The organism is Nocardioides sp. LML1-1-1.1, from assembly GCF_040676175.1.
In the GTDB taxonomy this organism is placed as follows: domain Bacteria; phylum Actinomycetota; class Actinomycetes; order Propionibacteriales; family Nocardioidaceae; genus Nocardioides.
In genome coordinates this window covers 500229-610530 of record NZ_JBEGHK010000003.1, presented here as the reverse complement: position 1 = coordinate 610530, position 110302 = coordinate 500229, and the positions used below count along the sequence as shown (strand labels likewise).

At 72.7% G+C, this 110302-nt stretch carries 116 protein-coding genes, 2 tRNA genes and 2 riboswitches (2 of these 120 only partly in view); of the genes, 79 read left to right on the top strand and 39 right to left on the bottom strand.

Translation table 11 applies throughout. The features are described from left to right. Positions 1 to 529: the end of an acyl-CoA dehydrogenase family protein gene (locus MRBLML1_RS14130; RefSeq protein WP_364516910.1), read on the top strand. 623 nt of this gene lie to the left of the window's left edge; only the last 529 of its 1152 coding nucleotides appear in the window; the start codon falls outside the window, past its left edge; the stop codon is at positions 527 to 529. A gap of 30 nt (positions 530 to 559) precedes the next feature. Here MRBLML1_RS14130 and MRBLML1_RS14125 read toward each other — a convergent pair whose 3' ends face one another. Further along, positions 560 to 946, bottom strand: coding sequence for a hypothetical protein (locus tag MRBLML1_RS14125; RefSeq protein ID WP_364516908.1), 387 nt, complete (start codon positions 944 to 946; stop codon positions 560 to 562). 4 nt (positions 947 to 950) lie between these two features. Beyond that, complete coding sequence (locus tag MRBLML1_RS14120; protein ID WP_364516906.1) at positions 951 to 1478, bottom strand: YbhB/YbcL family Raf kinase inhibitor-like protein; 528 nt, start codon at positions 1476 to 1478, stop codon at positions 951 to 953. 70 nt (positions 1479 to 1548) lie between these two features. Between MRBLML1_RS14120 and cobA the strand changes: the two genes are divergently transcribed. The 4 genes from cobA (at position 1549) to MRBLML1_RS14100 (ending at position 5264) form a co-directional block, all read left to right on the top strand. Continuing rightward, a complete protein-coding gene (gene cobA, locus MRBLML1_RS14115) occupies positions 1549 to 2775 on the top strand; it encodes a uroporphyrinogen-III C-methyltransferase (RefSeq protein ID WP_364516904.1) in 1227 nt (408 codons plus the stop codon). Position 2776: 1 nt separating this feature from the next. After that, positions 2777 to 3580 (top strand): TrmH family RNA methyltransferase, encoded by an 804-nt coding sequence (locus MRBLML1_RS14110; protein WP_364516902.1) that lies wholly within the window; start codon positions 2777 to 2779, stop codon positions 3578 to 3580. A 98-nt stretch (positions 3581 to 3678) separates the two neighbouring features. Then, positions 3679 to 4779: a dihydrodipicolinate reductase gene (locus MRBLML1_RS14105; RefSeq protein ID WP_364516900.1), complete on the top strand. Its 1101-nt coding sequence runs from the start codon at positions 3679 to 3681 to the stop codon at positions 4777 to 4779. Then, positions 4779 to 5264, top strand: coding sequence for a carboxymuconolactone decarboxylase family protein (locus tag MRBLML1_RS14100; RefSeq protein ID WP_364516898.1), 486 nt, complete (start codon positions 4779 to 4781; stop codon positions 5262 to 5264). The genes MRBLML1_RS14105 and MRBLML1_RS14100 overlap by 1 nt, the downstream gene beginning before the upstream one ends. Before the next feature lie 7 nt (positions 5265 to 5271). Here the strand turns inward: MRBLML1_RS14100 and MRBLML1_RS14095 are convergent, their stop codons facing one another. Both MRBLML1_RS14095 and def read right to left on the bottom strand, forming a co-directional pair. After that, a complete protein-coding gene (locus tag MRBLML1_RS14095; protein ID WP_364516896.1) occupies positions 5272 to 6183 on the bottom strand; it encodes an alpha/beta hydrolase in 912 nt (303 codons plus the stop codon). Between the two features lie 28 nt (positions 6184 to 6211). Further along, positions 6212 to 6796, bottom strand: coding sequence for a peptide deformylase (def, locus tag MRBLML1_RS14090; protein WP_364516894.1), 585 nt, complete (start codon positions 6794 to 6796; stop codon positions 6212 to 6214). An 83-nt stretch (positions 6797 to 6879) separates the two neighbouring features. On the opposite strand from def, the gene MRBLML1_RS14085 reads away from it, so the two are divergent. Further along, the gene (locus tag MRBLML1_RS14085) at positions 6880 to 8244 is read left to right on the top strand and encodes an acyl-CoA dehydrogenase family protein (RefSeq protein ID WP_364516891.1); all 1365 of its coding nucleotides are present in this window, start codon (positions 6880 to 6882) and stop codon (positions 8242 to 8244) included. Continuing rightward, positions 8244 to 9458 carry an acyl-CoA dehydrogenase family protein gene (locus MRBLML1_RS14080; RefSeq protein ID WP_364516889.1) on the top strand — a complete coding sequence of 405 codons (1215 nt, stop codon included), beginning with the start codon at positions 8244 to 8246 and terminating at the stop codon, positions 9456 to 9458. The genes MRBLML1_RS14085 and MRBLML1_RS14080 overlap by 1 nt, the downstream gene beginning before the upstream one ends. Here the strand turns inward: MRBLML1_RS14080 and MRBLML1_RS14075 are convergent. Further along, positions 9451 to 10467 (bottom strand): galactokinase, encoded by a 1017-nt coding sequence (locus tag MRBLML1_RS14075; protein ID WP_364516887.1) that lies wholly within the window; start codon positions 10465 to 10467, stop codon positions 9451 to 9453. The two genes, MRBLML1_RS14080 and MRBLML1_RS14075, sit on opposite strands and share 8 nt — an antisense overlap. A gap of 32 nt (positions 10468 to 10499) precedes the next feature. Here MRBLML1_RS14075 and MRBLML1_RS14070 point away from each other — a divergent pair, with 32 nt between their 5' ends. After that, positions 10500 to 11045, top strand: coding sequence for a nucleosidase (locus MRBLML1_RS14070; RefSeq protein ID WP_364516885.1), 546 nt, complete (start codon positions 10500 to 10502; stop codon positions 11043 to 11045). Here MRBLML1_RS14070 and MRBLML1_RS14065 read toward each other — a convergent pair. Together MRBLML1_RS14065 and MRBLML1_RS14060 are read right to left on the bottom strand one after the other, a co-directional pair. Beyond that, positions 11042 to 11635 carry a LysR substrate-binding domain-containing protein gene (locus MRBLML1_RS14065; protein WP_364516883.1) on the bottom strand — a complete coding sequence of 198 codons (594 nt, stop codon included), beginning with the start codon at positions 11633 to 11635 and terminating at the stop codon, positions 11042 to 11044. The genes MRBLML1_RS14070 and MRBLML1_RS14065 overlap by 4 nt on opposite strands. Positions 11636 to 11720: 85 nt before the next feature. Continuing rightward, positions 11721 to 11996, bottom strand: coding sequence for a Fe-S cluster assembly protein HesB (locus MRBLML1_RS14060; protein ID WP_364516881.1), 276 nt, complete (start codon positions 11994 to 11996; stop codon positions 11721 to 11723). A 170-nt stretch (positions 11997 to 12166) separates the two neighbouring features. Here MRBLML1_RS14060 and MRBLML1_RS14055 point away from each other — a divergent pair. The 6 genes from MRBLML1_RS14055 to MRBLML1_RS14030 all read left to right on the top strand — a co-directional run bounded on the left by MRBLML1_RS14055 (position 12167) and on the right by MRBLML1_RS14030 (position 17081). Beyond that, positions 12167 to 12252: transfer RNA gene (locus MRBLML1_RS14055), tRNA-Leu, on the top strand. Between the two features lie 183 nt (positions 12253 to 12435). Continuing rightward, positions 12436 to 13539, top strand: a complete 1104-nt coding sequence (locus MRBLML1_RS14050) for a phospholipase D-like domain-containing protein (protein ID WP_364516879.1) — start codon at positions 12436 to 12438, stop codon at positions 13537 to 13539. An 88-nt stretch (positions 13540 to 13627) separates the two neighbouring features. Next, on the top strand, positions 13628 to 14617 hold the full coding sequence (locus MRBLML1_RS14045) for a hypothetical protein (RefSeq protein ID WP_364516877.1): 990 nt from the start codon (positions 13628 to 13630) through the stop codon (positions 14615 to 14617). 40 nt (positions 14618 to 14657) lie between these two features. Continuing rightward, positions 14658 to 15422: an isocitrate lyase/PEP mutase family protein gene (locus tag MRBLML1_RS14040; RefSeq protein ID WP_364516875.1), complete on the top strand. Its 765-nt coding sequence runs from the start codon at positions 14658 to 14660 to the stop codon at positions 15420 to 15422. Between the two features lie 202 nt (positions 15423 to 15624). Beyond that, a complete protein-coding gene (locus MRBLML1_RS14035; protein ID WP_364516873.1) occupies positions 15625 to 16605 on the top strand; it encodes a DUF4917 family protein in 981 nt (326 codons plus the stop codon). After that, on the top strand, positions 16602 to 17081 hold the full coding sequence (locus MRBLML1_RS14030; protein WP_364516870.1) for an aminoacyl-tRNA deacylase: 480 nt from the start codon (positions 16602 to 16604) through the stop codon (positions 17079 to 17081). Before MRBLML1_RS14035 ends, MRBLML1_RS14030 begins: the two co-directional genes overlap by 4 nt. Here the strand turns inward: MRBLML1_RS14030 and MRBLML1_RS14025 are convergent. Next, complete coding sequence (locus tag MRBLML1_RS14025; protein WP_364516868.1) at positions 17022 to 19157, bottom strand: putative bifunctional diguanylate cyclase/phosphodiesterase; 2136 nt, start codon at positions 19155 to 19157, stop codon at positions 17022 to 17024. The genes MRBLML1_RS14030 and MRBLML1_RS14025 overlap by 60 nt on opposite strands. 106 nt (positions 19158 to 19263) lie before the next feature. Continuing rightward, positions 19264 to 20277, bottom strand: a complete 1014-nt coding sequence (locus MRBLML1_RS14020; protein WP_364516866.1) for an AraC family transcriptional regulator — start codon at positions 20275 to 20277, stop codon at positions 19264 to 19266. A 69-nt stretch (positions 20278 to 20346) separates the two neighbouring features. On the opposite strand from MRBLML1_RS14020, the gene MRBLML1_RS14015 reads away from it, so the two are divergent. The 3 genes from MRBLML1_RS14015 to MRBLML1_RS14005 are packed head-to-tail and all read left to right on the top strand — an operon-like array spanning position 20347 to position 24109. Next, positions 20347 to 21801, top strand: coding sequence for a flavin-containing monooxygenase (locus tag MRBLML1_RS14015; protein WP_364516864.1), 1455 nt, complete (start codon positions 20347 to 20349; stop codon positions 21799 to 21801). Then, positions 21798 to 23492: a GMC family oxidoreductase gene (locus MRBLML1_RS14010; protein WP_364516862.1), complete on the top strand. Its 1695-nt coding sequence runs from the start codon at positions 21798 to 21800 to the stop codon at positions 23490 to 23492. The genes MRBLML1_RS14015 and MRBLML1_RS14010 overlap by 4 nt, the downstream gene beginning before the upstream one ends. Continuing rightward, a complete protein-coding gene (locus MRBLML1_RS14005; protein WP_364516860.1) occupies positions 23489 to 24109 on the top strand; it encodes a LysE family translocator in 621 nt (206 codons plus the stop codon). The genes MRBLML1_RS14010 and MRBLML1_RS14005 overlap by 4 nt, the downstream gene beginning before the upstream one ends. A 3-nt stretch (positions 24110 to 24112) precedes the next feature. Here MRBLML1_RS14005 and MRBLML1_RS14000 read toward each other — a convergent pair whose 3' ends face one another. Beyond that, complete coding sequence (locus tag MRBLML1_RS14000; protein ID WP_364516858.1) at positions 24113 to 24808, bottom strand: hypothetical protein; 696 nt, start codon at positions 24806 to 24808, stop codon at positions 24113 to 24115. A 44-nt stretch (positions 24809 to 24852) separates the two neighbouring features. On the opposite strand from MRBLML1_RS14000, the gene MRBLML1_RS13995 reads away from it, so the two are divergent. Beyond that, positions 24853 to 26148, top strand: a complete 1296-nt coding sequence (locus MRBLML1_RS13995) for a M20/M25/M40 family metallo-hydrolase (protein ID WP_364516856.1) — start codon at positions 24853 to 24855, stop codon at positions 26146 to 26148. 24 nt (positions 26149 to 26172) lie between these two features. On the opposite strand, the gene MRBLML1_RS13990 is transcribed toward MRBLML1_RS13995, so the two are convergent. Both MRBLML1_RS13990 and MRBLML1_RS13985 read right to left on the bottom strand, forming a co-directional pair. Then, positions 26173 to 26406, bottom strand: a complete 234-nt coding sequence (locus MRBLML1_RS13990; protein WP_414691248.1) for a DUF5703 family protein — start codon at positions 26404 to 26406, stop codon at positions 26173 to 26175. Continuing rightward, a complete protein-coding gene (locus MRBLML1_RS13985; RefSeq protein WP_364516854.1) occupies positions 26403 to 27356 on the bottom strand; it encodes an aldo/keto reductase in 954 nt (317 codons plus the stop codon). Before MRBLML1_RS13985 ends, MRBLML1_RS13990 begins: the two co-directional genes overlap by 4 nt. Before the next feature lie 90 nt (positions 27357 to 27446). Between MRBLML1_RS13985 and MRBLML1_RS13980 the strand changes: the two genes are divergently transcribed. Further along, a complete protein-coding gene (locus MRBLML1_RS13980; protein WP_364516852.1) occupies positions 27447 to 28289 on the top strand; it encodes an undecaprenyl-diphosphate phosphatase in 843 nt (280 codons plus the stop codon). Between the two features lie 151 nt (positions 28290 to 28440). Here the strand turns inward: MRBLML1_RS13980 and corA are convergent, their stop codons facing one another. Then, entirely contained in the window at positions 28441 to 29421 is a 981-nt protein-coding gene (corA, locus tag MRBLML1_RS13975) for a magnesium/cobalt transporter CorA (RefSeq protein ID WP_364516850.1), read from the bottom strand. Positions 29422 to 29470: 49 nt separating this feature from the next. Here corA and MRBLML1_RS13970 point away from each other — a divergent pair, with 49 nt between their 5' ends. Genes MRBLML1_RS13970 through mshC form a run of 4 tightly spaced genes read left to right on the top strand, consistent with a single transcriptional unit; the run spans position 29471 to position 32751 of the window. Then, on the top strand, positions 29471 to 30169 hold the full coding sequence (locus MRBLML1_RS13970; RefSeq protein ID WP_364516848.1) for an MSMEG_4193 family putative phosphomutase: 699 nt from the start codon (positions 29471 to 29473) through the stop codon (positions 30167 to 30169). 22 nt (positions 30170 to 30191) lie between these two features. Next, positions 30192 to 30746 carry a DUF3090 domain-containing protein gene (locus MRBLML1_RS13965; RefSeq protein WP_364516846.1) on the top strand — a complete coding sequence of 185 codons (555 nt, stop codon included), beginning with the start codon at positions 30192 to 30194 and terminating at the stop codon, positions 30744 to 30746. 2 nt (positions 30747 to 30748) lie between these two features. Then, positions 30749 to 31492 carry an SCO1664 family protein gene (locus MRBLML1_RS13960; protein WP_364516844.1) on the top strand — a complete coding sequence of 248 codons (744 nt, stop codon included), beginning with the start codon at positions 30749 to 30751 and terminating at the stop codon, positions 31490 to 31492. A gap of 23 nt (positions 31493 to 31515) precedes the next feature. Further along, positions 31516 to 32751 (top strand): cysteine--1-D-myo-inosityl 2-amino-2-deoxy-alpha-D-glucopyranoside ligase, encoded by a 1236-nt coding sequence (gene mshC / locus MRBLML1_RS13955; protein ID WP_364516842.1) that lies wholly within the window; start codon positions 31516 to 31518, stop codon positions 32749 to 32751. Positions 32752 to 32771: 20 nt separating this feature from the next. Here mshC and MRBLML1_RS13950 read toward each other — a convergent pair whose 3' ends face one another. Next, on the bottom strand, positions 32772 to 33617 hold the full coding sequence (locus tag MRBLML1_RS13950) for a PAC2 family protein (RefSeq protein ID WP_414691252.1): 846 nt from the start codon (positions 33615 to 33617) through the stop codon (positions 32772 to 32774). A gap of 42 nt (positions 33618 to 33659) precedes the next feature. Further along, a riboswitch (S-adenosyl-L-homocysteine riboswitch) is annotated at positions 33660 to 33740 on the top strand. A 17-nt stretch (positions 33741 to 33757) separates the two neighbouring features. On the opposite strand from MRBLML1_RS13950, the gene metH reads away from it, so the two are divergent. From metH to MRBLML1_RS13880, 14 genes are all read left to right on the top strand, one after another. Then, positions 33758 to 37531 (top strand): methionine synthase, encoded by a 3774-nt coding sequence (metH, locus tag MRBLML1_RS13945; RefSeq protein ID WP_364516837.1) that lies wholly within the window; start codon positions 33758 to 33760, stop codon positions 37529 to 37531. Positions 37532 to 37815: 284 nt separating this feature from the next. Beyond that, a complete protein-coding gene (locus MRBLML1_RS13940) occupies positions 37816 to 38712 on the top strand; it encodes a ParA family protein (RefSeq protein ID WP_364516835.1) in 897 nt (298 codons plus the stop codon). Then, positions 38697 to 39023 (top strand): hypothetical protein, encoded by a 327-nt coding sequence (locus MRBLML1_RS13935; protein WP_364516833.1) that lies wholly within the window; start codon positions 38697 to 38699, stop codon positions 39021 to 39023. The genes MRBLML1_RS13940 and MRBLML1_RS13935 overlap by 16 nt, the downstream gene beginning before the upstream one ends. Continuing rightward, positions 39016 to 39864: a segregation and condensation protein A gene (locus tag MRBLML1_RS13930; RefSeq protein ID WP_364516831.1), complete on the top strand. Its 849-nt coding sequence runs from the start codon at positions 39016 to 39018 to the stop codon at positions 39862 to 39864. The genes MRBLML1_RS13935 and MRBLML1_RS13930 overlap by 8 nt, the downstream gene beginning before the upstream one ends. Further along, positions 39857 to 40501: an SMC-Scp complex subunit ScpB gene (scpB, locus tag MRBLML1_RS13925; protein ID WP_364516828.1), complete on the top strand. Its 645-nt coding sequence runs from the start codon at positions 39857 to 39859 to the stop codon at positions 40499 to 40501. The genes MRBLML1_RS13930 and scpB overlap by 8 nt, the downstream gene beginning before the upstream one ends. Continuing rightward, positions 40491 to 41243 carry a pseudouridine synthase gene (locus MRBLML1_RS13920; protein WP_364516826.1) on the top strand — a complete coding sequence of 251 codons (753 nt, stop codon included), beginning with the start codon at positions 40491 to 40493 and terminating at the stop codon, positions 41241 to 41243. The genes scpB and MRBLML1_RS13920 overlap by 11 nt, the downstream gene beginning before the upstream one ends. Positions 41244 to 41258: 15 nt before the next feature. After that, on the top strand, positions 41259 to 42074 hold the full coding sequence (locus MRBLML1_RS13915) for a helix-turn-helix domain-containing protein (protein ID WP_364516824.1): 816 nt from the start codon (positions 41259 to 41261) through the stop codon (positions 42072 to 42074). Next, entirely contained in the window at positions 42067 to 42468 is a 402-nt protein-coding gene (locus MRBLML1_RS13910) for a VOC family protein (protein ID WP_364516822.1), read from the top strand. The genes MRBLML1_RS13915 and MRBLML1_RS13910 overlap by 8 nt, the downstream gene beginning before the upstream one ends. 22 nt (positions 42469 to 42490) lie before the next feature. Continuing rightward, a complete protein-coding gene (locus tag MRBLML1_RS13905; RefSeq protein WP_364516820.1) occupies positions 42491 to 43570 on the top strand; it encodes a prephenate dehydrogenase in 1080 nt (359 codons plus the stop codon). Positions 43571 to 43579: 9 nt separating this feature from the next. Next, entirely contained in the window at positions 43580 to 44245 is a 666-nt protein-coding gene (gene cmk, locus MRBLML1_RS13900; RefSeq protein WP_364516818.1) for a (d)CMP kinase, read from the top strand. Beyond that, entirely contained in the window at positions 44242 to 44958 is a 717-nt protein-coding gene (locus tag MRBLML1_RS13895) for a lysophospholipid acyltransferase family protein (protein WP_364516816.1), read from the top strand. Before cmk ends, MRBLML1_RS13895 begins: the two co-directional genes overlap by 4 nt. After that, the gene (der, locus tag MRBLML1_RS13890) at positions 44951 to 46291 is read left to right on the top strand and encodes a ribosome biogenesis GTPase Der (RefSeq protein ID WP_364516814.1); all 1341 of its coding nucleotides are present in this window, start codon (positions 44951 to 44953) and stop codon (positions 46289 to 46291) included. The genes MRBLML1_RS13895 and der overlap by 8 nt, the downstream gene beginning before the upstream one ends. A 149-nt stretch (positions 46292 to 46440) precedes the next feature. Beyond that, on the top strand, positions 46441 to 47049 hold the full coding sequence (locus tag MRBLML1_RS13885; RefSeq protein ID WP_364516812.1) for a hypothetical protein: 609 nt from the start codon (positions 46441 to 46443) through the stop codon (positions 47047 to 47049). Continuing rightward, positions 47049 to 48659, top strand: coding sequence for a DNA polymerase Y family protein (locus MRBLML1_RS13880; RefSeq protein ID WP_364516810.1), 1611 nt, complete (start codon positions 47049 to 47051; stop codon positions 48657 to 48659). Before MRBLML1_RS13885 ends, MRBLML1_RS13880 begins: the two co-directional genes overlap by 1 nt. Before the next feature lie 11 nt (positions 48660 to 48670). On the opposite strand, the gene MRBLML1_RS13875 is transcribed toward MRBLML1_RS13880, so the two are convergent. After that, complete coding sequence (locus MRBLML1_RS13875; protein WP_364516808.1) at positions 48671 to 49465, bottom strand: 2-phosphosulfolactate phosphatase; 795 nt, start codon at positions 49463 to 49465, stop codon at positions 48671 to 48673. A gap of 43 nt (positions 49466 to 49508) precedes the next feature. Between MRBLML1_RS13875 and MRBLML1_RS13870 the strand changes: the two genes are divergently transcribed. Continuing rightward, positions 49509 to 49763, top strand: a complete 255-nt coding sequence (locus MRBLML1_RS13870; protein WP_364516806.1) for a hypothetical protein — start codon at positions 49509 to 49511, stop codon at positions 49761 to 49763. Between the two features lie 6 nt (positions 49764 to 49769). Then, positions 49770 to 50393, top strand: coding sequence for a GyrI-like domain-containing protein (locus tag MRBLML1_RS13865; RefSeq protein ID WP_364516804.1), 624 nt, complete (start codon positions 49770 to 49772; stop codon positions 50391 to 50393). 7 nt (positions 50394 to 50400) lie between these two features. Here MRBLML1_RS13865 and MRBLML1_RS13860 read toward each other — a convergent pair whose 3' ends face one another. Next, positions 50401 to 50577, bottom strand: coding sequence for a hypothetical protein (locus MRBLML1_RS13860; RefSeq protein WP_364516802.1), 177 nt, complete (start codon positions 50575 to 50577; stop codon positions 50401 to 50403). 48 nt (positions 50578 to 50625) lie between these two features. Further along, positions 50626 to 51819, bottom strand: a complete 1194-nt coding sequence (gene serA / locus MRBLML1_RS13855) for a phosphoglycerate dehydrogenase (RefSeq protein ID WP_364516800.1) — start codon at positions 51817 to 51819, stop codon at positions 50626 to 50628. 81 nt (positions 51820 to 51900) lie between these two features. Between serA and MRBLML1_RS13850 the strand changes: the two genes are divergently transcribed. From MRBLML1_RS13850 to MRBLML1_RS13835, 4 genes are all read left to right on the top strand, one after another. Beyond that, positions 51901 to 52467, top strand: coding sequence for a VOC family protein (locus tag MRBLML1_RS13850; RefSeq protein WP_364516798.1), 567 nt, complete (start codon positions 51901 to 51903; stop codon positions 52465 to 52467). Between the two features lie 40 nt (positions 52468 to 52507). After that, positions 52508 to 55813: an error-prone DNA polymerase gene (locus MRBLML1_RS13845; RefSeq protein WP_364516796.1), complete on the top strand. Its 3306-nt coding sequence runs from the start codon at positions 52508 to 52510 to the stop codon at positions 55811 to 55813. A gap of 73 nt (positions 55814 to 55886) precedes the next feature. Beyond that, positions 55887 to 55963, top strand: a tRNA-Pro gene (locus MRBLML1_RS13840). Positions 55964 to 56229: 266 nt separating this feature from the next. Further along, positions 56230 to 57198: an AurF N-oxygenase family protein gene (locus tag MRBLML1_RS13835; protein WP_364516794.1), complete on the top strand. Its 969-nt coding sequence runs from the start codon at positions 56230 to 56232 to the stop codon at positions 57196 to 57198. A 1-nt stretch (position 57199) separates the two neighbouring features. Here the strand turns inward: MRBLML1_RS13835 and MRBLML1_RS13830 are convergent, their stop codons facing one another. Both MRBLML1_RS13830 and MRBLML1_RS13825 read right to left on the bottom strand, forming a co-directional pair. Beyond that, a complete protein-coding gene (locus MRBLML1_RS13830; RefSeq protein WP_364516792.1) occupies positions 57200 to 58129 on the bottom strand; it encodes a cation diffusion facilitator family transporter in 930 nt (309 codons plus the stop codon). Positions 58130 to 58150: 21 nt separating this feature from the next. Continuing rightward, on the bottom strand, positions 58151 to 59488 hold the full coding sequence (locus tag MRBLML1_RS13825) for a DUF7168 domain-containing protein (RefSeq protein WP_364516790.1): 1338 nt from the start codon (positions 59486 to 59488) through the stop codon (positions 58151 to 58153). 141 nt (positions 59489 to 59629) lie between these two features. Between MRBLML1_RS13825 and MRBLML1_RS13820 the strand changes: the two genes are divergently transcribed. Further along, a complete protein-coding gene (locus MRBLML1_RS13820; protein WP_364516788.1) occupies positions 59630 to 60340 on the top strand; it encodes a hypothetical protein in 711 nt (236 codons plus the stop codon). Between the two features lie 13 nt (positions 60341 to 60353). Here the strand turns inward: MRBLML1_RS13820 and MRBLML1_RS13815 are convergent, their stop codons facing one another. Continuing rightward, positions 60354 to 61505 carry a CDP-glycerol glycerophosphotransferase family protein gene (locus MRBLML1_RS13815; protein ID WP_364516786.1) on the bottom strand — a complete coding sequence of 384 codons (1152 nt, stop codon included), beginning with the start codon at positions 61503 to 61505 and terminating at the stop codon, positions 60354 to 60356. Positions 61506 to 61585: 80 nt separating this feature from the next. Between MRBLML1_RS13815 and MRBLML1_RS13810 the strand changes: the two genes are divergently transcribed. The 15 genes from MRBLML1_RS13810 (at position 61586) to MRBLML1_RS13740 (ending at position 76501) form a co-directional block, all read left to right on the top strand. Further along, positions 61586 to 62260 carry an acyltransferase gene (locus tag MRBLML1_RS13810; RefSeq protein ID WP_364516784.1) on the top strand — a complete coding sequence of 225 codons (675 nt, stop codon included), beginning with the start codon at positions 61586 to 61588 and terminating at the stop codon, positions 62258 to 62260. A gap of 33 nt (positions 62261 to 62293) precedes the next feature. Beyond that, on the top strand, positions 62294 to 64180 hold the full coding sequence (locus MRBLML1_RS13805) for an acetoacetate--CoA ligase (protein ID WP_364516782.1): 1887 nt from the start codon (positions 62294 to 62296) through the stop codon (positions 64178 to 64180). A gap of 52 nt (positions 64181 to 64232) precedes the next feature. Beyond that, on the top strand, positions 64233 to 65585 hold the full coding sequence (locus MRBLML1_RS13800) for a hemolysin family protein (protein WP_364516780.1): 1353 nt from the start codon (positions 64233 to 64235) through the stop codon (positions 65583 to 65585). Continuing rightward, positions 65578 to 66636: a hemolysin family protein gene (locus MRBLML1_RS13795; protein ID WP_364516778.1), complete on the top strand. Its 1059-nt coding sequence runs from the start codon at positions 65578 to 65580 to the stop codon at positions 66634 to 66636. The genes MRBLML1_RS13800 and MRBLML1_RS13795 overlap by 8 nt, the downstream gene beginning before the upstream one ends. A gap of 16 nt (positions 66637 to 66652) precedes the next feature. Continuing rightward, entirely contained in the window at positions 66653 to 67270 is a 618-nt protein-coding gene (locus tag MRBLML1_RS13790; protein WP_364516776.1) for a CDP-alcohol phosphatidyltransferase family protein, read from the top strand. Further along, positions 67267 to 68106: a DUF881 domain-containing protein gene (locus MRBLML1_RS13785; protein WP_364516774.1), complete on the top strand. Its 840-nt coding sequence runs from the start codon at positions 67267 to 67269 to the stop codon at positions 68104 to 68106. Before MRBLML1_RS13790 ends, MRBLML1_RS13785 begins: the two co-directional genes overlap by 4 nt. After that, positions 68103 to 68435 (top strand): small basic family protein, encoded by a 333-nt coding sequence (locus tag MRBLML1_RS13780; protein WP_364516772.1) that lies wholly within the window; start codon positions 68103 to 68105, stop codon positions 68433 to 68435. The genes MRBLML1_RS13785 and MRBLML1_RS13780 overlap by 4 nt, the downstream gene beginning before the upstream one ends. Then, positions 68428 to 69204: a DUF881 domain-containing protein gene (locus MRBLML1_RS13775; RefSeq protein WP_364516770.1), complete on the top strand. Its 777-nt coding sequence runs from the start codon at positions 68428 to 68430 to the stop codon at positions 69202 to 69204. Before MRBLML1_RS13780 ends, MRBLML1_RS13775 begins: the two co-directional genes overlap by 8 nt. 10 nt (positions 69205 to 69214) lie before the next feature. Further along, positions 69215 to 69604, top strand: a complete 390-nt coding sequence (gene gcvH, locus MRBLML1_RS13770) for a glycine cleavage system protein GcvH (RefSeq protein ID WP_364516768.1) — start codon at positions 69215 to 69217, stop codon at positions 69602 to 69604. A 45-nt stretch (positions 69605 to 69649) separates the two neighbouring features. After that, entirely contained in the window at positions 69650 to 70168 is a 519-nt protein-coding gene (locus MRBLML1_RS13765) for an FHA domain-containing protein (protein WP_364516766.1), read from the top strand. 3 nt (positions 70169 to 70171) lie between these two features. Beyond that, positions 70172 to 70903 carry a MerR family transcriptional regulator gene (locus tag MRBLML1_RS13760; protein ID WP_364516764.1) on the top strand — a complete coding sequence of 244 codons (732 nt, stop codon included), beginning with the start codon at positions 70172 to 70174 and terminating at the stop codon, positions 70901 to 70903. A gap of 41 nt (positions 70904 to 70944) precedes the next feature. Continuing rightward, positions 70945 to 71415, top strand: a complete 471-nt coding sequence (locus tag MRBLML1_RS13755) for a bifunctional nuclease family protein (protein WP_364516762.1) — start codon at positions 70945 to 70947, stop codon at positions 71413 to 71415. Between the two features lie 110 nt (positions 71416 to 71525). Then, positions 71526 to 72152: a MerR family transcriptional regulator gene (locus MRBLML1_RS13750; protein ID WP_364516760.1), complete on the top strand. Its 627-nt coding sequence runs from the start codon at positions 71526 to 71528 to the stop codon at positions 72150 to 72152. 43 nt (positions 72153 to 72195) lie between these two features. Continuing rightward, positions 72196 to 72299, top strand: a riboswitch (glycine riboswitch). A 75-nt stretch (positions 72300 to 72374) separates the two neighbouring features. Then, on the top strand, positions 72375 to 75197 hold the full coding sequence (gcvP, locus tag MRBLML1_RS13745) for an aminomethyl-transferring glycine dehydrogenase (protein WP_364516758.1): 2823 nt from the start codon (positions 72375 to 72377) through the stop codon (positions 75195 to 75197). After that, complete coding sequence (locus MRBLML1_RS13740; protein WP_364516756.1) at positions 75194 to 76501, top strand: serine hydrolase domain-containing protein; 1308 nt, start codon at positions 75194 to 75196, stop codon at positions 76499 to 76501. Before gcvP ends, MRBLML1_RS13740 begins: the two co-directional genes overlap by 4 nt. On the opposite strand, the gene MRBLML1_RS13735 is transcribed toward MRBLML1_RS13740, so the two are convergent. Continuing rightward, entirely contained in the window at positions 76461 to 76844 is a 384-nt protein-coding gene (locus MRBLML1_RS13735) for a hypothetical protein (RefSeq protein ID WP_364516754.1), read from the bottom strand. The two genes, MRBLML1_RS13740 and MRBLML1_RS13735, sit on opposite strands and share 41 nt — an antisense overlap. Positions 76845 to 76849: 5 nt before the next feature. After that, on the bottom strand, positions 76850 to 77278 hold the full coding sequence (locus tag MRBLML1_RS13730; protein ID WP_364516752.1) for a hypothetical protein: 429 nt from the start codon (positions 77276 to 77278) through the stop codon (positions 76850 to 76852). Positions 77279 to 77341: 63 nt separating this feature from the next. Between MRBLML1_RS13730 and MRBLML1_RS13725 the strand changes: the two genes are divergently transcribed. Beyond that, positions 77342 to 78187 (top strand): acyl-CoA thioesterase domain-containing protein, encoded by an 846-nt coding sequence (locus MRBLML1_RS13725; RefSeq protein ID WP_364516750.1) that lies wholly within the window; start codon positions 77342 to 77344, stop codon positions 78185 to 78187. 9 nt (positions 78188 to 78196) lie between these two features. Here MRBLML1_RS13725 and MRBLML1_RS13720 read toward each other — a convergent pair whose 3' ends face one another. Together MRBLML1_RS13720 and rmuC are read right to left on the bottom strand one after the other, a co-directional pair. Continuing rightward, on the bottom strand, positions 78197 to 78940 hold the full coding sequence (locus tag MRBLML1_RS13720) for a collagen-like triple helix repeat-containing protein (RefSeq protein WP_364516748.1): 744 nt from the start codon (positions 78938 to 78940) through the stop codon (positions 78197 to 78199). Between the two features lie 83 nt (positions 78941 to 79023). Next, positions 79024 to 80421: a DNA recombination protein RmuC gene (gene rmuC, locus MRBLML1_RS13715; RefSeq protein WP_364516746.1), complete on the bottom strand. Its 1398-nt coding sequence runs from the start codon at positions 80419 to 80421 to the stop codon at positions 79024 to 79026. A 92-nt stretch (positions 80422 to 80513) separates the two neighbouring features. Here rmuC and MRBLML1_RS13710 point away from each other — a divergent pair, with 92 nt between their 5' ends. Continuing rightward, entirely contained in the window at positions 80514 to 81404 is an 891-nt protein-coding gene (locus tag MRBLML1_RS13710; protein WP_364516744.1) for an oxidoreductase, read from the top strand. Here MRBLML1_RS13710 and MRBLML1_RS13705 read toward each other — a convergent pair. Both MRBLML1_RS13705 and MRBLML1_RS13700 read right to left on the bottom strand, forming a co-directional pair. After that, positions 81389 to 82786 carry an aminotransferase class I/II-fold pyridoxal phosphate-dependent enzyme gene (locus MRBLML1_RS13705; protein ID WP_364516742.1) on the bottom strand — a complete coding sequence of 466 codons (1398 nt, stop codon included), beginning with the start codon at positions 82784 to 82786 and terminating at the stop codon, positions 81389 to 81391. The genes MRBLML1_RS13710 and MRBLML1_RS13705 overlap by 16 nt on opposite strands. Before the next feature lie 162 nt (positions 82787 to 82948). After that, positions 82949 to 83683: a peptidylprolyl isomerase gene (locus MRBLML1_RS13700; protein ID WP_364516740.1), complete on the bottom strand. Its 735-nt coding sequence runs from the start codon at positions 83681 to 83683 to the stop codon at positions 82949 to 82951. A 52-nt stretch (positions 83684 to 83735) separates the two neighbouring features. Here MRBLML1_RS13700 and MRBLML1_RS13695 point away from each other — a divergent pair, with 52 nt between their 5' ends. Next, positions 83736 to 84605: an LLM class F420-dependent oxidoreductase gene (locus tag MRBLML1_RS13695; protein ID WP_364516738.1), complete on the top strand. Its 870-nt coding sequence runs from the start codon at positions 83736 to 83738 to the stop codon at positions 84603 to 84605. 6 nt (positions 84606 to 84611) lie between these two features. On the opposite strand, the gene MRBLML1_RS13690 is transcribed toward MRBLML1_RS13695, so the two are convergent. Both MRBLML1_RS13690 and MRBLML1_RS13685 read right to left on the bottom strand, forming a co-directional pair. Further along, a complete protein-coding gene (locus MRBLML1_RS13690) occupies positions 84612 to 84749 on the bottom strand; it encodes a hypothetical protein (protein ID WP_364516736.1) in 138 nt (45 codons plus the stop codon). A 137-nt stretch (positions 84750 to 84886) separates the two neighbouring features. Beyond that, positions 84887 to 85465 carry a DinB family protein gene (locus MRBLML1_RS13685; protein ID WP_364516734.1) on the bottom strand — a complete coding sequence of 193 codons (579 nt, stop codon included), beginning with the start codon at positions 85463 to 85465 and terminating at the stop codon, positions 84887 to 84889. 35 nt (positions 85466 to 85500) lie between these two features. On the opposite strand from MRBLML1_RS13685, the gene MRBLML1_RS13680 reads away from it, so the two are divergent. Next, positions 85501 to 86001: a GNAT family N-acetyltransferase gene (locus tag MRBLML1_RS13680; RefSeq protein ID WP_364516732.1), complete on the top strand. Its 501-nt coding sequence runs from the start codon at positions 85501 to 85503 to the stop codon at positions 85999 to 86001. Here the strand turns inward: MRBLML1_RS13680 and MRBLML1_RS13675 are convergent. Beyond that, positions 85981 to 86865, bottom strand: a complete 885-nt coding sequence (locus MRBLML1_RS13675; RefSeq protein ID WP_364516730.1) for a patatin-like phospholipase family protein — start codon at positions 86863 to 86865, stop codon at positions 85981 to 85983. The genes MRBLML1_RS13680 and MRBLML1_RS13675 overlap by 21 nt on opposite strands. Positions 86866 to 86931: 66 nt before the next feature. Between MRBLML1_RS13675 and MRBLML1_RS13670 the strand changes: the two genes are divergently transcribed. The 5 genes from MRBLML1_RS13670 to MRBLML1_RS13650 all read left to right on the top strand — a co-directional run bounded on the left by MRBLML1_RS13670 (position 86932) and on the right by MRBLML1_RS13650 (position 90321). After that, complete coding sequence (locus tag MRBLML1_RS13670; protein ID WP_364516727.1) at positions 86932 to 87519, top strand: TetR/AcrR family transcriptional regulator; 588 nt, start codon at positions 86932 to 86934, stop codon at positions 87517 to 87519. A 14-nt stretch (positions 87520 to 87533) separates the two neighbouring features. Continuing rightward, positions 87534 to 87869 carry a hypothetical protein gene (locus MRBLML1_RS13665; RefSeq protein WP_364516725.1) on the top strand — a complete coding sequence of 112 codons (336 nt, stop codon included), beginning with the start codon at positions 87534 to 87536 and terminating at the stop codon, positions 87867 to 87869. Positions 87870 to 88079: 210 nt separating this feature from the next. Next, positions 88080 to 88673, top strand: a complete 594-nt coding sequence (locus tag MRBLML1_RS13660) for a cutinase family protein (protein ID WP_364516723.1) — start codon at positions 88080 to 88082, stop codon at positions 88671 to 88673. Between the two features lie 513 nt (positions 88674 to 89186). After that, the gene (locus MRBLML1_RS13655; RefSeq protein ID WP_364516721.1) at positions 89187 to 89654 is read left to right on the top strand and encodes a hypothetical protein; all 468 of its coding nucleotides are present in this window, start codon (positions 89187 to 89189) and stop codon (positions 89652 to 89654) included. Positions 89655 to 89676: 22 nt separating this feature from the next. Continuing rightward, the gene (locus tag MRBLML1_RS13650; RefSeq protein WP_364516719.1) at positions 89677 to 90321 is read left to right on the top strand and encodes an HD domain-containing protein; all 645 of its coding nucleotides are present in this window, start codon (positions 89677 to 89679) and stop codon (positions 90319 to 90321) included. Here the strand turns inward: MRBLML1_RS13650 and MRBLML1_RS13645 are convergent. Then, positions 90318 to 90596, bottom strand: a complete 279-nt coding sequence (locus tag MRBLML1_RS13645) for a hypothetical protein (protein WP_364516717.1) — start codon at positions 90594 to 90596, stop codon at positions 90318 to 90320. The two genes, MRBLML1_RS13650 and MRBLML1_RS13645, sit on opposite strands and share 4 nt — an antisense overlap. 100 nt (positions 90597 to 90696) lie before the next feature. Between MRBLML1_RS13645 and helR the strand changes: the two genes are divergently transcribed. Further along, complete coding sequence (gene helR, locus MRBLML1_RS13640) at positions 90697 to 92859, top strand: RNA polymerase recycling motor ATPase HelR (RefSeq protein WP_364516715.1); 2163 nt, start codon at positions 90697 to 90699, stop codon at positions 92857 to 92859. Between the two features lie 26 nt (positions 92860 to 92885). Beyond that, complete coding sequence (locus tag MRBLML1_RS13635; protein WP_364516713.1) at positions 92886 to 94592, top strand: AMP-dependent synthetase/ligase; 1707 nt, start codon at positions 92886 to 92888, stop codon at positions 94590 to 94592. Positions 94593 to 94690: 98 nt separating this feature from the next. On the opposite strand, the gene MRBLML1_RS13630 is transcribed toward MRBLML1_RS13635, so the two are convergent. Beyond that, complete coding sequence (locus MRBLML1_RS13630) at positions 94691 to 95152, bottom strand: VOC family protein (RefSeq protein ID WP_364516711.1); 462 nt, start codon at positions 95150 to 95152, stop codon at positions 94691 to 94693. A 95-nt stretch (positions 95153 to 95247) separates the two neighbouring features. Here MRBLML1_RS13630 and MRBLML1_RS13625 point away from each other — a divergent pair, with 95 nt between their 5' ends. Continuing rightward, positions 95248 to 96489, top strand: coding sequence for an NADH:flavin oxidoreductase/NADH oxidase family protein (locus MRBLML1_RS13625; RefSeq protein WP_364516709.1), 1242 nt, complete (start codon positions 95248 to 95250; stop codon positions 96487 to 96489). Next, entirely contained in the window at positions 96489 to 97085 is a 597-nt protein-coding gene (locus MRBLML1_RS13620) for a TetR/AcrR family transcriptional regulator (RefSeq protein ID WP_364516707.1), read from the top strand. The genes MRBLML1_RS13625 and MRBLML1_RS13620 overlap by 1 nt, the downstream gene beginning before the upstream one ends. On the opposite strand, the gene MRBLML1_RS13615 is transcribed toward MRBLML1_RS13620, so the two are convergent. From MRBLML1_RS13615 to MRBLML1_RS13595, 5 genes are read right to left on the bottom strand one after another with little or no spacing between them, the layout of a single operon-like run. Next, on the bottom strand, positions 97036 to 99402 hold the full coding sequence (locus tag MRBLML1_RS13615; protein ID WP_364516705.1) for an excinuclease ABC subunit UvrA: 2367 nt from the start codon (positions 99400 to 99402) through the stop codon (positions 97036 to 97038). The two genes, MRBLML1_RS13620 and MRBLML1_RS13615, sit on opposite strands and share 50 nt — an antisense overlap. Next, the gene (locus MRBLML1_RS13610; RefSeq protein WP_364516703.1) at positions 99399 to 99857 is read right to left on the bottom strand and encodes a pyridoxamine 5'-phosphate oxidase family protein; all 459 of its coding nucleotides are present in this window, start codon (positions 99855 to 99857) and stop codon (positions 99399 to 99401) included. Before MRBLML1_RS13610 ends, MRBLML1_RS13615 begins: the two co-directional genes overlap by 4 nt. A 3-nt stretch (positions 99858 to 99860) precedes the next feature. Further along, a complete protein-coding gene (locus tag MRBLML1_RS13605) occupies positions 99861 to 100268 on the bottom strand; it encodes a VOC family protein (RefSeq protein WP_364516701.1) in 408 nt (135 codons plus the stop codon). Between the two features lie 5 nt (positions 100269 to 100273). Beyond that, positions 100274 to 100753 carry a helix-turn-helix transcriptional regulator gene (locus MRBLML1_RS13600; RefSeq protein WP_364516699.1) on the bottom strand — a complete coding sequence of 160 codons (480 nt, stop codon included), beginning with the start codon at positions 100751 to 100753 and terminating at the stop codon, positions 100274 to 100276. A 7-nt stretch (positions 100754 to 100760) separates the two neighbouring features. After that, entirely contained in the window at positions 100761 to 101660 is a 900-nt protein-coding gene (locus MRBLML1_RS13595; protein ID WP_364516697.1) for a hypothetical protein, read from the bottom strand. A 180-nt stretch (positions 101661 to 101840) separates the two neighbouring features. Between MRBLML1_RS13595 and MRBLML1_RS13590 the strand changes: the two genes are divergently transcribed. Together MRBLML1_RS13590 and MRBLML1_RS13585 are read left to right on the top strand one after the other, a co-directional pair. Further along, complete coding sequence (locus MRBLML1_RS13590) at positions 101841 to 102476, top strand: papain-like cysteine protease family protein (protein WP_364516695.1); 636 nt, start codon at positions 101841 to 101843, stop codon at positions 102474 to 102476. 1 nt (position 102477) lies between these two features. Then, positions 102478 to 103275, top strand: a complete 798-nt coding sequence (locus MRBLML1_RS13585; protein WP_364516693.1) for a hypothetical protein — start codon at positions 102478 to 102480, stop codon at positions 103273 to 103275. A gap of 55 nt (positions 103276 to 103330) precedes the next feature. Here the strand turns inward: MRBLML1_RS13585 and MRBLML1_RS13580 are convergent, their stop codons facing one another. Then, complete coding sequence (locus MRBLML1_RS13580) at positions 103331 to 104167, bottom strand: SDR family oxidoreductase (protein ID WP_364516691.1); 837 nt, start codon at positions 104165 to 104167, stop codon at positions 103331 to 103333. A 64-nt stretch (positions 104168 to 104231) separates the two neighbouring features. Here MRBLML1_RS13580 and MRBLML1_RS13575 point away from each other — a divergent pair, with 64 nt between their 5' ends. Next, positions 104232 to 105602: an L-serine ammonia-lyase gene (locus tag MRBLML1_RS13575; RefSeq protein WP_364516689.1), complete on the top strand. Its 1371-nt coding sequence runs from the start codon at positions 104232 to 104234 to the stop codon at positions 105600 to 105602. Positions 105603 to 105672: 70 nt separating this feature from the next. Then, entirely contained in the window at positions 105673 to 105795 is a 123-nt protein-coding gene (locus MRBLML1_RS13570; RefSeq protein ID WP_364516687.1) for a hypothetical protein, read from the top strand. On the opposite strand, the gene MRBLML1_RS13565 is transcribed toward MRBLML1_RS13570, so the two are convergent. Together MRBLML1_RS13565 and MRBLML1_RS13560 are read right to left on the bottom strand one after the other, a co-directional pair. Continuing rightward, positions 105796 to 106599 carry a maleylpyruvate isomerase family mycothiol-dependent enzyme gene (locus tag MRBLML1_RS13565; RefSeq protein ID WP_364516685.1) on the bottom strand — a complete coding sequence of 268 codons (804 nt, stop codon included), beginning with the start codon at positions 106597 to 106599 and terminating at the stop codon, positions 105796 to 105798. Beyond that, a complete protein-coding gene (locus MRBLML1_RS13560; RefSeq protein ID WP_364516683.1) occupies positions 106596 to 107612 on the bottom strand; it encodes a zinc-dependent alcohol dehydrogenase family protein in 1017 nt (338 codons plus the stop codon). Before MRBLML1_RS13560 ends, MRBLML1_RS13565 begins: the two co-directional genes overlap by 4 nt. Before the next feature lie 89 nt (positions 107613 to 107701). Here MRBLML1_RS13560 and MRBLML1_RS13555 point away from each other — a divergent pair, with 89 nt between their 5' ends. The 3 genes in view from MRBLML1_RS13555 to MRBLML1_RS13545 are tightly spaced (at most 1 nt apart) and all read left to right on the top strand, a layout consistent with a single transcriptional unit that may run on beyond the window. Then, positions 107702 to 109243 carry a helix-turn-helix domain-containing protein gene (locus MRBLML1_RS13555; RefSeq protein WP_364516681.1) on the top strand — a complete coding sequence of 514 codons (1542 nt, stop codon included), beginning with the start codon at positions 107702 to 107704 and terminating at the stop codon, positions 109241 to 109243. A gap of 1 nt (position 109244) precedes the next feature. Continuing rightward, on the top strand, positions 109245 to 110033 hold the full coding sequence (locus MRBLML1_RS13550) for a glycerophosphodiester phosphodiesterase (protein WP_364516679.1): 789 nt from the start codon (positions 109245 to 109247) through the stop codon (positions 110031 to 110033). Next, positions 110030 to 110302, top strand: partial view of an MFS transporter gene (locus tag MRBLML1_RS13545; protein WP_364516677.1) — the start only. 1071 nt of this gene lie beyond the right edge of the window; the window shows 273 of its 1344 coding nt (coding positions 1-273); the start codon lies at positions 110030 to 110032; the stop codon falls past the right edge of the window. The genes MRBLML1_RS13550 and MRBLML1_RS13545 overlap by 4 nt, the downstream gene beginning before the upstream one ends.

Here is a 110302-nt window from a genome sequence, read left to right as displayed (position 1 = left end):
GCGGACCTCCGACACGGCGGAGCTGTCGTTCACCGACGTACGGGTGCCGGTGGAGGACCTGCTCGGCGAGGAGGACGAGGGCTTCTCCTACCTCGGCCAGAACCTTCCGCAGGAGCGCCTCGGCATCGCGGTGGGCGCCTACGCGCAGGCCGCGGCCGCGATCCGGTTCACGAAAGCCTACGTCGAGGAGCGCAAGGTCTTCGGCACCACGGTGGCGTCCTTCCAGAACACCAAGTTCGAGCTCGCCGGCTGCCAGTCCGAGGTGGACGCCGCGCAGGCCGTCGTCGACCGGGCCCTGGAGGCCCACGACCTCGGCGAGCTGACGGCGGTCGACGCGGCCTCGGCCAAGCTGTTCTGCACCGAGGTCGCCGGCCGGGTGATCGACCGGTGCCTGCAGCTGCACGGCGGCTACGGCTACATGAACGAGTACCCCATCGCCCGCCTGTACGCCGACACCCGGGTGACCCGGATCTACGGCGGCACCTCCGAGGTGATGAAGCTGATCATCGCCAAGTCGATGGGGCTCTGAACCGCGGGAGCAGGTCAGGAACCCCGCCGGTCAGTACGCCGAGAACGGCCCACCCTCGTCGTAGCGGACCGGTACGCCGTCCAGGCAGGTCGGGCGGTCGGCGGGCAGGGCCGAGCCCCGGGGGACCAGGGCGACCACGGCCCAGGCCTCCCCGCCGGTGGTCGTCTCCGCGGGGTCGGTGGCCTGCGGCAGTGCGGACGACGGTGCACCGTCGGCGCGTCCCAGGCCCGCGGCGCTCAGCACGCCCTCGGACAACGGGTAGCGCTCGAGCAGCGCGTCCCGCGCGTCCTCGGCCTGCTCGTAGGTCGCGGGCCCGCACGACCCGGCGCCCTCGCCGTCGTCACCTGCGGTGTCGTCCGCGCCGCCGCAGGCGGTCAGGGTGAGTGCGCCGGCGAGGCCGGCCAGCCAGGCCCGCACGGCCCTAGTGCTGGTAGGTGCCGTGCAGGATGGCGCGGCCCAGCGTCTTGAACGCCAGGTTGAACGACACCACGGCGGGCGAGGCGTCGGAGTCGACGCCGAGCGTGGCCTCGCGCACGGCGTGCACCACGAAGTAGTAGCGGTGCACCTGGTCGCCCTCGGGCGGCGCGGCGCCCATGAACGCCTTCGGGCCGCCGTCGTTGCGGCAGTGGAAGGCGCCGCCCGGCAGGCTCGCGCCCTCCGCGCCGGCGCCCGCGTCGAGCGAGGTCACGTCGGCCGGTACGTCGACCAGCACCCAGTGCCAGAAGCCGCTCGGGGTGGGGGCGTCGGGGTCGAAGCAGGTCACGACGTACGACTGCGTGCCCTCGGGTCCGGGCTCCCACGACAGCTGCGGCGAGGTGTTGCCGAGGTCGGCGACCTGGTCGTCCTTCAGGGGCTGGCCGTCGGTGACGTCGGCGCTGGTGACCGCGAAGGAGGGCACGGCGGGCAGGAGGGGGTACGGGTCCGGGCTGACGGGGCGATCGAGACTCATGTCACCGAACCTAGTCCGCTCCGTGAACCCGTGTCAGTGGCCGCCGGGGGCATGTCGGGAGAATGTCCGGGTGAGTGACTTCCCGCCGTACCCCTCCGGTCTGCGTCTGGCCGGGCGCCGCGTGCTCGTCGTCGGTGGCGGGCACGTCGCCCAGCGGCGGGTGCCGCAGCTGATCGCGGTGGGTGCCGACGTGCACGTGGTGTCGCCGGTGGTCACGCCCGCCATCGAGGGCCTGGTCGGGTCGGGCGAGATCACCTGGCACGAGCGGCCGTTCGCGGACGCCGACCTCGACGGCAGCTGGTACGTCGTGGCGGTCACCGACGACCGCGCCGTCAACGACCACGTCTCCGACCTGTGCGAGGCACAGCGGATCTTCTGCGTGCGCTCCGACGACGCGACCCTCGGCACGGCGTGGACGCCCGCGATCGGCCGCGAGGCGGGGATCACCGTCGCCGTCGTCGGCAACCGCGACCCGCGTCGCTCCGCCGCGGTGCGCGACGAGATCGTCGCCGGGCTGCGTGACGGCACCATCGCCGCGCCCCACCACCGGGAGCGCACCGCCGGGGTGACCCTCGTCGGCGGCGGCCCGGGCGACCCGGAGCTGATCTCGATCGCGGGGCGCAAGGCGCTGATGTCGGCCGACGTGGTCGTCGCGGACCGGCTCGCGCCGCGCGAGCTGCTCGGCGACCTGCCCAGCGACGTCGAGCTGGTCGACGTGGCCAAGCTGCCGCGCGGCCGCTCGGCCATGCAGGAGGAGATCAACCGGGTGATCGTCGACCGGGCGCTGGCCGGCAAGCGCGTCGTCCGGTTCAAGGGCGGCGACAACTTCGTGTTCGGCCGGGGCTACGAGGAGATCATCGCGTGCCGGGAGGCCGGCGTACCGGTCACCGTGATCCCGGGCCTCACCTCACCTGTCTCCGTCCCGGGCATCGCCGGCATCCCGGTCACGCACCGCGGTGTGACCCACGAGTTCACCGTCGTCTCCGGGCACCTGCCGCCCGGCCACCCGGAGGCGCTGGTCAACTACGACGCGCTCGCCCAGATGCAGGGCACGGTCGTGGTGATGATGGGTGTCGAGAACGCCCCGCACATCGCCGCCGCCCTGGTCGCCGGCGGCCGCGACGCCGGTACGCCGGTCGCCGTGGTCTGCGACGGCACGATGCCCACCCAGCGCACCGTCCTCGCCACCCTCGGCACGCTCGCCGACCGGCTCGTCGAGGAGTCGGTCAAGCCGCCCGCGATCATCGTCGTCGGTGACGTGGTGGCCGTCGCCCACCCCGACGCGTTCCCGGGCTGACGTGGCCGAGCTCGTCGAGATCACCTCAGCCGGCGACCCCCGGCTGGCGGACTACCGCGACCTGCGCGACGTCGAGCTCCGCAAGCACCTCGAGGCCGAGCACGGGCTCTTCCTGGCCGAGGGGGAGAAGGTCGTGCGCCGGGCCCTGGAGGCGGGCTTCACCGCTCGCTCGTTCCTGATGGCGCCGCGCTGGCTCGACGGCCTCGCCGACGTCCTCGACCGCTCCGACGCGCCCTGCTACGTGCTCTCCGAGTCGCTCGCCGAGGAGGTCACCGGCTTCCACGTGCACCGCGGCGCCCTCGCCTCGCTGGAGCGCCGGCCGCTGCCGTCCGTCGACGCGGTGCTCGACGGTGCTCGCTCCGTGCTCGTGCTGGAGGACCTCGTCGACCACACCAACGTCGGCGCCATCCTCCGCTCCGGCGCCGCCCTCGGATTCGACGCCGTGCTCCTCGCGCCCCGCTGCGCCGACCCGCTCTACCGTCGGGCCATCAAGGTCGCGATGGGCGCGGTCTTCTCCCTGCCCTGGACCCGCCTGCCCGACTGGTACGACGCACTGCCCGCGCTCAGCGCCCGCGGCTACACCACCGTCGCCCTCACGCTGGCGCCGGACGCCGTACCGATCTCGGAGGCGGTGGCCGGCCTCGACCGGGTCGCGCTCGTCCTCGGCTCCGAGGGCCACGGTCTCTCCCCGCGCTGGGAGCAGTCGGCCGACCGCCGGGCGATCATCCCGATGACGGCTGGCATCGACTCGCTGAACGTCGCCGCCGCGACCGCCGTCGCCTGCTACGTCACATCACAGCGCTAGCCACGTCCGCCTCACCGGAGGTCGCTGACGAGAGCCCTCTCGAAATCGGACACGCTGTCGCACTACCGCCGCGCCGGTTCCCGTCCTAGTCTCCCTGCATGGCGAACGAGAACACGTTCTACCCGATTCCCGTGGTGGTCTGGGGGACCGGCAACATGGGGCGTGCCTCGATCCGCGCGGTCGTGGCGCACCCCGGGCTGCGGCTCGGCGCGGTCGTCGTCAACGACGAGGCCAAGGCCGGGCGGGACGCCGGGGACCTCGCCGGCCTCGGCCGGGACACCGGGATCCGCGCCACCACCGACGTCGAGGCGGCACTGGCCACGCTCGACGGCGCAGGAGCAGTGGCCTACGCCGCGTCCGGGGAGCTGCGGCCGGACGAGGCGGCGGCGGACATCGCCCGTGCGCTCGCCGGCGGCGCGTGCGTGGTGACCCCGTCGGTCTACGCGCTCTACGACCACCGCAGCGCCCCGGCGGAGCTGCGCGACCCGCTGGAGCGGGCCTGCAAGGACGGCGAGGCGGCGCTCTTCGTCAGCGGGATCGACCCGGGCTGGGGCAACGACCTGCTGCCCGCGCTGATCAGCGGCCTGGCGTCGGAGGTGGAGCAGGTGCGCTGCCAGGAGATCTTCGACTACTCGACGTACGACGCCGAGGACTCCGTCCGCTTCATCGTGGGCATGGGCCAGCCGATGGACTACGAGCCGCCGATGGTCGCGGCCGGCATCCCGTCGATGGTCTGGGGCGGCCAGGTGCGGCTGGTCGCGCGGGCGCTCGGCGTGGAGGTGGACGAGCTGCGCGAGAGCGTGGAGCGCCGCGCCCTCGACGCGCCCGTGACCACCGCGCTCGGTGACTTCGAGGCCGGCACCCAGGGCGCGCTGCGCTTCGAGGTGCAGGGCATCGTGCGCGGGGAGCCGCGGATCGTCGTCGAGCACGTCACCCGGATCACCGGCGACGTGGCGCCGGACTGGCCGGTGCCACCCGACGGCGGCGACGGGGCGCACCGGGTGGTCATCGAGGGCCGCCCGCGGATCGAGGTCAACGTGGAGGCCACCGACGAGGGCGGCAACCGCGCCGCCGGTGGCAACGCCACCGCCGCCAACCGGTTGGTCAACGCCATCCCGTGGCTGCGCACCGCCACCCCCGGCCTGTACGACGGCCTCGACGTCCCGCTCCTCCCGAGCGCCTACCTCAAGGAGTCCTGATGTTCCTGGAGATCCCCGAGGGCAAGGACCCGATCCTCCACGTCTGGGGCGAGCTGGTGCCCGGCATCGGCCCGGCGGCGTCCGCGCTGGCGATGAGCGTCTACGAGCACAGCACGCTCGGGCTGCGCGAGTTCGAGGCGGCTCGGCTGCGGATCGCCCAGGTCAACGGCTGCCTGTTCTGCCAGGACTGGCGCACCGAGCGCGACGGGCAGAAGGTCGAGGACGGCTTCGACGAGGCGGTGGCCGAGTGGCGCACCACCCGTGCGTTCGACGAGCGCACCCGCCTCGCCGCCGAGTACGCCGAGCGCTACGCCCTCGACCACCACGGCATCGACGACGGGTTCTGGCAGCGGATGCGCACCCACTACACCGACCGCGAGATCGTCGAGCTCTCGATGTGCCTGGGCTCGTGGCTGGCCTTCGGCCGGCTCAACCGTGTGCTGGGCCTGGACGCGGCGTGCGTCCTGCCCAGCCACGTCGGCTAGGCCGGGGTCAGCGCAGCAGCTCGCCGAAGCGCGCGATCGTCTCGTCGATCGCACGCTGGCAGGCCGGCGACCACGGACCCATGTCGAAGAACCCGTGGATCAGCCCCGGGTACGTCGTCTGGTGCACCGGCACGCCCGCGGCGGCCAGCGCGTCGGCGTAGGCGATGCCTTCGTCACGCAGCGGGTCGTACTCGGCGGTGACCACGACCGCGGGCGGCTGCCCGGCGAGCTCGCCGTGCAGCGGCGAGATCTTCGGGTCGGCGAGGTCGGAGGCGGTGTCGGCGTAGTGGCCGATGAACCAGATCAGGGTGGGCTGGTCGAGGAAGTAGCCGGTGGCGTTCTCCTCGCGGGAGGCGTACTCGCCGAGCACGTCGGTCGCGGGGTAGACCAGCAGCTGCGCGGCGATGCCGGGCACGTGCTGGGCGGCGACGGCGGACAGGTTGCCTCCGGCCGAGTCGCCGGCCACGGCGAGGACCTCGCTGCCGCCGTACTCGGACAGCCGGGACTGGACGTCACGCACGGCGGCGATGGCGTCCTCGGCGGCGGCCGGGAACTTCGCCTCGGGCGCGAGCCGGTAGTCGACCGCGACCACGACCGCCTGCGCGCCGGCCGCGATCGAGCGGGCCATGGCGGCGTGGGTGTCGAGGTCGCCGATCACGAAGCCGCCGCCGTGCAGCAGCACGACGGTCGGGAACGGGCCGTCGCCGTGGGGGCGGTAGACCCGCGCGGGCAGCGCGCCCTCGGCGCCGGCCACGGTCGTGTCCTCGACGGAGGCGACCTCGGCGAGGGTGCCGGGCGGACGGAAGTCCACGGTCAGCTTGCGGAAGGAGTCGCGCGCCTCGGCGGGCGAGAGGGAGTGCAGCGGGGTCCCGGCCTCGATCAGCTGGAGGAGCGGGACGAGCTCGGCTTCGACGGACATGTCCGCAACCTAGCCCAGGGCACGGAGCTCAGGCGGGCCAGTCCGCGGGGTACTCCTCGGTGGCCGCGTCGTGCTGCTTCCTCAGCTTCTTCATCGCCTTGGCCGAGACCCGGTCGCCGAAGACGGTGCCGAGGGTGTGGTCGGTCTCGTGCTGCAGGCACTTGGCGAGCAGCCCGTCACCCTCGAAGCGCACCGGCTGCCCGTCGAGCCCGACGCCGGTGACGGCCGCGAAGTCCGGGCGCGCGCAGTCGACGAAGGCGCCCGGGAACGACAGGCAGCCCTCGGGGCTGTCGTCGAGGACCCGGTCCTTGCCCTCGGGCAGGTGCAGCTCGGGGTTGCAGACCAGGCCGACCACCCGCTGGCCGGCCTCGTCGGGGCAGTCGAAGACGAACATCGCGACGTCCTCGCCGATCTGGCAGGCGGCCAGGCCGACGCCCTCGGCGGCGTACATCGTGGCGACCATGTCGGCCGCGAGCGCGCGCAGGGCGTCGTCGAAGACGGTGACCTTCTGCTGCGGACGGTGCATGACGGGCGTGCCCCACCGGGTCATCGGGCGGACCGCACCGCCGCGGGGGAGCGGACCGTGGGGCGCGAGCGGGGTCTCGTCGGTCATGCGGGGAATCCTAGAGAAGCAGATCACACACTGATGTCACCCAGGGTGTAGCGCAATGTGTAACTCACAGTTACATTTGACCCATGTCCTTGATCAGCAACCTCAAGCCGGGCGGCAAGCACGGGGTTCCGAGCACCGAGAGCCGAGACCCCATCGGCTACCTGGTCGCCGGCCTCAACCGGCTCGCCCAGACCGACCTCCTCGACAAGGTCCGCCTCCGCAAGCCCACCGAGCAGGCCGTCTTCTCGGTCACCCGGACCGGTTTCAAGACGATCACCAACGCCAGCCGGACCTTCTCCAAGGCCGGCAAGAAGGGCCAGCCGGGCACCCGCCCGACGCCCGCGGCGGCCAGCGGGGTCTTCGACCTGACTCCCGGTGAGGACGAGCAGATGCTCGTCGACGTGGTCTCCGAGTTCGCCGAGGAGGTCGTGCGTCCGGCCGCCTTCGAGGCCGACAAGGCCTGCGCCGCGCCCGACAGCCTGCTCAAGGCCAGCCTCGAGATCGGTCTGCCGATCCTCGGCGTGCCGGAGTCGCTCGGCGGCGTCTCCGAGGAGCGCTCCGCGATGGCCGGCACGCTCGTCGCCGAGGCGCTCGCCAAGGGCGACATGGGCCTGGCCGTCGCCACCCTGGCACCCGGCTCGGTCGCGACCGCGATCGGCCTGTGGGGCACCGACGCACAGCAGCAGACCTACCTGCCGGCGTTCACCGGCGACGAGGTCCCCGCCGCTGCGCTCGCGCTCAACGAGCCGACCGTCCTGTTCGACGTGCTCAACCCGTCGACCACGGCCAAGAAGTCCGGCGACGGCTACGTCCTCAACGGCACCAAGAGCGTGGTCGCCCGCGGCGACAGCGCCGAGCTGTTCATCGTCGGCGCCCAGCTCGACGGCAAGCCGGTCCTGTTCCTCGTCGAGTCCTCGACCGAGGGCCTGAGCATCGAGGGCGACCCGGCGATGGGCGTGCGCGCCGCCTCGCTGACCAAGCTCGTCCTCGAGGACGTCAAGGTCCCCGCGGACGCCGTCCTCGGTGAGACCGACGGCTCGACGTACGCCGAGTGCGTGCGCCTCTCGCGCCTCGCCTGGTGCGCGCTCGCCGTCGGCACCGGCCAGGCCGTGCTCGACTACGTCACGCCCTACGTCAAGGAGCGCCAGGCCTTCGGCGAGCCGATCGCCAACCGCCAGTCGGTGGCCTTCATGGTCGCCAACATCGCGATCGAGCTGCAGGGCATGCGCCTGCTCACCTACCGCGCGGCCTCCCGCGCCGCGGCAGGCAAGGACTTCTCCCGCGAGGTCGCACTGGCCCGCAAGGCGTGCACCGACAAGGGCATGCAGATCGGCCTCGACGGCGTCCAGCTGCTCGGTGGTCACGGATTCGTCAAGGAGCACCCGGTGGAGCGGTGGTACCGCGACCTGCGTGCGATCGGCATCATGGAAGGGACGGTGCTGGTCTGATGGCCATCAACCTCGAAGTTCCGAAGAAGCACCGGGCCCTGATCGACCAGGCCCACCAGGTCGCGATGAACATGCTGCGACCGATCTCCCGCAAGTACGACATCGCCGAGCACGAGTATCCCAAGGAGCTCGACATGCTCGCGGCGATGATCGACGGGCTCTCCGAGTCCGGTGCGAGCGAGGGCGCGGGCGCCACGGGCGTGCGCCGCGACAGCGACGAGTCCGACAAGACCGTCAAGAACGGCTCGAACCTCGCCTCGGTGACCTCGGTCGCCGAGATGTGCTGGGGCGACACCGGCCTGCTGCTGTCGATGCCCCGCCAGGGCCTCGGCAACTCGGCCATCGCCTCGGTCGCCAACGACGAGCAGCTCGAGCGGTTCAAGGGCAAGTGGGCCTCGATGGCGATCACCGAGCCGTCGTTCGGCTCGGACTCGGCCGCCATCTCGACGACCGCGGTCCTCGACGGCGACGAGTACGTCATCAACGGCGAGAAGATCTTCGTCACCTCCGGCGAGCGCTCCGACTGCATCGTGGTGTGGGCGACCCTGGACAAGTCCCTCGGCCGTGCGGCGATCAAGTCGTTCGTGGTCGAGAAGGGCACGCCCGGCGTGAAGGTCGAGCGGCTGGAGGAGAAGCTCGGCATCCGGGCCTCCGACACCGCGGTGATCACCTTCACCGACGCCCGGGTGTCGAAGGAGAACCTCCTCGGCTCGCCGGAGATCAACGTCGAGCAGGGCTTCGCCGGCGCGATGGCCACCTTCGACAACACCCGGCCGCTGGTCGCCGCGATGGCCGTGGGCTGTGCCCGCGCCTCGCTCGACCTGACCCGTGACCTGCTGCGCGAGGCCGGTGTCGAGGTCGACTACGACAAGCCGGCCCTGCTGCAGTCCGCCGCCGCGGCGAAGTTCCTCCAGCTGGAGGCCGACTGGGAGGCCGGGCGCCTGCTCACCCTCCAGGCCGCGTGGATGGCCGACAACCGCAAGCCGAACTCGCTCGAGGCCTCGATGGCCAAGGCGAAGGCCGGCCGGGTCGGCTCCGACGTGACGCTCTCCTGCGTGGAGCTGTGCGCGTCGGTGGGCTACGCCGAGGAGGAGCTGCTCGAGAAGTGGGCCCGCGACTCCAAGATCCTCGACATCTTCGAGGGCACCCAGCAGATCCAGCAGCTCATCGTGGCGCGCCGGCTCCTGGGACTCTCGAGCGCCGAGCTCAAGTGATCGACCGGGCTCCCTCGGCCGGCACCACCTGGTGGTGCACCGGCCGGGGGAGTCCCGCCGCCGCGTAGGCCGCGTCGATGTCGTTGCGTACGACGCCGGCGCGGCCTTCGTGCACCAAGGAGATCGCGCAGCCGCCGAACCCGCCGCCGGTCATCCGCGCCCCCAGGGCCCCGGCCTCCAGCGCCGCCTCGACGGTCAGGTCGAGCTCACGGACCGACACCTCGTAGTCGTCGCGCAGCGAGACGTGCGAGGCCGTCAGCAGCGTGCCGACGCCCGTCCAGTCGCCCGCCTCGACGGCGGCGACGGTCGCCCGCACCCGCTCGTTCTCGGTGCGCACGTGCCGCACCCGGTTCGGCATGCCGGCCTCCGCCTCGGCCCTCCGCTGGGCGTAGCCGCCGTCGCCGTCGGCGAGCGCGTGCCGCACCCCGGTGTCGGTGACCAGGATCGTCAGCCCGGCCGCGGCGAGGTCGAGGGGGACGTTCGTCGCCACCGGTGCCGTCGGGTCAGCGAAGTCGATGAGCACGCCGTGCCCGGGCGTGGCGAGCATGCTGGCGAGCTGGTCGACGCCGCCGGTGGGTGCGCCGACGTACTCCGTCTCGGCGCGGCGGCACGCCTCCGCGACGGCCCGCCGGTCGAGCGGCTCGCCCAGCAGCCCGCCCACCGCCACGGCGACCGAGCACTCCAGCGCCGCGCTGCTGGACAGGCCGCCGCCGAGCGGGATGGTCGAGGTGAGCGCGATGTCGAGGCCGGGGACGTCCCAGCCGGACTCCGTCAGCGCCCACAGCACCCCGGCGACGTACGACGCCCAGCCGGTGGGCTTCTCGCCCAGCGTGCCCTCCCACGGCTCCCCGCTGTCGCTGGTGACGCGCAGCCGCCGGTCCTCGCGCGCGGTGACGGTCGCGGTGGTCGCCAGCGGGATCGCGAACGGCAGGCACAACCCTCGGTTGTAGTCGGTGTGCTCGCCGATCAGGTTGACCCGGCCGGGGGCGACGGCGCGCGCGGTGCTCATCGGTCCATCCTCGCCCAGATAGGTTGGCGCCCGTGCCCCGCGTCCTCGTCGTGTCCGCCACCGCCGCCGAGGCGGCCCACCTGCCCGCCGGCACCGACCTCCTGGTCACCGGGATCGGCAAGACCGCGGCGGCCACCGCGCTGGCACGCCGGCTGGCGTCGTACGACGACCTGGGGGACCTCACCGTGGTCAACATCGGCACCGCGGGGGCGCTGCACGACCACGTGGAGGGCCTGTTCGAGGTCGGTACGGTCCTCAACCACGACATCAACGCGGACGCGATCCGCGCGCTCGGCTACGACCCGCGCGAACACCTGACCGTCGGCGCCGCGGAGACCGTGCTGGCGACCGGCGACGTGTTCGTGACCGATCCGCTGGTGCGCGCCCGGCTGGCCGAGCGGGCCCAGCTGGTCGACATGGAGGGCTACGCCGTCGCCTACGTCGCCGCGGAGTTCGGCGTCCCCGTGCGGCTGGTCAAGCACGTCTCCGACAACGCCGACGAGGGCGCGGTCGAGTGGGCCTCCCTCGTCGACCGCAGCGCCCGGGCGCTCGGGGAGTGGGCCGCGAACGAGCTCTAGCGACTGCTGCTCGCCTTCCGGCCGCGGACGACGCCGACGAAGTCCTGGTGGACGGGGCTGTCCGCGTCGCGCAGCCAGAGCAGGGCGATCGTGGTCGGGGGCAGGTCGACGACCCGGGTCACCACGTCCTTGCGGTGGTGCAGGCGGGCGACCGACATCGGTACGACGACGATGCCCGTCCCGGACGCGGCGACCTCGATCGCGTCCTTGGCCGACATGGCCGGGAAGGTGAGCTGGTCGGCGTCCGGCGACCAGCCCGACGGGTGCGGCAGGACGAGCTGGTCCTCGCTGAGGTCGGCCGGGTCGACCACGTCCTGCTCGTCGAGGGCGGCCACGACGTGCTCGCGGCTGGCGACGACGACCGGCAGCTCGTCGTACAGCCGGACGCAGTGCAGGGGAGTGGGCCGGTCGAGGTCGACGGGCAACCGGGCGAGGACCAGGTCCGCCGTACCGTCGTCGAGGACGGCGCGCTGCTCGGCCTCCTCGACGAGACGCAGGTCCAGCGGGAGCCGGGGGTGCCGCTCCCGCCACACCCGCGCCCACTTGTCCGGGGTCGCACCGGGGACGAACGCCACGCGCAGCTGGTCCATGGCCCCAGCCTCCCAGACACCATGGTCCGGGAACGACGAAGCCCGGGTGCGGCAGCACCCGGGCCCGCCTTCAACGACGGCGCAGCTAGGCCTGCGCCATCAGTCCGAACTGGACGGCTCCGGTGTCGTCCACGCCGGCGTCGAGCACCATCGCGTCGAGCTTCTCGGCGGCGTTGGTGTCGAGGTAGACGGTGGCGCCGTCCTGCTCCACGACCTGGTCGCCCGCGATGGGCTCGTTGGTCGCGGTCACGGCGAAGCCCGCCTCGGCCTCGGAGATCCGCAGGCCCGCGGACTCGGCGGCCTCGGGGGTGTCGGTCATCTGCTTGACGATGGTGGCGGCGTTCTCAGTCAGGGTGAGCATGGTTGCCTTCTCGTTTCGCGGTCAGGGACCTTCCCCACCGTTGCAGGGACGTGCTGGTCGTTCAAGCCGACCGGCGTGTCGGGCATGTCGCGCAGGTGAACGGAGGGCGCGGCGAAGTGGGTGCCGATGAGGCACCTGGGGCCAGGCTTTGCTACGGTTTCTCCGCACTCGTCCGGGTGGCGGAATTGGCAGACGCGCTAGCTTGAGGTGCTAGTGCCCGTATTAGGGCGTGGGGGTTCAAGTCCCCCCTCGGACACCGACAAGGCCCCGAGTTCCTGCAGGTCAGGGACGCGGGGCCTTCGTGGTTCTCGGGCCCCGGCCGTGCTGTTCGCGGGCTGGCCCGCGGGCCTTCACCTGCGTGCACCCTGCCGGCTGCGCACGGTCGCCAGATTGACGCTCGACCGCCCGACGGATCCCGTACGCCGAGGTGAGACGAGCCGTGTTCCCGTCCCTGCTGACGTCCGTGCTGCTGACCGCGTTGCTGAGCGTCCCGGCGCCCACCTCCACGCTCCTCACCACGGACCCGGTGCGCGCGCCGCACCGGATCACCCACCAGCTCGTCCGGCTCGCCGACGCCGTGCCACCGGGGGAGAGCATCGAGGTGATGACCTACTTCCTCGGCTCCCGGAGCCTGGAGCAGGCGCTGGCGCGCGCCTTCGCCCGCGGCGTACGGGTCCGGGTCGTGGTGGAGGCGGCCACCGTGCGCGAGCACCCCGAGTCCGTGCGGTTGAAGCGGCTCCTGGACGCCGACCGCACCGACACCTCCTGGGTCCGCCTCGCGCACGGCTCGACGCGCGGGCCCGGCGGCGCGATGCACCAGAAGACCTGGCGCTTCAGCCGGGTCGGCACGACGCCGTACGTGACGGTCACCGGGTCGTACAACGCCGGCGACCTCGCCGACTCCCGTGCCCACGCCGTGATGTGGCAGTGGGTCGGTGCGGACGTCTACCGCGCGTTCGCCGCCGTGTGGGACGCCCAGGTACGCCGTGAGCACGGCCCGCGCCCGCTGCGCACCGCGGGCGGAGCGGGCTGGTCGGCGTACTTCTCGCCGTTGTCCTCGCAGGCCGCGGCCGGCGACCCGGTGCTGCGGCGGCTGGCCACGATCCCGGCGCGCCGCGGCACGGTGGTCCGGATCGCGATGTACTCCATGTGGGGCACGCGCGGCGACCGGATCGCGGAGCGCCTGGCCGCGATGGCCCGGCGGGGCGCCCGGATCGTGCTGCTCGCCGGTCCGACAGTGTCGTACGACGTCCGCGCGATCCTGCGCGGCGGCGGGGTCGCGGTCCTGCCGGGCTGCTTCGCCGACGGCACCTACACGCACTCCAAGGACATGTCGGCGACCTACGTGGCCGACGGCCGTCGCCGGTACTGGACGTGGGTCGGCTCCGACAACTGGACCACCGACGGGACGGCGTCGGACGAGGCGGTGCTCGGCATCGAGAGCCGGGCGATGCACGACCTCTTCACGGCGTACGTCGAACGGCTCCGGACCCGGCCCGGCGGGGTCTTCGAGAGCGCGTGCCACCCGCGCGGCGCGGAGTGAGCCGACCGGTCCTCCTCGCTGAGACGAAGGTCCCGGGACTTGCCGATTCCGGCCCGCCTGTCGGTGCCCGGGGTTAGCGTTGGTGACCATGCGCCCCCCAGCACGCTCCCTGCTCCTCGCCGCCCTCGCCGCGGTGTGTCTCGCCCTCGGCGTCCTGCCCGGCACGCCGCCGACCCAGGCGGCCGACCCACTGCCCCGCATCCTGCTCGACACCGACCCGCTCTACAGCGGCCCGGTCGTGGGCTACCACTACACGGCCAAGTCGGACTACAGCACGGGCTCCTGGCCGGCCGGCAGCACACTGCGCTACCAGTGGTTCCGCGGCGACAAGGAGGCCACGCTCGACAGCTTCGTGCCGGTCCCGGGGGCGACCTCGGCGCGCTACACGATGTCGGCGGCCGACCACTGGCACCGGATGCGCGTGCGGGTCCAGGCGTGGCGCGACGGCGGGCTGGTGGGGGAGAAGTTCTCCAGCTCCACCAACTTCATCCTCTACCAGATGAAGGAGCCGGTCGTGACCGGCCAGGCGATCGTCGGGCAGTACATGAAGGCGACCCTCGGCCCGTGGACCTCCGACTGGACGGTCTGGGAGGTCTGGCGCCGCAGCATGAAGCCGATCGCCGGAGTCGGTGGCCTCACCTACCTCGTCCGTCCGGCCGACGTCGGCAAGTCGATCTCGGTGCTGGTCATGGCGACCCACCAGTTCCCCGAGCCCAACCCCACCAAGGCGATCGACCGCCGGTGGAGCGCGCTCAAGGTCAACGGCGCCTACCCGCCGGTGCGCTGGGCCACCCGCTCCTCGGTCAGCGGGGTCTCCCGGGCCAAGGGCCAGCTGCGGGTCAGCGCGATCACCCGCGCCTGGGCCAACCACTTCACACCGCCCCGCGCGGCGCAGATGCGCGGCCTGGTCCGGATCTACGACGGCGCCCGCCTCGTGAAGACGGTGCGGCTCGACAAGGGCAAGCGGCTGGTCACCCTCAAGGGCCTGCGCCGCGGCGCCCACCAGATCCGGGTGACCTTCGTGCAGAACTCCACCTACGCCGGCTCCACGGTGGTGCGCACCCTGACGGTGCGCTGAGCCCCGGAGCGGGGTTGGTGCCGCGCGCCATGCTGAGGTCATGACCACCAGCTCGCGGGCCACCACCCTCCTCGGCCTGCACACCGACCCCGCCCTGCTCACCGTCGTCAACGTCTGGGACAGCATCTCGGCCCAGGTCGTCGCCGACCTGCCCGGCACGACCGCGCTGGCGACCGCCAGCCACTCGATCGCCGCCTCCCGCGGCTACGAGGACGGGGAGAACATCCCCGTGGACGAGATGATCGAGGAGGTCCGGCGCATCGTCGCCGTCACCGACCTCCCGGTCTCCGCCGACCTCGAGGGCGGCTACGGCGACGCGGCCGAGACCGTCCGCAAGGCCATCGGCGTCGGCGTCGTCGGCGCCAACATCGAGGACCAGCTCAAGCCCCTCGACGAGGCCGTCGCCCAGGTCGCGGCGATCATGAAGGCCGCCGAGGCCGAGGGCGTGCCGGACTTCGTGCTCAACGCCCGCACCGACGCCTTCGTCAAGGGCGCCGACGACCCACTGGCCGAGGCCGTCCGCCGCGGGCGCGCCTACCTGGACGCCGGCGCCCCGGTCGTGTTCGTCCCGGGCAAGCTCGACGAGGAGCAGGTCGCGACCCTGGTCGAGGCGTTCGGCCCGCAGCGGCTCACCCTGATCGGGCTGCCCGGCATCCCGCCGCTGGCGCGCCTCCAGGAGCTCGGCGTCGCCCGGGTGTCCTACGGGCCGCTGTCGCAGCGGGTGGCGCTCACCGCGCTCGCCGAGCTGGTCGAGGACGTCCACGCCGGCGGCGGCGTGCGCGCCGACGTACGACCGCTGAACTGAGCTGCATAGGGGCGAGCGGAGCGGGTAGTGGCCAGCCATGCACGACGCACCACTCCCGCTCCTGCTCCGTCTCGCGTACGCCGTCCGGCTGCGCGTCGCCCGCGCCTTCCTCGGTCCTGACGACACCCTGACGGCCTGATCCCTGCCCCTCCATGCTTGACGCCACGGAGACAATTCGTGGCATCGAGACTCGGGAGGGCTGATGGACAGGTTCGATGCAGACCTGGCGGACTGGGGCGACCTCGCGGGCGAGGAGTGGCCCACCCTGCTGCTCGGCAACGGCTTCAGCGCGAACCTGTGGCCCGGTTTCCGCTACGGCAGCCTCTTCGAGCAGGCCGGGCTCGGGGACGCCGCGGAGCACGTGTTCCGGTCCCTGCGCACCGACAACTTCGAGCTGGCCCTGGAGTGCCTGCACCATGCGCGGGTCACCCTGCACGCGCTGGGTGAGAACACCAAGAAGGTCTCCGGGCTCTACGTCGAGGTGCGCAACGCGCTCTTCGACACGGTGCGCTCGGTGCACGTCCCGTGGGGCGAGGTGCCCCGCGCGCGGATCGCTCGTGCCCTCGCCGGCCACCAGTCGGTGTTCACGACCAACTACGACCTGAGCCTGTACTGGTCGACCGTGCAGCCGGGCAGCCACGACGTCCGGGACTTCTTCTGGAGCGGGCCGGACCACCATGAGTTCGACCCCGGCAATGCCCGCGTCTTCGGCGCGGGCGCCACGCGCCTGCACTACCTGCACGGCGCCCTGCACCTGTGGCACGACGACCGCGGCGTCGACGGCAAGTGGACCCACGCCACCGGAGGCAGCCTGCTCGAGGTCGCCCAGCACTACACGCCGCGGTCGACGCGCCGCCCGCTCTACGTGAGCGAGGGCACCTCGGTCATGAAACGGCGCCGGATCGGCCGCTCGCCGTACCTGCGGTTCTGCCTGCGTCGCCTGCGCCGCGACGAGGCGCCCACGGTCGTGTTCGGCCACTCGCTGGGGGCCTCCGACGAGCACGTCGCCACCGCGCTCGGCAAGGGGGCGCCGCGGCGGATCGCGATCTCGGTCTGGCCCGAGCAGGCCGCCAGGGACATCCGCGCCGTCAAGGCCCGGATGCACGCCGCGCTCCCGGGCCACGACCTGGACTTCTTCGCCAGCACCACCCATCCGCTGGGGATGGCACCATCGACGCCATGACGGACCCGACCGACCAGTCCGCCCGCGCGATCGCTGCCGCCGAGTCGCTGGGGCTGGCCTTCACGGTCACCCGGCACGGCCCGGTCCGCTCGCTGGAGGAGGCCGCGGCGGTGCGCGGGATCGCGCCGCGGCAGATCGTCAAGACGATGGTGGTCCGGGTGGCCGACGGCGATCACCGGTTCGTGCTGGTGCCCGGTGACCGGGAGATCGCCTGGCCGCGGCTGCGGGCGCTGCTCGGGGTCAACCGGCTCTCGATGCCGTCGGCGGAGGTGGCACGGGAGGTGACCGGCTACGTGCGGGGCACGATCACCCCGCTCGGGGCGCTCGCCGCGCTGCCGGTCGTCGCGGACGAGCGCGTGACCGGCGAGATCTCGATCGGCGGCGGTGCCCACGGGGTGGCGCTCGCCATGGACGCCTCAGCTTTGCTCGCGGCCCTCGGCGCCCAGGTCGCGGACGTCACCGACCTGGCCGATTGAGGCGAGGGTCCGGGTGAGCACCTCGTCGAAGGGCGCGCCTTCGCCGTAGAAGAAGCCCTGGCCCTTGTCGCAGCCCTTGCCGCGCAGGTAGCGCGCCTGCTCGACGGTCTCCACGCCCTCGGCCGCGACCGACATCCCGAGGGCGTGCGCCATGGCGAGGATCGCGTCGATGACGGCGGCATCGGCGTCGGTCGTGGTGAGCCGCCGGACGAACTCCCGGTCGATCTTCAGCTTGTCGACCGGGAAGCGGGTGAGGTAGGCGAGGCTGGAGTAGCCCTGGCCGAAGTCGTCGACGACGATCCGGGTGCCGATCTCCTTCAGGGTGTGCAGGACGGCCAGGGCGTCGTGGTCGTCGTTCATCAAGATGCCCTCGGTGATCTCCAGCTCCAGCGCGGATGCCGGGAGGGACGCCGCGTCGAGCGCGGCCTGGACCTCGCCGACCCAGGACTTGCGGGCGAACTGGCGTGGCGAGACGTTCACGGCGATCCGCAACGGCAGCCCGGAGGCCCGGCGCAGGGCGGCGGCGTCCTGGCACGCCCGGCGCAGCACCCAGCCGCCCAGCTCGGCGATCAGGCCGCTGTCCTCGGCGACCGGGATGAACCGGTCGGGCGGGACCTGGCCGACCGAGCGGGAGTTCCAGCGCGCCAGCGCCTCGTAGGCCACGACCTCGCCGGTCGCAAGGCTCACCTGCGGCTGGTAGACCACGGACAGCTCGTCGTCGCGCTCCAGCGCGTGGCGCAGGGACGCGGAGAGGACCAGCTTCTCGTTGCTGTCGATCAGCATCTCGGTCTGGAACCAACGCACGTTGTTGCGGCCGGCGGCCTTGGCCCGGTACATCGCGACGTCGGCGTTCTTGAGCAGGTTCGACGGCGTCTCGCCGTGGTCGGGGTAGACGGCGCAGCCCACGCTCACCGTCGCCAGCACCTCGTGGTTGTTGACCATGACCGACGTCGGGAGGACCGCCGCGATGTCCTTGATCCGGTCCCGCACCTCCTGCAGGTCACCGACCTCGGAGAACACCATCACGAACTCGTCGCCCCCGAGGCGGGCCACCAGGTCCTTCTCGCCGCTGACCTCGGCCAGCTGCTCGGCGACGCGCAGCAGCAGCCGGTCGCCGGCGTGGTGGCCGAGGGAGTCGTTGACCCGCTTGAAGTGGTCGACGTCGAGCAGGAGCAGCGCGACCTTCGATCCGTTCCGCTCCGCGGTGGCGATCGACTCGACCAGGTGCTGGGTGAGCATCGAGCGGTTCGGCAGCCCGGTGAGCGCGTCGTGGTCGGCGAGGTAGGCCACCCGCGCCCGCACCTCCAGCCGCTTGGTGATGTCGAAGGCGACGGCGAGGTAGCCGCTCGCCTGGCCGGCCTCGTCGACGACCGGGGTGATCGCCTCGCCGACGGTGACCTCCGAGCCGTCGCGGCGCCGGTAGCCGAGCTCGCACTCCTCGCCGTCGGCGCCACGGGTCCAGTCCTGGCCGACGACGTGCGACGGGGCGTACACCGTGGTGAGCGGACGGCCGAGCAGGGCGCTCTCGCTGTGGCCGAGGAGACGCTCCGTGGCCGGGTTCGCCGCGACGATGCGACCCTCCAGGTCGGTGACCAGCACGCTGCACGGCATGCTGGCGAGGATGCTGCGGCGCAGCGAGTCCTTGCCGGCGACGGCGAGGGCGTCCTGGACGGCCAGCCGCTCGCTGATGTCGATGACGGAGGCGAGCACGAACTTCTCCTCGCCGATGACGATCGGGTTCAGCCCGATCTCGATCGGCACCTCGGTGCCGTCGCTGCGCAGCCCGTAGAGGTCGCGGCCCGCTCCCATGGGGCGAGCGGCCGACTCCGCCTGGTAGCTGGTGCGGTAGCGCAGGTGCGCGCGGCGCGAGCGCTGCGGGATCAGCTGCTCGACGCGCATGGAGAGCAGGTCGGCGCGCCCGAAGCCGAAGAGCTCCTCCGCCTGGCCGTTGACGAGCACGATCCGCCCGTCGCCGCCGACCATCACCATCGCGTTGGGGGTGGCCTCCAGGATCAGCCGGAGCCGGCTGGCCTCCTCCTCCGACGCCGAGGGGACGCGGTCCTCGATCGCTACCAACGCCGTAGCCCTGCTTCCTCCGAGAACCGTGGGGTCGTCGTGACCTTAGGCCGACGCGGCGGGTTCCCGCGGCGGAATCAGGGATCAGACCAGAGTTGCCGAACCCTCACCGATCACGGGGCGAGCGCCCCGTCCACCGCCGGTACGCCGCCCCGAAGCTCGTCGCCTCGGCGTACCCGAGCTGCCGGGCGATGTCGTCGACCTTCAGCCCGCGGTCGGCGAGGAGCTCCTCGGCGGCGCCGCGTCGTACCTCGTCCAGCAGGGCCCGGTACGACGTCCCGGACTCGGCCAGGTGCCGGCGCAGCGAGCGCTCGCTCAGCCCCAGTGCGGCGGCCACGTCGGCCATCGGGGCGCCGTCGGCGAGGCGCTGCGCGACGAGGATCCGGACCTGCTCCACGATCCCGGTCCGGCTGCGCCGGGCGGCGACGAGGTCGCGGCACAGCGCCTCGGCGAGGGCGAAGGCGTGCGGGTTGGCCTGGGGGAGCGGGTAGTCCATCCAGGCGGCGTCGATGCGCAGCTCGGCCCGGCCGCCGGGTGCGTCCCACCGTGGCCGGACACCGAAGGCGGCGCGGTAGTCGCCCGGGTCGGCGGCGGGATAGGGCAGCGCCACCGAGGACACCCTCGGTGCGCCCCCGGCGATCTCGCGCAGCACGGTCCAGATCGCGCTGAGGTCGCGCTCGGCGAGGAAGCGGCCCACGTCGGCTGGCAGGTCGCGGTCATCGAGGGCGACCACGGCCTGGTCGCCCTCGATCCGGGCACCGAACACGCAGAAGGCGAAGCTCAGGTCGAGGAAGCGGAAGGCGAGGTTGGCGGCGGCGCCCATCGTCGGGCTGCTGAGCAGGGCGAAGCCGAGCGGCCCGAAGGTGGACACGTGGTAGCGGAGCCCGACCCGGGCGCCGGTGATCCCCGGGACGGCGGCGACCAGGTTGCGCACCACCCGGAGCTCCTGCTGGGCGGTCACCTCCCGCTGGTGGTCGTCGAGGTCGCGCACGCCCAGCCCGCTGCCGCGCAGCAGCACCTCGGCGGCGACACCCTCGTCCGTGCCGGCGCCGACCAGCAGCGCGATCCCGGCCACCCGGCGCGGGAAGTCCCAGGTGCGGGTCACCGGCGGATCGAACATGGCCGGAATTATGGATCCTGTGGCCGTTCGGCGCTGGCAGGCGCTCCGGCCGGTGCCTAGCGTGCTGCCATGAGCACCCGTACGCCGTCGGTCATCGTCATCGGTGCCGGCTTCGGCGGCCTGGCCACCGCGCACCACCTCCGCGAGGCCGGGATCACCGACGTCACCGTCCTGGAGCGCGCCGACGACATCGGCGGGGTGTGGCGCGACAACACCTACCCGGGCGCGGCCTGCGACGTACCGTCCTCGCTCTACTCCTGGTCCTTCGCGCCCAAGCACGACTGGAGCCACCGCTACGCCCGCCAGCCGGAGATCCACGCCTACATCCGGGAGCGGGCTGCCGCGAGCGGGCTGCGCGACCTGGTCCGTACAGGCGCGGAGGTCGCCTCGGCGGCCTGGGCCGACGGCCGGTGGACGGTCCGGCTGACCTCGGGCGAGGAGCTGGCCGCCGACATCCTCGTCTCCGCGGTCGGCCAGCTCTCCGAGCCCGCGGTGCCGGCCATCGCCGGCCTCGACGACTTCGCCGGCCCGGTCTTCCACTCCGCGCAGTGGGACCACGACGTCGCGCTCGCCGGCAAGCGGGTCGCGGTCATCGGCACCGGCGCCAGCGCGATCCAGTTCGTGCCCGAGGTCGCCCCGGTCGCGGGACGCACGACGGTGTTCCAGCGCTCGGCGCCGTACGTCGTCCCGAAGCCGGACCGCACCTACGCCGCCTGGGAGAAGCGCCTGTTCGTCCGACGCCCGCGGCTGCACGCCATCGCCCGGCGCAGCGTGTTCAAGCTCTCCGAGCAGCTCAACAAGGCGCTCGACTCCGACGGCGGCACGATCACGAAGGTCCTCGACCGGGCCTGGCACCTGCACCTGCGCCGCCAGGTCAAGGACCCGGCGCTGCGGGCCCGGCTGGTGCCGGACTACCCGCTGGGCTGCAAGCGGCTGCTCTTCTCCAACGACTGGTACCCCGCGCTCGTGCGCGACGACGTCGACGTGGTCACCGACCGGATCACCGCGGTCGAGGCCGGCGGTGTGCGCACCGCGGACGGGGTGCTGCACCAGACCGACGTGATCGTGCTAGGCACCGGCTTCGCCGCCACCGACTTCCTCGCCTCGCTCGACATCACCGGCCGCGACGGCCGGCGGCTGCACGACGCGTGGCAGGGAGGCGCCCGAGCCCACCTCGGGATCACCGTGCCCGACTTCCCGGGCTTCTTCATCCTCTACGGGCCCAACACCAACCTCGGCGGCAGCTCGATCATCGGCATGCTGGAGGCGCAGGCGGGCTACGTCGTGCAGGCGGTGCTCGAGGGCGCCCGGCGTGGAGCGGCGCTGGCCGTGCGCGCGGACCGGGCCGCGTCGTACGACGAGGAGATGCAGGGCCGCCTGTCCAGCAGCGTCTGGGCGTCGTGCACGAGCTGGTACCGCGAGCCCAGCGGCCGGATCACCACCAACTGGCCCGGCACGGTGACGGAGTACCAGGAGCGCACCGCCCGCTTCGACGCCGCCGACTTCGAGGAGGTCGCCCGATGACGCACTACGACGTGCTGGTGGTCGGCTCCGGCTTCGGGGGCAGCGTGACCGCGCTGCGGCTGTCCGAGAAGGGCTACCGCGTGGGCGTGCTGGAAGCCGGGCGCCGGTTCGCCGACGACGACCTGCCGACGTCCTCGTGGAAGGTCCGCGACTACGTCTTCAACCCGGCGCTCGGCTGCTACGGCCTGCTCCGGATGACCCTGCTCAAGGACGTCCTGGTGCTCACCGGCGCCGGCGTCGGCGGCGGCTCCCTCGTCTACGCCAACACGCTGTACGAGCCGCCGAAGGCGTTCTTCGACGACCCGCACTGGGCCGGCATCACCGACTGGGCCGACGAGCTCGCGCCCTACTACGACCAGGCGCGGCGGATGCTGGGCGTGACGTCGTACCCGTCGATGTCGCCGTCGGACCACGTCATGAAGTCGGTCGCCGACTCGCTCGGCGTGGGGGAGACCTTCGGGCCCACCGACGTCGGCGTGCTCTTCGGCGAGCAGCCCGGCGAACGGGTCGCGGACCCGTTCTTCGGCGGCGCCGGTCCCGCACGGACCACCTGCACCGACTGCGGTGCCTGCATGACCGGCTGCCGGGTCGGCGCGAAGAACACCACGGTCAAGAACTACCTCCACCTCGCCGAGCGGGCCGGCACCGTCGTCCACCCGATGACCACGGTCACCGACGTCCGCCCCCGCGCGGGCGGCGGCTACGAGGTGGCCACCCGCCGCACCGAGGGCAAGGTACGACGCGGGGCGCGCACCTTCACCGCCGACCAGGTCGTCTTCAGCGCCGCCTCCCTCGGCACCCAGCGCCTGCTCCACCGCCTGCGCGACGGCGGCAGCCTGCCCCGGATCTCGCCGCGGCTCGGTGAGCTGACCCGCACCAACTCCGAGGCGATCCTCGGCGTGCGCGCCCGAGGCGACGAGGTGGACTACTCACGCGGCGTCGCCATCACCTCCTCCATCCACGTCGACGACCACACCCACGTGGAGCCGGTCCGCTACGGCCGCGGCAGCAACCTGCTCGGCCTGCTGATGGCGACCCTCACCGACGCCCCCGCCGACGGCCGCTCGCGCCTCGTCGCGGGGTTGCGCGAGATGTGGAAGCACCGGCGCGACCTGCCCCACCTGCACGACCCGCGGCACTGGTCGGAGCAGACCATCGTGCTGCTGGTGATGCAGAGCCTCGACAACTCCCTCACGACGTACCTGCGCCGGAGGCCGTGGGGCCGCACCCTCACCACCCGACAGGGCACCGGCGAGACCAACCCGGTCTGGATCCCCCAGGGGCACGAGGTCGCCCGCCGGGTCGGCGAGGAGATCGACGGCATCCCCGGCGGCACCTGGGCCGACCTCGTCAACATCCCCGCCACCGGCCACCTGATCGGCGGCTGCCCGATCGGGGAGACCGCCGCGGACGGCGTGATCGATCCCTACCACCGCCTGCACGGCTACGACGGCCTCCACGTCATCGACGGCTCCGCCGTGGCGGCCAACCTCGGCGTCAACCCCTCGCTCACCATCACCGCGATGGCCGAGCGAGCCGTCGCGATGTGGCCGAACAAGGGGCATGCCGACGCCCGGCCGGCGCTCGGCGCGTCGTACGAGCGGGTGGTGCCGGTCGCGCCGGAACGGCCGGTGGTGCCGGCGGACGCTCCCGGTGCCTACCGTTTGCCCGTCGTACGATCCACTCCGTGAGCACCTACGTCTCCTTCGTCCTCTTCGCGGCCCTGCTCGCGATGGCACCGGGCCCGGACACGTTCCTGACCCTGCGCGCGAGCGTGGTGGGCGGCCGGCGGCGGGGGATCGTGACGGCCGCGGGCATCACGACCGCGGGTGCCGCGCAGGGCGTGCTCGCCGCGACCGGGCTCGGTGCGGTGCTCGCGGCGGCCGAGCCGGTGTTCCTGGTGATCCGCTGGGCGGGGGTGGCGTACCTGACCTGGCTCGGCGTGACGGCGATCCGTGACGCGCTGCGCCGTGACGGCAGCGTGTGGGCCGTGGGAGAGGGATCGGCGAAGGTCCGCGACCGTACGGCGTTCCGCCAGGGCTTCGTCTGCAACATCACCAACCCGAAGGTGCTGGCGTTCAACCTGGCGGTGCTGCCGCAGTTCGTCGGTGCCGGCGAGGGGCTGCCGACCCTGCTGGCCTACGCGCTGACGCTGGTCGTGATCGGCGCGGTGGTGCTCGCGGTGGTCGTGTGGGTGGCCTCGAAGGCGGCCCGCTCGCTGGTGCGTCCGGCCTTCCGACGCAGCGTCGACGGGGCGACCGGTGTGGTCATGCTGGGCTTCGCGACCGCGCTCGCCGCGGAGGCCTGAGCCTCACCAGGAGTGCCGCGAGACCTCGGTCCCGTCGAGGGCGTACTCGAGGTAGCCACCCTGCTGGAAGTCGTTGCTGGAGTACGCCGAGATCCAGGCGGGCGTGGGGTCCTCGGGCTCTGGGCGCTTGATGATCAGGTAGCAGAGCTCCGGGTCCTCGACGAGTGCCCTGGCCGCCGCGCACATCGCGGCGAACCGGGAGCCGTCGAGCGCGGCGAGGTCGTAGGGGACGTCCTTGGTGTTGCCGCGGCCGGTCTCGTCGAGCGCGCCGTCCCAGTGGTAGGTCACCTCGCGGACGTCGCCCGGCTTGAAGGGCGCGTCCACCACGGCGTACTCGGGGTAGAGCACGACCTCGAACACGGTCGTGGTGCCGGTCTTCTCGCGCACCGCGTCGACCAGGTCGGCGAAGCCGGCCGCGGACTGCACGTCGGGCTTCTCGTCGGCCTTCTCGGCCGCCGGTGCGGGCGCGACGTCGGAGCCGCCGGAGAGCGCGAAGATGCCGGCCGTGACGCCGCCGACCAGGACGACGCCGGCTACGCCGATGAGCGCCGGGCTGCCACCCGTACGACGGACGGTCCGCTCCTCGAGCGTGCGCACCCGCGGCGGCTCGGGCGGCGGCACGTAGGCCCGCAGCTCGGCCCCCGGCTCGCCGTCCGGCGTCTCGTCGGGGGTGTACTGCTTCCAGTCCGGGGGTGCCACGGGGAGAACGCTAGCCCTTCGGCGGCCCGTGCAACGATGACGCCATGACCGAATCCAGCGAGGTCGTCGACATCTGCCGGGAGCTCATCCGGATCGACACGTCGAACTACGGCGGCGAGGACGGGCCCGGGGAGCGCAAGGCCGCGGAGTACGTCGCCGGCCTGCTCGACGAGGTCGGCATCGCCGCCGAGGTCGTGGAGACCGCGCCGGGCCGGGCCAACGTGCTGGCCCGCTGGGGCGGGGACGGCAGCCGCGACGACGCGCTGCTGCTGCACGGCCACCTCGACGTCGTACCGGCAGCGGCGGAGGACTGGCAGGTCCACCCGTTCAGCGGCGAGGTCCAGGACGGCTACGTGTGGGGCCGCGGGGCGGTCGACATGAAGGACTTCGACGCGATGCTGCTGTCGGTGGTCCGCGAGCGGCAGCGCACCGGCCGGGCCCCCGAGCGCCCGGTCGTGCTCTGCTTCACCGCTGACGAGGAGGCGGGTGGCCACCAGGGCGCGCAGCTGCTGGTGGAGGACCACGCGGACTGGTTCGAGGGCTGCACCGAGGCGGTCGGCGAAGTGGGCGGGTTCAGCACCACGATCCGCGGGCGCCGGCTCTACCTCGTCGAGGCGGCTGAGAAGGGCATGGCCTGGATGCGGCTCACCGCCCGCGGCCGCGCCGGCCACGGCTCGATGATCAACGACGACAACGCCGTGACCCGTCTGGCTGCGGCAGTGGCCCGGATCGGTGCCCACGAGTGGCCGGTCCGGCTCACCCCGACCATGCGCACGCTGCTGGCCGCGGTCGGCGACCTGGCCGGCGTCGAGCCCACCCCGGAGAACGCCCCCGCGCTGGTCGAGGAGTTCGGCGGCGCCGCCCGGATGCTCGGCGCGGTGCTGCGCAACTCCACCAACCCGACGATGCTCGACGCGGGCTACAAGGTCAACGTCATCCCCACCGAGGCGTCCGCGCACGTCGACGGCCGCTTCCTGCCGGGCTTCGAGGACGAGTTCTTCACCACGCTCGCGGAGCTCACCGGGGAGGGCGTGGAGATCGAGTACGTCTCCAAGCAGCCGCCCTGGGAGATGCCGTACGACGGCGCGCTGGTCGACGCGATGACCCGGAGCCTGCTCGCCGAGGACCCGGAGGCCATCGTGGCGCCGTACCTGATGAGCGGCGGGACCGACGCCAAGCACTTCACCAAGCTGGGCATGCGCTCCTACGGCTTCGCGCCGCTGCGGCTGCCGGAGGAGCTGGACTTCACCGCGCTCTTCCACGGGGTGGACGAGCGGGTGCCGGTCGACGCGCTGGAGTTCGGCACCCGGGTGATGGACCGCTTCCTCGACGAGGCCTGAGGCTCGCGGCCCAGGAGCGCAGGCTCAGGCGGTCCGCACCGCGCGGATGATCTTGCGCCGCAGCACCACCCGGCGCCGGCCGTCCGCACCGATCTGCAGGCGGTCCAGCTCCCAGCCGCCGTGCTCGGCGCGCTCGGTGAGCAGCTTGGCGACCACGTTGCGCGACAGCGCGCGGTCGAAGGTCACCCGGTCGAACTCCCACTCGACCCCTCGGCCGAGTCCACGCGAGATCCCTGGCCGGAGCATCGTGACGGTCATGCCGCACCTCCTGAGACGTCGTCGAGCGCACTGCGGATCTCCGCAGGCAGGGTCTTGGACTCGCTCCCGAGAGCGACCTTCAGCTGGGCGGCGGTGCGCGCGCCCACGATCGGTGCGGTGACGGCGGGGGAGTCGCGCACCCACACCAGGGCCACCTCCAGCGGCGTCCAGCCGAGACCGTCCGCCGCCCGGCAGACCGCCTCGACGATGCCGCGGCTGTGGTCGTCGAGGTAGGCCTCGACGAAGCCCGCGAACACCGGAGACGCCGCCCGGGAGTCCGACGGGGTGCCGGTGCGGTACTTGCCGGTCAGCACGCCGCGCCCCAGCGGCGACCAGGGGAAGACCCCCAGGCCGAGCGCGTCGACCGCCGGCAGGACCTCGCGCTCGATGCGCCGGTTGACCAGGGAGTACTCCACCTGGGTCGAGGCGATCCGCGCCCGCCCGGGCACCGCCTCCTGCAACGTCGCCGCGCGGGCGGTCTGCCAGCCGGTGTAGTTCGAGATGCCGACGTACGACGCACGGCCGCTGCTCACCGCCTGGTCGAGCGCACCCAGCGTCTCCTCCAGCGGGACGTCGTCGGACCAGATGTGCACCTGCCACAGGTCCACGTGGTCGGTGCCGAGCCGGCGCAGCGAGGTGTCCAGCCCGCGCAGCAGCGCCCCGCGGGAGGTGTCGTGCACCCGCTCGCTGCCTCGCCGCCAGATGCCGGCCTTGGTCGCCAGGACCACCTCGTCGCGGCGGACCACGTCACCCAGCAACGAGCCGATCAGCTCCTCGGAGCGACCGTCGGTGTAGCCGGCGGCGGTGTCGATCGTCGTGCCACCCGCCTCGACGTAGGCGGTCAGCTGGTCGCGCGCCTCGTGCTCGTCGGTGTCCTTGCCCCAGGTCATCGTGCCCAGGGCGAGCCGCGACACCTGGAGGCCGCTCGCGCCGACGTACCGCTGCTGCATGGAGGAAAACGTAGCCCCACGCCTGGAGAGAAGCGGTCCGGGCACGCCGGTACGACGCCGACAACCGCGGTGTCCCTAGGATGCTCTTCCGTGGTGGACTTCCTGCAAGCGGTGTTCCTCGGCGTGCTCCAGGGCCTGACGGAGTTCCTGCCGATCTCCAGCAGCGCGCACCTGCGCATCTTCCCCGAGTGGTTCGGCTGGGGCGACCCCGGCGCGGCCTTCACGGCGGTCATCCAGATCGGCACCGAGCTGGCGGTGCTGCTGTACTTCCGCAAGGACATCTGGCGGATCGCCCGGTCGTGGGTGCTCTCGCTGTTCAAGCCGGAATACCGCGGCACCCTGGACGCCCGGATGGGCTGGTACATCATCGTCGGCTCGCTGCCGATCGTGATCCTCGGCGTGCTCTTCAAGGACGTCATCGAGCGCGACTTCCGCAACCTCTGGCTGATCGGCTCGACCCTGATCGTGATGGGCATCGTGCTCGGCATCGCCGACCGCGTCGGCCGCACCGACAAGGTCGTCAAGCAGATGACTCTGCGCGACGCGGCCCTGATGGGCGGCGCCCAGGCGCTCGCGCTCGTCCCCGGCGTCTCCCGCTCCGGCGCCACCCTGTCGATGGGCCGCTTCCTCGGCTACGACCGCGAGGCCGCCACCCGGTTCGCCTTCCTGCTCGCCATCCCCGCCGTCGTCGGTGCGGGCGTCTTCGAGCTCAAGGAGATCGCCAACGTCGGCGAGGCGCACGCCGGGGAGGCCAACTACGGCTGGGGCCCGACCCTCACCGCGACGATCGTGTCCTTCGTGGTCGGCTACGCCGCGATCGCGTGGCTGCTGCGCTACGTCTCGACCAAGTCCTACACGCCGTTCGTCGTCTACCGGGTGCTGCTCGGGCTCGGGGTGTTCGCGCTGCTGGGCTTCGGCTACCTGAACGCCTGACCTGCTCCGGAGCCGTGTGCTGCGCTGAGCACTCACGTGGTGCGTGCTGAGCGCGGCAGGTACGTCGCGATCCGGGCCGAGCCCGAGTCCGCTCCGCGGATCACGACGACCTCGGTCACGGCACCGAGGTCGGAGACGTGGGGCAACGTGCTCAGAACCAGCCGGACCGCTTGAACAACACCCACAAACCACCCACGGTGGCGACCATCAGCAGCAGCGCGAACGGGTAGCCGTAGGTCCAGCTCAGCTCGGGCATGTGCGTGAAGTTCATGCCGTAGACCCCCGCGATCAGCGTCGGTACGACGACCAGCGCCGCGCCCGCGGAGATCTTGCGCATGTCGTCGTTCTGCTGCACAGCGATCCGGGCCAGGTGGGCGTCGAAGGCGGTGGAGAGCAGTCCGTCGAGGGTGTCGATCTCGTCCGCGGCCTGGGACAGGTGGTCGCTGACGTCGCGGAAGAAGGGGCCGGCCTCGGCCTCGATCAGGTCGGCGGCGCCGGTGGCGAAGCGGCGCATCGGCTCGCGCAGGGGGAGCACGGCGCGTCGTACCTCGGACAGCTCGCGCTTGAGGACGTAGATCCGGTTGCCGTCGTCGGTGCGCTGCTCGGAGAAGACGGAGGTCTCGACCTCGTCGACGTCGACCTGGAGCTCGGCGACGACGGCGGTGTAGCCGTCGACGACGGCGTCGCACACGGCGTAGACGACGGCCGAGGGGCCGTGGTCGAGGACGGCCTGCTTCTGCTCCAAGGCGTGGCGGGCGTCGCTGAGCGCCGAGCCGCGGCCGTGGCGCACGGTGATCACGAAGTCCTCACCGATGAAGACGTTGATCTCGCCGGTCTCGACGGCGTCGTCCTCGTCGACGTACCAGAGCGTCTTGAGGACGAGGAAGAGGCTGTTGTCGTACTTCTCCAGCTTCGGCCGCTGGTGCGCCACGACGGCGTCCTCGACGGCGAGCGGGTGCAGCTCGAAGGCCTCGGCGATCTCGGCGAGCTCGATGTGGCTGGGCTCGTAGAGGCCGACCCAGACGAAGTCGTGGTCGCGGCTGGCGGCCTCGCGCAGGGCGGAGTAGTCGTGCGGGTAGCAGTCGACCGGGAGGCGCACCCCGTGGCGGTAGACGGCGCTGTCGACGATCACGGGTCAACGCTAGTCAGCGGGCGACCGGCCCTGCTCTAGGCTCGCCGCCATGGCCACCCTGCTGCTGGTCCGTCACGGCCGGACCACCGCCAACGCCTCCGGCCTGCTCGCCGGGCGCACCCCCGGGGTGCTGCTCGACGAGGTCGGCACCGAGCAGGTCGCCCGCACTGGAGCGCGGATCGCGGCGGTGCCCGTCGCGCGCCTGGTGACCAGCCCGCAGGAGCGCTGCAAGCAGACCGCCAAGGCGGTCTCCGACGCCCAGCGCGCCGCCGGTCACAAGGTCCGTACGACGACCGAGAAGGCCCTCGCCGAGTGCGACTACGGCGACTGGCAGGGTCAGCCGATCAAGACGCTCCTCAAGGATCCGCTGTGGCGCACGGTCCAGCAGCAGCCCTCGGCCGTCACCTTCCCGGGCGGGGAGTCGATGGTGGCCATGCAGCACCGGGCCGTGGCCGCCGTACGACGCCTCGACGCCGCCATCACCGCCGAGCACGGCCAGGAGGCGGTCTGGGTCGCGGTCAGCCACGGCGACATCATCAAGTCCGTGCTGGCCGACGCGCTCGGCCTGCACCTCGACCTCTTCCAGCGGATCAACGTCGACCCGGCGTCGATCTCGGTGGTGCGCTACGCGCCCGACCGCCCCTACGTGCTGGCCTCCAACACCCACGACGGCGATCTGTCGTGGCTGAGCAAGCCGCCGCCCGCGGGCCAGGGCGCCGTGGTCGGTGGCGGCGCCGGACCGCGCTGAGCGGTCTGGCTAGGCTGGCAGCATGCCGATCGTGCACGGATTCGACCCGCCCGAGCGCTTCGTCGCCGGGACCGTCGGCGAGCCCGGGAGCCGCACCTTCTTCCTCCAGGCCAGCGCCGGTGCGCGGATCGTGTCGATCGCCCTGGAGAAGCAGCAGGTCGCCGCACTGGCCGAGCGGGTGGAGGAGCTCCTCGACGAGGTGATCGCCGACGGCAGCACCCGCGGCGTGATCCCCGCGATCACGCCCTTCGGGCTGTCCGACGACGCCCCGCTCACCCAGCCGATCGAGGAGGAGTTCCGCGCGGGCACGATGACGCTCTCGTGGGACCCGGGCGACGAGCGGGTCGTGATCGAGGTCTTCCCGGTGGGCGAGGAGCCCGCCGAGCTGGCCGACGGGGCGGAGCCCGCCGAGATGCTGCTGGTCCGGCTGGAGCCCGGCCAGGCGCGCGCCTTCGTGAAGCGGTCCGAGGCCGTGATCGGCGCGGGGCGCCCGGCGTGCCCGTTCTGCGGCCACCCGATCGACCCCGAGGGCCACCTGTGCGTGCGCGCCAACGGGTTCAAGCGCCGCGACCCCTGAGCATGACGGGGCTGACCCTCAAGGGCCGGATCATGCCGGCCTCCAACGCGACCTTCCTCGCCGAGCTCGACGGCACCGAGGTGGTCTACAAGCCGGTCGCCGGCGAGCGCCCGCTGTGGGACTTCCCGGACGGAACGCTCGCCGACCGCGAGGTCGCGGCGTACCTCGTCTCGAAGGCGACCGGCTGGGACGTCGTGCCGCGCACCTGGTGGGCGGAGGGCCCGCACGGGCCCGGCATGGTCCAGGAGTGGCGTGAGGTCGACCCCGAGCAGGACGCCGTCGACCTCGTCCGGTCCGGTACGACGCCCGCGGGCTGGCTGGAGGTCTTCGACGGTCTCGACGACCGCGACCGCCCGGTCACCCTGGTCCACGAGGACACCGCGCCGCTGCGCCGGATGGCCGTCCTCGACGTGGTCATGAACAACGCCGACCGCAAGGGCGGGCACGTCCTGGCGATGCCCGGCGGGCACCGGCACGGGGTGGACCACGGCATCGCCTTCCACCATGAGCCGAAGCTCCGCACGGTGCTGTGGGGCTGGGCCGGCCAGCCGCTCACCGACGAGGAGACCTCGGTGGTGACCGAGCTGCTCGCCGCCGTGCGCGGCAGCCTGGGCGAGAAGCTGGGCTTCCACCTGGCCCAGCACGAGATCACGGCGCTGGAACGCCGAGCGGAGCGGCTGCTCGCGACCGGGGAGCTGCCCGGCCCGCAGGGCGGCTGGCCGCCCATCCCGTGGCCGCCCTTCTGAGGAGCACCAACTAGCATCGCCCCATGCGCGCATGGAACGCCCCGGGCCTCCCGGTGCTCCCGGTGACCGGCCCTCCCGTCGTCCTCCACGACACCGCCCGCGGTGCCACGGTCGAGGCGACGCCCGACGGGCCCGCGCGCCTCTACGTCTGCGGCATCACGCCGTACGACGCCACGCACATCGGCCACGCCAACACCTACCTGGCCTTCGACCTGCTCCACCGGGCCTGGCGCAACGCCGGCCACGACGTCCGTTTCGTGCAGAACGTCACCGACGTCGACGACCCGCTGCTGGAGCGCGCCACCAAGGTCGGGGTCGACTGGGTGGAGCTGGCCGAGCGGGAGACCGAGCTGTTCCGCAAGGACATGGAGGCGCTGCGCGTGCTGCCCCCGGCGGCGTACGTCGGCGCGGTGGAGTCGATCCCGCTGGTCATCGACCTGATCACCCGGCTGGAGGCCGCGGGCGCGGTCTACCGGGTCGAGGAGGACCTCTACTTCTCGGTCAGCGCCGACCCGGCTTTCGGCGAGGAGTCGGGCTACGACCGGGACACGATGCTCCGCTTCTTCGGCGAGCGCGGCGGCGACCCGGACCGCGCGGGCAAGAAGGACCCGCTCGACTGCGTCGTGTGGCGCGGTGAGCGTGCGGGCGAGCCGTCGTGGGACAGCCCGTGGGGCAAGGGCCGGCCGGGCTGGCACATCGAGTGCGCGGCGATCGCGCTGCAGGAGCTCGGCGGTGCCTTCGACGTCCAGGGCGGCGGCAGCGACCTCGTCTTCCCGCACCACGAGATGTGTGCCGGGCACGTGCAGGTGGCGACGGGGGAGCCCTTCGCGAAGATCTACTCCCACGCCGGCATGGTCGCCTACGACGGCCAGAAGATGTCGAAGTCCCTGGGCAACCTGGTCTTCGTCTCCGCGCTGCGCAACAGCGACATCGACCCGATGGCGATCCGGCTGACCCTGCTGCGCCACCACTACCGCACCGACTGGGAGTGGACCGACGACCAGCTCTGGACCGCGGTCGACGACCTCGCCGACTGGCGCCGGGCGCTCGCCCTGGGTGCCGGCGCCCCGGCCGGCCCGGTGGTCGAGGAGGTGCTCGCCGCGATCGCCGACGACCTGGACGCCCCGCGCGCGACCGCCGCGATCGACGGCTGGGTCGCCGCCACGCTCGGCACCGACGGTCTCGCCGACACCAGCGACCCGGACGCGGCCACCACGCTGCTGCCCGTGCTGGACGCGGCGCTCGGCCTCAGCGTCTGAGGCCGAGGTCCTCGCGGGCCCTAGCGGTCCTCGCCGCGACGCTTGAGGTAGCGCTCGAACTCCCGCGCGATCGCCTCGCCCGAGGCCTCCGGGAGGTCGGCGGTGTCACGCGACTCCTCCAGCGAGCGGACGTAGTCGGCGATGTCCTCGTCCTCCTCGGCCAGCTCGTCGACGCCGCGCTCCCAGGCGCGCGCCTCCTCGGGCAGGTCGCCGAGCGGGATCGGGGTCTCCAGCAGGTCCTCCAGCCGGCTGAGCAGCGCGAGGGTGGCCTTGGGGCACGGCGGTTGGGCGACGTAGTGGGGGACGGCGGCCCAGTAGGAGACGTTCGGCAGGTCGACGGTGGTGCAGGCGTCGGCGAGCACGCCGACGATCCCGGTCGGCCCCTCGTACGTCGACTGCTCCAGGTCGAGCCGCTCCATCAGGTCCGGCTCGGTGGAGGACCCGGAGACCGGGATCGGCCGGGTGTGCGGGCTGTCGGAGAGCAGCGCGCCGAGGGTGACGAGCAGCTCGCCGCCGAGCTCGTCGATGACCTCGAGCAGCTCGGTGGTGAACTGGCGCCACTTCATGTTCGGCTCGATGCCGCGGATCAGGATGACGTCGCGGTCCAGCGCCGGGGGAGAGGCGACCACGACGTGGGTGCTGGGCCAGGTCAGCTTGCGGAAGCCGTTGTCGTCGATGCCGACCGTGGGCCGGTTGACCTGGAAGTCGTAGAACTCCTCCGGGTCGATCGCCGCGACGACCCTGCCGTTCCACACGCGGATCAGGTGGTCCACCACGGCGGTCGCGGACTCGGCGGCGTCGTTCCAGCCCTCGAACGCCGCGATGACCACCGGCCGGACCAGTCCGGTCACCGTCTCGATCTCCATCACTTCTCCAGCCTAGTCACGCGATCCCGAGTACGATGGACACCGGCCGAGAGGCGTTGCAACGGGGCGTCCACGTGGGACCCCCGCCACGCTCGGCAGGGACACCAAGGGCGCCTTCCATTTACTGGAAGGATGGGTTGATGGCTCTGGACAGGTCGCAGGACGCCGCATGGCGGCCCGATGCCACCGACGAGCTCACCGCGCTGCTCCGCGAGCGGATCGTGATCCTCGACGGTGCGATGGGCACCGCCATCCAGCGTGACCGCCCCGACGAGGCCGGCTACCGCGGCGAGCGCTTCGCCAGCCGTGAGGAGTGGCCGAGCGACCTGATCGGCAACAACGACCTGCTCTCGGTCACCCAGCCCGACATCATCGGCGGCATCCACCGGGAGTACCTCGAGGCCGGCGCCGACATCATCGAGACCAACACGTTCAACTCCAACTCGGTCTCGCTGTCCGACTACGGGATGGAGGAGCTCTCCTACGAGCTCAACCTCGAGTCCGCGCGGCTGGCCCGCCGGGTCGCCGACGAGGTCGCGGCCGAGACCGGTCGCCCGCGCTACGTCGCCGGCGCACTCGGTCCCACGACCCGCACCGCGAGCATCAGCCCCGACGTCAACGACCCGGGTGCGCGCAACGTGTCCTACGAGCAGCTGGTCGACGCCTACCTCGACGCCGCCCGCGGCCTGGTCGACGGCGGCTCGGACCTGCTCTTCATCGAGACCATCTTCGACACCCTCAACGCCAAGGCCGCGATCTTCGCCGTCGAGACCCTCTTCGAGGAGGCCGCCCGGCGCTGGCCGGTGGTCATCTCCGGCACGATCACCGACGCGTCCGGCCGCACGCTGTCCGGCCAGGTCACCGAGGCGTTCTGGGACTCGGTGCGCCACGCCCGGCCGCTCGCCGTCGGTCTCAACTGCGCGCTCGGCGCGAAGGAGATGCGGCCCTACGTGGCCGAGCTGTCGCGGCTCGCGGACTCGTTCGTCTCGGCGTACCCCAACGCGGGGCTGCCCAACGCCTTCGGTGAGTACGACGAGGCGCCCACCGACACCGCCGCGGTGCTCGTGGAGTTCGCCGAGGCCGGCTTCCTCAACATCGTCGGCGGCTGCTGCGGCACCACCCCCGCGCACATCGCCGAGATCGCGAGGCAGATGGAGGGCCGCGCGGTCCGCGAGGCCGTCGGCGTCGAGCCGGCGATGCGCCTGTCCGGCCTGGAGCCGTTCACGATCACCGACGACTCCCTGTTCGTCAACGTCGGCGAGCGCACCAACATCACCGGCTCCGCGCGCTTCCGCAACCTGATCAAGGACGGCGACTACGACACCGCGCTGTCCGTGGCCGCGCAGCAGGTCGAGGCCGGCGCCCAGGTCATCGACATCAACATGGACGAGGGCATGATCGACGGCGTCGCCGCGATGGACCGCTTCGTCAAGCTGATCGCCAGCGAGCCCGACATCAGCCGGGTCCCGCTGATGATCGACTCCTCCAAGTGGGAGGTCATCGAGGCCGGGCTGCGCTGCGTGCAGGGCAAGCCGATCGTGAACTCGATCTCGCTCAAGGAGGGCGAGGAGAAGTTCGTCGCCCAGGCCCGGCTGTGCAAGAAGTACGGCGCCGCCGCGGTCGTGATGGCCTTCGACGAGGACGGCCAGGCCGACAACCTCGAGCGCCGCAAGGCGATCTGCGAGCGCGCCTACCGGGTGCTGGTTGACCAGGTCGGCTTCCCGGCCGAGGACATCATCTTCGACCCGAACGTGTTCGCGGTCGCGACCGGCATCGAGGAGCACGCGACGTACGGCGTGGACTTCATCGAGGGCACCCGCTGGATCAAGCAGAACCTGCCCGGTGCGAAGGTCTCCGGCGGCATCTCCAACGTCTCCTTCAGCTTCCGCGGCAACAACGCGGTGCGCGAGGCGATCCACGCGGTCTTCCTCTTCCACGCCATCGAGGCGGGGCTCGACATGGGCATCGTCAACGCCGGCGCCCTGGTGCCCTACGACACCATCGACCCGGCCCTGCGCGACGCGATCGAGGACGTCGTCCTCAACCGCACCGACGACTCGCTCGCCGCGACCGAGCGGCTGCTCGAGCTGGCCGAGGCGCACCGCGGGACCGGCGAGGTCGTCGAGGCGGCCGCCGAGGAGTGGCGCTCGCTGCCTGTCGGCGAGCGGATCACGCACGCCCTGGTCAAGGGCATCGACGGCTTCGTCGAGGGCGACACCGAGGAGCTGCGCCAGGAGATCGCGGCCCGCGGCGGCCGGCCGATCGAGGTCATCGAGGGCCCGCTGATGGACGGCATGAACGTCGTCGGCGACCTCTTCGGCGCCGGCAAGATGTTCCTGCCGCAGGTCGTGAAGTCCGCCCGCGTGATGAAGAAGGCGGTGGCCTACCTGATCCCCTTCATCGAGGAGGAGAAGGCCGCCAACCCCGAGCTGGCCGGCGCCAAGGACACCAACGGCACGATCGTGCTCGCCACCGTCAAGGGCGACGTCCACGACATCGGCAAGAACATCGTCGGCGTGGTGCTCTCGTGCAACAACTACGAGGTCATCGACATGGGCGTGATGGTCCCGGCCCAGAAGATCCTCGACAAGGCGGCCGAGGTCGGCGCCGACATCATCGGCCTCTCCGGCCTGATCACGCCGAGCCTCGACGAGATGGTCGGCTTCGCGACCGAGATGCAGCGCAACGGTCTCCAGATCCCGCTGCTGATCGGCGGCGCGACCACCTCGCGCGCCCACACGGCCGTCAAGATCGACCGCAAGTACGACGGCCCGGTGGTCTGGGTCAAGGACGCCTCCCGCTCGGTGCCGACCGCTGCCGCCCTGCTCGACGAGCGCCAGCGCCCAGCGCTGATGGAGGCCACCCAGGCCGACTACGACTCGCTACGCGCGCGGCACTCGCAGAAGTCCGAGCGCCCGCAGCTGTCCTTCGCCGACGCGCAGGACAACAAGTCGCCGATCAGCTGGGACGGCTACACCCCGCCGCAGCCCAAGTCGCCCGGCGTGCACGTGCTGTCGGGCTACGACCTGACGGAGCTGCGGGACTACATCGACTGGCAGCCGTTCTTCAACGCCTGGGAGATGAAGGGCAAGTTCCCCGACATCCTCAACAGCCCGACGCACGGCGAGGCCGCCCGCAAGCTCTACGACGACGCGCAGGTCATGCTCGACCGACTGGTCGAGGAGGGCTGGCTGACCGCCAACGGCGTCTACGGGCTGTTCCCGGCGGCGAGCACGGGCGAGGACGTCGTGGTCTACGAGGACGAGTCCCGTGGCGCCGTACGGGCGACCCTGCACCAGCTGCGCCAGCAGGGCCAGCACCGTGAGGGCGTGCCCAACCGCTCGCTGGCCGACTACGTCGCCCCGATCGGGAGCGACCTGTCCGGCGGCGGCGACTGGGTGGGAGCCTTCGCGCTGACGGCCGGGATCGGCACGACCGAGCGGATCATGGCCTTCAAGGAGGAGCTCGACGACTACTCGGCGATCCTGCTGGAGGCCCTGGCCGACCGGCTCGCCGAGGCGTTCGCGGAGCGCCTGCACCAGCGGGTGCGCACCGAGTTCTGGGCGCACGTGCCGGAGGAGCAGCTGAGCAACGAGGACCTGATCGCCGAGAAGTACACCGGCATCCGCCCCGCGCCCGGCTACCCCGCCTGCCCCGACCACACCGAGAAGCTCACGATCTGGGACCTCCTGGACGTGCAGGCCAACACCGGCATCGAGCTCACCGAGTCGATGGCGATGTGGCCGGGCGCCTCGGTCTCGGGCATCTACTACAGCCACCCGGAGGCGCAGTACTTCGTGGTCGGCCGGCTCGGCCGCGACCAGATCGAGGACTACGCCGCCCGGAAGGGCTGGTCGGTCACGGAGACCGAGAAGTGGCTCTCCCCGAACCTCGGCTACGACCCGGACGACTGATCGGCACGCACGACCACCCGAGGACCCCGGCCCCGCACGGCGCCGGGGTCCTCGGCACTTCCGGGGCCTGCCCGGCGCGCCTCCCGAATGTCGCCGTGTCGACATTGTTGGATGGACAGGTCCCGGGCTCTGGGGAAGGAGCCCGCAACCACTCCACGACAGAGGTGAGGGCGATGGTCGGTACCTACGCAAGCTCCAGTGCACCCGACATGCCGCCGCGCGCGCCCATCCCGGCGCCTCCGCGGACGGCAGGCGACGAGGTGCCACTCGGCACGGAGGATGCCATGACGCTGCAGTTCCCGACGCCCGAGGCGCCGGCCACGGTCGCCGTGGGCGACGCCGAGCTCGGCCCGACCGGGCGGCCGATGCCGGTCCTGCCCGACCCGCGCCCGGTCACGGCCCACGGGCAGGCCCGGGTGATCTCGATGTGCAACCAGAAGGGCGGCGTCGGCAAGACCACGACGACGATCAACCTGGGTGCCGCGCTCGCCGAGTTCGGCCGCAAGGTGCTGCTCGTCGACTTCGACCCGCAGGGCTCGCTGTCCGTCGGCCTGGGGATGAACCCCCACGACATGGACATGACGATCTACAACCTGCTGATGGACCCGGAGACCACGCTCGACGAGGTCGTCGTGCCCTCCGGCGTGCCCGGCATGGACCTGCTGCCCTCGAACATCGACCTGTCCGCCGCCGAGGTGCAGCTGGTCCACGAGGTCGCCCGCGAGCAGACCCTCCAGCGGGTGCTCGCACCGGCCGTCGCCGAGTACGACGTCATCCTCATCGACTGCCAGCCCTCGCTCGGCCTGCTGACGGTCAACGCGCTCACCGCCTCGCACGGCGTGATCGTGCCCCTGGAGTGCGAGTACTTCGCGCTGCGCGGCGTCGCCCTGCTCAAGGCGACGATCGACAAGGTCAAGCAGCGGCTCAACCCGGGCCTGGAGGTCGACGGCGTCCTCGGCACGATGTACGACGGCCGCACGCTGCACGGTCGCGAGGTGCTCGAGCGCCTGGTGCAGGCCTGGGGCGACACGGTCTTCCACACCGTCATCCGGCGCACGGTGAAGTTCTCCGACTCGACCGTGGCGGGTGAGCCGATCACGTCGTACGCGACCGGGTCGAGCGGGGCGGAGGCGTACCGCCAGCTCGCGAAGGAGGTGGCGCAGCGGTGCCTCGACGTGTGAGCCTGCCGGCCGCGGACGACCTGTTCCGCGCCACCACCGACCAGCCCGCCGTCCGTGCCGTCCCGGACCCTCCCGCCCAGGAGGAGCCGCAGAAGGGACCCAGCGGACGGGTCCGGCACGACGAGAAGATCACCGTCTACATCACCTCCCAGGAGCTGATGGACCTGGAGCGGGCCCGCCTGACGCTGCGCGGCGAGCACGGCCTGGCCGTGGACCGCGGCCGCCTCGTCCGCGAGGCGCTGCACCTGGTCCTGGCCGACCTGGAGTCGGGCGGAGAGGACTCGCCTCTCGTCAGGCGCCTGCGTGAGTGAGGACGCCGCGGAGGTGCCGGTGGAGCAGTCCACCGGCGGCTTCGCGGTCCGGCTCGCGAACTTCGAGGGTCCCTTCGACCTGCTGCTCAGCCTGATCTCCAAGCACAAGCTGGACGTCACCGAGATCGCCCTGTCGAAGGTCACCGTCGAGTTCATCGAGCACGTCAAGAACCTCCCCGACGCCGACCTGGAGGAGACCACCTCCTTCCTGCTCGTCGCCTCGACCCTGCTCGACCTCAAGGCCGCGCGGCTGCTGCCGCAGGGCGACGTCGAGGACGAGGAGGACCTGGCGCTGCTGGAGGCGCGCGACCTGCTCTTCGCCCGGCTGCTGCAGTACAAGGCCTACAAGCAGGTAGCGGCCGTGCTCGACGTACGGCTGCAGGCCGAGGCCAAGCGCTTCCCTCGCTCGGTGGGCCTGGAGGAGCGCTTCGCCGGACTGCTGCCGGAGGTGCTGATCGGGATCGGCCTGGAGCAGTTCGCGGCGCTCGCCGCGAAGGCGATGGAGCCCGAGCCCGAGCTGGAGCTGACCCTCCACCACATCCACGCCCCGACCGTGAGCGTGCGCGAGCAGGCCGCCATCGTGGTCGACCGGCTGCGACGCAGTGGCACGATGACCTTCCGGGCGCTGTGCGGCGACTCGCCCGACACGCTCACGACGGTCGCCCGCTTCCTCTCCCTGCTGGAGCTGTTCCGGGAGGGGGCGGTCGCCTTCGACCAGATGACACCGCTCGGAGAGCTGACGGTGCGCTGGACGGGCGACGAGGCGACCGACGTGGAGGACCTGATCACCGACGAGTTCGACGGGGCGGTCCCGCCCCCGGAGGAGACCAACGATGACTGAGCCGACCGGGCCGACCGGGCCTACCGAGGAGGCCCTCCCGGTGCCGGTCGCCGCGCTGCGGCCGTCGCTGGAGGCGGTGCTGATGGTCGCCGACCAGCCGCTCGACCAGCTCGCGCTCGCCACCGCCGTCGGCTACCCGGCGCCGGAGGTGGCCGAGGCGCTCACCGCCCTCGCCGCCGAGTACGACGAGCAGGGCCGCGGCTTCGAGCTGCGCAACGTCGCCGGGGGCTGGCGGTTCTACACCCGCGACGAGTACGCCCCGGTCGTCGAGGGCTTCGTGCTGGAGGGCCAGCAGGCGCGGCTCACCCAGGCGGCGCTGGAGACCCTCGCGGTGGTGGCCTACCAGCAGCCCGTCTCGCGCGCCCGGGTCTCCGCGGTGCGCGGCGTCAACGTCGACGGCGTGATGCGCACCCTGCTCAACCGGGGGTTGGTCGAGGAGGCCGGCCAGGACGGGGAGCACGGCGCGACGCTCTACCGCACGTCGTCGTACTTCCTGGAGCGGATCGGCATCGTCTCCCTCGACGAGCTGCCGGAGCTGGCGCCGCACCTGCCCGACCTCGCCGAGGTCGAGGAGGAGCTGTCGCCCACCGTCCTCGACGAGCCGACCGAGCCCGAGGAGGCCGGCGATGACGCGTGAGGTCAGTCTCGACGAGGACGGCCAGATCCGGCTGCAGAAGCTGCTCGCGCAGGCCGGGGTCGCCTCGCGGCGCCGTTGCGAGGAGCTGATGCTCGACGGCGAGGTCGAGGTCGACGGCGAGGTCGTCACCCGGCTCGGCACCAAGGTCGACCCGCGCACCGCGGTCATCAAGGTGTCGGGCAAGCGGCTGCCGCCGGTCTCCGAGCACGTCTACCTGGTGCTCAACAAGCCGCGCGGCGTGGTGTCGACGATGTCCGACCCGGAGGGACGGCGCTCGTTGGGCGACCTGGTGGCCGACCGCCCGGAGCGGCTCTTCCACGTGGGGCGCCTCGACACCGACACCTCCGGCCTGCTGCTGCTGACGAACGACGGTGAGTTCGCCCACCGCATGGCGCACCCGTCGTTCGAGGTGGAGAAGACCTACGTCGCCGAGGTCGCCGGCCGGCTCGCCAAGGGCACCGTGGCCGACCTGCTCGCCGGGGTCACCCTCGACGACGGCCCGGTGGAGGTACGCCGCGCGCGGGTGCTCGCCACGGCCGCCGACAAGTCGATCATCGAGCTGGTCATCCACGAGGGCCGCAACCGGATCGTGCGCCGGCTGCTCGACCACGTCGGCCACCCGGTGCGCCAGCTCAGCCGCACCCGGTTCGGGCCGATCGAGCTCGGCACGCTCAGCGGCGGGAAGATCCGTGAGCTCAGCGACGACGAGCTCGGCCAGCTGCTGGAGCTCGTCGGCCTCTAGGCCTACCGTGGCGCCATGGTGCCCGTCCCGCCGGCCCTGCGCCGCTACGTCGCCGCACGGATCCCGTACGACGTCGACTTCGGCGCCGCCGGGACGCACCGCGGGCTGCCGTCGACGACGCTGACCTTCGTGCTGCCGCTCGACGACCCGCTGCGGGTCTCCTGGGCGGGGCGCCCGGCGAGCCTGCACGCGGCCTGGGCATCGCTGTCGGGGCTGCACACCGAGCCGGCCGAGATCCACCACGACGGCACCCAGCGCGGGGTGCAGCTGGCGCTGACGTTGGAAGGTGCGCGGGTGCTGCTCGGTCGTCCGGCGGCCGCCCTGTCCGGTGCGCTGACCGACCTCGACGAGGCGGAGGTGCCGAGGGCGCTGCGCGAGCTGCCCGAGCGCCTGCACTCCGTACCGTCGTGGGCGGGGCGGGTCGCGCTCGTCGACCGCACCCTCGCCGCGCTGGCCGCTCGGGCCGGCGACCCGGCTCCCCGGGCCGAGGTCGCGCACGCGCTGTCCCTGCTGACCAGCGGCACCCGGGTCGAGGCGGCCGCCGCGGAGGTGGGCTACAGCCGTCGCCGGCTCGGCAGCCTGGTCCGCGAGGAGTGCGGCGTCACGCCGAAGGCCTACCAGCGGATCGCCCGCCTGGAGGCGGCCCGCGGCCTGCTCGGCCGACGCCCGCTCGCCGAGGTCGCCGCGCGGTGCGGGTACGCCGACCAGGCCCACCTGACCCGCGAGTGGACCACTCTCGCGGGCTGCTCGCCGACGACCTGGCTGCGTGAGGAGTTCCCGTTCCTTCAAGACCCGGACCGGCCCGGGGGAGCAGGATCGGGGCATGACTGACGCAGCCACCGTCCGGCTCTGGCCGGCCCTCCAGTTCTCCGACACCGACGCGATGTCCGCCTGGTTGCGGGCGATCGGGTTCACCGAGCACGCGACCTACCGCGACGACGGCGGCACGGTCGTCCACGCCGAGTGGCTGTGGCCCGCCGGTGGCGGCGTGATGTGGGGCGCGGTGCGCTCCGACAGCCCGTTGCAGCCGGCTGGGTCGGGCGCGACGTACCTGGTCACCGACGACCCGGACGCGGTCTTCGGCGCGGCGGTGGCCGCCGGCGCCAGCGTGGAACGCCCGATGGTCGAGCAGGACTACGGCGGTCGCGGCGGCAGCGTGCGCGACCCCGAGGGCAACCACTGGTCGTTCGGGTCCTACCAGCCGGGCGCGGAGCCGACGTCGTAGCGCGTGGCCTAGCCTTGCGGGCGTGTCCGAGTCCTCCGCCACGCTCGTCGGCCCGGTCGAGGTCGTCGGCACCGGCCTGATCGGTACGTCGATCGCGCTGGCCTGCCGCCGCGCCGGGCTCGACGTCCTGCTCACCGACAGCGCGCCCGACCACGTGCGCACCGCCTCCGGGTTGGGTGCCGGCCGTCCGCGCGAGCCGCACGACGTGCCGCAGCTGGTCGTGGTGGCCGTGCCGCCGGACGCGCTCGGCGCCGCCATCCGCGCCGCCCTCGACAGCGCCGGCCCGGACACCGTGGTGACCGACGTCGGCAGCGTCAAGGAGCTGCCCCTGGCCGCGGTGCACGACCACCCCGCCGCCGCCCGGTACGTCGGCAGCCACCCCATGGCCGGCACGCAGCACTCCGGCCCGCTCTCGGCGAGCGACAGCCTGTTCGACGGCCGCCCGTGGGCGATCACGCCCGGCCCTGCCGCCAGCACCGGGTCGACCCGGGTCGTGGAGGCCCTGGTCCGGCTCTGTGGCGCGGTGCCGGTGCTGCTCAGCCCCGGCGAGCACGACCGCGCGGTCGCCCGGACCTCGCACGTGCCGCACCTGATGGCCGCCCTCGTCGCCGGCACGCTCGCGGCCGCGCCGCCCGAGCACCTGGCGCTCTCCGGCACCGGCGTGCGCGACGTGACCCGTGTCGCCGGGGGAGACCCGCGGCTCTACAGCCAGATCATCGGCGGCAACGCCACCGCCGTGGCGGACCTGCTCACCGAGGTCCGCGCCCGCCTGGACCTGGTCCTCGAGGCCGTCGCCGACGGGGACCGTGCCGGGCTGGAGTCGCTCCTGGGCTACGGCCAGGCCGGGACCCGGGCCATCCCGGGCAAGCACGGCGTGGCGCCGCAGCCGATGGAGGCGGTCCGGGTCGCCGTACCGGACACCCCGGGCGGGCTCGCCCGGCTCTTCGCCGACGCCGGTGCCAGCGGTGTCAACATCGAGGACGTGCGCATCGACCACGACCCCGGCCGGCCGGTCGGACAGGTCGAGCTCGACGTCGTCGCGTCCCGCGCGGAGGAGCTCCGGGGCGCACTGGAGTCGAAGGGGTGGACTACCCACCGGTAGTCTGCGGCCGTGAGTGCGCAGCAGAACGTGGTCGTGGCCGTCGACGGGACCTCCGGTTCCGGCAAGTCGAGCACCTGCCGGGCGGTGGCCGACCGGCTCGGCCTGCGCTACCTCGACACCGGGGCGCAGTACCGCGCGATCACCTGGTGGATGCTGCGCGAGGGCGTCGACGTGCAGGACGCGGCCGCGGTCGCGGCCCGCGCCGGTGAGCCGGACATCGTCTCCGGCACCGACCCGCTCGGCCCGACGATCACCGTCGACGGCACCGACGTCTCCGTCGAGATCCGCTCCGACGAGGTCAACGGCGCGGTCTCGCCCGTGAGCGCCGTGCCCGAGGTCCGCACCCGGCTGGTCGACCTGCAGCGCGCGATCGTCGGCGACGGCGGGATCGTCGTCGAGGGCCGTGACATCGGCTCGGTGGTCTGCCCCGACGCCGAGGTGAAGGTCTACCTCACCGCCGACCCCGCCGCCCGTGCCGCCCGCCGCGCGCTGGAGAACGGTGCCGACGACGTCGCCGCCACGGAGGCCTCCCTGCTCGCCCGCGACGCGATCGACTCCGGCCGGGCCGTCGCCCCGCTGACGGTCGTCGACGGCGCGACCCAGATCGACTCCACCGACCGCACCCTGGACGAGGTCATCGAGCTGGTGGTGGGCCTGGTGATGGAGCGCGTGTGAGCGCTCACTCCCAGGCTCCGCGCTCCGACCGCGTCCCCGCGCCCGCACGCCGGCTGCTGGTCGGTGGCCGACCCGCGTCGCGCTGGCTGATCCGGCGCCGGTACGACGTCCGGGTGCACCACCCCGAGCGCTTTCCCGCCACGGGACCGGCCGTCGTGGCCGGCAACCACGTGGGCTTCGTGGACGGTCCGCTGATGGCGATCTTTGCCCCCCGGCCGGTGCACGCGCTGACCAAGGAGGAGATGTTCGCGGGTCCCCTCGGCGCCTTCCTGCGCCGCGCCGGGCAGATCCCGCTCGACCGGCTGCACACCGACCCGCGGGCGGTGCGGACCGCGGTGCGGGTGCTGCGCGACGGGCACGCGGTCGGCGTCTTCCCGGAGGGCTCGCGCGGGGCCGGTGACCTGGAGGTCTTCCACACCGGGGCGGCCTACCTGGCACTGGTGACCGGCGCGCCCGTCGTACCGCTGACGTTCCTGGGGACCCGGGAGCCGGGCGGCACGAGCAGCTCGCTGCCGCCGAGGGGCGCCCGGATCGACATCGTCGTGGGGGAGCCGATGGCCGTCGATGCGGTGTCCTGGCCCCGGACGAGGGATCATGTACGTCTGACGTCGGCCGCCCTGCGCGCGCACATGCGCAGCGGGCTCGCCGACGCGCTCGAGGAGACGGGGCGGAGCCTGCCGGGCCCGCTCCCGCAAGGAGATCGTGATGAGTGAAGCTGCCCCGACCGGGGTGGTCCCGGTGCTGGCCGTCGTCGGCCGGCCCAACGTCGGCAAGTCGACCCTGGTCAACCGCATCCTGGGCCGCCGCGAGGCGGTCGTGGAGGACATCCCCGGCGTGACCCGGGACCGGGTCTCCTACGACGCGGAGTGGTCCGGTCGCGCGTTCACCGTCGTCGACACCGGCGGCTGGGACCCCGATGCCCGCGGCATGGCCGAGATGATCAAGGCGCAGGCCGAGGTCGCGGTCAGCCTGGCCGACGCGGTGCTCTTCGTCGTCGACGCGACGGTGGGCATCACCGACGCGGACGAGGCCGTCGTACGGGTGCTGCGCAAGTCGGGCAAGCCGATCGTGCTGGCCGCCAACAAGGTCGACGACGAGCGCGCCGAGGCCGAGGCCTTCGCGCTGTGGAACCTCGGCCTGGGCGAGCCCTTCACCGTCTCCGCCCTGCACGGGCGCGGTTCCGGTGACCTGCTCGACGCCGTCCTCGCGGTGCTGCCCGACGCTCCCGAGCGGGGCTACGACGAGCTGGGCGGCCCGCGCCGGATCGCCATCGTCGGCCGCCCGAACGTCGGCAAGTCCTCCCTGCTCAACAAGCTCGCCGGCGAGGAGCGGGTCGTCGTCGACAACGTCGCCGGCACCACCGTCGACCCGGTCGACGAGCTGGTCGAGCTGGGCGGGGAGACCTGGCGCTTCATCGACACCGCCGGCATCCGCAAGCGGGTCAAGGAGGCCTCGGGCCACGAGTACTACGCCTGGCTGCGCACCTCCACCGCCATCGAGCGCGCCGAGGTCTGCATCCTGGTGCTCGCCGGCAACGAGTCGGTCGCCGAGCAGGACATGCGGATCCTGCAGGAGGTCCGCGAGGCCGGCAAGGCCCTGGTCATCGCCTTCAACAAGTGGGACCTCGTCGACGCCGAGCGCCGTTACTACCTGGACCGCGAGATCGAGCGTGACCTCGTGCAGGTGCAGTGGGCGCCGCGGATCAACATCACCGCCAAGACCGGCTGGCACATCGACCGGATCGTGCCCGCGCTCAACCGCGCCATCGAGGGCTGGGAGACCCGGATCTCCACCGGCACCTTCAACTCCTTCCTGGGCCGCATCGTCGCCGAGCACCCGCACCCGGTCCGCGGCGGCAAGCAGCCGCGCATCCTGTTCGGCAGCCAGGTCTCCTCGGCCCCGCCGGTGTTCAAGCTGTTCACCACCGGCAAGCTCGACCAGGGCTACGAGCGCTTCATCGAGCGCCGCCTGCGCGAGGAGTTCGGCTTCGTCGGCACGCCGATCGAGATCAAGGTCCAGCCGCGGGAGAAGCGCGGCCGGCGCTAGCCGCTTGTAACTACGTGTTCATGCCTCTACCAGGGTGGTCGACCACCCTGGTAGAGGCCACAACACCCGGGTAGATGTCGTCGCGACGGTTCTCCACAGCCCCGCGTCTCCCACTTGCGCCGATCGAACAAATGTTCGAACATGGCTGCATGAGCGTCCGCCCCCTCGAAGTCGACGACCCCCGCACGGTCGTCGACCAGCTGCGTGGGCGGATCTCTGCCCTCCAGGGCGGACCGAGCCGGCTCGAGGTGCCGACCCTGCCGATGTTCGACGGGCTGGTGCGGCTGCGCACCGGCGGGGTCTACGGCGTCGACTCGGCCACCCTCGGCATGGCGTTGGCCGCCGGTGCCTCCCAGGCCGGGGAGTGGGTCGGCTTCGTCGGGTGGGAGGACTTCGGCGTCGAGGCGGCCCACCAGCAGGGCGTCGACCTGTCCCGCACGGTCCTGGTGCCGGCGCCGGGGGAGCACTGGCTGGAGGCGACGGCGGGACTGGTCGACGTGCTCAAGGTGGTGGTGCTGCGACCACCGGGCATGGTCGATGCGAAGTCGGCGAGCATCCTCGACGCCCGGTTGCGCGCCCGGGCCGGGGTGCTGGTCGTCCAGGGCGACTGGCCGCGGTGCGAGGTGCGGCTCAGCGCCGAGCAGAGCGTCTGGTCCGGGCTCGGCGCCGGCCAGGGGTTCCTGCGGGAGCGGCGGATGGAGCTGGTCGCGCGCGGCGGCGGCCGGCTCCCAGCACGGACCGAGGTGGTGCTCGACTGATGCGGACGATGGTGGTCTGGTGCCCGGACTGGGCGGTGACCGCGGGGCTGATGGAGCTGGCCGACGAGCGGGGTGAGGGCGAGCCGGCGCTGGACACGGCTGCCCCGGCGGCGGTGCTGGCCAACAACCGGGTGACGGTCTGCAACGCCACGGCCCGGGCCGAGGGTGTACGTCGCGGCCAGCGGCGTCGCGACGCCCAGGCCCGGTGCCCGGAGGTGGTGCTGCTGAGAGCCAACCCGGAGCGGGACGCCCGCTGGTTCGAGCCGGTGCTCGGCGTGGTCGAGGAGGTGCGCCCCGGCGTGGCTCCGCTGCGCCCGGGCCTGCTGGCCCTGCCCGGCCCGGGCCGCTACTTCGCCCGCCCCGGCGTCGGTGGCGAGGAGGCCGCCGCCGCGGTGCTGGCCGAGCACCTCGTCGAGGCGGGGGTCTGGGACTGCCGGTTCGGGGTGGCCGACGACCTGTACGCCGCCGAGCGGGCCGCCCGCGAGGCCGCAGCGCAGGGCTGCCTGGCCGTCCCGGCCGGCGGCTCGGCGGAGTTCCTGCGCGGGCTGCCGGTCACCGTGCTCGCCGACGACGGGCCGGAGGGGGCGGAGCTGGCGGACCTGCTGCGCCGGCTCGGGCTGGCGCGGCTGGGTGACTTCGCGGCGCTCTCGGGCGCCTCGGTGAGCAACCGCTTCGGCGGCTACGGCATCGAGGTGTGGCGCCGGGTGCAGGGCGAGGAGGTCACCCGGCTGGCCTCGCGGACCCCGCCACCGGAGCTGGCGTGCGAGATCTCCTTCGAGCCGCCGCTGGACTCGGCCGAGGCGGTCACGTTCAGCGTGCGCACCACCGCAGAGCGGTTCGTGGCGGGGCTCAGCGACCGGCAGCTGGTGGCGACCGGGGTCCGGGTCGAGGCGGAGTTCGAGGACGGGGTCTCCGCGCGGACCTGGCTGCACCCACGCTGCTTCACCTCCCGTGACCTCGTCGACCGGGTGCACTGGCAGCTCCAGGCGGGGATGGCGAGCTCGGGGCTGCGCAGCCGCAAGACGTCCGGGGAGGCGATCACCTCCCCGGTGACCCTGGTCCGCTTCCTCCCCGACACCGTGGAGCCCGCCTCCGCCCACGTCGACGGGCTGTGGGGCGGCGGCGCCGACGACCAGGTCGTGCGCGGGGTGGCGCGGGTCCAGGCGATGGTCGGCTACGACGCCGTCCGGGTCCCCGTCCGCCAGGGCGGTCGTGCCGCGGGGGACCAGCAGGCCCTGGTGCCCTGGGGCGAGCGTCCGGTCGGGCTGCGCCCGGTCGACCGTCCCTGGCCGGGCCGGATCCCGGGGCCGGCGCCGAGCCGGGTCTTCGCCGTGCCGGCGCAGGCGGAGGTGGTCGACGAGGCCGGGGTCGACGTCGCGGTCACCAGCCGCGGCCAGGTGACGGGGGAGCCGTGGCGGTTCCGGGTCGGCCGGCGCTGGCACCCGGTGGCGGCCTGGGCCGGGCCGTGGCCGGTGGACGACGGGTGGTGGCTGGGACCGGACGCGGGCGGACGTGCGGCGCGCTTCCAGGTGGTCGGCGTCGACGGCCGGGCGTGGCTGCTGCGCTGGCAGGTGCCGGGCACCTGGGAGGTGGAGGCGGCCTACGACTGAGCTCAGCCTGCTCAGGCCTCCGCGGCGACGAACCCCTCCTCGGTGAGCAGCGGCACGACGTCGTCGGCGTCCACCTCCGCCGCGGCGGTGACGTCCGCGGCGAACCCCGCCGCGACCAGCTCCTGCCCGCTGGCGCACCCGCGCAGCTCCGTGGCGACCCGTTCCGCGACCTCCCGGTAGGCGGCCGCGGCCAGTCGCGCCTCCGGGCTCGCCCCGAGACTGGCCGCTCCCGGCTCCCCGGGGCCGAGGACCCGGTCGAGCACCGCACCCGCGCCCCACAGGTCCTCCACGGCAGGGCGCAGGGTGCCGTCGGCCCACCGCTCCCCGGACGGTACGACGGCGACCCGTGCCCCCGCAGCCACCCGCGGAGCCAGCCAGCGGGCGACCGCCGCGCGGTTGCGCAGGCTGGCGCCGACCACCGTCAGCGCCGGGCTGGCCCGGCGCAGGGCTGCGCAGATCGTGGAGCCGTTGGGGGAGGGCAGGACGAGCCGCTCGACGTACCGGCTGGTGAGCAGCTGCGCCGGCGACAGGCTGGGCGGCGGGTCCGCCAGCTGCTGGGCCTCGAACCGCCCGACCGCGAGCACCGCGCCGAGTGCGTCGGCGTGGGCCTGGGCCCGCTCGTCCTTCCACGGGAACGGGTGTACCCGGGTGCCGCGCCGGGTGGCGATCGAGAGCGTGGTCGTGAACGAGAGCACGTCGACGACCACCGCGATGTCGGCGTCGGCGCTGACGGCGGCACCGCCCGTCGGCCCCCACTCCAGCCGGATCGGGCTGCCGTGCTGGGCGTGGGCCGGCGCGATCGTCACGCCTCGAGGGTAGGCGAGGGGCACGAGCGGGTACCGCGCCGCCATGGCTCACCACTACCTCGCCTGGACCGGCACCGTGCTGCCCGAGCGGCTGGACGGCCCGTGGACGGAGTACCGCCGCATCGCCGACGACCTCGCCCTGCTGGAGAGCGACCAGCCGCTGTCGCCGGTCTACCACGAGCTGAAGTGGAGCCTGCCCGAGGACACCGCGCTCCTCGTCGCGCCGCTGCACGCCCGCCCGAAGCTCAAGGGCCTCCCGGCGGGGACGACCACGTGGTTGCGTGACCGGCTAGCGTGACCCGCCGTGAAGGCCGACCCGAAGAAGGACCTCGACTCCTACCAGGCACGCCGCGGGGAGTTCCGTGTGCTCGACGTGCCGCCGCTGACCTACCTGATGGTCGACGGCCAGGGCGACCCCAACACCGCGCCGGAGTACGCCGACGCGCTGGCCGCGCTCTACCCGGTGGCCTACACGCTGAAGTTCGCCAGCAAGCGGGAGCTCGACCGTGACTACGTCGTCCCCCCGCTGGAGGCGCTGTGGTGGTCCGACGACATGGCGACGTTCACCACCGCCCGCGACAAGTCGCGGTGGAGCTGGACGGCGATGCTGATGGTCCCGGACTGGGTCCCCGCCGCGGCGTACGACGAGGCGCTCGCCCAGGTCGCCCGCAAGGGCGCGCCCGCGGCGCTCGACGAGGTCCGGCGAGAGACCTTGCACGAGGGCCGGTGCGTGCAGACCCTCCACGTCGGCCCCTACGACGACGAGGCGCCGGTGCTCGCCGCGATGCACGACGACTTCATCCCCGGCGCCGGGCTGCGGATGACCGGACGGCACCACGAGATCTACCTCGGCGACCCACGCCGGGTGGCGCCGGAGCGGCTGCGCACCATCCTGCGACAGCCGGTCGAGCCGGTCGAGCCCGTCTAGCGGCGGCTCAGTCCGGCGTCTGGGTGCTCTCCTGGCGGGTGCCCTCGGGGTCGTCCACCCGCTCGTCGGACTCTTCCAGGATCGCCTCGGCCTGGGCCTCGGGGTCGGCGCTGCCGGCGGCCCGCTCCTCGGGGAGCAGCTCGGCACGCTCGGCGATGCGGTCGTCCTCGGGTGTCTGGCTCATGCCTCGGCGATACCCGGCCGCCGCGGCACCAGACTCATCGGACGCGACTCACCAGGTGCGGACCCACCGGCAGTGCTCGGAGCGGGTCAGGGTCTCCACGGCCTCGGCCGAGAGCGGCTCGGCGGTGTCGGTGACGACGTACCCGAGCCGGTCGCGGGTGGACAGGTGCTGGTCGATGACGTTGTCGCCGGCCTCGGCCAGTGCGGCGTTGACCTCGGCGAGCACGCCGGCGACGTTGTCGTGCAGGAAGCCGAGCCGGCAGCCGGGCCGCAGCGCGGGCGGGAGCGCCTCGGGAAGGTTGACCGACAGGGCGGTGCTGCCCTCGAGCGCGAAGCGGGCGAGCTTCTCGGCCACGAACCAGCCGATCTCCTCCTGCGCCTCCTGCGTGGAGCCACCGATGTGCGGGGTCAGGATCACGTTGTCGAGGCCGCGCAGCACCGAGTTGAAGGGGTCGCCCTGGGCCTTGGGCTCGGCGGGGAAGACGTCGACGGCGGCGCCGGCGATGTGCCCGGAGAGGACGTGCTCGCGCAGCGCGTCGTAGTCGACGACCATGCCGCGGGAGGCGTTGATGAACAGCGCGCGGGGCTTCATGGCGGCGAACTCCGCGGCGCCGAAGAAGCCGGCGTTGCCCGGGCGCCCGTCGACGTGCAGGCTGACCACGTCGGCGACCTCGAGCAGCTCGCGCAGCGAGCGGAGGCGGCGCGCGGTGCCGTGCGCGGGGCGGTCGGCGGTGTCGTAGAAGACCACGTTGAGGCCGAGCGCCTCGGCGACGGTGGAGAGCTGGGTGCCGATGTTGCCGTAGCCGACGATGCCCAGGGTCCGTCCGCGCACCTCGTGGCTGCCGCGGGCCGACTTGTCCCAGGTCCCGTCGTGCATCCGCTGGGTCTTCTCCGGCAGACGCCGGGCCAGGCTGATGATCTCGGCGATGACGAGCTCGACGACGCTGCGCGTGTTGGAGTACGGCGCGTTGAACACCCCGATGCCCCGCGCGGCGGCCGCCACCAGGTCGACCTGGTTGGTGCCGATGCAGAAGCAGCCCACGGCGAGCAGGTCCCCGGCCTCGGCGAGCACCCGCTCGGTGACGTTGGTGTTGGAGCGGATGCCGAGCAGCTGCACGCCCGGCAGGGCAAGGACCAGCTCGTCCTCGGAGAGGGAGCCGGTCCGCAGCTCGACCTCGTAGCCGCGGGCCTCCAGGGTCTCGACGGCCGCCGGGTGGATGTTCTCGAGGAGCAGCGCCTTCACGAGACAACCGTAGGGGAGGCGGCCGGCACCGGCGAACCGCGCCCCCTGCGGTGATACCGGGAGCGGGCCTAGGCTGACGGCGTGTACCTGGAGAACGTCGTCTTCGACGCCATCGACCCCCGCCTGCTCGGACGGTCCTGGGAGACCCGGCTCGGCACGACGACGCTGACCGACGTGCCGGAGGGCTTCGAGACCCGGCTGGACCTGGCGGACGGCGCCTACCTCGACCTGTGCTTCCAGCGGGTGCCGGAGCAGCCGACCGGCACCGAGCGGCTGCGCCTGGTCGTCGCGGAGCCCGGCACGCTGGCGGCGCTGAGCCTGGAGTCGGCCGACCCGGAGCGGGACCGGGACTTCTGGGCCTGGCTGTCCGGCTGGGTGCCGGTCGCGGGCGGGGCCGTCGCGCTGCGGCACCCCTCGCTGGCGGGCCCGGTGCTGGAGCTGGTGCCGGAGCGGGCGCCCAAGGGAGCGGCGAAGAACCCGGTCCACCTCGACGTGCGGCTGGAAGGCGAGGATCCCGACACGGTCGCCGCGGCGATCGCCGAGCACGGTGGCCGCGAGCTGGAGCTGGGCTACGGCGACCTGCCGTGGCGCCACTACGCCGATCCCTCGGGCAACGAGCTCTGCGTGCTGAACGCGTCCACCTCCTGACCCCTGTTGCTCGAACACCTGTTCGAGTAGTCTTGCGGTCATGGGCTGGAACAACCCTCCCGTCCCGTGGCGGGAGCTGGAGCGTCGGCTCTCCGGGCGCGCCCCCGACCCGGAGGCGCCGGTCTCGCGCCGCAAGCGACCACGCACGGAGCCGGAGGAGATCCTGCGCCCGGCCGAGTCGACGCCGTACGCCGAGCTGCACTGCCACAGCCACTTCAGCTTCCTCGACGGGGCGAGCAGTCCCGGCGACCTGGTCAAGGAGGCCGCCCGGCTCGGGCTGGACGCGCTGGCGCTGACCGACCACGACGGCTTCGCGGGGGCACCGCTGTTCGCCGAGGCGGGCCAGGACTACGCCCTGGCGACGGTCTACGGCGCCGAGCTCTCCCTGGGCCTGGACCGCACCCAGAACGGCGTGCCCGACCCCGAGGGGAGCCACCTGCTGGTGCTGGCGCGCGGGGTCGAGGGCTACCACCGGCTCTCCGGGGCGATCACCGAGGCCGGGCTGCGGGCGCCGGAGAAGGGCAGCCCGGCCTACGACCTCGCCGAGCTGGCGGAGACCGGCGGGGAGCACTGGATGGTCCTCACCGGCTGCCGCAAGGGCGCCGTGCGCCGGGCGCTCGCCGCGCACGGCCCCCGGGCGGCGGCGACCGAGGTCGACCGGCTGGTCGAGCGCTTCGGCCGCGAGCAGGTGGTGGTGGAGCTGATCGCGAGCGCCCTGCCGGGCGGCGACCGCACCAACGAGCTGCTGGCCCGGATCGCCGACGAGCGCGGGCTGCCGGCGGTCGCGACTGGCAACGTCCACCACGCGACCCCGCAGCAGCGGCGGCTGGCAGCGGCGATGGCGGCGGTGCGGGCGCGGCGCAGCATCGCCGAGCTGGAGGGCTGGCTCGACACCTCAGGCGGCGCCCACCTGCGCAGCGGGGCAGAGATGCTGGCCCAGTTCCGGCACCGTCCCGACGTCGTACGACGCTCGGTGGTGCTGGCGCGTGAGCTCGCCTTCGACCTGCGCAAGGCCTCCCCGCGCCTGCCCAAGCAGGGCATCCCCGAGGGCAGCACCGCCGCCGAGCACCTGCGCACCCTGCTGGAGCGCGGCTTCGCCGAGCGCTACGCCGGCCGGCCCAACGAGGCCGCGGCACGCGAGCGGGTCGAGCGGGAGATGCGGGTCATCGAGGAGAAGGACTTCGCGGGCTACTTCGTCATCGTCCACGACATCGTCGCCTTCGCCCGCAGCCAGCGGATCCTGTGCCAGGGCCGGGGCTCGGCGGCGAGCTCGGCGGTCTGCTACGCGCTGGGCATCACCGCGATCGACTCGGTCTACTTCGACCTGCCCTTCGAGCGGTTCATCTCCGAGCACCGCGAGGAGGAGCCCGACATCGACGTGGACTTCGACTCCGACCGCCGCGAGGAGGTCATCCAGTGGGTCTACCGGACCTACGGACGGCGCAACGCGGCACAGGTGTGCAACGTGATCAGCTATCGGCCGCGGATGGCGGTGCGCGACGCGGCCAAGGCGCTGGGCTTCTCGATGGGCCAGCAGGACGCCTGGTCGAAGCAGATCGACGGCTGGGGGAGCGTGATCTCCGCCGACGTGGAGATGCCCGCCCAGGTGGTGGAGCTCGCCGAGGAGCTGATGGGCGCACCGCGCCACCTCGGCATCCACTCCGGCGGGATGGTGCTCACCGAGCGGCCGATCGGCGAGGTGTGCCCGATCGAGAAGGCCCGGATGGACGAGCGCACCGTGCTGCAGTGGGACAAGGACGGCTGCGAGTCGATGGGGCTGGTGAAGTTCGACCTGCTCGGCCTCGGCATGCTCGGCGCGCTCGACCACATGATGCAGCTGATCGAGGAGCACACCGGCCGGCGCTGGGCTCTGGAGACGATCCCGAAGGAGGAGCCCGAGGTCTACGACATGCTCTGCCGGGCCGACTCGATCGGGGTCTTCCAGGTCGAGTCCCGGGCCCAGATCGGCACCCTGCCGCGGCTCAAGCCCCGCAGCTTCTACGACCTGGCCATCGAGATCGCGCTGATCCGCCCCGGCCCGATCCAGGGCGGTGCGGTGCATCCCTACATCCGCCGCGCGATGGGCCGCGAGCCGGTCACCTACGACCACCCCTCGCTCGTGCCGATCCTGGGGCGCACCCTCGGCGTGCCGCTCTTCCAGGAGCAGCTCATGGCCATGGCCGTCGCCCTCGGCGACTGCAGCCACGACGACGCCGACCTGCTGCGCCGGGCGATGGGCTCCAAGCGCGGCATCGAGCGGATCGAGAAGGTCAAGGACAAGCTCTACGCCGGGATGAGCGCCAAGGGGATCACCGGCGACCAGGCGGACGCGATCTACGTCAAGATCCTCTCCTTCGCCGGCTTCGGCTTCGCCGAGTCGCACGCGCTCAGCTTCGCGCTGCTGGTCTACGCCTCGTCGTGGTTCAAGCTGCGCTACCCGGCCGCCTTCCTGGCCGGGCTGCTGCGCAACCAGCCGATGGGCTTCTACTCCCCGCAGTCGCTCGTCGCCGACGCCCGTCGCCACGGGGTCACCGTGCTGCCTCCCGACATCGCCCGCTCGGGGGCCCGGGCCGGTCTCGAGCCGTGCACACCGGGCGGCACCGACCGCCACCGCTACGACGACGGGCTGGCCGTCCGGCTCGGGCTCGACGAGGTCAAGGGGATCGGCGCCGAGCTCGCGGCCCGGATCGTGGCGGAGCGCGCCACGGCGCCGTACGCCGACATCCGCGACCTGTCCCGGCGCGCCGACCTCACCACCGCCCAGCTGGAAGCGCTGGCGACCGCCGGCGCCTTCGACTGCTTCGGGCTGGACCGGCGCCAGGCGATCTGGATGGCGGGCTACGCCGAGGACGAGGGCCAGCTCCCCGGCAGCACCCCAGCGCCCGCGCCGCCGGAGCTGCCCGGGATGAGCCCGATGGAGGTCACCCTCGCCGACCTGTGGTCCACCCGGATCTCCACCGACGTCCACCCCGTCGAGCACTTCCGCGCCCAGCTCACCACCGCCGGCATCCGCTCGGTCGCCGACCTGCGCACCGCCGAGCCGGGCCGCCGGGTGCACGTCGCCGGCCTGGTCACCCACCGCCAGCGCCCGGGCACGGCGAGCGGGATCACCTTCCTCAACGTCGAGGACGAGACCGGGATGCTCAACGTGGTCTGCTCCCCGGGCGTGATGAAGGCATCCCGACCGGCCGCCCGCAACAAGGTCGCGGTGGTGGTGCGCGGCATCGTCGAGCGTGAGGACGGGGTCACCAACCTGGTCGCCGACCGGGTCGTCTCCCTCGACACCGTGCTGCCCGGCACCGGCGCCGCACTGCAGGCCCGCCAGTCCTCACGCGACTTCCGGTGAGGCGATTCGGGACCCGCGACGGTGCTGGGGTAGTGTTCCACCCGCTCCGGACGGCGATCCCGTGCGGAGTGTTCGGGCTGTAGCGCAGCTTGGTAGCGCACCTGACTGGGGGTCAGGGGGTCGCAGGTTCAAATCCTGTCAGCCCGACCACGAGGAGCCCCGTGACCGCGTCATCGCGGTCACGGGGCTCTTCTCGTCTCAAGGGCTGCCGGCCCGGTGCCTCAGTCCAGGCTGATCCGGATCACCTGGCGCTCGCGGGAGCCGTCCGAGCGTCAGCGAGAGTCACCGGCGCACCGTAGGGGCGAACGGCGGGCGACGCGTCCGGTTCGGACGACCGCGCCGCCACTTCGTGTGCTTTCCGATAATATCCGTTACCGGTGGTTGCAGATAAGGCTCCGGCGGCCTACCGTCGGAGCATGGGCAGCATCGGCACCAGCCAGCAGGACTACCACGACCTGCTCCGCACGCTCTCCGAGGCGTCGGTGGAGCACCACTTCGACGCGTTCGTCGACATCGCCTGGGACGACCCGGAGATGGCGGTCGACCCGGGGGACCCGCGCTGGATCCTGCCGGAGGTCGACGCCCTCGGCCGCACGCAGTGGTACCGCTCGCTGCCCCGGGAGCGCCAGATCGCGGTCGGCTTCTACCGCCAGACCAATGTCGTCAAGGTCGGCCTGCAGTTCGAGCAGGTGCTCATCGCCGGCCTGATGATGTACTGCCTGACCCTGCCCAACGGGCGCCCCGAGTTCCGCTACTCCACGCACGAGGCGACCGAGGAGTGCCACCACACCCAGATGTTCCAGGAGTTCGTCAACCGCACCGGGCTCGACGTCGCCGGCGCCCCGTGGAGCTTCCGGGCGCTGGCCCCCTTCCTGCCGCTGGCCGCCAAGCACCTGCCCTTCTCCTTCTTCATCGGGGTGCTCGGCGGTGAGGAGCCGATCGACCACGTGCAGAAGGTGATGCTGCGCTCCGCGGCCGACCTCCACCCGCTGCTGCGCCGGATCAGCCAGATCCACGTCGCCGAGGAGGCGCGCCACATCGGCTTCGCCCACCAGTACCTCGAGCACCGCGCGCCGCGGCTCGGCCGGCTCCAGCGCGGGTTCGCCTCGGTGCTCATGCCGGTGCTCATGCGCACCCTCGCCGACGTCATCGTGGTGCCCAGCCCGAAGGCGCGTCGTGCCATGGGCATCCCGCCCGAGGTCGCGCGCGAGGTCTGGTGGGAGAGCCCGGAGGCCCGTGAGCTGCTGCGCGACATGTTCGGCGACGTCCGGATGCTCGCCGAGGAGCTGCGCCTGATGAACCCGGTCGCCCGCCGCCTGTGGCGCGCGCTCGGCATCGACGGCCGGCCCAACCGGTTCCGCAGCGAGCCGGCCCGAGCCGCCTGACTCAGTCGCCGGCGTCGGCGGGCTGCAGGTCGGTCGGGTCGCCCGGCCGGGTCAGTGTGAGGACCGCCCGGGTGATCTCGGGACGGTCGTGCAGCGCGTCCTCGATCCGCCCCAGCCGGCCGGCCACGTCGGACTCCGGCGCGTCCCCGACCAGGTCGACCGCCGCCACCAGGAAGATCCGGTCCGCGCCGACCCACTCCATGTAGAGATAGCTGATCCGGGCGATCTCCGGGTGCCCGAGCAGGGCGCGCAGCGCCACGTCGCGGGTCAGCGGGGTCACCGTCTCGCCGGTGAGGAAGTCCATGTTGCGGCGGATCAGGAAGAGCGCGACCACCCCCAGCAGCAGGCCCACGACGATCGAGCCGATCGCGTCCCACACCGGGTCGCCGGTCACCTGGTGCAGCAGGATCCCGGCGAAGGCCACCACGAGGCCGACCAGCGCGGCGAGGTCCTCGGCGAAGACCGCGCGCAGCATCGGGTTCGACGTCAGGCGGAGGTAGCGCAGCGGTGAGATGCGCCGTCGTACGGCGGCGGTGCGGGCCTCGCGCAGCGCCTGGAGGAAGGACGTGCCCTCCAGCACGAACGCGATGGCGAGCACCACGTAGGCCCAGGTGTACGACGGCGTCTCCTCCTCGGCGCCCAGCGACTGCACGCCGTGCCACACCGACACCGCCGCACCGACGGTGAAGAGCCCGAAGGCGGCGAACATCGACCACACGTAGCCGACCCGGCCGTAGCCGAGCGTGTGCGCGGCGTCCGGAGGCCGGGCCGCCTTGCGCTCGCCGATGAGCAGGAACACCTCGTTGCCGGCGTCGGCCCAGGAGTGCGCGGCCTCCGCGATCATCGACGCGGAGCCGGTCACGGCCGCGGCGACCGACTTGGCGACCGCGATGAGCAGGTTCGCGGTGAACGCCACGATCACGGTCAGCACGGGAACGACGCTACTCCCTGCCTAGCCGCCGATCGCACGCTCCGTGCCCAACCGGGCCCGGGCCGCGGCACGCACCCCCGCGGCACGCGACCCCGGGGCGGCCGAGCCGGCCGAGGCGGTGCCCTTCCAGGTGCCGCGGATGCCGTGGTCGCGCTGCATCCGGCCGAAGTAGTCGACGACCTCCACCTCCTTGGCCCGCAGCGCGAGCTCGGTGGAGGAGGGCTGCTCCGGGGTCGCGGGCTCGGCCGCGATGGCCGCGGCCCGCGCCTCGTCGCGCGATCGCGCGAGCCGCTCGCCCACGTGGTCGGCCCAGGCCTCGTAGAACGCCGCCCGCGCCGTCGAGCCGTGCACCGGCCGCTCGTCCCAGCGTCGACGCCGGGCGTCCCACACCTGGCGGGTGTCGGCCTTGTGCGCCCCCGAGCGCAGGTGCGCGTCGCCGTCGGTGACCATCTGGGTCACCAGCGCGGCGTAGAGCGCCTTGACCACGGCGATGTCGGTGGGGAAGCCGTAGAGCGTGACCCGGGTGTTGCTGGTGTAGATCGCCACCCGGACGTCGTTGGCCCGGGCGATCTCCAGCAGCAGCCGCACGTAGCGGGCCAGCGAGCGCTTGCCGCTCTCGCCGATCAGCACCGTCTCCCAGGTCGGGTCCTGCCGGCGCTCCTCGCTGTGCGCGCTCGCCCGGGCGACCGCCAGCGCGATCTGGTGGCGGGTCGCGAGCGTCTGGGCCTTGGCGAAGAAGGCGTCCCGCTCGGCGGTGTTGCTCGTCCGCTCGGCCTGGCGCAGCAGCCGGCCGATCCGCAGCAGGGTGCGGTCCTCGCCGTCGACACCGCTGTCCAGCCCGGAGAGCTGGTAGGCCGTGTGCAGCAGGTCGGCCAGCACCGGCATCCCGATGTCCTCCAGCAGCCGCAGGAAGGTGGTGCGGAACAGCGCCGGGTGGCCGTCGACGCCGGCGAGGTGGTGGGCGACCTCGTGCAGGACGACGGCCGCGCGCAGCGACCAGGACCCACCGACCTCGCGGGGCGGGATCGCGATCACGCCCCGCACGGGCAGGTCGCCGCGCTCGTAGTGGGCCTGGCGGTGCCCCCGCCGCGACCGTACGACGACCGGGACGCCCGCCAGGTCGAGGCCGGTGCCGTCGTCGTAGCGGCTGCCGGTGGCGCGCAGGTGCGCGAGCACCCGGTCGACGAAGGCCTGGACGTGGGCGGGGTCGGTGAACCGCGGCTCGGTCTCCGGCTCGAGCTCCCGCAGCACCGCACCCACCTGCACCCGCAGCGGCGTGCCCGGGGTGCGCGCGGCCTCGTCGAGCCAGCCGGCGAGCAGGTCCTCGGCGGCGTAGACGGCGGCGGTGTCGTCGGTCATGGCCCCAGCCTCTCAGGCACCTCCGACGCCCGCGTGGTCCGGCGAGCCGGGTTTCGTCCCGGGCGGGTCAGGGAAGCAGATAGCCTCCGGCTGCGACGTCCGTCGCGAACCGTCACCAGAACTCTCCCGGGAGCACCCTCCATGCACCTCACGTCCCTGCGGCGCGTCGGCCTCACGATCCTCGCCCTGCTGGCGAGCACGCTGTCGCTCGTCGCCGTCACCAGCGCTCCGGCGCACGCCGCGGACATCACGACCGTGGCCCACCTGCAGCGGAACTACTCGCTGGTCCGACACGGCTCCGCGGTGACCTTCCAGGGCTACGTCACCCAAGCGGGCAGCACCACGCCGCGCCAGCCCGGCGCCACCTACCTGCAGCGCCGCATCGTCGGCCAGACCGCGTGGGCCACGCTGCCGCCGATGCGCGACCTCGCGACGGACGCGACCCCCACCTGGACCACCGTCCCGAACTACTCCGCCGACTACCGGCTCTACTTCGCCGGGTTCACCAGCGGTGACCTCGTCGTCAAGCCGTCGGTCTCCGCGACCGTGCGCGTCAACGTCCGCCGCAACCTGCACGACAACTTCCGTCGCGCGACCCGCGTCTTCTACGGCAAGGTCACGCCGTCGTACGCGCGCCGCGTGGTCACCATCCAGAAGTCGACCTGCGCCTCGCCGACCAGCGCCTCGTGCCGCTGGGTGACCTACAAGGGCATCCGGACCACCAGCACCAGCGGCTTCTCGGTCAAGCTGCCGGTCTACGCCCGCCGGACGCACTTCCGGGCCGTCGTGAAGCCGAGCAACGGCTACTACACGAGCTTCTCGAACAACTACGTGACGACCTACCGCTACTGAGCGGTCAGGGCGGCTAGGCAGACTCCTCGAGGCCGGCTGCGGGGCTCGCGCCCTGCAGCCGGTCTCGCAATTCCACGAGGTCGCCGACGGCCTCGACGAAGCGGACCGTGGAGTCGCCGACGCCGTTGTCGTCGAAGTAGTGGTGCCGCATCGCGGCGCGCGCCATCCGGTGCTCGTCGTGCTCCAGGCGGGCGGCGAGCAGCGCGGTCAGGCCGGGCAGCCCGGCGGCGTCGACCACGTCGGCGCACCGGCTGACGGGGACGTCCTGGCGGAGCCGCTCGGCGTCGTCGTACCGGTCGGTGACGAGGATCGGCTTGTCGGTCTGCAGGTAGAGCCAGTCCAGGCCGACCGAGGAGACGTCGGTGATCATCGCGTCGCAGCCCGGGAAGACGGCGAGGATGTCGCCCTGCCAGACCGCGGCGTGGCCCGCGTCGGGCTCCTGCTCGGCGGCTCGCTCGACGAGGTCGAGGATCGCCTGGTGGCCCTCGCGGACCGCGGCCACCTGGCTGGTCGTCACCTTCGGGTGCGGCTTGTAGACCACCCGCACACCCGGCACGGCCAGCGCCGCGCGCACGATCTCGGCGCCGAACACGTCGACCGAGGTGTAGCAGTTGTAGTCCGCGTCGCCCTCCCAGGTCGGCGCGTAGAGCACGGTACGACGGCCGGTCGGCGGCAGCAGGGGAGCGGGCCGCAGGTCCAGCTGGGGCCGCCCGATGCGCACCAGGCGCCACTCGTCGAGCTCCATCAGCGCCGCCCGGTGCCGCTGGACGGCCGCCTCGCCCGCGACGAACACCCGGTCGTAGGCCTTGGCGTTGTTGCTGACCATGCTGTGCTTGTCGGACTCGCCGTGGTTGATGTGCACGTGCAGCATCCGGTTGTCGAGCAGCGAGTTGAAGTTGAGCGCGGAGTTGTTGCAGTAGAGCACGACCTTCGCGTCCAGCGCGTCGTACTGCGCGGCGAGGTCGTTGAAGCCGGGGGCGAGGAGCACCGGCAGGGACGTCCGCTCGGCGACGACGTCGCGGGTCCCGCTGTCCCGGGTCAGCACGGCCACCGGGTGCGCGGCGTCGAGCCGCTCGAGCACGGGCAGCCACTGGAGGAGCTGATAGGCCCGGGTCGGGTCGTCGGCGAAGTAGGCGATCACCTGGGGGGAACGGGGGTCCTGCACCAGCGAAGGCTACGGCCCGCCGCCGCACGCGAACGAACTGAGAACCCACGGCGAATGTTGCGTTTCGGTAACCTCGGCCGGTGCCCGCGCTCCGCCGTCTCCTCAACCGCTCCGTCCTCGCCGCCTGGCAGTGGGTCGAGCGGTACGGCGACGTCGCTCCGGGCACCGACCTCGCCGACCGGTTCGGGACCTTCGCCCCCGGCGCGTGCCTCGCCTTCCCGATGGCGACGGTCGTCAACCCCGGGGCGATCCACGTCGGCCGGGACACCCTCGTCGGCAAGTACGCCACGCTCTCCGTCGGCTACGGCCCGGCCCAGGAGGTGCTCCCCGAACGCGGCCTGGTCATCGGCGAGCGCTGTGTCATCGGTGCCCGCGCCTGCCTCACCGCGCACGAGTCGATCACCATCGGCGACGACGTGTGGTTCGGCCAGGACGTCTTCGTCTCCGACGCCAGCCACGGCTACCAGGACCCCGAGGTCCCGGTGGGCCGGCAGTTCGGCAGCCACCAGCCGGTCGTGATCGGGTCCGGCTCCTGGATCGGCCACGGCGCGATGATCCTGCCCGGTACGACGATCGGGCGGAACGTCGTGGTCGCCGCGGGCTCCGTGGTGCGCGGCGTCGTCGAGGACCACGCCGTCGTCGGTGGTGTCCCGGCGCGCACCATCCGGCGCCTGGAGCCGGGCCGCGGCTGGGTCTCGGCCACCGGCGGCGACGACGTCCGCGCGATCGCGGGCGCCCCCTCCTTCGGGGGGTGACCGGGCCGTGAGCGCCGTCACTAGGCTGGCGCCATGAGCCGGATCGAGGACTTCGCCCAACACGCCGCGGCCGCCACCGGCCGCCCCCTCGCCGCCGGCTCGCCCGAGCAGTACGACGACCTGCACACCTGGTCGGTCGAGGAGCTCTCCACCTTCTGGAGCACCGTCGCCGAGCACCTCGGCTTCCCGCTGCCGGGCCCCGCGCTGGCGCAGGAGCGGATGCCGGGTGCGGTCTGGTTCCCGGAGGCGCGGGTCAACTACGCGGCGGCGGTCCTCGACGGGCGGCCCGCGGACGAGGTCGCGATCGTCGGGGTCACCGAGGACCCGGCCGCCACCCGTGAGCTGACCTGGGGCGAGCTGCGCCGGCAGGTCGCGAGCCTCGCGGCGACGTACCGGCGCCTGGGCGTGGGGGAGGGCGACCGGGTCGTCGGCTACCTCCCCAACACCCCGGACACGATGGTGGCGCTGCTCGCGGCCGCCAGCATCGGCGCGGTGTGGTCGGTGTGCGGCATGGACTACGCCGCCTCGGCCGCGCTGGCTCGCTTCCAGCAGCTGGACCCGGTCGTGCTGGTGCACGCGCCGTCGTACGTCTACGGGGGCAAGGTGCACGACCGCTCCACGGTCGTCGCCGAGCTGACCGCGTCCCTGCCCACGCTGAAGGCGACGATCGAGGTCGGCAGCGACGCCTGGTCCGCCGCCGTCGGGGGAGAGGCGGAGCTGGAGACCGCCGCACTGGACTTCGGCCACCCGTTGTGGGTGCTCTTCTCCTCCGGCACGACCGGCAAGCCGAAGGGCATCGTCCACGGCCACGGCGGCGCGATGCTGGAGCAGGCCAAGGTGGCCGCCTACCACTTCGACCTGGGCCCGGGGGAGCGGCTCTTCTGGTACACGACGCCCTCCTGGATGATGTGGAACTTCGTGGTCGGCGGCCTGCTGACCGGCGCCTCCGTGGTCGCCTACGACGGCAGCCCGGCCCAGCCCGGCACCGACGGCCTGTGGGCCCTGGCCGCCGAGCACGGCGTCACCGCGCTCGGGATGAGCCCGGGCTACGTCGCCGCCTGCCAGAAGGCCGGGGTCGGGCCGCGGGGCCACGCCCTGGACCGCCTGCGCCGGGTCGGCATCTCCGGCTCGACCTTCCCCGCGAGCAGCCACGAGGCGCTGCAGGACGCGCTCGGCCCGGACGTGCAGATCTGCTCGATCAGCGGCGGCACCGACGTGGTGAGCGCCTTCGTCGGGCCCGCGCCGCACGTGCCGGTGTGGCCCGGCGAGCTCTCCCGGCCCTGCCTCGGGGTCGCGCTCGACGCCTTCGACCCGGCGGGTGAGCCAGTCCGGGGCGAGGTCGGCGAGCTGGTGGTGACCCGGCCGATGCCGTCGATGCCGCTGTTCTTCTGGGGCGACGAGGACGGTGCCCGCTACCGGGACGCCTACTTCGACGTCTACCCCGGGGTGTGGCGCCACGGCGACTGGATCACGCTGACCGACCACGGCTCCGTGGTGATCCACGGCCGGTCGGACGCCACCCTCAACCGCAACGGCATCCGGATGGGCAGCGGCGACATCTACGAGCCGGTCGAGGCGCTGGCCGAGGTGCGCGAGGCGCTGGTGATCGGGCTGGAGGAGGACGGCGGCGGCTACTGGATGCCGCTGTTCGTCGTGCTGGCTGAGGGCGTCGAGCTCGACGAGGCGTTGGACGCGCGGATCCGCGACGCCGTGCGCACCCACGCCTCGCCCCGCCACGTGCCGGACGTCGTGATCGCGGCGCCCGGCATCCCGCACACCCGCACGGGCAAGAAGCTCGAGGTCCCGGTGAAGAAGGTGCTCGCCGGCCAGGCGCTCGGCGGCTCCTACGACCCGGGCAGCGTGGACGCCCCCGAGCTGCTGGAGTGGTACGCCGAGATCGGCCGCGCCCGCCACGGCTGACGAGGGATGTTCTAGGGTGGTGGCTCTCCCGCTCACCTCCTGAAGGACCTCGATGACCGCCTGGCTCTTGCTGGGACTCGCCATCCTCCTGATCTTCGCGTGCGGGCTCTTCGTCGCCGCCGAGTTCGCGTTCGTGACCGTCGACCGCGGCCAGGTCGACCGGGCCGCCGCGGGCGGTGACGCCTCCGCGCTCGGCCTGCAGAAGGCCCTGCGCACGCTGTCGACCCAGCTCTCCGGGGCCCAGGTCGGGATCACCATCACCAACCTCGCCATCGGCTTCCTGGCCGAGCCCGCCATCGCCGAGCTGCTCCGCGGCCCGCTGGAGGACGCCGGGGTGTCGAGCGGTGCCGTCACCCCGGTCGCCGTGGCGACGGGCCTGGTCCTGAGCACCCTCCTCACCATGCTGATCGGCGAGCTGGTGCCCAAGAACGTCGCCATCTCGCTGCCCTACCGCACCGCCCGGCTCACCCAGCGGCCGATGCGGGCCTTCACCGCCGTGGCGAGCGGGCCGATCCGGGTGCTCAACGGCAGCGCGAACTCCATCGTGCGCCGCCTCGGCATCGAGCCGCAGGAGGAGCTGCGCTCGGCGCGCAGCGTCACCGAGCTGGCCTCGCTCATCCAGCGCTCCGCGGACGAGGGCACCCTCGACGCCGACACCGCGGAGCTGATGGAGCGTTCGGTGGAGTTCGGCACCCGCACCGCTGGCGAGATCATGACCCCGCGGGTGCGGACCCGCAGCCTGGAGGCCAACGACCGCGCGAGCGCCGTCATCGCGCTGGCCCGGGAGAGCGGCAACTCCCGCTTCCCGGTGCTCGACGACACCGACGCCGTGGTCGGCACGGTGCACGTCAAGAACGCCGTCGCGCTGCCCCTGCACGAGCGGGCCACCACCAAGGTCAAGCACCTGATGGCCAAGCCGATCGTGGTGCCCGACTCGCTGCGCCTCGACCCGCTGCTCGCGCTGCTGCGGGCCGACGGCTTCCAGATGGCCATCGTCCTCGACGAGTACGGCGACCACGCCGGCATCGTCACCCTGGAGGACGTCATCGAGGAGATCGTCGGCGACATCGCCGACGAGCACGACCGGACCGGGAGCCGGGCCCGGCTGCGCCGCGACGGCACCTGGGCGCTGTCCGGGCTGCTGCGGCCCGACGAGGTCGAGGACCTCTCCGGCGTCGAGCTGCCCGAGAGCGAGGACTACGACACGGTGGCCGGGCTGGTGCTCAAGGTGCTCGGCCGGATCCCGGTGACGGGGGACCAGGCCGTCGTACCGCTGCCGGCGGTGGTGACCGGCGACGACGAGGACGCACCGGTACGCCGGGCCGTGCTCACCGTCGACCACATGGACGGGCTGCGCATCGACCGGCTCTCCCTGCGCGTGGAGGAGGAGCCGGCCGATGGGTGACCTCGGTGGCGTGCTGCTCGCCGTCTTCCTGCTGGCGGCCAACGCCTTCTTCGTCGGCGCGGAGTTCGCGCTCATCTCCGCGCGCCGCAGCCAGATCGAGCCGCGCGCCCAGGCCGGCTCGCGGATGGCCGCGATCACGCTGACCGCGATGGAGCAGGTCTCGCGGATGATGGCCGGCGCCCAGCTCGGCATCACCGTCTGCTCCCTCGGCCTCGGTGCCGTCGGCGAGCCCGCGCTCGCGCACCTGATCGAGCCCGTCTTCCACGAGCTGGGCGTCCCCGACGGCTGGCTGCACCCGATCGCCTTCGTGCTCGCCCTGGTGGTGGTGGTCTACCTGCACGTGGTCCTCGGCGAGATGGTGCCGAAGAACATCGCGCTCGCCGGACCGGACCGGGCCGCGCTGATCCTCGGCCCGCCGATGTACGGCATCGTGCTGGTCCTGCGCCCGCTCATCGTGTCGATCAACGCGGTCGCGAACGCCATCCTCCGGTTGCTGCGGATCGAGCCGAAGGAGGAGCTCGGCTCGACGTACACGCGCGAGGAGGTGGCCGCGCTCGTCGAGGAGTCGCACGGCGAGGGCCTGCTCGCCGAGGACGAGTACGACCGGCTCTCCGGCGCGCTCGGCTTCACCGAGAAGACCGTGGCCGAGGTGATGATGACCCCCGACTCGCTCGCCACCGTCGTGCGCGGCTCGACCGGTGCCGACGTGGAGGCGCTGTGCGCCGCCACCGGGTTCAGCCGGTTCCCGGTCGTGTCCGACGAGGGCGACCTGGTCGGCTACCTGCACATCAAGGACGTCCTCGAGCCCGACGAGGAACGACGCGAGCGGCCGGTCGCCGACCGCTGGATCCGCCCCTTCGCGACCGTCACCGCCGACGCCCTCCTGCACGACGCGCTGGAGGTGCTCCAGCGGCGCGGCGCGCACATGGCGCGCGTCGTACGCACCGACGGGACGACGCTCGGCGTCGCCGCGCTGGAGGACGTGATCGAGGAGCTCGTCGGAGAGATCCGCGACGCGGCTCACTCCGACGACGCGACGACCGCCTCGTGACACTAGGGTGTCGTCCGTGGGTGAAGCGGTGACGCGCGAGGAGCGCGCGACCGACCGGGTGCTGACGCTGCCGAACCTGATCAGCGCGTCGCGCCTGCTCGGCGTCCCCTTGTTCCTCTGGCTGGTGCTCGGGCCCGAGGCGGACGTGTGGGCGCTGGTCGTGCTGATGGTCTCGGGGGTCACCGACTTCCTCGACGGCTGGCTGGCGCGCAAGCTCGACCAGACCTCCGAGCTCGGCCGACTGCTCGACCCGGTGGCCGACCGGCTCTACATCCTCGCCGTCGTGCTCGGGCTCGCCCTGCGCGAGGTGATCCCGTGGTGGGTCGCCGTGTCGCTGCCGCTGCGCGACCTGGTGCTGTGGGGCCTGGTGCCCCTGCTGCGCACCCGCGGCTACAGCGCCCTCCCGGTGCACTTCCTCGGCAAGGCCGCGACGTTCAACCTGCTCTACGCCTTCCCGCTGCTGCTGCTCGGCGACGGCGACGGCACGGTCGCCACCCTGGCCCAGATCTTCGGCTGGTCGCTCGCGCTGTGGGGGATCGGCCTCTACTGGTGGGCCGGGGTGCTCTACGCCTGGCAGGTCCGCAAGCTGCTCGCGACGACCGAGCCCCGGTCCCGCTCGGACGGCACGCCGTGAACGACACCCTCGACCGCGCCCGGACACCCCTGCTGACCCTCGTCACCCAGGAGGCGCTGGACCGCGACTACCAGGCCGCGGCCTCGCGGCGGGACCCCGACGCCCCGCCGGGCCGGGGGCGCCGGGTCGCGGTGGTCGCGGTCGTCGGCGCGTTCGCGGCACTGGTGACCATCGCCGCCGTGCAGACCTCGCAGAACGCCGACGTCGAGGACGCCAGCCGCGCCAGCCTGATCAGCCGGATCGAGGCCCGCCGCGACCGGGTGGACGCCGAGCAGGAGCAGATCGCCGACCTGCGCGGCGCCAACAACCGGGCGGAGGAGTCGCTGCGCGCGTTGGGCTCCGAGGTCGGCGACGTCCAGGCCCGGAGCACCACGCTCGCCGGTGCCGCGGGCTTCGGCGTCGTCCGCGGCGACGGGGTCCGGGCGGTCGTCGACAACCCCCGCTACGCCGACGAGGACAGCGTGATCCGCGACTCCGACCTCGCCCTGCTCGCCGACGCGCTGTGGGGCGCGGGCGCGGAGGCGATCGCCATCAACGGACAGCGGCTCACCGCGCTCAGCGGCATCCGCAACTCCGGCGTGGCGATCGAGGTCAACGGCGTGGGCATCGCGCCGCCGTACACCGTGGCGGCGATCGGCGACCAGCGCACGCTGTCGTCGAACGTCGTCGACTCCGGGGCCGGCCTGGCCTTCATCGGGCTGACCCAGCAGTTCGGCTACTCCTTCGACATGGACAAGGCCGACGACCTGCGCCTGCCCGCGGCGAGCGCGCTCCCGAGGCTGCACGCGGCCAAGCGCAAGACCAACCCGAAGACCGACGGAGGTGACCGCCCGTGATCGCGGTGCTCGGACTGTTCGTCGGCGTGGCTCTCGGACTGGTGTTCCAGCCGGACGTCCCCGCCGGCCTCGAGGTGTACCTGCCCATCGCCGTGGTGGCCGCGCTCGACGCGGTCTTCGGCGCGCTGCGCGCCTACCTGGACGGCATCTTCGACGACAAGGTGTTCGTCGTCTCGTTCCTGAGCAACGTCGTGATCGCGGCCGGCATCGTCTACCTCGGCGACCGGCTCGGCGTTGGGGGCCAGCTCTCGACCGGCGTGATCGTCGTCCTCGGGATCCGGATCTTCACCAACGTCGCCGCCATCCGGAGACACGTCTTCCATGCCTGACCCCGACGACTCCGACGCTCCCGTCGCGCCCGACGCCCCCGGGCCCGAGCTCACCCCGACCGAGCGGCTGCGCCGGGCGCTGCTGCGCCCCTCGCGGCGCCAGGTCGTGGCCGGTGTGCTGATGGCCGTCGTGGGCTTCGGCGCGGTCACCCAGGTGCGCCTCACCGACAGCGACGACATCTACGCCGGCCAGCGCCAGCAGGACCTCATCGACGTCTTCGACGGTCTCTCCGGCACCCGGCAGCGCACCGAGGCCGAGATCGACCGGCTCGAGGGTGTCGCGGACGGGCTGCGCGACGAGACGACCAAGCGCCAGGCCGCGCTCGACCAGGCCCAGAGCGACGTCGACACGCTCAACATCCTCGCCGGCCTGGTCCCGGTCACCGGGCCCGGCGTACGGATCACCATCACCGAGGAGAAGGGCCGGATCCGGCTCGGCTCGCTGCTCGACACGATCCAGGGCCTGCGCACCGTCGGCGCCGAGGCGATCGCGATCAACGGCACCGTCCGGGTGGTCGCGCAGACCTCGTTCGAGGAGACCGACGGCGGGTTCCTCGTCGACGGCGAGCGGGTCGAGGCGCCGTACGTCATCGACGCGATCGGCGAGGCCGAGGTGCTGAGCGGCTCGATCACCTTCCCGCTCGGCCCGCGCAAGCAGATCAAGGACGACGGCGGCGACGTCGAGGTCAAGGAGCTGCGCGCGGTCGACATCGAGGCGGTCGCGAAACGCCCGGAGCCTCGCTACGCCCTGCCGGACCAGGGGCAGTAGCCTTCTGGCCATGACGAACCCGGCTGACCTGAAGTACACCGTCGAGCACGAGTGGCTGCGCACGCCCGGCGACGCGGCGGGCTCGGTCCGCGTGGGCATCACCGACTACGCCCAGGACGCCCTCGGGGACATCGTCTACGTCTCCCTGCCGGAGGTCGGCGCCACGGTCGCGGCCGGCGACGCCTGCGGCGAGCTGGAGTCGACCAAGTCGGTCAGCGACGTCTACGCCCCGGTCAGCGGCGAGATCGTCGCCGTCAACGAGGCGCTCGACGCCACGCCCGAGCTGGTCAACAACGACCCGTACGGCGCCGGCTGGCTCTTCGAGGTCGTGCCCGCCACGCCCGGTGACGTCGACGCCCTGCTCGACGCGTCGGCGTACGAGGCCCAGCTCGACGGCTGATCCGGTACGTTCGTAGTAGCCGTCCCGGACCCAAGGAGTTTCCCCATGCCGTTCTGCACCGCCTGTGGCCGGCAGAACCCCGATGACGCCCGCTTCTGCTCGCAGTGCGGCAACCGGCTCGTCGCGCCGGACGCCGCTCCTGCCGCGCCGGTCGTCACCGACGCCACCGCGACCATCCAGTTCGGTGGCGGCGACCGGGTCGAGACCTCCGACCGGGCGCTGAGCCCGGTCGACGCCGCCGCGGTCGACGCGCTGCCCGTGGGCCACGCACTGCTCGTGGTGCAGAAGGGTCCCGGCGCCGGCAGCCGGTTCCTGCTCGACGCCGACGAGGTCAGCGCGGGACGCCACCCGGAGAGCGGCATCTTCCTCGACGACGTGACGGTCTCGCGCCGGCACGCCGTCTTCCGCCGCGCGGGGGACAGCTTCACCGTGGAGGACGCGGGCAGCCTCAACGGCACCTACGTCAACCGCGACCGGATCGAGAAGGCCACGCTGAAGGACAGCGACGAGGTCCAGGTCGGCAAGTACCGCCTGGTCTTCTTCGCCGGTCACGAGAGCCACTGAGCGATGGTCGCTGGCCTCGCCCGCGGCGAGCGCGAGCCCCTGCTCAACATCGGGCAGGTGCTCGACCGCCTGCGCACCGACTTCGAGGACGTCAGCATCCCGAAGATCCGGTTCCTGGAGTCCGAGGGGCTGATCAAGCCCGAGCGGACCCCGTCGGGCTACCGGAAGTTCTCCGAGGGCGACATCGCCCGGCTGCAGTACATCCTGCGCATGCAGCGCGACCACTACCTGCCGCTGAAGGTCATCGGCGAGCACCTCGACGCCATGGACCGGGGGCTGCAGCCGCCCGAGCCCGAGCCCGTCGTCCCCACCGTGCCCAAGGTCGCGGTCGGCTCCGACGGCCTTCCCGCGCCGGAGTCCTTCCGCCGCACCGACAAGCTGCGGCTCTCGCGCAAGGAGCTCATCAAGGTGGCCGAGATCGACGCCGACCTGCTCACCCAGCTCGAGGAGTTCGCGCTGATCACGCCCTCGGCGACCGGGCACTACGACACCGACGCGCTGGTCATCGCGCAGACCGCGAGCGAGCTCGCCGACTTCGGCATCGAGCCGCGCCACCTGCGCGCCTTCCGGACCGCGGCCGACCGCGAGGTCGGCCTCATCCAGCAGGTCGTCGCCCCGCGCCGGGGCCGCGACGCCGGTGCCGCCGCGCGCGCCGAGGAGGCCGTGAGCGAGATCGCCGCGCTGTCCGTGCGGCTGCACGCCACGCTGGTGAAGGCCGGCCTGCGGAGGATCTGACCGGCCCCGCGGGCCCACCACGACGCGAGTAGGGTTGAGCCATGCGCGAGGTGGATGTCCTGGGAGTCCGGGTGGAGATGCCGTCCAACCAGCCCATCGTGCTGCTGCGCGAGACGACCGGTGAGCGCTACGTGCCGATCTGGATCGGCGCCGTCGAGGCCACCGCCATCGCGTTCGCCCAGCAGGGCGTCGTCCCGCCCCGGCCGTTGACGCACGACCTGATGAAGGAGCTGCTCGCGGCCACCGGCAGCGAGCTGTCGGAGGTCCGGATCACCGACGTCAAGGACGGCGTCTTCTTCGCCACCCTGGTCCTCGACTCCGGTGCGGAGATCAGCGCGCGGCCCTCGGACTCGATCGCCCTCGCCCTGCGCACCGGTACGACGATCTACTGCTCCGAGGAGGTGCTCGCCGAGGCGGGCATCGCCGCCCCGGCCGAGGAGGAGGACGAGGTGGAGGCGTTCCGCGAGTTCCTCGACCACGTCTCGCCCGAGGACTTCGAGTCCGACCGCTGATTCCCTCAGCCTCAAGTTGAGGCTGAGGGTTTTTCCCGACACGCCCGGTGACGTCTTTGACCGGTCGGAGTCCGGCGCCGTACCTTGAAGAGTCGAATGACAGCAGTGCAATGCCGCGCCCCAGCCTGGAGGACCCCGTGAACGAGCAGCAGCCCGAGAAGGTCGGTCAGGACTCGTCGGCGGCGACCGCTGCGGCCGAGGAGCAGGGCCTGCTCTTCACCGACGACGTCTCGCCTCTGCCCAGCGACCTGGGCTACCGCGGACCGACGGCGTGCAACGCCGCCGGCATCACCTACCGCCAGCTCGACTACTGGGCCCGCACCGGCCTGATCGAGCCGAGCGTGCGCGGCGCCAAGGGCTCCGGCTCGCAGCGGCTCTACAGCTTCCGCGACATCTTGATCCTCAAGATCATCAAGCGGCTCCTCGACGCCGGCATCTCGCTGCAGCAGATCCGCACCGCGGTCGGTCACCTGCGCGAGCGCGGCACCGACGACCTCACCCAGGTCACCTTGATGAGCGACGGCGCCTCGGTCTACGAGTGCACCAGCAACGACGAGGTCATCGACCTGCTCCAGGGCGGTCAGGGCGTCTTCGGCATCGCCATCGGCGGCGTGTGGCGCGAGATCGAGGGCACGCTGGCGCAGCTGCCCAGCGAGAGCGCGAGCGACGCCGAGGACACCGAGAGCGTCGCCGGCGACGAGCTCGCCGCGCGACGCGCTGCTCGCAACGCGGGCTGAACGCCCCCATCGGGCCGCTCTGCGGCTACGATGGTCACGCTGTTCATCCCGCACGGGAGAGTCAGGACGCGTCCGGCGGACGTGAGCCTGCGCCGAAGGGGCAATTCCTCCCCGGAACCTCTCAGGCGCCCGGACCGTGCGGACCAGGCAACTCTGGAGGCGCGACGCTGCGCTGACAGAGGGGGAGGGCTCGAACCCTTTCGATCCCGAGGAACCTGCCTGATGAGTGCCCCCTTCGCCAACCGTCACATCGGTCCGGACGTCGCCCAGGTCGACACGATGCTCGACCGGCTCGGCTATCCCTCCCTCGACGCCCTGATGGACGCGGCCGTGCCCAAGTCCATCCGCTCGACCGACCCGCTCGCCCTGCCGGCCGCGGTCGGCGAGGAGGAGGCCGCCGCCGAGCTGCGCGCCCTAGCCGCGGCCAACGTCCCCGGGGAGTCGATGATCGGGCTGGGCTACCACGCCACGGTGACCCCGGCCGTGATCCGCCGCAACCTGCTCGAGGACCCGAGCTGGTACACCGCCTACACGCCGTACCAGCCGGAGATCTCGCAGGGCCGGCTCGAGGCGCTCATCAACTTCCAGACCATGGTCGCCGAGCTCGCCGGCCTGCACACCGCCGGCTCCTCCCTGCTCGACGAGGGCACGGCCGCCGCCGAGGCCGTCGCGCTGGCGTTCCGCGCCAACCGCAAGGCCTCCGGCCCGTTCGTCGTCGACGCCGACGCGCTCCCGCAGACCATCGACGTGGTCCGCACCCGCGCCGAGGGCATCGGCATCGAGATCCTGGTCGCCGACCTGACCGACGGCCTGCCCGAGGGCGAGGTCTCCGGCGTGCTGGTCCAGTACCCCGGCGCGTCCGGCCGGGTCGCCGACCTCAAGCCGGTCATCGACGCCGTCCACGAGCGCGGTGGCCTCGCCGTCGTCGCCGCCGACCTGCTCGCGCTGACCCTGCTGGAGGCGCCGGGCACGCTCGGCGCCGACGTCGTGGTCGGCTCGGCCCAGCGCTTCGGCGTCCCGCTGTTCTACGGCGGCCCGCACGCCGGCTTCATGGCCGTGCGTGAGGGCCTGGAGCGCCAGCTGCCCGGTCGGCTCGTCGGCGTCTCCGTCGACGCCGAGGGCCGCCCGGCGTACCGGCTCGCCCTGCAGACCCGCGAGCAGCACATCCGCCGCGACAAGGCGACCTCCAACATCTGCACCGCGCAGGTGCTGCTCGCCGTCACCGCCGGGATGTACGCCGTCTACCACGGTCCGCGGGGCCTCCGGGAGATCGCGGCCGGCATCCACGGCCTCGCCCGCCGGGCGGCCGCGACCCTGGAGGCCGCCGGCATCGAGGTCGTCAACGAGAGCTTCTTCGACACCCTGACCGTGCGGGTGCCCGCGCGCGCGGACGAGGTCGTCGCGGCGGCACGGGAGTCCGGCCTGCACCTGCGCCTCGTCGACGCCGACACCGTCGGCGTCGCGTTCGGCGAGACCGCGGGGGAGTCCACCCTGGCCTCCCTGGTGGCCGCCTTCGGCGCCGGCGAGGTGTCGGCCGAGGGGGTGGCGGGCCTGCCCGAGGACCTGGAGCGCAGCACCGACTACCTCACCCACCCGGTCTTCAACACCCACCACAACGAGACCTCGATGCTGCGCTACCTGGCGCGGCTGTCCAACCGCGACTACGCGCTCGACCGGGGCATGATCCCGCTCGGCTCCTGCACGATGAAGCTCAACGCGACCACCGAGATGGAGCCCATCTCGCTCGCCGGCTTCGCCAACCTGCACCCGTTCGTCGCGGCCCAGGACGCCGACGGCTACCGCCGGCTCATCGAGCAGCTGGAGTCCTGGCTCGCCGAGGTGACCGGCTACGACCGGGTCTCCATCCAGCCGAACGCCGGTGCGCAGGGCGAGTTCGCCGGCATGCTCGCGATCCGCAACTACCACCGCGCCAACGGCCAGGAGCAGCGTGACGTCTGCCTGATCCCGTCCTCCGCGCACGGCACCAACCCCGCCTCCGCGGTGATGGCCGGGATGAAGGTCGTGGTCGTCAAGGCCCACGACGACGGCACGGTCGACCTCGACGACCTGCGCGCCAAGTGCCAGCAGCACAGCGAGACCCTCGCCGCGATCATGGTCACCTACCCCTCCACCCACGGGGTCTACGAGGAGACCATCACCGAGCTGTGTGACGTCGTGCACGAGCACGGCGGCCAGGTCTACGTCGACGGCGCCAACTTCAACGCGCTGCTCGGCTACGCCCAGCCCGGCCGGTTCGGCGGCGACGTCTCGCACCTCAACCTGCACAAGACGTTCTGCATCCCGCACGGCGGTGGCGGCCCCGGGGTGGGCCCGGTCGCGGTGCGCGCGCACCTCGCGCCGTACCTGCCGACGCACCCGCTGCACCCCGACGCCGACCGGCGTGAGGGCACGGGCGCGATCAGCGCCGCGCCCTTCGGCTCGGCCGGCATCCTGCCCATCTCGTGGGCCTACATCCGGATGATGGGCGCCGAGGGCCTGACCCGCGCCACTGCCGTCGCGGTGCTGTCGGCCAACTACGTCGCCACCCGGCTCGGTGAGCACTTCCCGGTGCTCTACCGCGGCGAGTCGGGCCTAGTCGCCCACGAGTGCATCCTCGACCTGCGCCCGATCACCGCGGCCACGGGCGTCTCGGTCGACGACGTCGCCAAGCGGCTCATCGACTACGGCTTCCACGCACCGACGATGTCCTTCCCGGTCGCCGGCACCCTGATGGTCGAGCCGACCGAGTCCGAGGACCTCGCCGAGCTGGACCGGTTCTGCGACGCGATGATCGCGATCAAGGGCGAGATCGACCGGGTCGCCGCGGGGGAGTGGGCCGTCGACGCCTCGCCGCTGCACCACGCCCCGCACACCACCCGCGCGCTCGTCGGCGAGTGGGACCGGGCCTACTCCCGCGAGGTCGCGGTCTTCCCGGCCGGTCACTCCGTCGACAAGTACTGGCCGCCGGTGGCCCGCATCGACCAGGCCTACGGCGACCGCAACCTGGTCTGCGCCTGCCCGCCGATGGACGCCTACACCGAATGACCTCCTACGACGAGCGGCTGGCCGCGCTCCAGGGCGCCGGCCGGCTGCCGTCGGTCGCGGCGGCTGTGGCGCTGGGCGGTGTCCCGGCCTGGTCGGGCAGCGTGTCGGTGCTCCCGGACATCACCGTCGGCACGGCCTACCGGATCGGCTCGATCAGCAAGACCCTCACCGCGGTGCTGGTGCTCCAGCTGCGCGACGAGGGCGTGCTGGCGCTGGACGACCCGGTCGGCCGGTTCGTCCCGGAGACGGGCTATGCCACGTCCAGCATCCGCCACCTGCTCGCGCACCTGTCCGGCATGCAGAGCGAGCCCGCCGGCGCCTGGTGGGAGCGGACCGACGGCGGGACCTTCGACGCGCTCACCGCCGCCAACGACGGCTCCGGCCGGGTGGCCGCCGCGGGGGAGCACTTCCACTACTCCAACCTGGGCTACGGCCTGCTCGGCGAGCTCGTCGCCCGGCTGCGCGGGCAGACCTGGTGGGCGGTCGTCCAGGAGCGGCTGCTCGTCCCGCTGGGGATGGGCGCGACGTCGTACCACCCGCCGGTGGACCACGCTCCGGGCCGGAGCGTCGACCACTTCGCGCACACCCTCACCGCCGAACCGCACACCGACACCGGGGCGATGGCGCCGGCCGGCCAGCTGTGGAGCACGGTGGCGGACCTGCTGCGCTGGGCGGACTTCCTCGCCACCGGCCACCCGGACGTGCTGTCCGCGGAGACCCTCGCCGAGATGGCCGCGCCGCTCGACGCGGAGCGGTCCTACGGCCTCGGCCTGCAGGTGGTGCGGGTGGGGGAGCGGACCTACGCCGGGCACACCGGCTCGATGCCCGGTTTCATGGCCTCGCTCTTCGTCGACCGCGCCTCGCGCGACGCGGTGGTCGCTCTCACGAACGCCACCACCGGGCTGCGCCCCGACCGGGTGCCCGGGATCCTGACCGGCGTCGACGCGGCCCCCGTCGCGGAGCGGTGGTCGCCCTCGGCGTTCCCGGTGCCGGTGGAGGTCGCCGAGCTGCTCGGGCTGTGGTTCTGGGGCAACACCGCCTTCGGCTTCGAGTGGGTCGGCGGTGCGGTCCTCGCCCGCGACCTGCGCACCGGGAAGGTGCACGAGCGGTTCGTGCCGGCGAGCGGGGAGCCGGGGCGCTTCGTCGGTGGGCAGGAGTACCACCGCGGCGAGCCGCTCCTCGTGCACCGTGACGACACCGGCACGGTGCTGGACCTCGAGTGCGCGACCTTCGTCTACACCCGGGTGCCCTACGACCCCCGGGTCACGATCCCGGGCGGGCACCCGGCGCCGGGAACGCCGTAGCCACCGACGCCAGGCCGAGCAGCACGCTCAGTCCCACGACCGCCCACGCCCAGCCGGGCAGCAGGTGCGGGAAGCGCGCCAGGAGCACGACCGGGACGGCGAGGTGGATCGTCACGACGGCGACCCACGGCCACGGCGTACGACGTCGCGCGAGCGCCGCCACCGCCAGCGGCACCGGCGCGAGCACGAGCCAGCCGAGGGCCAGCGCCAGGCCGAGCCCGCCGTGCCGGGCCAGCCACGGCGCGAGGTCCCACGGGTCGATCCCGCTGCCGAAGGTCGCCGCCGCCGAGGTCGCGAGTGCGACGAGGAGGACGGCGGCGCGCAGCACGCGAGGGCCGGTCACGCAGGTCAGCTGCGGTCGTCGTACCCGGAGATGCAGGAGCGGCCGTCCTGGGAGTCGACCAGCACGGTCACCGCGATCTCGTCGTCCTCGAAGGCCTTCTCGTCGCTGGTGATCTTGACGTCGAAGGAGCCCTTCTCCTCGCCCTTGACGTTGGAGATCTCGTAGTCGACGTCGGGGTCCTTCGTGTCCGCCTCGTCCTGGGCCGCCGCGATCAGCGCTTCCAGGTCCGCGCGATCCTGCTTCGACGGCGCCTCGCAGAGCAGCGCGATCCCGTCGTCGACGTCGAGGTCCTCGGCGGCATCCACCGCCGCGTCCGCGACGTCCTGGACGCTGGTCGGGTCGCCCCCGGACACGACGAGGGCGGTCACCCCGCCTGCGAGGAGGAGGACGGCGGCCACGGCGCCGGCCACGATCAGGCCGATCTTGTTGGTCATGGGCCCACCCTTCCCCACGAGGCCGGTGTCCACACCGTTGACACGGCGGGGCATGATGAGCCCGTGAACGAGAACACGTTCCAGTTTGCCTGGTTCCGCACCCTGCCCGGCTCCACCGCGCTCGAGCCGTTGCCGCTCGCCCGGAGCCGGTGGCGCGAGGACCAGATGCACGGTGTCGCGATCAGCGGGCTGCTCGCCCGGGCGTTGGAGCAGGCGGTCGACGTGGCCGGACGGACCGAGCTGGTGCCCGCGCGCTACCACGTCGACCTGTTCCGCCCGGCTCGGATGATCCCGACGACCGCCGAGGCCACCGTGGTGCGGGAGGGGCCGCGGCTGATGCTGCTCGACGCCGTCGTACGGCAGGAGGGGGAGGTGGTCGCCCGGGCCGGCGCGACCTTCCTGCTGCCCTCGGCGAACGCCGCCGGCGAGGTGTGGACCTCGGCGGCCGACGACCCGCAGCCCCCGCTGGACCTGGCTCCGCCGGAGGGCGAGCAGCACGTCCCGTTCTTCGCCAGTGCGGCACCGTGGTCGGACAGCTTCGGCGACCACCAGAACGCCGGACGTCACGCCACCTGGCAGACCGCCGTGCCGATCGTCCTCGGCGAGGAGTGCACGCCCTTCCAGGCGGTGGCCTCGATCGGGGACGCCACGAGCATGGTGACCAACTGGGGCTCGGCCGGCGTGGAGTACATCAACACCGACATCGACCTCGCGCTGAGCCGCCGCCCGGACAGCGTGCTGCTCGGCCTGCGCGCCACGGACCACCGGGCCGTGGACGGCATCGCGGTCGGCACGGCGGAGGTGTTCGACCGGACCGGGGTGATCGGCACGGCCAGCGTCACCGCGCTCGCCAACACCCGCCGGACGGTGGACCTGTCCGGCGGGGTCGGCGTCGACGGTAGCGCCTGACGAGCGTCCTCAGCCGCCGGCGATGACGACGTAGAACCGCTTGCGGGCGCCGTCGACCGTCACGCTCCCGTCGCTGTTGCGCGGGCTCACCACGAAGTGGTTGGCGTTGTTGGTGTCCACCGGCGCGCACGACACGAGCATCGCGATGCCACACCGCGTCGCGGAGATCTCGCCGGAGAACTCCGGGTTGAGGTCCGGTCCCGCCGCCCGGCCGTTGGTGATCCCGTCGCCGTTGAGGTCCTGCTGGTTCTGCAGTGCGATCGTGGCGACGATCGCGTTGTCGGAGAGGTCCTCCCCGGCGTTGATGTAGACGTTGCCGGCCGCCCGCAGCGAGTTGTCGCCGGTCGTCGCGGTGTTGGCCAGCGTCGGGTAGGCCGCCGCCACGGTGAACCCTCCGGACTGCGCCTCGATCTGGCCGGCCGCGTTGACCAGCACCCAGCGGGCGGGGGCGCCGTCGGCACCGGGCTGACCGGGCTGACCGGGCCGGCCCGCCGGGCCCTGGGGGCCGCGCGGCCCGACGGCGCCGCGGGGTCCGGAGGTCAGCACGCCGGGGGAAAGGTCACGGCGCCGGAGCGTGCCGTCTCGCACGTCCTTGGAGCGCACGGTGTTGTCGCGGATGTCGACCGAGCGGACCGACCCGTCGGCGATCTCGTTGCTGCCGACCTGGGTGACGGCGTACGACGTGCCGCCGAGCGAGACGACCAGGGCGCCAACAGCCACGGCGAAGGCGGGAGTGGGCTTTCGGATGGGCATGGAGTTCCTCCGGGAGCAGAGTGATGTGTCACACACTCTTCGGAGACGCGGCTCCCGAGGATGGTAAAGAGACGACGGGCCGGTCAGCCGGTCTGGGCGTCCTCGTCGACCACCTCGGCCTCGGTGACGTCGAAGTCGAAGGTGAGCTCCTCGCGCTCCAGGTCGGCGATCGCGGCGAACTCCCCGCTGGTCAGCGCGCGAGGGGCCTCCTCGACCTCCTTGGGGGAGGGCAGGGTGGAGATCGGGTCGGCGGCGTTGAGCTTGCGGGCGGCCGGCAGCACCGAGCGCTCCAACGAGCCGGTGAAGGCGTTGTAGTCCTTCACGCTGCGCTGCAGGGAGCGCCCGAGCTTGTCGACGTGCTCGGCCAGCTTGAGGATGCGCCGGTAGAGGACCTGGCCGAGGTCGAAGAGCGCCTGCGCGTCCTCGGTCAGCGCCTCCTGCTTCCAGGTGAAGGCGACCGTCTTGAGCAGGCCCCACAGGTTGGTCGGAGTGGCCAGCACGACGCCCTGCTGGAAGGCGTGCTCCAGCAGCGAGGGGTCGACCTCGAGCGCGACGTTGAGCAGCTGCTCGTTGGGGATGAACGCGACGGTGAACTCCGGGCTGGTGCGCAGCCCGGTCCAGTAGCCCTTGCGGGCCAGGGTGTCGACGTGACCGCGGACCTTGCGGGCGTGGTCGGTCAGCAGCCGCTGGCGCTGCTCCGGCTCGATGCCCTCGCGCTGGGCGTCCATGAAGGCGTTGTAGGGCACCTTGGCGTCGATCGCCATCTGCTTGCCGCCGGGCAGGTTGATCACCATGTCCGGCCGGCGGGCCCCCGAGTCGGCCTCCATCGAGTGCTGCAGCTCGAAGTCGATCCGGTTGAGCAGGCCGGCGGTCTCGACCAGGGTGCGCAGCTGGGTCTCGCCCCACGCGCCGCGCACGGCATTGTTCTTCAGGACGTTGGCGAGGGTGTCGGCGGCCTTGCGCGAGTCCTCCACGGAGCGCTGGGTGTGCCGGATCTGGCTCGCGAGCTCCGTGTGCTGCTGGACCCGGGCCTTCTCCAGGTCGTCGACCTTGCGCTGCATCGAGCGCAGGTGCTCCACGACCGGGGTCAGCGTCTTGAGCACCTGGGTGTGCCCGCCCTCGGCCTGCTCGCGCTCGCGGTCGCGCTGGCGGTCGGCCTGCTCGCGCTGGCGCTGCGCCTCCTCGCGCTCGCGCTGGGCCTGCCGCTGCTGCTCGACGACGGCCTGGTGCTGCTCACGCGCGGCCTGCAGGCTCTGGCGCAGCTCGTCGACACTCGTCTGCGCGGCGGCGAGGTCGGCCTCGATCGCCGCGCGCACCGACGCCTCCTGCTCGCGCAGCGCGGCCAGCGCCAGCTCGTGGCGGGCCTCGGCGAGGGCCGGGTCCTCAGCCGGGGCGGGCGGGACGAAGGTCGCCTGGCGCAGGACCCAGCCGACCCCGGCACCGAGCGCGAGACCGACGAGGAGAGCGAGCAGAACGACCATGAGGACAGTCAAACAGGGGGGTCCGACGGAAACCCCCGGGCCACGCCGGGCAGGCCGGATCCGGAGCTCCCCGGAGCACGCAATAATGCGGCGTGCGCGCGTGGACCCAGGTTCCTCCCCAGCCGGGGCGACGGTTCGTCGTGACCGGGGCCAACGGCGGCCTGGGCCTGGAGACCGCACGGATCCTCGGCTCGCGCGGAGCCGAGCTGGTCCTCGCCTGTCGCAGCACCAGCAAGGGCGAGGCCGCGGCCCGCACCGTGCCCGGCCACGACAAGGGCCGGGTGAGCGTCCGCCGCCTCGACGTCAGCGACCTCTCCTCGGTGCGGGCCTTCGTGGCGGGCATGCGCGAAGAGGGCCGGCCGGTCGACGTGCTCGTCAACAACGCGGGCGTGCTCGGCATCCCCTACGGGATCTCGGCGGAGGGCGTCGAGCTGCACTTCGCGACCAACTACCTCGGCCACTTCGCGCTCACCCTCGGTCTGCTGCCACTGCTCACCGACCGGGTCGTGGTCGTCAGCTCCCGCGAGCACCGCTCCGGGAACATCGACCTCGACGACCTCGGCTGGCTGCGTCGTCCGTACCGCGCCTTCGCGGCCTACGGCGACTCCAAGCTCGCCGGCCTGCTCTTCATGCGCGAGCTCGACCGCCGCCTGCGCGCGGCCGGCTCGCCGGTGCGCTCGGTCGCGGCCCACCCCGGCGCGTCGGCGACCGGGATCACCGGCAGCACCGGCAACGCGCTGCTCACCGCGATCGGGCACCACGGACAACGGCTGGTGAGCATGCCGGCCTGGCGCGGCGCGCTCTGCACGGTGTACGCCGCCACCATGGACGTCCCCGGCGGCACGTACGTCGGCCCGCACGGGCGCACCGAGCTGTGGGGCTGGCCTGCGCCGGCGAGGATGTCGGCGAAGGTGCACGACGACCGGCTCGCCGCCGCGTTGTGGGAGCGCTCGGTCGAGCTGACCGGTCAGAACGTCGAGTAGAGCTCCTCGCCGATCTGCTGGACCGGCAGCGCGGGCAGGTGCTCACCGGGCACCTGGAGCGGGATCCCGGGCGGGTAGGCGATGATGTAGCGCCCGTCGGAGCAGGCGGCGCCCCCGGGCACCTCCGCGCAGCACAGCGTCTCCAGCGCCTCGACCAGCGTGTCCAGCTGGGCCGGGGTGACGCCGACGTGGACGGTGAACAGCAGGGTCGGGCCGTCCTGGCGGGAGACGTAGACGCCGTACTCGTCGTAGAGCTCGCGGCGCACCGCCTGGGCGCGCTCGGGCGAGCCGAAGTCGAGGTGCACCTTCATCGGGTCGGCCAGGTAGGCGCTGTGCGCACCGCCCGCCGTGGGCACCGGCTCGTGGACGGCGACGCCGGGCACCCGGCGGGCGACCTCGCGCAGCCGGGCGGACAGCGTGAGCGCCCGCTCGACGAGCGTCTCGCCCTCGGCGACGGCGTGCGCCCGTGCCAGGTCGAGGCTGGCGAGGATCGGCAGCGACGGGCTGGTGGTGTGCACCCGGTAGAGCGCCGCCCCGACGTCGGCGCGCAACTGGGGGAGGCGGTCGGGGGAGGCCAGCAGGTGGACGTAGGAGCCCTGCCGCAGAGCCAGCATCGACTTGTGGGCCGACTGGGTCACCAGGAAGGACGCCGACCAGTCCGGGTGGTCCTCCAGGGCCTCGCGGACGCAGGCCACCGCAGCGTTGCGGCGCATGGCCGGGTGGAAGGAGTGGATCGCCGTCCAGGCCTCGTCGACGAGGACCGCGATCCCGGTGTCGGCGGTGAGCTCGTGGAGGGCGTGCAGGAAGCGCCGCATCTGCACCAGCGAGCCGTCGTACGCCGAGACGCCGATGACGACCACGTCGTAGCGCAGGTCCGCGGCACGGGCCTGGCGGAGCGCGGTGATCACGCCGTGCTCGGCGGTGTCGGCCGCGGTCGGGGCGTAGTTGACGGTCGCCGCGAGCCGGTCGAGCGCGAAGTGGATGGACTGGTGCATGGACCGGTCGACCAGGACCCGGGCGGTGCCGGAGCGCAGCGCCTCCAGGGCGATCTGGTTGGCGCCGGTCGTGCCGGTGGTGACGTAGTGGGTGTCGGCCGCGCCGAACGCCTCGGCGCTGAGCCGCCGGGAGCGGGCCAGGCTGCGATGGGCCCGGAAGTAGGAGTCGAGCTCGGGGGAGCCCAGGGTCAGCTCGGCCGCCAGCATCCGCGGACCGAAGAGCCGGCGCGCCTGCTCGGCGTGGGCCGAGGTCTCCCCGTCCGGCGCGTGCGCGAGCGAGCCGATCGGCAGGGCGTGGAAGTTCGCGATCCCGGCCCCGGCCTGGCGGTCGAGGGCATCGGCGTACGGGGTCTCGGTCAGGCGACGCAGCTGAGCGGTGGTCCACATGGGCGGTGCTCTCCTCACGGACGACGGTCGGTCGCGTCGGGAGGCGGCAGCCGCCGTCGGAGCCCCGAGTGACCCCTGCCTCCGGATCGTAGGAAGCACCGCCCCGGAAAATCTGTGGAGCGGCTCACATCGGGCGTCAGGGTCCTGTTAGGGCCCTGACGGTCAATCCTTCGACACGGACTCGATCTTCACCGGGGTCACCGGCGTCCCGTCCTCCGGACCGTTCTGCGGGGTCACCCCGGCCGCCGCGGCCTTGTCGATCGCGGCCAGCCCGGCCTTGTCGACCGTGCCGAAGACCGTGTACGCCGGCGGCAGGCCGGTGTCGCCGTAGACGACGAAGAACTGCGAGCCGTTGGTGTTCGGGCCGGCGTTGGCCATCGCGAGCGTGCCCGCGCCGTAGGTCTCCTTCTGGGTGAGCTCGTCGTCGAAGGAGTAGCCAGGGCCGCCGGCGCCGCTGCCGGTCGGGTCACCGCACTGGAGCACCTTGAACCCGTCGCTGACGGTCAGCCGGTGGCAGGACGTGCCGTCGAAGTAGCCCTGCTCGGCCAGCGACAGGAAGGAGTTGACCGTGCAGGGCGCGTTGGCGGCGTCGAGGGTGAGCTTCAACGTGCCGATCGAGGTCTTCATGGTCGCGGGGACCTTGCCGCTGTAGGCGGGGGTCGCCGGCGGCGCCTTCACCTCGCCGCCCGACCCGTCGGGGGTGTAGGTGCACGAGCCCGCACCGGCGGGTGCACCCGACGACGCGGTGGCGGTGGTGGCCGGGTCGGTCGGCGTACCGGCGTCGCTGGAGGTGTCGGAGGAGCTGTCGGTGGCCTTGCTGTCGCCGTCGTCGTTGCAGGCGGTCAGCGTGGTGAGCAGCAGGAGGGCCGGGACACCGGCGAGCAGGCGGAGGCGCATGGCTCGCATCGTACGCAGACACCCTCGGGACACCGGGCGTAGGTTGAGCGGCATGGACCTCGGCATCCACTACGCCAGCTTCACCCACCCCGGCTGGGAGACCCGGCTCACCGAGCGGCTCGACGCCACGGTCCGGGTCGCCGACGAGGGCGGCGTCTCCCTGGTCACGGTGATGGACCACTACTTCCAGATGATCGACTTCGGCGGGCCCTTCGAGCCGATGCTCGAGGGCTACACCACCCTCGGCTACCTCGCTGCGCGCACCGAGAACGTGCACCTCGGCCTGCTCGTCACCGGCGTCACCTACCGGCACCCCGGGCTGCTCGCGAAGGTCGTCTCCACCCTCGACGTGCTCTCCGGCGGGCGGGCGTGGCTGGGGATCGGCGCCGCCTGGTACGACCGTGAGCACGCGGGGCTCGGCGTACCGTTCCCACCGCTGGCCGAGCGCTTCGAGCGGCTGGAGGAGACGATCCGGATCGCGGAGCAGATGTGGAGCGAGGACGACGGGCCGTTCGAGGGCGAGCACTTCCGGCTCGCGGAGACGATCTGCCTGCCGAAGCCGGTGCGCGGCCGGGTGCCGCTGATGATCGGCGGCCAGGGTGAGCGCAAGACGCTGCGGATGGTCGCCCAGCACGCCGACGCCTGCAACCTGTTCACCGGCGAGGGCGTGCCCGGCGTGGCCCACAAGCTCGACGTGCTGCGCCGTCACTGCGACGACCTCGGGCGCGACTACGACGCCATCCGCAAGACGATCCTGTGGTTCGGCGACCCGGTGGGCGACCCGGACCGGTTCGTCCGCGAGATGGAGCAGTACGCCGGTCTCGGCGTCGACCTCGCGACCTTCATGCCGCAGGCCGAGGACCCGGCGGCCTGGACCACCGAGCTGGTGGAGCGGGTGCTCCCGCGGGTCAGCGGGCTCTGAGAACCGTCAGAACCACTCGATCGGGAGCATCTGGTCGTTGCGTCGCGCCGAGCGTGGCGACTCCCGGCGTGTGGCCGACGCCATGACCGCGGCCAGCGCCCCGGTCAGTGCCGTGATGGTGATGCGTGCGCGCGTGTTCCTCATCGCTGCCCCCAGTTGTCGAATGGCGAGCTCTGCTCGTCCGCCCTGATCAACGACACGGATCGGCGGATGGAACCGGATCTGAGAACTTTTAACCTTCCGCTGCTCTCTCACGTCCATCATTCGTAGCAGGCGGCCGGTCAGATGGGTCGGTTCCCGGCCGCGCGGGCGGCCGACTCGATCACGTCCCGGGTCGCCGCCCGAGCCGCCTCGTCGGCGGGCTCCTCCCGCTCCGCCCTCACCCCGGTGCGGCCGTCGAGCTGCTCGCGCAGGATGTCGGCGTGGCCGGCGTGCCGCACGGTGTCGCCGATCAGGTGCACCAGCACCGAGAACAGGCTGACCTCGGGCTGCGACCACCATGGCACCCGGCCGGGGGCGTCGAGGGGGAGGGCCGCCACCGTCTCCGCGCTGTGCCGCGCGACGCGCTCGGCGAAGGAGAGGATCTCCGCCCGGCTCTCGTCGGGCCGCGCCCACATGTCCGAGCCGTCGTCGTCCTGCCACGGCGGGAGCGGCTCCGGGAACGGGCGGCCGAGCACCTCGCCGAGGTACCAGGCCTCCCAGGTGGCGACGTGCTTGACGAGGCCCAGCAGGTTGGTGCCGGTCGCCGTGAGCGGGCGGCGGACGTCGTACTCCGACAGGCCGTCGAGCTTCCAGACCAGCGCCTCGCGCGCTCGGTCGAGCTGGTGCAGCAGGCCCGCCTTCACGGTGTCGTCGTCCATGCGTCCAGTGTGCAGGGCGGCGCTAGGTTGAGCGGGTGACCGCGCTGCGTGCCCTGACCGACGAGGACCTGCCGCTGCTGCCGGGGGACACCTCCGGCTTCGACTACTTCGGCCCTCGCGCCCCCCGCACCTCCGCGCCGTCCGCGGTCCTCGACGAGCAGGGCGGGATGGGCGTGCTCGACGACACCGGCGCGCTCGTCGGGAGCGTGGGCTGGATCTGGCAGCGGTGGGGGCCCAATGCCCAGTCCCGCAACCCGATGATCGGCATCTGGCTGACCGGGGCCGCCCGCGGTCGCGGCACCGGCTCGGCCGCCCAGCGCCAGCTCGTGGACCTGTTCTTCCGCCACACCGCCGTCAACCGCGTCGAGGCGCACACCGACGTCGAGAACGTCGCCGAGCAGCGCGCCCTGGAGCGCGCCGGCTTCACCCGGGAGGGGACGACGCGCGGTGCCCAGTGGCGCGACGGCGCCTACCGCGACGGCTACCTGTACTCGATCCTCCGCGCCGACTGGCGCTCAGCGCCAGAGGCTCGCTAGCGACGCGGCTTCCGCTCGCCCCAGGTCGTACCCGCTCCGCGCCGCCGCCGGTCGCAGCGACAGGTCCATCGCCCGGGCACCGGTCAGGTCCTCGGCGGGGGAGAGGACCCGCACCTGGCTGCCCGCCGCTTCGAGAGCGGCGACCTGGTCGGCGAGGTGGAGGCCCCAGGCGGCGGGCGTGCGGGCCCGGCCGCCGTACGGCGAGAGGACGAGCACCCGTTCGCAGCCGGCGGCGAGGTCGGCGTTGTCGGCGTTGGTGCGGTAGCCGCCGTCGAGGTAGCGGCGCTCGCCGATGCGGAACGCGAAGCCGCTGGAGCAGCTCGCGGCCACCGCCTCGGCGAGGCCGACGCCGCTGGAGCGGTCGAAGGTGACGGGCTCGCCGGTGGCCGCATCGACCGCCGTGAGGACGAGGTGCTGCTCGGGCCAGACGTCGCGCGGGAGCCGGGACGCCACGATGGATCGCCACCGTTCCCGGGTCTCCTCGTCGGTCGAGGTGGGCAGCTCCAGGGCCGAGGCTCCCAGCCGGCGGCGCAGGTCGGCGGGGTCGGAGGCGGCGGCGATGACGTCCGCCGTACGGCGCATCTGGTCGCTGGCCGCGGACACCCGCCGACCTGTGCTGCCGGGCGGGGGAGCGGGCGGGGCCGCTTGTGTGGCGGCGTACAGCTCCGCCGGCGGGACGGCGGTGAGCTGGGCCGCCGCGGTGGCGCCGGCGGAGGTGCCGACGACCAGGTCGGCCCCGGTGGGGTCCAGGCCGGCGTCGGCGAGGCCGGCGACCACGCCGATCAACCAGGCGTTGCCGGTGGAGCCGCCACCGCCGAGGACGAGCGCACGGCGCGGGGGAGAGGCAGGTACGTCGGTTTCCATCGCTCGCGACGCTAGCGGGAGCCCCGGCCTTGCCGACACTGACTTAACCAGGTAAATATGGTCCTGATGCCCACGGACACCCGCAGCTACCGCTCCAGCGACGAACGCCGCCGCGAGATCGTCGACGCCACGATCCGGGTGCTGGCCGAGCAGGGCTACGCCGCGACCTCCTTCGCGCGGATCTGCGAGGCGGCCGGCTTCAGCAGCACGCGGATGGTGTCCTATCACTTCCGCGAGAAGGCCGCGCTGATGCAGGCCGTCGTGGAGCGGGTCGTCCGGGACGCCGCCGCCGTGATGGTGCCGGCCATGGAGGCCGAGGAGACGTGGCGGGGCAAGCTGGCGGCGTACGTCGGCAGCAACCTGCGCTTCCTCGCCGGCCACCGGCTCGCCGCGCGGGCCGTCATCGAGGTGGTCGCCAACGCCCCGCGCACCGACAACGAGCTGCGCGAGGACACCTCCGCGCTGCTGCTGGCGGTGCTCCTGACCCACGGCCAGGAGGCGGGGGAGATGGGGGAGTTCGACCCCCACGTCGTCGCCCGCGCCGTCCGCGCCACCATCGACTCCTTCGCCACCACGATGCCCGCCTCGCCGGACGCGACCGAGGCCGCCATCGCCGAGATCATCGCCCTCTTCGACCGCGCCACCGCCCCCTGAGATCGGAGTCCCGCATGTCCGAGCCCGTCACCGACGAGCAGATCAGCGCCCTCGCCGCCACCGCCCGTCCGTTCAGCCTCGCCGTCCTCCAGTGGACCGACCGGCGTCACCAGGACGGCGCCGAGGCCATCGAGCTCGAGCACCAGCGACGGATGGTGTCGCTGCGCGCCGCCGGCACGATCGCCGTGCTGAGCCCGGTGCTGTCCGACACGATCGCCGGCGTCGCGGTCATGACGCTGACGCCTGAGGAGGCCGACGCCGTGATGCAGGCCGATCCCTGTGTGCAGGCAGGAATGATGACGTGCGCGGTGTACGCCAGCCTCGGGTTCCCCGGCGACTCCATCGGCTGAACGTCGGCGTGCACGAGGCCACGTCCGCAGGTGGGCGGTGCGCGCAGACAACTCCCGTTGACGACGTGAGACGGTGATGGTACGAAGCAGAACGAGTCAATCTGTCTCACACCAGCACGCAGCGACATTTTCAACAGACGGGATGAGAGAATGATGATGCGAACCTTGCGAGTCCTGGCCCTCGCGGCCATCACGGCAACAGCGCTTGCCGTGATCCCAGCCGCATCTCCGGCGTCGGCGGCGTCCTGCGCCGGGACCTACACGATCGTCGTCGGTGGCACGGGCGACAACAACTCGACGATCTTCTCCGGCAACGTCAGCCAGCGGGTCGGATACCCCGCCGAGCCGACCGGCTGGGGCGCGCGGCAGGGAACCAACGAGCTGAACCGGCTGGTGCGTGACCAACGTGCCCGGTGCCCGTACCAGCACGTCAAGATGCTGGGCTACTCACTGGGCGCGGCGGTCGTCCACACCTGGGTCAGCGAGAACTGGCGCACCTTCCAGAACGTCAACGCGGCGCTGATCGCCGACCCGAAGCGCCAGGGTGGCCCCAGGGGCAACGGAGTGTCGGGGGAGTTCTACACCTACCTCGTCGGAGCTCCGCTGTCGGGCGTCGACCGCAACTTCGGCAACATCCCGGTGGTGTCGATCTGCACGAACGACTTCGTCTGCGACACCCAGGCGCCCTCGGGCTTCCCGGGCTACCTGTGGGGCGGCAACCACGGCGCCTACTCGTTCAACGTCGACAACTACTCCGACACCGGCAACGGGCAGTGGTTCGACGGCGTCTTCATGCCGTGGTGACGCCAGGCGACGCCTGGTGCACCACGAACGTCCCTGCGTAGGGACGCCGGCGGCCGCGGGGAGGACGACTCCTTGCGGCCGCCGAGTGCAGGACGCGAGCAGCAAGAGGGGCCCGCGGAGCGCAAGAGAATGACATAATGTTCGTTATCGGCGACACATGTGTACGACTGGCCGAACACGACTCGGACCGAGTGCTCAGGGAGACAGACGGCGCTTACGCGCATCGGGCGCCCGCAACGGAGTCCCCGTCTCTGACGACGACGCGCGGTCGCCGGGCGCGGGCGGCGGTGTCGGCGCGTCCTGACCGGCGCGCGCGGGTCCGCGCACGCCGGTCCCCATCGTCAGGCCGCCCAGCATCGGATCCCCCTGGCTCGTCGCGACCCCGGTGAGGTCGTCCACCAGCAGAGACGCTCCCAGACCTGGTTGTGGTTCGCCGGCTCGGGAGACTTCTTTCGCCAGCCGGGCTACCGTGCGGCATACCCCCACCCCGCACCGCCGCTCGAGGAGGCTCTCGTGAACCGTCGTACCCCTGTGCTCGTCGCGCTCGTCCTGTCCGCCCTGCTGGCCCTGAGCCTCGGCACCGCGGACCTGGCGCGCGCCAGCGCACCCAGTGAGCGGGCCACCGTCGCCCGCGCCGTACCGGTCAAGCCGGGCCTCTACACCGGCCGGATCACCTCCGGCAGCGACCGCCTCGAGCGGGTCAGCGTCCGGGTGACCCGGGCCCGCTACCTGCGTGACTTCAAGGTCAACCTCGGCGTCTTCTGCGCCTTCTCCGGCACGCTCCAGGTGCGCGCGGTCCGCTTCCCGGCCACCAAGATCAGCAGCACCGGCTGGGTCAACCGGACCTGGAAGCCGTCCTCGGGCACGACCATCACGCTGAAGGTCCAGCTCACCCGCACCGGCATCGCGCGCAAGGGGGTGCTGAAGTACAACGCCGGCGAGTGCGTGCGGCACACGACCTGGTCGGCTCGCCGCTCCTGAGCCCGCCTGAGAAGGTGGCGTCGTGGACGACGACGCGCTTCTCAGCGACCGCAGCCCCTTCCCGCCGGAGCTCGACGACCGGTTGCGCGCGCAGCTGACCTTCGTGGCCGAGGCCGACCGGCTCAAGACGATCCTGCGCGCCTCTCCCCTGGCGGCCGCCGACCGGCGCGAGAACGACGCCGAGCACTCCTGGCACCTCGCGCTGATGGTGCTGCTGCTGGCCGAGCACGCGGACGAGCCGATCGACGTCGGGCACGCGATGCGGCTGGTGGTGATCCATGACCTCGTCGAGATCTACGCCGGCGACAGCCCTGTCTTCGACCCCGCCGCCGTCGTCGGCCAGCAGGAGCGCGAGGAGGCCGCGGCCGACCGATTGTTCACGCTGCTGCCGCAGGACCAGGCCGTCGGGATCCGCGCGCTGTGGGACGAGTTCGAGGCCGGCCGTACGCCGGAGGCCCGGTTCTGCAAGGCGATGGACCGCCTGCAGCCGATGCTCCTCAACTGGCTGAACCACGGCGGCACGTGGCAGATGCCCGGAGCCACCGAGTCCACCGTGCGGGCCCGCGAAGCAGGCGTGGTCGCCGCGTCGACGACCTTGGGCGGTGCCACCAACGCGCTCGTCGAGCACGGGCTGCGGCGAGGATGGATCCGGCCGGACCCGGTCTAGGAGCTGCGGGCGGCGCGGCGTACGTCGAGGGCGGTCCGGTAGGACACGTCCTGGCCCGCCTGCAGCACGCTCACCAGGTCCGCCGCGGCGGCGGCGGAGAGCTGGAAGGTGCCGGTGCACAGGTTGTCGCGCCACAGCGACAGCACGACGACGTCGCGGTCGGTGTGCCAGGCGACCCGGAGGTGACGCTCCTGCCCGCGCACGTCGGCGTAGGTCTCGCCGGCCCGTGGCAACGGCGTGACCCGGCGCGAACCGCCGGCCGTGCGCCCCTCCATTCCCAAGGTATAGCGGACAGGGGGGCTTGCCGCAAGGCCCCCTGGATGCTCCAGAATCACCGCTCCGGCCCTGCCTCTCGACCCTCTCGGAGCGACTCACGTGACCCCTGCGCCCTCGGCGTTCTCCCTTCCCGACCACCTCGCCGCCAAGGCGGACCCGGCCCTGCTGGCCGACGACGAACGACACTTCGCCGCCATCGCCGCGAGCCTCCAGGCCTCGGTCGCCGACCTCACCGAGCGGCTCGACGCGGAGCGTCGTACCGGCGGCGGGCACGGTCAGGCCGCGATGGACCGCGACCTGGAGGTGCACCGGCTCGGTGCCCGGCTGCGGACCCTGCGCCGTTTCAGCCTCGATCTCTGCCTGGGCCGGATCGTTGCGGCCGACGACCCCACCCCCGTGTACGTCGGCCGGCTGGGCCTCACCGACCGCGACGGCCACCGGCTGCTCGTCGACTGGCGCTCCCCCGCCGCCGAGCCGTTCTTCGCCGCGACCCACGCGCAGCCGATGGGGCTGGCGAGCCGCCGCCGCTACCGGTGGACCCTCGGCCGGGTCAGCGACTACTGGGACGAGGTGTTCACCGAGGAGGGCCTGGAGGGCAACGCCGCGCTCGACGACCAGTCGGCGTTCGTGGCCAGCCTCGGAGCGAGCCGGTCACCGCGGATGCGGGACGTGCTGAGCACGATCCAGGCCGACCAGGACGCGATCGTCCGGGCCTCCTCCCGGGGCGCCCTCGTCGTCGACGGTGGTCCGGGCACCGGCAAGACGGTCGTGGCGCTGCACCGGGCGGCGTACCTGCTCTACGAGGACCCCCGGCTCGCCGCGGGGCGCGGCGGGGTGCTCTTCGTGGGCCCGCACCAGCCGTACCTCACCTATGTCGCCGACGTGCTCCCCAGCCTCGGCGAGGACGGCGTGCGCACCTGCACCCTGCGCGACCTCGTCCCGGGCGGCCGCGACCGCGAGGACGAGACCGACCCGGCTGTCGCCGCGCTCAAGGCGGACGCCCGCATGGTCGCGGCGGTCGAGCCCGCCGTCGCGCTCTACGAGGAGGCGCCGACCGAGGGCGTCGACGTGGAGACCGACTTCGGTGACCTGTGGGTGGGCGCACGCGAGTGGGCGGAGGCCTTCGGCGCGGTCGAGCCGGGCACCCCGCACAACGAGGGCCGCGACCAGGTGGTGGAGGCGCTGGTGGAGGTCCTCGCCGACAAGTACGACGACGAGTCCCTCTCCCCCGAGGTGATCCGCCGTGCCGTGCTCCGCAGCGCGGCGCTCCACGAGGTGCTCGGCAAGGCGTGGCCGCTGCTGCACGCGACCGATGTCGTCGGCGACCTGTGGGAGGTGCCGGCCTACCTGCGCCGGTGTGCCCCCTGGCTCGACGAGGACGAGGTCCGCCTCCTGCGACGGCGCCCGCCCCAGCGCTGGACGCTGGCGGACCTGCCCCTGCTCGACGCCGCCCACCGCCGGCTCGGCGACCCCGAGGCGTCCCGGCGCCGGCGTCGCCAGGAGGCGGAGCAGGCCGCGGAGAAGGCCGAGCGGGACCGGGTGGTCGACCACCTGATCGCGAACGACGACTCCGAGATGATGCTGATGTCGATGCTGCGCGGCGCGGACCTGCAGGGGGCGCTGGCGGGGCCGGCCGACGTACCGGTCGCCGACACCGACGTGCTGGCCGGGCCCTTCGCGCACGTCGTGGTCGACGAGGCCCAGGAGCTGACCGACGCCGAGTGGCAGATGCTGCTCGCCCGTTGTCCCTCGCGCAGCATGACGATCGTCGGCGACCGCGCCCAGGCCCGGCACGGCTTCACCGAGTCGTGGCCGGAGCGGCTCGCCCGCGCCGGGCTGACCCGCGTCGAGATCGCCTCGCTGACGGTGAACTACCGCACCCCGGAGGAGGTGATGGCCGAGGCCGCGCCGGTCATCCGCGCCGCCTTGCCCGACGCGAACGTGCCCACCTCGATCCGGGCGACCGGGCTGCCCGTGCGCCACCTCCCCCGTGCCGAGCGTGACACCGTCCTCGCGACCTGGCAGGCCGAGCACCCCGACGGCATCGCGTGCGTCATCGGGGACCCGACGTACGCCGGCACGGACCGGATCCGTTCGCTGTCCCCGAGCCTCGCCAAGGGCCTGGAGTTCGACCTCGTCGTGCTCGTCGACCCGGACGCGCTCGGCACCGGGATCGAGGGTGCCGTCGACCGCTACGTCGCGATGACCCGGGCCACCCAGCAGCTCGTCGTCCTCAGTGACGGAGGATCACCCTTGGCGTGACGTGGATCACCTGGCAGCATCTGCGCATGACGGCCACCGACGCCCAGCCCACCGCCGACGCCGACCCGCTGGCGGTCGCCAGCCTGTGCGAGGCGTTCCAGCACTCCGTCGCCCTCGGCGGCGACCAGGTCGCCCTCCGCACGCCCGGCGGCGCGCAGGAGATCACCTGGCGGGAGTACGGCGAACGCGTGCGCCGCCTTGCCGAGGGGCTCGCCTCCCTCGGTGTCGGCACCGAGCACACCGTCGGCATCATGCTCACCAACCGGCCGGAGTTCGCGCTCGTCGACACCGCGGCGCTGCACCTGGGCGCGGTGCCCTTCTCGATCTACAACACCTCGTCGGCTGAGCAGATCGCCTACCTCTTCGGCAACGCCGGCAACACGGTGGTGGTCACCGAGCAGGCCTTCCTGCCGCAGGTGCGGGCGGCCGGCACCGGCACGGAGACGATCATCAGCGTCGACGGTGGCGAGGGCACGCTGTCCCTGGCTGACCTGGAGGCGCGCACCGTCGAGGGCTTCGACTTCGAGGCGACCTGGCGCGCGGTCGGCCCCGACCACGTGCTGACCCTGATCTACACCTCCGGCACCACCGGGCCGCCGAAGGGCGTGGAGCTGACCCACGGCAGCATGCTCGCCCAGCTGCGGGGCGTGCAGGCGGTGATCCCGGCACGGCGCGGGGAGCGCTCCACGTCGTACCTGCCCTCGGCGCACGTCGCCGACCGCTGGGCCGGGCACTACTCCGCGATGGCCTTCGGCGGCACCACGACGTACGTCGCGGACCCCAAGGCCGTCGTCGCCGCCCTGCCCGAGGTGCGCCCCACCGCATGGGGCGGGGTGCCGCGGGTGTGGGAGAAGATCAAGGCCGCGCTGGAGGCCAAGGGCGTCACCGATCCTGCCGCGCTCCCGGAGGAGCACCGGGTCGCCGTACGCCAGCTGCTCGGGCTCGACGACGTCCGATTCACCGTCTCCGGTGCCGCCCCGATCGCGCCGGAGGTGCTGGAGTTCTTCGGTGCCCTCGGCGTGCCGATCTGTGAGCTGTGGGGCATGTCGGAGATCTCCTGCTGCGGCACGATCAACCCGCCCGAGGACATCCGGATCGGCACGGTCGGCAAGCCGATCCCGGGCCTCGAGGTCCGTCTCGGCGACGACGGCGAGCTGCTGGTGCGCGGCCCCCAGCTGATGCGCGGCTACCGCAACCAGCCCGAGAAGACGGCCGAGACGATCGACGCGGACGGCTGGCTGCACACCGGCGACATCGCCACGATCGACGACGACGGCTACGTCACCATCGTCGACCGCAAGAAGGAGCTCATCATCAACGCGGGCGGCAAGAACATGTCGCCGGCCAACATCGAGCAGGTCGTCAAGGCGTCGCACCCGCTGATCGGGCAGGCCGTCGTGGTCGGTGACCGCCGGCCCTACAACGTGGCGCTGCTCGTGCTCGACCCCGACGTCTGTGCGGCGTACGCCGAGCAGGCCGGCCTCCCGGACGGCTCGACCGCGGCCCTGGCGGAGGACGCGGGCGTGGCCGAGCAGATCGCGGCGGCGGTCGCGGCGGCCAACGAGCGGCTGTCGCGGATCGAGCAGGTCAAGCGCTACCGCGTGCTCGGCACCGACTGGCTGCCGGGCGGCGACGAGCTGACGCCGACGATGAAGCTCAAGCGGCGGCCGATCGCGGAGAAGTACGCCGACGAGATCGAGGCGCTCTACGCGGAGGGGCCGAACGAGGCCTGAGCCCCGCGCGCGATGAGCCGCGCGGCAGCGTGGCGGGAGCCGCGCGCCCAGCAGCTTGCTGCTGCCCGCCGCGGCGAAGACACGCTCGCGCCAGGTACTCAGTCGAGGCAGAACTCGTTGCCTTCGGGGTCGCGCAGCACGATGTGCCCGGCCGTCATCGGCGGTGCGGGCTCGTGCCGCTCGACGCGGCTCGCCCCGAGCCCGACCAACCGGTCGCACTCGGCCTCCAGGGCGGCCATCCGCTCCTCCCCCGCCAGTCCGGGGGCGGCACGGACGTCGAGGTGGAGGCGGTTCTTCGCGACCTTGTCCTCGGGCACCTGCTGGAAGAACACGCGCGGCCCGGCGCCGTCGGGGTCCTCGATCGCCGAGCGGGTGTTGCGCTGCTCGGGCGGCACCCCGAGCCGCTCCAGGAAGACGTCCCACGCCGCGAGCGGGTCCTCCCCCTCCCCCAGCGTGACCCCGGGTGGCGCGGGGTGGACGTAGCCGAGCACGGCCGCCCAGAAGGTGGACAGCGCGCGCGGGTCGTGGGCGTCGAAGGTGACCTGGAGGTGACGGCTCATGGTCCGGTTCTACGCCGTACCTCCGACACCACCCGTGACGCAGGTCTCGCACCGCACCCCTGGACCATTCCTATGCATCCCTGCATAGTTCTGGCATGACCTCGACGACGACGTCCCTCCAGCAGCCGTTCACGCTCCCGCACGGGCCCGCGCTCCCCAACCGGCTCGCCAAGGCCGCTCTCAGCGAGAGCCTCGCGGACCGCGCGCACAACCCGGGCGACGGGATCAAGACCCTCTACCGGCGCTGGTCCGGCAACGGGGCGGGCCTCGTCATCACCGGCAACGTGATGGTCGACCGGCGCGCGATCGGCGAGCCGGGCAACGTCGTCGTCGAGGACGACCGCGCCTTCGCCGACCTCGTCGAATGGGCGCAGATCATCAAGGACGACGGCGCCGTCGCCTGGGCGCAGATCAACCACCCCGGCCGCCAGGCGCCCCGGACTCTCACCCCCCGCCCGGTCGCGCCGTCCGCGGTCGCGCTGCCCGGCAGCGGCGGGATGTTCGCCGAGCCCCGCGCCCTGACGCACGAGGAGATCGAGGACATCGTGCGCCGCTTCGCGACGACCGCCGGGATCCTCGTCCAGGCCGGGTTCGACGGCGTGCAGATCCACGGTGCCCACGGCTACCTCGTCAGCCAGTTCCTCTCGCCGCTGGCCAACCAGCGCACCGACGCCTGGGGCGGCACGCCGGAGAAGCGGCGCCGCTTCGTGCTCGAGATCGCCCGCGCGATCCGCGCCGAGATCGGCCCCGACAAGACCATGGCCATCAAGCTCAACTCCGCCGACTTCCAGCGCGGCGGCTTCAGCGAGGACGAGTCGGTCGAGGTCGTGCACGCCCTCGCCGCGGAGGGCATCGACCTGCTCGAGGTCTCCGGCGGCACCTACTCCTCCGCCGCGATGCTCGGCGTCGACCCGACGCTCAAGGAGAGCACCCGCAAGCGCGAGGCCTACTTCCTCGACTACGCCCTGCGGGTGCGCGACGAGCTCCCCGACCTGCCGCTCATGCTCACCGGCGGCTTCCGCTCCGCCGAGGCGATGGAGGACGCCGTCGCGACCGGCGCCATCGACGTGGTCGGCCTGGGCCGCCCGTTGACGGTCGAGCCGGACGTGCCCCGCCTCCTCCTCGACGGTACGACGAGCGAGAGCCACGTGCGGCCCAAGCGCTCCGGCATCCGGCTGATCGACAGCCTGACCGAGCTGACGGCGTACACCGTGCAGATGTGGCGGATGGCCGACGGCCGCGAGCCGGCGCCGCGCCGCCACCCGGCGATCAACGTGGCGACGTACATGGTCCGCAACGGTCGCGACAGCATCCGCGTCGGCCGTCGCGGTCTGTGATGGCCCGCCGCCCGGACCCCGCCAAGCGGGACCGGATCGTGCACACCACGCGCGAGCTGCTGCGACGTCGCGGGGTCGCCGGGACGACGATGCTCGACGTGGTCGCCGAGGCCGGCGCCTCCCGCGGCTCGCTCTACCACTACTTCCCGGGTGGCCGGTCGGAGATGGTGGCCGACGCGGTGCGCGAGGCGGTCGCGGAGTACACCGACGCCCTCACGGCGCTGGCGGAGCTGCCGCCGGCCGAGGCGATCCCGCTGATCGTCGAGGTGTGGCGGGTCGAGGCCGAGGAGAGCGGCTGGACGGCCGGCTGCCCGGTCGTCGCCGCCGCCCTGGGTGGGGAGAGCGAGCCGGTGGCCCGCGAGCTCGCGGGCCAGGCGTTCGCCGAGTGGACCGCTGCGGTCACCGCGTGGCTGGCTCTCCAGGGCGTGCCCGAGGAGCGCACGGAGAGCCTCGCCAACCTGCTGCTCTCGGCGATCGAGGGCGCGGTCGTGATCGGCCTCGCGCAGCACCGGAGCGAGCCGATGCTGCGCGTGGCCGAGGAGCTGGTCAGGCTGGTGGAGTCGGAGCGACGTACTCCGCCAGGTGCTGGCCGGTGAGCGTCCTCTCCCCCTGAGCGACCAGGTCGGCCGGCGTGCCCTCGAAGACCACCCGGCCGCCGTCGTGGCCGGCGCCCGGTCCGAGGTCGATGATCCAGTCGGCGTGCGCCATGACGGCCTGGTGGTGCTCGATCACGATCACGGTCTTGCCAGCGTCGACCAGCCGGTCCAGCAGGCGCAGCAGGTTGTCGACGTCGGCGAGGTGGAGGCCGGTGGTCGGCTCGTCGAGGACGTAGACCCCGCCCTTCTCCTTCAGGTGCAGCGCGAGCTTGACCCGCTGCCGCTCGCCGCCCGAGAGGGTGTTGAGCGGCTGGCCGAGGGTGAGGTAGCCCAGCCCCACGTCCCGGAGCCGGCCCAGGATGTCGGCAGCGGCCGGCACCTTCGTCTCCGGCGCCGAGAACAGCTCCAGCGCGCGGTCGACCGGCAGGTCGAGCACCTCGGCGATGTTCAGCCCGCCGAGGCGGTAGTCGAGCACGGCGGCCTGGAACCGCTTGCCGCCGCAGTCCTCGCACGGGGTCGAGACGGTGTCCATGAAGCCGAGCTCGGTGACGATGACGCCCGAGCCCTTGCAGGTCGGGCAGGCGCCTTCGGAGTTGGCGCTGAACAGGGCCGGCTTCACGTCGTTCGCCTTGGCGAAGGCCTTGCGGATGGGCTCCAGCAGCCCGGTGTACGTCGCCGGGTTGGACCTGCGCGAGCCCTTGATCGCTGCCTGGTCGATCGCCACCACGCCGTCGCGGCCGACCACCGAGCCGTGGATCAACGAGCTCTTGCCCGAGCCCGCGACGCCGGTGACGACCGTGAGGACGCCGAGCGGGACGTCCACGTCGACCTTCTGCAGGTTGTGCGTGGCGGCACCACGCACCTCCAGCACACCGGTGCGCTCCCGCACCGCGTCCTTGAGCGAGGCCCGGTAGGACAGGTGCTCGCCGGTGCGGGTGCCCGAGGCACGCAGGCCGTCGACGGTGCCCTCGAACACCACCTCGCCACCGCCGCTGCCGGCCGCCGGCCCCATGTCGACGACGTGGTCCGCGATGGCGATCGTCTCCGGCTTGTGCTCGACGACGAGCACGGTGTTGCCCTTGTCGCGCAGCTCGAGCAGGAGCTTGTTCATCCGCTCGATGTCGTGCGGGTGGAGGCCGATCGTCGGCTCGTCGAAGACGTAGGTGACGTCGGTCAGCGCCGAGCCGAGGTGGCGCACCATCTTGGTGCGCTGGGCCTCGCCGCCGGACAGCGTGCCGGACGGGCGGTCCAGGGACAGGTAGCCGAGCCCGATGTCGACGAACGAGTCGAGCAGGTGGAGCAGGGTGCCGATGAGCGGCGCCACCCCGGGGTCGTCGATGGTCCGCAGCCACGCCGCGAGGTCGGTGACCTGCATCGCGGCCACCTCGCCGATGTTGCGGCCCTTGATCGTGACCGACCGCGCCGACTCGTTGAGCCGGGTCCCCCCGCACGCGGGGCAGGTGCCGAAGACCGCCGCGCGCTCGACGAACGCCCGGATGTGCGGCTGGAGCGAGTCGACGTCCTTGGCGAACATCGCCTTGCGGATCTTCGGGATCAGCCCCTCGTAGGTGATGTTGATCTTGTCGACCTTGATCTTGCGCGGCTCGGCGTGCAGGAAGTCCTCGCGCTCGGCCTTGGTGTACTTCGCGACCGGCTTCTCCGGTGGCAGCACGGCCTTGTACGCCGCCACCATCCAGCCGTCCGCGGTGTAGCCGGGCACCAGGATCGCGCCCTCGACCAGCGACTTGGACTCGTCGACGATCTCGGAGAGGTCGAGGTCGGAGACCGAGCCGCGGCCCTCGCACTGCGGGCACATGCCGCCGAGGTAGACCTGTTGCTTGATGACGTTCTTCTTCCCCGACTCCGTCACCGAGGCGCCGCCGACGGTCGTCGTCGGGATGTTGAAGGAGAACGCGGTCGGCCCGCCGATCGACGGCTCGCCGATGCGCGAGAAGAGCGAGCGCAGCATGGCGTGCGCGTCGGTGACCGTGCCGAGCGTCGATCGCGGGTTGGCGCCCATCCGCTCCTGGTCGACGAGGATCGCCGTGGTCAGCCCCTCCAGGACATCGACGTCGGGGCGCGGGAGGTTGGGCATGAAGCCCTGCACGAACGTCGAGTAGGTCTCGTCGATCAGCCGTCGCGACTCGGCCGCGATGGTCCCGAAGACCAGCGAGCTCTTGCCCGACCCGGAGACGCCGGTGAACACCGTCAGCCTGCGCTTGGGGATCTCGACGTCGACGTCCTTGAGGTTGTTCTCCCGGGCGCCCTGCACCCGGATCAGGTCGTGGGAGTCAGCGGGACGGGGGGTGGTGGTCATGGGGTCCTCTCGATCCAGGTGCCGGCGCGCAGAAGCGTACGGCCGGCCATCTCGTTCACCTCGCGCCATGCCTGCACGCGCTCGGGCCGCAGGACCAGGAACACGTAGCCGGGCACGCCCCGGGGGTCCCAGTCCGCCTGCGCTGCATAGGACTCGCCGAGCGCCGCAGACTCATCGGCCGGCACCGCCTCGACGAGCCGTACGTCGAGCATGACCACGTCGCGGGTCGGCCCGACGCCGAGCCGGGCGGTGCCGGACGCGACCAGGTTGCGCGCCGTCACCGACGTCTCGTCGACCGCCACCACCGCGTGCTCACCGGTCCACAGCAGGGACAGTGGCACCAGGTGCGGCACGCCGGCCGGCGACGCCGTCGCGACCCAGGCGTCGATCGCGGGCGTGCTCAGCAGGGCCAGCGTGTCGCGGGTGCGCGTCGCGCGGTCGCGCGGCTCCGCCAACGCTCAGCCCTGGTTGATGCGGACGTGGTTGCCGGCCGGGTCGCGGAACGCGCAGTCCCGGACGCCGTACGGCTGGTCGATCGGCTCCTGGATGACCTCGGCGCCGGTGGCCTGGATCCGGTCGAAGGTGCCGTCGAGGTCGGGAGTGGTGAGCACGACCGTGGCGTAGGTGCCCTTCGCCATCATCTCGGCGATCGTGCTCTTCTCGTCCTCGGTGATCCCGGGGTCGGCGGCGGGCGGCGCCAGCACGATCGACGGAGCCTGCTGGCCGGCCGGGGCGACGGTGATCCACCGCATCTCGCCGTAGCCGACGTCGTTGAGGACCTCGAAGCCGAGGACGTCACGGTAGAACGCGAGCGACGCCTCCGGGTCGGTCTGCGGGAGGAAGCTGTGCTGAATGCTGATGTCCATGCGCGTCACGCTAGTGGGGGCGTGAAGCGTGGCGCTTCTCGATTCCTGACCGGCTCCGGCGAGGTCTGGGCTCCCCCGCGGCGCAGCGGCCGGGTGACCTTCTTCGTCTCGCACGACGGCGGCTCGACCAGCCCCTCGCCGCCGGCGGCCACCTCCTCGCGGTAGGCGCTCGGCGAGACGCCGACGAGCTCGGTGAAGCGGGTGCTGAAGGTGCCGAGCGAGGAGAACCCGACCTCGAAGCAGACCTCCGTCACCGACAGGTCGCCGCGGCGCAGCAGCGCCATCGCCCGCTCGATCCGGCGAGTCATCAGGTAGGAGTACGGCGGCTCGCCGTAGGCCTTCTTGAACTCGCGGCTCAGGTAGCCCGACGAGAGGTGGACGTCGCGGGCCAGCGCGTCGACGTCGAGCGGTGCGGCGTACTCCCGGTCGATCCGGTCGCGCACCCGGCGCAGCAGCGTCAGCGTGCGCAGGCGTTCGGGGTCCACCCACCCATCATGACGGGTCGGCCCACTCCCAGCGCAGTCCCACGGCGCCCGGCGTGGTCGCCGGGACGACGACGTGCGCGCGCCGGTCGGGCGTGAGGGTGAGCTCGCGCACGACCTCGTCGGGAGCCTGCTCGCGGGGGCGGTGGAACTCGGTGACCCGCACGGGCAGCGCCTCGGGAGCGAAGGCGACCTCCAAGGTGGCGTGGGCGTTCAGCCACTCGTGCAGGCGCAGGTACGACGTCTGCGGGGTCCCGCTCTGCTCGTTCATCGCGTAGCGGACCAGGGCGGTCTCCCCCACCTCCAGGCGCCGGTCGAGCAGCAGCTCCGCGGCGAGCGAGCCGTCGCCGGTGTCGCGCACCACCCGGCCCAGGCGGCAGCCCGACACCGCCTCCGGCGCGACGTCGCCGACGTCCTCCGGCCGGTCGCACTGCGCGACGATGAGGATCCGGTCGGTCGGGCGCACCGCCCGCACGGACTGGGCCACGTTGCGGCGGCCCAGGCTGGTGCCGGTCATCAGCAGCTCCTCCAGCACGCCGAGGGTGCGCACCGCGCCGTGGGCGCCGGAGCCCAGCTCCTCCAGCAGGCGGACGAGGGTGGCGGCGTTCTCGGCCACCCGGTAGGGGCGGCGCGGACGCACGGCCTCGACCCGGGCCGGGGCCACCCGATCGAGGAGCCAGCCCGGCGGCACCTGGAGCAGGTCCTCCAGCGCGGCGACCACCCGCACCGAGCCCTCGCGCGGCACCCGCTGGCCGCTCTGCCAGGTGCTCAGCGTGGACACCCCGACGTGGAGGCCGCGCTCGTCGAGGTGCGAGCTGAGCCGCGCGAGGGACAACCCACGCCCGGCCACCGCCTCGCGCAGGGCGTCGTGGAACGTCAGGTCGAGGGCGCCGCGCCCGAGCCGCGTCATGGCAGCAGGCTAGTGAACATTCACACCCGATGCCTCGGAGCGAGCCGGACCCGCGGCTCGGACCGGCTCCTGGGGGTGGAGCGTTCACACCCGCTCCGACCGGGCCCACGACGCCCTTGCCGGGCCCCGAACCCGGCTGCTGCCATGAGCCCGCCCCATCTCGGACCTTCAGGAGGCATCGTGAACCCCATCCCCTCGAAGCGCTCGTTGCGAGCGATCCCGGCCGCCCTCGCCCTGGCGGCGGCCGTCCTGGTCGCCCCCTCGGCGCCCACCCAGGCCGCGCCGGACGCGCACGCCGCGTCCTCGGTCGCCGGCCAGCCCAGCCGGGTCGCGGCCAGCCGCTACCTCGACGTGAGCGGTCAGGCCCAGCAGCAGGACAACTGGTGCTGGGCCGCCACCGGCAACAGCGTGGCGAGCTACTTCGGCTACGGCCAGTACTCCCAGAACCAGTTCTGCAACATGGCCTTCGGCTACTCCCTCAACAGCAGCTGCCCCAACGACCAGGCGACGCTCGGCAACGACCAGCGGGCGTTCCGCGCCATCGGCATCTCCGCCGGCAGCTACATCAGCAACACGATCAGCTTCAGCACGCTGACCTCTGAGATCAACGCGAACCGTCCGGTGATGACGCGGATCGGCTGGTCCTCCGGCGGCGGCCACATGATGGTGCTGACGGGCTACGACACCTCCGGATCCACCGTCGAGTACTACGACCCGTGGCCGGACAACTCGCGCTGGAACACCTCGACCTACAGCTGGTACGTGTCCAACTCGAGCTTCGACTGGACGCACACCCTCTACAAGATCGGAGCCTGACGTGCGTACCCCGAACCTCCTCGAGAAGTCCCTCGCCGCGGGTGCGCTGGCCCTCGTCGCCAGCCCGCTGCTCGCCGGGACCGCGCACGCCGACGACACCTCGGCCCCGGTCTCCCGCGACGACCTGTCCTCGGCTGTCGCCGCCGCCCGCAGCGACCAGGGCGTGGGCCTGCTGAAGAAGGCTGCCCAGGCCGCCGCCACCCGTGACGGCGCGAGCAAGTCCGGTGCCGCCTCGGTGGCGGGGAGCACGCCCTCCGTCGCCCGGGACGGCGTCGCCGTCTACGTCCTCTCCCCCGAGTTCGTGAGCGGTCGCTCCGACGTCCCCGGCACGCTCTGGTACGTCGCCACCGACGCCTCCGTCCGCAGCGAGCACCTCACGGTCTACACCGCGCCGGACGCCCGCGGCGCCTGGCAGGCCGTGAACGTCGCCTCGGGTGACACGGAGGCACGGATGGCGGGCCTGGCGAAGGGGGCTCCGCTCCTGAACGAGCCGCAGGTCGGTGCCTGGTACGCCGTCGACGCCGGCCAGGTGCGTCCGCTGAACGCCGCCGCCCGCGAGGTCGTCGGCGCGAGCGCGGTCTCCGTGGCGTCGTACCAGCACACGGTGGCGGGTCGCTACGGCGACAAGCTGCCCGGCAGCCGGTACGACGACAAGGGCACCGCGGGTGGCTACGGCGCCCCCTCGGCGAGCGCCGCGGAGGAGGACGGCTCCGGCCTCCTGCTGCCGAGCGTCGCCGGCGTCGCCGCCGCCGGCAGTCTGGCCCTCGTCGCCGGACGCCGCCGGCGCGCGCGGGACTGACCGCCGCGGACGTGGACCGTCCGGCCGGCACCCGCCGGCCGGACGGTCCGAGGTCTCAGACGGCGACCCAGGCCTCACTGCGCTCCCACAGCTCGGCAGCGAGCTCGTCGGTGACGGTCGCGGACGGCTTCTTCTTGCGACGGTCGTCGTAGTAGCGGCCGGTCTCGCCGGCGAGGTCCGGCGAGGTCGCGCAGTGGAGCGTCGTGCGCGCGCCCTGGGCGGTGTCCTTCATGAAGACCTTCAGCACCTGGCGCAGGCCGGGCGGCACCTCGCGCCACACGTCGGAGGCGATCGCACCGGGGTGCAGCGAGTAGGTCGTCACGCCGGTGCCCTCCAGCCGGCGCCCCAGCTCGCGGGCGTGCAGCACGTTGGCGAGCTTGGAGACGGCGTACTCCCGCAGCGCGGTCCGGGTCACCGACGGGCGGCGCACGGCCTCCCAGTCGATGCCCTTGGCCTGGAAGTGCGCGGTGCTGGCGACGTTGACGATCCGGCCGGGGCCGCTCGCGACGATGTGCTCGCGGAGCAGCTCGGTGAGCAGGAAGGTGCCGACGTGGTTGGTGCCGAAGGCCAGCTCGAAGCCGCTCGCGGTGATCCCGCGCTTGCCGGCGAGACCGGCGTTGTTGACCAGCACGTGCAACGGCTCGCCGGCCGCCAGGAAGGTCGCCGCGGCCGCCCGCACCGAGGCCAGGTCGCCGAGGTCCAGCGGGACGTAGTCGAGGTCGGTGTTGCCCGTGTCGTCGGCGATCTCCCGGATCGCGGCCCGGCTCTTCTCCTCCGACCGTCCCGCGATCACGACCCGCGCCCCACGGCCGGCCAGGCCGCGCGCGGTCTCCTTGCCGATGCCCGTGTTGGCGCCGGTGACGAGGAACGTCCGTCCTCCGAGCTCACTCATGGACCCGATCCTGGCCCCTTTCCGGGCCCCTGTCGTCCGCCCGGAGGCGTACTACCGTGGAGGGATGGCGTTGAGCGTGTTCGACCTCTACTCGGTCGGCATCGGCCCCTCGTCGTCCCACACGGTCGGACCGATGCGGGCGGCGCGGCTCTTCGCCGAGGGCCTGGTCGCCGACGGCCTGCTCGACCGGGTCGGCCGGGTGCGGGCCGAGCTGTTCGGCTCGCTGGGCGCCACCGGCCACGGCCACGGCTCGGAGAAGGCCGTGCTCCTGGGCCTGGAGGGCGCGGACCCGGCGAGCGTCGACATCGCGTCGTACGACGACCGGGCGGCCGCGATCCGCGCCCGGGGCCGGCTGCTGCTCGCCGGTCGCCGCGACGTCGTCCTCGGGCCTGACGACCTGGTGCTGCACCGGCGCCGGTCGCTGCCGGGCCACCCGAACGGGATGCGCTTCGAGGCCTGGTCGGCCGACGGCGAGGTGCTGCGCGACCGGGTCTACTACTCGGTCGGCGGCGGCTTCGTCGTCGACGAGGCGGCTGTCGGCGCGGACCGCGTCGTTGCCGACGCGACGCCGGTGGCGCACCCGTTCACCACCGCGGCCGAGCTGCTGGCGACCTGCGGACGCACCGGCCTGCGGATCAGCGACGTGATGCTCGCCAACGAGCTGGCGTGGCGCACCGAGGCGGAGGTCCGGGCCGGCCTGCTCGAGATCTGGTCGGTGATGGCCGAGTGCGTCCGCAACGGCTGCGCGCACGAGGGCGTGCTGCCGGGCGGGCTGAAGGTGCCCCGGCGGGCGCCCGCCCTGCACGCCCGGCTCAGCGCGGAGGCCGGGGCCGACGACCCGCTGCGCGCGATGGACTGGGTCAACCTGTTCGCCCTCGCGGTCAACGAGGAGAACGCCTCCGGCGGTCGGATCGTCACCGCGCCGACCAACGGCGCCGCCGGGATCATCCCCGCGGTCCTGCACTACTACGTCCGCTTCGTGCCGGGCGCCGACGACGACGGGATCGTGCGCTTCCTGCTCACGGCCGGCGCGATCGGTGTGCTGTTCAAGGAGAACGCCTCGATCTCCGGCGCCGAGGTCGGCTGCCAGGGCGAGGTCGGCTCGGCCTGCTCGATGGCGGCCGGGGCGTTCTGCGAGGTCCTGGGCGGCACGTCCGAGCAGGTCGAGAACGCCGCCGAGATCGGCATCGAGCACAACCTCGGGCTGACCTGCGACCCGGTCGGCGGGCTGGTCCAGATCCCCTGCATCGAGCGCAACGCCATCGCCTCGGTCAAGGCGATCAACGCCGCCCGCCTCGCGCTGAACGGCACCGGCCGGCACACCGTCTCCCTCGACCGGGCGATCAGGACGATGCGCGACACCGGACGCGACATGCACACCAAGTACAAGGAGACCTCGCGCGGCGGGCTCGCCGTCAACGTCATCGAGTGCTGAGCGGGGCCGCGCACTTTTCTCAGGAAGTTCTTGCTCGAAATGTGACCGACGTCATGCGAGGGTGTCAGGCATGAGCACCGCCCTCGTCGTCCTCGTCGCCGCCGTCGCGTTCTTCCTGCTCCTCCTCGGAGGACTCTTCGGCGTGGTCTGGTTCGCCGGCAAGAACGGCCGCCGCGCGCAGCTGCGCGGCTGACTAGTCCACGGCCTGGCCGAGGACGGCCCGCGCCCGCGTCCACACGGCGGGGTCGCCGTCCACGGTGATGCCGGTGGCGTCGTACCGGTGCCACAGCCAGCCGTCGAGCCGGTCGGCCGTGCCGGTGACCACGACGTCGGCGGCCCGCCCCGGGTCCGGTACGACGTGCTGGTCCGGCTCCCCCGCGCGCTCGGTGCCGTCCGGCTCCGTCCCGGAGAAGGTGCCGAGCCGGGTCCACAGGGAGGTGCCGGTGTCGCTGACCCGGTACTCCACGAACAGGTCCTCCGGCGCGAAGCTGCCCCACTCCGGCAGGCCGCCGTACATCACGTCCAGGCACTCGTCGACGCCGTCGGTGGCCAGGTCGGCGGGCAGCGCGGTGGGCGTGCCGGCGGTCAGCTCGGCGTCGAGGCGGTGGATCAACGCCTCGTGCGCCTGACGGCGCTGGACGAAGCCCACGGTCTGCGAGCCCGGCCCGCTCGCCCAGGTCCAGGCAGCCTCGGCGGCGTCCGCGGCCGCGAGCGCGTCGTGCAGGCGCTCGGCGGTGGCACGGTGCACGGCCAGCAGGTCGTCGTACGCCGTGGGGCGGGCGGGCGCCAGGTCCTCGGGCGGCTCCGCCGGCCGGTGGGTGACGACGTGGTGCCAGAAGTGGTGCACCGTCGTGAGGTGCCACAGCAGGTCGGCGGCGTCCCAGTCCGGGCAGGACGGCACCCGGGCGTCGGGCGCGCAGCCGGCGAGGACGTCGGCGAACCGGGCGGACTCGCGGCGCAGGTGCCCGAGGTAGGCGGGGGCGTCGAGCCGGGTCACGGGCGCAGCAGCACCTTGATCGCGCGCCGCTCGTCCATCGCCCGGTAGCCCTCGGGCGACTCCTCCAGGGGCAGGGTGAGGTCGAAGACCTTGCCGGGGTCGATCCGGCCGGAGGTCACCAGCTCGAGCAGCTCGGGCAGGTAGCGGCGCACCGGTGCGATCCCGCCACGCAGGCCGATGTTCTTCTCGAACAGGGTGCGCACCGGGAGCTCCACGCCGTGCGGGACGCCGACGAAGCCGACCCCGCCGTTGGCCCGGGTCACGCCGATCGCGGTGGTCATCGCGTCGTTCGTGCCGACGCACTCCAGGGCCGCGTCGACCCCGATCCCGTCGGTGATCTCCTTGACCGCCGCCGCGCCCTCCTTGCCGCGCTCGGCGACCACGTGGGTCGCACCGAACGCCTTCGCGATGGCCTGGCGCGGCTCGTGACGGGACATGGCGATGATCTTCTCCGCGCCCATCACCGAGGCGGCGAGCACGCCGCACAGGCCGACCGCGCCGTCCCCGACGACCACGACGCTGTCACCGGCCTTCACGCCGGCCGCGACCGCCGCGTGCCAGCCGGTCGGCATCACGTCGCTGAGCGCGAGCAGGGAGGGCACCAGGGCCTCGTCGGGCACGCCGTCGGTCTTCACCAGGCTGCCGTCGGCCTCGACGACCCGGGCGTACTCCCCCTGGCCGCTGGACGTCATGCCGAGGTTGACGCACGCCGACTGGGCGCCGTTGCGGCAGCTGGCGCAGGTGTTGTCGCAGTGGCAGAACGGGACGACGACGAAGTCACCGGGCTTGAAGTCACGGACCTCGGCGCCCACCTCCTCGACCACGCCGATGCACTCGTGGCCGATGGTGGAGCCACGGCGGATCGGGTTCTCCCCGCGGTAGGGCCACAGGTCGGAGCCGCAGATGCAGCCCGCGGTGACCTTGACGATCGCATCGGTGGGCTTCTTGATGACCGGGTCCGGGACCTCCTCCACGCGGATGTCGCCGGGAGCGTGGATCGTCGTAGCGCGCATGCTCCGATCCTGCCGCATCGCCCGGAAGGTGGGGAGACGCGCCGTCCCCTCCGTTGGTGATATCTCATATGTGAGTTACCGTCGTTGACATGACCTCCGACGAGCCGAGTGACGACTACAAGGGCCGGATCGGCAACCTGATCCGCGACGCCCGCAAGCACCGCGGCCTCACCCAGGCGCAGCTGGCCGAGCGCCTGGCGACGAGTCAGAGTGCGATCAACCGGATCGAGAAGGGACACCAGAACCTCTCGCTGGAGATGCTGGCGCGGATCGGCGCCGCCCTGGACTCCGAGATCGTCGCGCTCGGCGCGGGCCCGACCCACCTGCGGGTGAAGGGGCCGACCACCCTGGCGGGCAGCATCGACGTGAAGACGTCGAAGAACGCCGGCGTCGCGCTGCTGTGCGCCTCGCTGCTCAACCGCGGCCGCACGACCCTGCGCAAGGTCGCCCGGATCGAGGAGGTCAACCGCCTGCTCGAGGTGCTCGACAGCCTGGGTGTGCAGACCCGCTGGATCAACAGCGAGAACGACCTCGAGATCATCCCGCCCAAGGACCTGGACCTGACCCGCATCGACGAGGAGGCCGCGCGTCGTACCCGCTCGGTCATCATGTTCCTCGGCCCGCTGCTGCACCGCATGGACACCTTCGAGCTGCCGTACGCCGGCGGGTGCAACCTCGGCACCCGCACCGTCGAGCCGCACATGTCGGCGCTGCGCCCGTTCGGCCTGGAGGTCAAGGCGACCGACGGCTGGTACCACGCCCAGCTCAACCGGGCGATCGTCCCGGGCCGCCCGATCGTGCTCACCGAGCGCGGCGACACGGTCACCGAGAACGCGCTGATGGCGGCCGCCCTGCACCCGGGCACCACCGTGATCCGCAACGCCTCGTCCAACTACATGGTGCAGGACCTGTGCTTCTACCTGCAGGCGCTCGGCGTCGAGGTCGAGGGCATCGGCACGACCACGCTCACCGTCACCGGCCGCGAGTCCATCGACGTCGACGTCGACTACGCCCCGAGCGAGGACCCGATCGAGGCGATGTCCCTGCTCGCCGCCGCGATCGTCACCCGCTCCGAGATCACCATCCGCCGCGCCCCGATCGAGTTCCTCGAGATCGAGCTCGCGGTGCTGGAGGAGATGGGCTTCCGCTACGACCGCTCCGAGGAGTACCTCGCCGCCAACGGGCACACCCGCCTGGTCGACATCACCACGCACCCCTCGGACCTGGTCGCCCCGCGCGACAAGATCCACCCGATGCCCTTCCCCGGCCTCAACATCGACAACCTGCCGTTCTTCGCAGTGATCGCGGCGACGGCCGAAGGCACGACCTACCTCAACGACTGGGTCTACGACAACCGCGCGATCTACCTCACCGAGCTCAACAAGCTCGGCGGGCGGGTCACCCTGCTCGACCCGCACCGGGTGCAGATCGACGGGCCGACCTCGTGGACCGGCACCGAGCTGGTCTGCCCGCCCGCGCTGCGGCCGGCCGTGGTCGTGTTGCTCGCGATGCTGGCGAGCAAGGGCACCTCGGTGCTGCGCAGCACCTACGTCATCCACCGCGGCTACGAGGACCTCGCCGAGCGGCTGAGCTCGCTGGGCGCCGACATCGAGACCTTCCGCGACATCTGAGATGGGCTACCTCCCCCGGGGCAAGGTGCTGGCCTTCGCCCACCGCGGCGGTGCCTACCACCCGGAGATCGAGGGCCTGGAAAACACCCTCGCGGCCTTCCGGCACGCCGCCGCGCTCGGCTACGACTACCTGGAGACCGACGTCCACCTCACCGCGGACGGCGTGCTGCTGGCCTTCCACGACGAGGTGCTGGACCGGGTCACCGACGTCCGGGGGGCGGTCCGCGACCTCACCCTGGCCGACGTACGACGGGCGCGGATCGGCGGCCGCGAGGAGGTTCCCACCCTGGTCGACCTGCTCGACGCCTTCCCCGCCGCGCGCTTCAACATCGACATCAAGTCCGACGACGCGGTCGCCCCGCTGGCGGCCCTGGTGCGTGAGCGCGACCTGTGGGACCGCGTGCTCATCGGGTCCTTCGCGCGGCGCCGGATCCGGCGGTTCCGCGCGCTGACCGAGGGCCGGGTGCCGACGGCGGCCGACCCGTTCGAGGTGCTGGTCTACCGGCTCTCCCCCACCGCGGGCATCGCGCGGGCCCTCGCGGGCGCGCGCTTCGCCGCCTTCCAGGTGCCGCACCGCCGCGGCCGGATCACGGTGGTGACCCCGGGCCTGGTCCGCCGGGCGCACGCCGCGGGGCTCCAGGTGCACGTGTGGACCATCGACGACCCGGCTGAGATGAACGCCTTGCTCGACCGCGGCGTCGACGGGCTCTTCACGGATCGCACCGACCTGCTCAAGGATGTGCTCCAGGGGCGCGGCCAGTGGTGGTCCGCGCAGGGAGGGACAGCATGAGCATCGCGGACCTGGGACCGCTCAACCGGGCGCGCGAGCAGCGCGCCTGGTACTTCACCGACTGGGCCGCCTCGGCGTTCCAGACGACGGTCGCGGGCGTGCTCTTCGCGCCCTACCTGATCAACGTCGCCGAGAACGCCGTCGGCGAGCACGGGCGGGTGCACGTCCTGGGGCTGGCGATCGCGCCGGGCTCCCTGCCGTCGTACGTCATCACGGTCTCGACGCTGCTCAGCGCCCTGATCTTCCCGCTCGTCGGCGCCGTCGCCGAC

Coding starts and splice junctions, on each gene's coding strand:
- MRBLML1_RS14120 (WP_364516906.1), bottom strand. CDS start 1,478: ATGAGTCTCGATCGCCCCGTCAGCCCGGACCCGTACCCCCTCCTGCCC.
- MRBLML1_RS14105 (WP_364516900.1), top strand. CDS start 3,679: ATGGCGAACGAGAACACGTTCTACCCGATTCCCGTGGTGGTCTGGGGG.
- MRBLML1_RS14100 (WP_364516898.1), top strand. CDS start 4,779: ATGTTCCTGGAGATCCCCGAGGGCAAGGACCCGATCCTCCACGTCTGG.
- MRBLML1_RS14095 (WP_364516896.1), bottom strand. CDS start 6,183: ATGTCCGTCGAAGCCGAGCTCGTCCCGCTCCTCCAGCTGATCGAGGCC.
- def (WP_364516894.1), bottom strand. CDS start 6,796: ATGACCGACGAGACCCCGCTCGCGCCCCACGGTCCGCTCCCCCGCGGC.
- MRBLML1_RS14085 (WP_364516891.1), top strand. CDS start 6,880: ATGTCCTTGATCAGCAACCTCAAGCCGGGCGGCAAGCACGGGGTTCCG.
- MRBLML1_RS14080 (WP_364516889.1), top strand. CDS start 8,244: ATGGCCATCAACCTCGAAGTTCCGAAGAAGCACCGGGCCCTGATCGAC.
- MRBLML1_RS14075 (WP_364516887.1), bottom strand. CDS start 10,467: ATGAGCACCGCGCGCGCCGTCGCCCCCGGCCGGGTCAACCTGATCGGC.
- MRBLML1_RS14065 (WP_364516883.1), bottom strand. CDS start 11,635: ATGGACCAGCTGCGCGTGGCGTTCGTCCCCGGTGCGACCCCGGACAAG.
- MRBLML1_RS14060 (WP_364516881.1), bottom strand. CDS start 11,996: ATGCTCACCCTGACTGAGAACGCCGCCACCATCGTCAAGCAGATGACC.
- MRBLML1_RS14045 (WP_364516877.1), top strand. CDS start 13,628: ATGCGCCCCCCAGCACGCTCCCTGCTCCTCGCCGCCCTCGCCGCGGTG.
- MRBLML1_RS14040 (WP_364516875.1), top strand. CDS start 14,658: ATGACCACCAGCTCGCGGGCCACCACCCTCCTCGGCCTGCACACCGAC.
- MRBLML1_RS14035 (WP_364516873.1), top strand. CDS start 15,625: ATGGACAGGTTCGATGCAGACCTGGCGGACTGGGGCGACCTCGCGGGC.
- MRBLML1_RS14030 (WP_364516870.1), top strand. CDS start 16,602: ATGACGGACCCGACCGACCAGTCCGCCCGCGCGATCGCTGCCGCCGAG.
- MRBLML1_RS14020 (WP_364516866.1), bottom strand. CDS start 20,277: ATGTTCGATCCGCCGGTGACCCGCACCTGGGACTTCCCGCGCCGGGTG.
- MRBLML1_RS14015 (WP_364516864.1), top strand. CDS start 20,347: ATGAGCACCCGTACGCCGTCGGTCATCGTCATCGGTGCCGGCTTCGGC.
- MRBLML1_RS14010 (WP_364516862.1), top strand. CDS start 21,798: ATGACGCACTACGACGTGCTGGTGGTCGGCTCCGGCTTCGGGGGCAGC.
- MRBLML1_RS13995 (WP_364516856.1), top strand. CDS start 24,853: ATGACCGAATCCAGCGAGGTCGTCGACATCTGCCGGGAGCTCATCCGG.
- MRBLML1_RS13990 (WP_414691248.1), bottom strand. CDS start 26,406: ATGACCGTCACGATGCTCCGGCCAGGGATCTCGCGTGGACTCGGCCGA.
- MRBLML1_RS13985 (WP_364516854.1), bottom strand. CDS start 27,356: ATGCAGCAGCGGTACGTCGGCGCGAGCGGCCTCCAGGTGTCGCGGCTC.
- MRBLML1_RS13970 (WP_364516848.1), top strand. CDS start 29,471: ATGGCCACCCTGCTGCTGGTCCGTCACGGCCGGACCACCGCCAACGCC.
- MRBLML1_RS13965 (WP_364516846.1), top strand. CDS start 30,192: ATGCCGATCGTGCACGGATTCGACCCGCCCGAGCGCTTCGTCGCCGGG.
- MRBLML1_RS13960 (WP_364516844.1), top strand. CDS start 30,749: ATGACGGGGCTGACCCTCAAGGGCCGGATCATGCCGGCCTCCAACGCG.
- mshC (WP_364516842.1), top strand. CDS start 31,516: ATGCGCGCATGGAACGCCCCGGGCCTCCCGGTGCTCCCGGTGACCGGC.
- MRBLML1_RS13950 (WP_414691252.1), bottom strand. CDS start 33,617: ATGGAGATCGAGACGGTGACCGGACTGGTCCGGCCGGTGGTCATCGCG.
- metH (WP_364516837.1), top strand. CDS start 33,758: ATGGCTCTGGACAGGTCGCAGGACGCCGCATGGCGGCCCGATGCCACC.
- MRBLML1_RS13940 (WP_364516835.1), top strand. CDS start 37,816: ATGACGCTGCAGTTCCCGACGCCCGAGGCGCCGGCCACGGTCGCCGTG.
- scpB (WP_364516828.1), top strand. CDS start 39,857: ATGACTGAGCCGACCGGGCCGACCGGGCCTACCGAGGAGGCCCTCCCG.
- MRBLML1_RS13920 (WP_364516826.1), top strand. CDS start 40,491: ATGACGCGTGAGGTCAGTCTCGACGAGGACGGCCAGATCCGGCTGCAG.
- MRBLML1_RS13915 (WP_364516824.1), top strand. CDS start 41,259: ATGGTGCCCGTCCCGCCGGCCCTGCGCCGCTACGTCGCCGCACGGATC.
- MRBLML1_RS13910 (WP_364516822.1), top strand. CDS start 42,067: ATGACTGACGCAGCCACCGTCCGGCTCTGGCCGGCCCTCCAGTTCTCC.
- der (WP_364516814.1), top strand. CDS start 44,951: ATGAGTGAAGCTGCCCCGACCGGGGTGGTCCCGGTGCTGGCCGTCGTC.
- MRBLML1_RS13885 (WP_364516812.1), top strand. CDS start 46,441: ATGAGCGTCCGCCCCCTCGAAGTCGACGACCCCCGCACGGTCGTCGAC.
- MRBLML1_RS13880 (WP_364516810.1), top strand. CDS start 47,049: ATGCGGACGATGGTGGTCTGGTGCCCGGACTGGGCGGTGACCGCGGGG.
- MRBLML1_RS13870 (WP_364516806.1), top strand. CDS start 49,509: ATGGCTCACCACTACCTCGCCTGGACCGGCACCGTGCTGCCCGAGCGG.
- MRBLML1_RS13860 (WP_364516802.1), bottom strand. CDS start 50,577: ATGAGCCAGACACCCGAGGACGACCGCATCGCCGAGCGTGCCGAGCTG.
- MRBLML1_RS13845 (WP_364516796.1), top strand. CDS start 52,508: ATGGGCTGGAACAACCCTCCCGTCCCGTGGCGGGAGCTGGAGCGTCGG.
- MRBLML1_RS13835 (WP_364516794.1), top strand. CDS start 56,230: ATGGGCAGCATCGGCACCAGCCAGCAGGACTACCACGACCTGCTCCGC.
- MRBLML1_RS13825 (WP_364516790.1), bottom strand. CDS start 59,488: ATGACCGACGACACCGCCGCCGTCTACGCCGCCGAGGACCTGCTCGCC.
- MRBLML1_RS13820 (WP_364516788.1), top strand. CDS start 59,630: ATGCACCTCACGTCCCTGCGGCGCGTCGGCCTCACGATCCTCGCCCTG.
- MRBLML1_RS13805 (WP_364516782.1), top strand. CDS start 62,294: ATGAGCCGGATCGAGGACTTCGCCCAACACGCCGCGGCCGCCACCGGC.
- MRBLML1_RS13800 (WP_364516780.1), top strand. CDS start 64,233: ATGACCGCCTGGCTCTTGCTGGGACTCGCCATCCTCCTGATCTTCGCG.
- MRBLML1_RS13795 (WP_364516778.1), top strand. CDS start 65,578: ATGGGTGACCTCGGTGGCGTGCTGCTCGCCGTCTTCCTGCTGGCGGCC.
- MRBLML1_RS13775 (WP_364516770.1), top strand. CDS start 68,428: ATGCCTGACCCCGACGACTCCGACGCTCCCGTCGCGCCCGACGCCCCC.
- gcvH (WP_364516768.1), top strand. CDS start 69,215: ATGACGAACCCGGCTGACCTGAAGTACACCGTCGAGCACGAGTGGCTG.
- MRBLML1_RS13765 (WP_364516766.1), top strand. CDS start 69,650: ATGCCGTTCTGCACCGCCTGTGGCCGGCAGAACCCCGATGACGCCCGC.
- MRBLML1_RS13760 (WP_364516764.1), top strand. CDS start 70,172: ATGGTCGCTGGCCTCGCCCGCGGCGAGCGCGAGCCCCTGCTCAACATC.
- MRBLML1_RS13755 (WP_364516762.1), top strand. CDS start 70,945: ATGCGCGAGGTGGATGTCCTGGGAGTCCGGGTGGAGATGCCGTCCAAC.
- MRBLML1_RS13750 (WP_364516760.1), top strand. CDS start 71,526: ATGCCGCGCCCCAGCCTGGAGGACCCCGTGAACGAGCAGCAGCCCGAG.
- gcvP (WP_364516758.1), top strand. CDS start 72,375: ATGAGTGCCCCCTTCGCCAACCGTCACATCGGTCCGGACGTCGCCCAG.
- MRBLML1_RS13740 (WP_364516756.1), top strand. CDS start 75,194: ATGACCTCCTACGACGAGCGGCTGGCCGCGCTCCAGGGCGCCGGCCGG.
- MRBLML1_RS13730 (WP_364516752.1), bottom strand. CDS start 77,278: ATGACCAACAAGATCGGCCTGATCGTGGCCGGCGCCGTGGCCGCCGTC.
- MRBLML1_RS13720 (WP_364516748.1), bottom strand. CDS start 78,940: ATGCCCATCCGAAAGCCCACTCCCGCCTTCGCCGTGGCTGTTGGCGCC.
- rmuC (WP_364516746.1), bottom strand. CDS start 80,421: ATGGTCGTTCTGCTCGCTCTCCTCGTCGGTCTCGCGCTCGGTGCCGGG.
- MRBLML1_RS13705 (WP_364516742.1), bottom strand. CDS start 82,786: ATGTGGACCACCGCTCAGCTGCGTCGCCTGACCGAGACCCCGTACGCC.
- MRBLML1_RS13700 (WP_364516740.1), bottom strand. CDS start 83,683: ATGCGCCTCCGCCTGCTCGCCGGTGTCCCGGCCCTCCTGCTGCTCACC.
- MRBLML1_RS13695 (WP_364516738.1), top strand. CDS start 83,736: ATGGACCTCGGCATCCACTACGCCAGCTTCACCCACCCCGGCTGGGAG.
- MRBLML1_RS13690 (WP_364516736.1), bottom strand. CDS start 84,749: ATGAGGAACACGCGCGCACGCATCACCATCACGGCACTGACCGGGGCG.
- MRBLML1_RS13685 (WP_364516734.1), bottom strand. CDS start 85,465: ATGGACGACGACACCGTGAAGGCGGGCCTGCTGCACCAGCTCGACCGA.
- MRBLML1_RS13675 (WP_364516730.1), bottom strand. CDS start 86,865: ATGGAAACCGACGTACCTGCCTCTCCCCCGCGCCGTGCGCTCGTCCTC.
- MRBLML1_RS13670 (WP_364516727.1), top strand. CDS start 86,932: ATGCCCACGGACACCCGCAGCTACCGCTCCAGCGACGAACGCCGCCGC.
- MRBLML1_RS13665 (WP_364516725.1), top strand. CDS start 87,534: ATGTCCGAGCCCGTCACCGACGAGCAGATCAGCGCCCTCGCCGCCACC.
- MRBLML1_RS13645 (WP_364516717.1), bottom strand. CDS start 90,596: ATGGAGGGGCGCACGGCCGGCGGTTCGCGCCGGGTCACGCCGTTGCCA.
- MRBLML1_RS13635 (WP_364516713.1), top strand. CDS start 92,886: ATGACGGCCACCGACGCCCAGCCCACCGCCGACGCCGACCCGCTGGCG.
- MRBLML1_RS13630 (WP_364516711.1), bottom strand. CDS start 95,152: ATGAGCCGTCACCTCCAGGTCACCTTCGACGCCCACGACCCGCGCGCG.
- MRBLML1_RS13625 (WP_364516709.1), top strand. CDS start 95,248: ATGACCTCGACGACGACGTCCCTCCAGCAGCCGTTCACGCTCCCGCAC.
- MRBLML1_RS13620 (WP_364516707.1), top strand. CDS start 96,489: ATGGCCCGCCGCCCGGACCCCGCCAAGCGGGACCGGATCGTGCACACC.
- MRBLML1_RS13615 (WP_364516705.1), bottom strand. CDS start 99,402: ATGACCACCACCCCCCGTCCCGCTGACTCCCACGACCTGATCCGGGTG.
- MRBLML1_RS13605 (WP_364516701.1), bottom strand. CDS start 100,268: ATGGACATCAGCATTCAGCACAGCTTCCTCCCGCAGACCGACCCGGAG.
- MRBLML1_RS13595 (WP_364516697.1), bottom strand. CDS start 101,660: ATGACGCGGCTCGGGCGCGGCGCCCTCGACCTGACGTTCCACGACGCC.
- MRBLML1_RS13580 (WP_364516691.1), bottom strand. CDS start 104,167: ATGAGTGAGCTCGGAGGACGGACGTTCCTCGTCACCGGCGCCAACACG.
- MRBLML1_RS13575 (WP_364516689.1), top strand. CDS start 104,232: ATGGCGTTGAGCGTGTTCGACCTCTACTCGGTCGGCATCGGCCCCTCG.
- MRBLML1_RS13570 (WP_364516687.1), top strand. CDS start 105,673: ATGAGCACCGCCCTCGTCGTCCTCGTCGCCGCCGTCGCGTTCTTCCTG.
- MRBLML1_RS13560 (WP_364516683.1), bottom strand. CDS start 107,612: ATGCGCGCTACGACGATCCACGCTCCCGGCGACATCCGCGTGGAGGAG.
- MRBLML1_RS13555 (WP_364516681.1), top strand. CDS start 107,702: ATGACCTCCGACGAGCCGAGTGACGACTACAAGGGCCGGATCGGCAAC.
- MRBLML1_RS13550 (WP_364516679.1), top strand. CDS start 109,245: ATGGGCTACCTCCCCCGGGGCAAGGTGCTGGCCTTCGCCCACCGCGGC.